Origin of the sequence: Flavobacterium sp. CAN_S2 (assembly GCF_015752255.1) — a bacterium.
GTDB lineage: Bacteria > Bacteroidota > Bacteroidia > Flavobacteriales > Flavobacteriaceae > Flavobacterium.
The window spans coordinates 1-115,343 of record NZ_JADOVA010000002.1 but is presented as its reverse complement, the minus strand read 5'-3'; the positions used below and the strand labels follow the sequence as shown (position 1 = coordinate 115,343).

93 protein-coding genes and 2 rRNA genes (1 of these 95 running past the window's edge) are annotated in these 115,343 nt (G+C 34.4%); 53 read left to right on the top strand and 42 right to left on the bottom strand.

Annotated features, from left to right (window positions below; translation table 11 throughout):
• From accC to IWX80_RS08340, 3 genes are all read right to left on the bottom strand, one after another.
• Positions 1 to 86, bottom strand: partial view of an acetyl-CoA carboxylase biotin carboxylase subunit gene (accC, locus tag IWX80_RS08350; protein ID WP_196853031.1) — the 5' portion only. The gene continues 1,354 nt to the left of window position 1, outside the view; only the first 86 of its 1,440 coding nucleotides appear in the window; it begins with the start codon at positions 84 to 86; its stop codon lies beyond the left edge, outside the window.
• Positions 87 to 190: 104 nt separating this feature from the next.
• Positions 191 to 676 (bottom strand): acetyl-CoA carboxylase biotin carboxyl carrier protein subunit, encoded by a 486-nt coding sequence (locus IWX80_RS08345; protein ID WP_196853030.1) that lies wholly within the window; start codon positions 674 to 676, stop codon positions 191 to 193.
• A gap of 100 nt (positions 677 to 776) precedes the next feature.
• Positions 777 to 2,981: a B12-binding domain-containing radical SAM protein gene (locus IWX80_RS08340; protein ID WP_196853029.1), complete on the bottom strand. Its 2,205-nt coding sequence runs from the start codon at positions 2,979 to 2,981 to the stop codon at positions 777 to 779.
• 166 nt (positions 2,982 to 3,147) lie between these two features.
• Between IWX80_RS08340 and IWX80_RS08335 the strand changes: the two genes are divergently transcribed.
• Positions 3,148 to 6,543, top strand: a complete 3,396-nt coding sequence (locus tag IWX80_RS08335; protein WP_196853028.1) for a T9SS type B sorting domain-containing protein — start codon at positions 3,148 to 3,150, stop codon at positions 6,541 to 6,543.
• Positions 6,544 to 6,580: 37 nt separating this feature from the next.
• Positions 6,581 to 10,615: a DUF7948 domain-containing protein gene (locus IWX80_RS08330; RefSeq protein ID WP_196853027.1), complete on the top strand. Its 4,035-nt coding sequence runs from the start codon at positions 6,581 to 6,583 to the stop codon at positions 10,613 to 10,615.
• A 7-nt stretch (positions 10,616 to 10,622) separates the two neighbouring features.
• Here IWX80_RS08330 and IWX80_RS08325 read toward each other — a convergent pair whose 3' ends face one another.
• Positions 10,623 to 11,906: an MFS transporter gene (locus IWX80_RS08325; protein ID WP_196853026.1), complete on the bottom strand. Its 1,284-nt coding sequence runs from the start codon at positions 11,904 to 11,906 to the stop codon at positions 10,623 to 10,625.
• Between the two features lie 103 nt (positions 11,907 to 12,009).
• Between IWX80_RS08325 and bshC the strand changes: the two genes are divergently transcribed.
• Positions 12,010 to 13,608 (top strand): bacillithiol biosynthesis cysteine-adding enzyme BshC, encoded by a 1,599-nt coding sequence (gene bshC / locus IWX80_RS08320; RefSeq protein ID WP_196853025.1) that lies wholly within the window; start codon positions 12,010 to 12,012, stop codon positions 13,606 to 13,608.
• Positions 13,609 to 13,693: 85 nt separating this feature from the next.
• The gene (locus IWX80_RS08315) at positions 13,694 to 14,113 is read left to right on the top strand and encodes a nucleoside-diphosphate kinase (protein ID WP_113634352.1); all 420 of its coding nucleotides are present in this window, start codon (positions 13,694 to 13,696) and stop codon (positions 14,111 to 14,113) included.
• 123 nt (positions 14,114 to 14,236) lie between these two features.
• On the opposite strand, the gene IWX80_RS08310 is transcribed toward IWX80_RS08315, so the two are convergent.
• Positions 14,237 to 14,533, bottom strand: a complete 297-nt coding sequence (locus tag IWX80_RS08310) for a DUF721 domain-containing protein (protein WP_073355171.1) — start codon at positions 14,531 to 14,533, stop codon at positions 14,237 to 14,239.
• Positions 14,514 to 14,954 carry a hypothetical protein gene (locus IWX80_RS08305; RefSeq protein ID WP_196853024.1) on the bottom strand — a complete coding sequence of 147 codons (441 nt, stop codon included), beginning with the start codon at positions 14,952 to 14,954 and terminating at the stop codon, positions 14,514 to 14,516. The genes IWX80_RS08310 and IWX80_RS08305 overlap by 20 nt, the downstream gene beginning before the upstream one ends.
• Positions 14,955 to 15,193: 239 nt before the next feature.
• Between IWX80_RS08305 and IWX80_RS08300 the strand changes: the two genes are divergently transcribed.
• Complete coding sequence (locus tag IWX80_RS08300) at positions 15,194 to 16,267, top strand: serine hydrolase domain-containing protein (protein ID WP_196853023.1); 1,074 nt, start codon at positions 15,194 to 15,196, stop codon at positions 16,265 to 16,267.
• A 187-nt stretch (positions 16,268 to 16,454) separates the two neighbouring features.
• Here the strand turns inward: IWX80_RS08300 and ftsY are convergent, their stop codons facing one another.
• The 12 genes from ftsY to IWX80_RS08240 form a co-directional block, all read right to left on the bottom strand.
• The gene (ftsY, locus tag IWX80_RS08295) at positions 16,455 to 17,408 is read right to left on the bottom strand and encodes a signal recognition particle-docking protein FtsY (protein ID WP_196853022.1); all 954 of its coding nucleotides are present in this window, start codon (positions 17,406 to 17,408) and stop codon (positions 16,455 to 16,457) included.
• Between the two features lie 128 nt (positions 17,409 to 17,536).
• Positions 17,537 to 17,689: a DUF4295 domain-containing protein gene (locus IWX80_RS08290; RefSeq protein WP_072987107.1), complete on the bottom strand. Its 153-nt coding sequence runs from the start codon at positions 17,687 to 17,689 to the stop codon at positions 17,537 to 17,539.
• 76 nt (positions 17,690 to 17,765) lie between these two features.
• Complete coding sequence (rpmG, locus tag IWX80_RS08285) at positions 17,766 to 17,948, bottom strand: 50S ribosomal protein L33 (protein WP_007805817.1); 183 nt, start codon at positions 17,946 to 17,948, stop codon at positions 17,766 to 17,768.
• Between the two features lie 27 nt (positions 17,949 to 17,975).
• Complete coding sequence (gene rpmB / locus IWX80_RS08280; RefSeq protein WP_024980263.1) at positions 17,976 to 18,212, bottom strand: 50S ribosomal protein L28; 237 nt, start codon at positions 18,210 to 18,212, stop codon at positions 17,976 to 17,978.
• A gap of 72 nt (positions 18,213 to 18,284) precedes the next feature.
• The gene (locus IWX80_RS08275) at positions 18,285 to 19,538 is read right to left on the bottom strand and encodes a CinA family nicotinamide mononucleotide deamidase-related protein (protein ID WP_196853021.1); all 1,254 of its coding nucleotides are present in this window, start codon (positions 19,536 to 19,538) and stop codon (positions 18,285 to 18,287) included.
• 60 nt (positions 19,539 to 19,598) lie between these two features.
• Positions 19,599 to 20,303, bottom strand: a complete 705-nt coding sequence (locus IWX80_RS08270; RefSeq protein WP_196853020.1) for a hypothetical protein — start codon at positions 20,301 to 20,303, stop codon at positions 19,599 to 19,601.
• A gap of 238 nt (positions 20,304 to 20,541) precedes the next feature.
• The gene (locus IWX80_RS08265; RefSeq protein ID WP_113634357.1) at positions 20,542 to 20,886 is read right to left on the bottom strand and encodes an Hpt domain-containing protein; all 345 of its coding nucleotides are present in this window, start codon (positions 20,884 to 20,886) and stop codon (positions 20,542 to 20,544) included.
• Positions 20,886 to 21,497, bottom strand: a complete 612-nt coding sequence (locus IWX80_RS08260; RefSeq protein WP_196853019.1) for a fumarylacetoacetate hydrolase family protein — start codon at positions 21,495 to 21,497, stop codon at positions 20,886 to 20,888. Before IWX80_RS08260 ends, IWX80_RS08265 begins: the two co-directional genes overlap by 1 nt.
• Before the next feature lie 43 nt (positions 21,498 to 21,540).
• The gene (locus IWX80_RS08255; RefSeq protein ID WP_196853018.1) at positions 21,541 to 22,317 is read right to left on the bottom strand and encodes an exonuclease domain-containing protein; all 777 of its coding nucleotides are present in this window, start codon (positions 22,315 to 22,317) and stop codon (positions 21,541 to 21,543) included.
• Positions 22,318 to 22,462: 145 nt separating this feature from the next.
• Entirely contained in the window at positions 22,463 to 23,788 is a 1,326-nt protein-coding gene (locus IWX80_RS08250) for a dihydrolipoamide acetyltransferase family protein (protein WP_196853017.1), read from the bottom strand.
• An 84-nt stretch (positions 23,789 to 23,872) separates the two neighbouring features.
• Complete coding sequence (locus IWX80_RS08245; RefSeq protein WP_196853016.1) at positions 23,873 to 25,036, bottom strand: glycosyltransferase family 2 protein; 1,164 nt, start codon at positions 25,034 to 25,036, stop codon at positions 23,873 to 23,875.
• A gap of 352 nt (positions 25,037 to 25,388) precedes the next feature.
• The gene (locus IWX80_RS08240) at positions 25,389 to 25,628 is read right to left on the bottom strand and encodes a hypothetical protein (protein WP_196853015.1); all 240 of its coding nucleotides are present in this window, start codon (positions 25,626 to 25,628) and stop codon (positions 25,389 to 25,391) included.
• 290 nt (positions 25,629 to 25,918) lie between these two features.
• On the opposite strand from IWX80_RS08240, the gene IWX80_RS08235 reads away from it, so the two are divergent.
• Together IWX80_RS08235 and IWX80_RS08230 are read left to right on the top strand one after the other, a co-directional pair.
• A complete protein-coding gene (locus IWX80_RS08235; RefSeq protein ID WP_334682295.1) occupies positions 25,919 to 26,884 on the top strand; it encodes a T9SS C-terminal target domain-containing protein in 966 nt (321 codons plus the stop codon).
• A gap of 83 nt (positions 26,885 to 26,967) precedes the next feature.
• Complete coding sequence (locus IWX80_RS08230) at positions 26,968 to 28,830, top strand: ABC-F family ATP-binding cassette domain-containing protein (RefSeq protein ID WP_196853014.1); 1,863 nt, start codon at positions 26,968 to 26,970, stop codon at positions 28,828 to 28,830.
• A 116-nt stretch (positions 28,831 to 28,946) separates the two neighbouring features.
• On the opposite strand, the gene IWX80_RS08225 is transcribed toward IWX80_RS08230, so the two are convergent.
• A complete protein-coding gene (locus IWX80_RS08225) occupies positions 28,947 to 30,494 on the bottom strand; it encodes an SDR family NAD(P)-dependent oxidoreductase (RefSeq protein WP_196853013.1) in 1,548 nt (515 codons plus the stop codon).
• A gap of 178 nt (positions 30,495 to 30,672) precedes the next feature.
• On the opposite strand from IWX80_RS08225, the gene IWX80_RS08220 reads away from it, so the two are divergent.
• Positions 30,673 to 31,464: an O-methyltransferase gene (locus tag IWX80_RS08220; protein WP_196853012.1), complete on the top strand. Its 792-nt coding sequence runs from the start codon at positions 30,673 to 30,675 to the stop codon at positions 31,462 to 31,464.
• A gap of 65 nt (positions 31,465 to 31,529) precedes the next feature.
• On the opposite strand, the gene IWX80_RS08215 is transcribed toward IWX80_RS08220, so the two are convergent.
• The gene (locus IWX80_RS08215) at positions 31,530 to 32,210 is read right to left on the bottom strand and encodes a DUF6565 domain-containing protein (protein ID WP_196853011.1); all 681 of its coding nucleotides are present in this window, start codon (positions 32,208 to 32,210) and stop codon (positions 31,530 to 31,532) included.
• 360 nt (positions 32,211 to 32,570) lie between these two features.
• Between IWX80_RS08215 and IWX80_RS08210 the strand changes: the two genes are divergently transcribed.
• From IWX80_RS08210 to IWX80_RS08175, 8 genes are all read left to right on the top strand, one after another.
• Positions 32,571 to 33,257 carry an ABC transporter ATP-binding protein gene (locus IWX80_RS08210; protein WP_113634370.1) on the top strand — a complete coding sequence of 229 codons (687 nt, stop codon included), beginning with the start codon at positions 32,571 to 32,573 and terminating at the stop codon, positions 33,255 to 33,257.
• Between the two features lie 180 nt (positions 33,258 to 33,437).
• Positions 33,438 to 34,295 (top strand): ATP-grasp domain-containing protein, encoded by an 858-nt coding sequence (locus IWX80_RS08205; RefSeq protein WP_196853010.1) that lies wholly within the window; start codon positions 33,438 to 33,440, stop codon positions 34,293 to 34,295.
• Positions 34,296 to 34,633: 338 nt separating this feature from the next.
• The gene (locus tag IWX80_RS08200; protein ID WP_113634372.1) at positions 34,634 to 35,203 is read left to right on the top strand and encodes a cob(I)yrinic acid a,c-diamide adenosyltransferase; all 570 of its coding nucleotides are present in this window, start codon (positions 34,634 to 34,636) and stop codon (positions 35,201 to 35,203) included.
• Between the two features lie 162 nt (positions 35,204 to 35,365).
• On the top strand, positions 35,366 to 35,587 hold the full coding sequence (locus tag IWX80_RS08195) for a DUF2795 domain-containing protein (protein WP_007138072.1): 222 nt from the start codon (positions 35,366 to 35,368) through the stop codon (positions 35,585 to 35,587).
• A gap of 85 nt (positions 35,588 to 35,672) precedes the next feature.
• Positions 35,673 to 39,014, top strand: coding sequence for a preprotein translocase subunit SecA (gene secA / locus IWX80_RS08190; protein WP_196853009.1), 3,342 nt, complete (start codon positions 35,673 to 35,675; stop codon positions 39,012 to 39,014).
• Positions 39,015 to 39,443: 429 nt separating this feature from the next.
• Positions 39,444 to 40,175 carry a hypothetical protein gene (locus IWX80_RS08185; protein WP_196853008.1) on the top strand — a complete coding sequence of 244 codons (732 nt, stop codon included), beginning with the start codon at positions 39,444 to 39,446 and terminating at the stop codon, positions 40,173 to 40,175.
• Between the two features lie 283 nt (positions 40,176 to 40,458).
• Positions 40,459 to 41,094: a hypothetical protein gene (locus tag IWX80_RS08180; protein WP_196853007.1), complete on the top strand. Its 636-nt coding sequence runs from the start codon at positions 40,459 to 40,461 to the stop codon at positions 41,092 to 41,094.
• A 143-nt stretch (positions 41,095 to 41,237) separates the two neighbouring features.
• Positions 41,238 to 41,672 carry a hypothetical protein gene (locus tag IWX80_RS08175; protein ID WP_196853006.1) on the top strand — a complete coding sequence of 145 codons (435 nt, stop codon included), beginning with the start codon at positions 41,238 to 41,240 and terminating at the stop codon, positions 41,670 to 41,672.
• 89 nt (positions 41,673 to 41,761) lie between these two features.
• On the opposite strand, the gene IWX80_RS08170 is transcribed toward IWX80_RS08175, so the two are convergent.
• The gene (locus IWX80_RS08170) at positions 41,762 to 42,424 is read right to left on the bottom strand and encodes a TrmH family RNA methyltransferase (RefSeq protein ID WP_196853005.1); all 663 of its coding nucleotides are present in this window, start codon (positions 42,422 to 42,424) and stop codon (positions 41,762 to 41,764) included.
• A 216-nt stretch (positions 42,425 to 42,640) separates the two neighbouring features.
• Here IWX80_RS08170 and IWX80_RS08165 point away from each other — a divergent pair, with 216 nt between their 5' ends.
• The 5 genes from IWX80_RS08165 (at position 42,641) to IWX80_RS08145 (ending at position 49,997) form a co-directional block, all read left to right on the top strand.
• Complete coding sequence (locus IWX80_RS08165; protein ID WP_196853004.1) at positions 42,641 to 43,336, top strand: SIR2 family NAD-dependent protein deacylase; 696 nt, start codon at positions 42,641 to 42,643, stop codon at positions 43,334 to 43,336.
• 115 nt (positions 43,337 to 43,451) lie between these two features.
• Positions 43,452 to 44,798 carry an adenylosuccinate lyase gene (gene purB / locus IWX80_RS08160; RefSeq protein WP_196853003.1) on the top strand — a complete coding sequence of 449 codons (1,347 nt, stop codon included), beginning with the start codon at positions 43,452 to 43,454 and terminating at the stop codon, positions 44,796 to 44,798.
• Between the two features lie 183 nt (positions 44,799 to 44,981).
• On the top strand, positions 44,982 to 47,222 hold the full coding sequence (locus IWX80_RS08155; RefSeq protein ID WP_196853002.1) for a cation:proton antiporter domain-containing protein: 2,241 nt from the start codon (positions 44,982 to 44,984) through the stop codon (positions 47,220 to 47,222).
• A gap of 278 nt (positions 47,223 to 47,500) precedes the next feature.
• Positions 47,501 to 48,106, top strand: a complete 606-nt coding sequence (locus IWX80_RS08150; RefSeq protein WP_196853001.1) for an NAD(P)H-dependent oxidoreductase — start codon at positions 47,501 to 47,503, stop codon at positions 48,104 to 48,106.
• Position 48,107: 1 nt separating this feature from the next.
• A complete protein-coding gene (locus IWX80_RS08145; RefSeq protein ID WP_196853000.1) occupies positions 48,108 to 49,997 on the top strand; it encodes a monovalent cation:proton antiporter-2 (CPA2) family protein in 1,890 nt (629 codons plus the stop codon).
• Between the two features lie 85 nt (positions 49,998 to 50,082).
• On the opposite strand, the gene guaB is transcribed toward IWX80_RS08145, so the two are convergent.
• On the bottom strand, positions 50,083 to 51,555 hold the full coding sequence (gene guaB, locus IWX80_RS08140) for an IMP dehydrogenase (protein ID WP_196852999.1): 1,473 nt from the start codon (positions 51,553 to 51,555) through the stop codon (positions 50,083 to 50,085).
• Positions 51,556 to 51,718: 163 nt separating this feature from the next.
• Here guaB and IWX80_RS08135 point away from each other — a divergent pair, with 163 nt between their 5' ends.
• Positions 51,719 to 54,244, top strand: coding sequence for a cation-translocating P-type ATPase (locus IWX80_RS08135; protein WP_196852998.1), 2,526 nt, complete (start codon positions 51,719 to 51,721; stop codon positions 54,242 to 54,244).
• Positions 54,245 to 54,252: 8 nt separating this feature from the next.
• Here IWX80_RS08135 and IWX80_RS08130 read toward each other — a convergent pair whose 3' ends face one another.
• The 4 genes from IWX80_RS08130 to IWX80_RS08115 all read right to left on the bottom strand — a co-directional run bounded on the left by IWX80_RS08130 (position 54,253) and on the right by IWX80_RS08115 (position 58,279).
• Positions 54,253 to 55,647, bottom strand: a complete 1,395-nt coding sequence (locus tag IWX80_RS08130; RefSeq protein WP_196852997.1) for a DUF5723 family protein — start codon at positions 55,645 to 55,647, stop codon at positions 54,253 to 54,255.
• Positions 55,644 to 56,195 carry a hypothetical protein gene (locus tag IWX80_RS08125; protein ID WP_196852996.1) on the bottom strand — a complete coding sequence of 184 codons (552 nt, stop codon included), beginning with the start codon at positions 56,193 to 56,195 and terminating at the stop codon, positions 55,644 to 55,646. The genes IWX80_RS08130 and IWX80_RS08125 overlap by 4 nt, the downstream gene beginning before the upstream one ends.
• A gap of 105 nt (positions 56,196 to 56,300) precedes the next feature.
• Complete coding sequence (locus tag IWX80_RS08120; protein ID WP_196853283.1) at positions 56,301 to 57,164, bottom strand: hydroxymethylglutaryl-CoA lyase; 864 nt, start codon at positions 57,162 to 57,164, stop codon at positions 56,301 to 56,303.
• 95 nt (positions 57,165 to 57,259) lie between these two features.
• Complete coding sequence (locus tag IWX80_RS08115) at positions 57,260 to 58,279, bottom strand: quinone-dependent dihydroorotate dehydrogenase (RefSeq protein ID WP_196852995.1); 1,020 nt, start codon at positions 58,277 to 58,279, stop codon at positions 57,260 to 57,262.
• A gap of 263 nt (positions 58,280 to 58,542) precedes the next feature.
• Here IWX80_RS08115 and IWX80_RS08110 point away from each other — a divergent pair, with 263 nt between their 5' ends.
• From IWX80_RS08110 to IWX80_RS08095, 4 genes are all read left to right on the top strand, one after another.
• The gene (locus IWX80_RS08110) at positions 58,543 to 59,082 is read left to right on the top strand and encodes a hypothetical protein (protein WP_196852994.1); all 540 of its coding nucleotides are present in this window, start codon (positions 58,543 to 58,545) and stop codon (positions 59,080 to 59,082) included.
• Between the two features lie 161 nt (positions 59,083 to 59,243).
• Positions 59,244 to 60,497 carry a peptidase T gene (gene pepT, locus IWX80_RS08105; RefSeq protein ID WP_196852993.1) on the top strand — a complete coding sequence of 418 codons (1,254 nt, stop codon included), beginning with the start codon at positions 59,244 to 59,246 and terminating at the stop codon, positions 60,495 to 60,497.
• 4 nt (positions 60,498 to 60,501) lie between these two features.
• A complete protein-coding gene (locus tag IWX80_RS08100; protein ID WP_196852992.1) occupies positions 60,502 to 61,086 on the top strand; it encodes a YdeI/OmpD-associated family protein in 585 nt (194 codons plus the stop codon).
• A 298-nt stretch (positions 61,087 to 61,384) separates the two neighbouring features.
• Positions 61,385 to 61,840, top strand: coding sequence for a hypothetical protein (locus IWX80_RS08095; protein WP_196852991.1), 456 nt, complete (start codon positions 61,385 to 61,387; stop codon positions 61,838 to 61,840).
• 80 nt (positions 61,841 to 61,920) lie between these two features.
• Here the strand turns inward: IWX80_RS08095 and yajC are convergent, their stop codons facing one another.
• The 3 genes from yajC to IWX80_RS08080 form a co-directional block, all read right to left on the bottom strand.
• Positions 61,921 to 62,193 carry a preprotein translocase subunit YajC gene (gene yajC, locus IWX80_RS08090; protein ID WP_113634394.1) on the bottom strand — a complete coding sequence of 91 codons (273 nt, stop codon included), beginning with the start codon at positions 62,191 to 62,193 and terminating at the stop codon, positions 61,921 to 61,923.
• 30 nt (positions 62,194 to 62,223) lie between these two features.
• Positions 62,224 to 63,135: a transcription antitermination factor NusB gene (gene nusB, locus IWX80_RS08085; protein ID WP_196853282.1), complete on the bottom strand. Its 912-nt coding sequence runs from the start codon at positions 63,133 to 63,135 to the stop codon at positions 62,224 to 62,226.
• A 185-nt stretch (positions 63,136 to 63,320) separates the two neighbouring features.
• Positions 63,321 to 64,427, bottom strand: coding sequence for a Glu/Leu/Phe/Val family dehydrogenase (locus IWX80_RS08080; protein ID WP_196852990.1), 1,107 nt, complete (start codon positions 64,425 to 64,427; stop codon positions 63,321 to 63,323).
• Between the two features lie 200 nt (positions 64,428 to 64,627).
• Here IWX80_RS08080 and IWX80_RS08075 point away from each other — a divergent pair, with 200 nt between their 5' ends.
• The 4 genes from IWX80_RS08075 (at position 64,628) to IWX80_RS08060 (ending at position 68,582) form a co-directional block, all read left to right on the top strand.
• A complete protein-coding gene (locus IWX80_RS08075; RefSeq protein WP_196852989.1) occupies positions 64,628 to 66,388 on the top strand; it encodes an ABC transporter ATP-binding protein in 1,761 nt (586 codons plus the stop codon).
• Positions 66,389 to 66,459: 71 nt separating this feature from the next.
• On the top strand, positions 66,460 to 66,840 hold the full coding sequence (locus IWX80_RS08070; protein WP_099715976.1) for a PUR family DNA/RNA-binding protein: 381 nt from the start codon (positions 66,460 to 66,462) through the stop codon (positions 66,838 to 66,840).
• 88 nt (positions 66,841 to 66,928) lie between these two features.
• Positions 66,929 to 67,753, top strand: coding sequence for an alpha/beta hydrolase (locus IWX80_RS08065; protein ID WP_196852988.1), 825 nt, complete (start codon positions 66,929 to 66,931; stop codon positions 67,751 to 67,753).
• Between the two features lie 4 nt (positions 67,754 to 67,757).
• Positions 67,758 to 68,582 carry a sulfurtransferase gene (locus IWX80_RS08060; RefSeq protein ID WP_196852987.1) on the top strand — a complete coding sequence of 275 codons (825 nt, stop codon included), beginning with the start codon at positions 67,758 to 67,760 and terminating at the stop codon, positions 68,580 to 68,582.
• Positions 68,583 to 68,614: 32 nt separating this feature from the next.
• On the opposite strand, the gene IWX80_RS08055 is transcribed toward IWX80_RS08060, so the two are convergent.
• A complete protein-coding gene (locus tag IWX80_RS08055) occupies positions 68,615 to 68,953 on the bottom strand; it encodes a tRNA-binding protein (protein ID WP_196852986.1) in 339 nt (112 codons plus the stop codon).
• A gap of 145 nt (positions 68,954 to 69,098) precedes the next feature.
• Between IWX80_RS08055 and IWX80_RS08050 the strand changes: the two genes are divergently transcribed.
• Positions 69,099 to 69,977, top strand: a complete 879-nt coding sequence (locus tag IWX80_RS08050; RefSeq protein WP_334682294.1) for an alpha/beta fold hydrolase — start codon at positions 69,099 to 69,101, stop codon at positions 69,975 to 69,977.
• A 113-nt stretch (positions 69,978 to 70,090) separates the two neighbouring features.
• On the opposite strand, the gene IWX80_RS08045 is transcribed toward IWX80_RS08050, so the two are convergent.
• From IWX80_RS08045 to IWX80_RS08025, 5 genes are all read right to left on the bottom strand, one after another.
• Positions 70,091 to 71,023 (bottom strand): peptidylprolyl isomerase, encoded by a 933-nt coding sequence (locus tag IWX80_RS08045; protein ID WP_113667077.1) that lies wholly within the window; start codon positions 71,021 to 71,023, stop codon positions 70,091 to 70,093.
• Between the two features lie 289 nt (positions 71,024 to 71,312).
• Complete coding sequence (locus IWX80_RS08040; RefSeq protein WP_196852985.1) at positions 71,313 to 71,591, bottom strand: hypothetical protein; 279 nt, start codon at positions 71,589 to 71,591, stop codon at positions 71,313 to 71,315.
• Positions 71,592 to 71,776: 185 nt separating this feature from the next.
• Entirely contained in the window at positions 71,777 to 73,405 is a 1,629-nt protein-coding gene (locus IWX80_RS08035; RefSeq protein ID WP_334682307.1) for a M48 family metalloprotease, read from the bottom strand.
• 538 nt (positions 73,406 to 73,943) lie between these two features.
• Complete coding sequence (locus IWX80_RS08030) at positions 73,944 to 74,615, bottom strand: hypothetical protein (protein ID WP_196852983.1); 672 nt, start codon at positions 74,613 to 74,615, stop codon at positions 73,944 to 73,946.
• Between the two features lie 184 nt (positions 74,616 to 74,799).
• Positions 74,800 to 75,738: a toll/interleukin-1 receptor domain-containing protein gene (locus IWX80_RS08025; RefSeq protein ID WP_196852982.1), complete on the bottom strand. Its 939-nt coding sequence runs from the start codon at positions 75,736 to 75,738 to the stop codon at positions 74,800 to 74,802.
• Between the two features lie 403 nt (positions 75,739 to 76,141).
• Between IWX80_RS08025 and trmD the strand changes: the two genes are divergently transcribed.
• The 6 genes from trmD (at position 76,142) to IWX80_RS07995 (ending at position 84,090) form a co-directional block, all read left to right on the top strand.
• Positions 76,142 to 76,819, top strand: coding sequence for a tRNA (guanosine(37)-N1)-methyltransferase TrmD (gene trmD, locus IWX80_RS08020; RefSeq protein ID WP_091166587.1), 678 nt, complete (start codon positions 76,142 to 76,144; stop codon positions 76,817 to 76,819).
• 170 nt (positions 76,820 to 76,989) lie between these two features.
• Positions 76,990 to 77,340: a 50S ribosomal protein L19 gene (rplS, locus tag IWX80_RS08015; protein ID WP_073354306.1), complete on the top strand. Its 351-nt coding sequence runs from the start codon at positions 76,990 to 76,992 to the stop codon at positions 77,338 to 77,340.
• Between the two features lie 265 nt (positions 77,341 to 77,605).
• Positions 77,606 to 79,828, top strand: coding sequence for an NADP-dependent isocitrate dehydrogenase (locus tag IWX80_RS08010; RefSeq protein WP_196852981.1), 2,223 nt, complete (start codon positions 77,606 to 77,608; stop codon positions 79,826 to 79,828).
• A 141-nt stretch (positions 79,829 to 79,969) separates the two neighbouring features.
• Positions 79,970 to 82,351: a TonB-dependent receptor gene (locus tag IWX80_RS08005; protein WP_196852980.1), complete on the top strand. Its 2,382-nt coding sequence runs from the start codon at positions 79,970 to 79,972 to the stop codon at positions 82,349 to 82,351.
• 40 nt (positions 82,352 to 82,391) lie between these two features.
• The gene (locus IWX80_RS08000) at positions 82,392 to 83,213 is read left to right on the top strand and encodes a DUF4249 domain-containing protein (RefSeq protein WP_196852979.1); all 822 of its coding nucleotides are present in this window, start codon (positions 82,392 to 82,394) and stop codon (positions 83,211 to 83,213) included.
• 214 nt (positions 83,214 to 83,427) lie between these two features.
• A complete protein-coding gene (locus IWX80_RS07995; RefSeq protein ID WP_196852978.1) occupies positions 83,428 to 84,090 on the top strand; it encodes a thiamine diphosphokinase in 663 nt (220 codons plus the stop codon).
• A gap of 4 nt (positions 84,091 to 84,094) precedes the next feature.
• Here IWX80_RS07995 and IWX80_RS07990 read toward each other — a convergent pair whose 3' ends face one another.
• Entirely contained in the window at positions 84,095 to 84,961 is an 867-nt protein-coding gene (locus IWX80_RS07990; protein WP_196852977.1) for an alpha/beta fold hydrolase, read from the bottom strand.
• A gap of 156 nt (positions 84,962 to 85,117) precedes the next feature.
• Between IWX80_RS07990 and rlmF the strand changes: the two genes are divergently transcribed.
• From rlmF to IWX80_RS07960, 6 genes are all read left to right on the top strand, one after another.
• Complete coding sequence (gene rlmF, locus IWX80_RS07985; RefSeq protein ID WP_196852976.1) at positions 85,118 to 86,089, top strand: 23S rRNA (adenine(1618)-N(6))-methyltransferase RlmF; 972 nt, start codon at positions 85,118 to 85,120, stop codon at positions 86,087 to 86,089.
• Positions 86,090 to 86,495: 406 nt separating this feature from the next.
• Complete coding sequence (locus tag IWX80_RS07980) at positions 86,496 to 87,107, top strand: RNA polymerase sigma factor (RefSeq protein WP_196852975.1); 612 nt, start codon at positions 86,496 to 86,498, stop codon at positions 87,105 to 87,107.
• Between the two features lie 54 nt (positions 87,108 to 87,161).
• On the top strand, positions 87,162 to 88,304 hold the full coding sequence (locus IWX80_RS07975) for a FecR family protein (protein WP_334682293.1): 1,143 nt from the start codon (positions 87,162 to 87,164) through the stop codon (positions 88,302 to 88,304).
• Positions 88,305 to 88,466: 162 nt separating this feature from the next.
• Positions 88,467 to 91,874: a TonB-dependent receptor gene (locus IWX80_RS07970; RefSeq protein ID WP_334682292.1), complete on the top strand. Its 3,408-nt coding sequence runs from the start codon at positions 88,467 to 88,469 to the stop codon at positions 91,872 to 91,874.
• Positions 91,875 to 92,000: 126 nt separating this feature from the next.
• Positions 92,001 to 93,992: an excinuclease ABC subunit UvrB gene (gene uvrB, locus IWX80_RS07965; RefSeq protein ID WP_334682291.1), complete on the top strand. Its 1,992-nt coding sequence runs from the start codon at positions 92,001 to 92,003 to the stop codon at positions 93,990 to 93,992.
• Positions 93,993 to 94,153: 161 nt separating this feature from the next.
• On the top strand, positions 94,154 to 95,380 hold the full coding sequence (locus IWX80_RS07960; RefSeq protein ID WP_196852974.1) for a hypothetical protein: 1,227 nt from the start codon (positions 94,154 to 94,156) through the stop codon (positions 95,378 to 95,380).
• A gap of 51 nt (positions 95,381 to 95,431) precedes the next feature.
• On the opposite strand, the gene IWX80_RS07955 is transcribed toward IWX80_RS07960, so the two are convergent.
• Positions 95,432 to 95,833: an excinuclease ABC subunit B gene (locus tag IWX80_RS07955; RefSeq protein ID WP_196852973.1), complete on the bottom strand. Its 402-nt coding sequence runs from the start codon at positions 95,831 to 95,833 to the stop codon at positions 95,432 to 95,434.
• Positions 95,834 to 95,889: 56 nt separating this feature from the next.
• On the opposite strand from IWX80_RS07955, the gene IWX80_RS07950 reads away from it, so the two are divergent.
• The 6 genes from IWX80_RS07950 (at position 95,890) to IWX80_RS07925 (ending at position 100,590) form a co-directional block, all read left to right on the top strand.
• Positions 95,890 to 96,708, top strand: a complete 819-nt coding sequence (locus IWX80_RS07950; protein ID WP_196852972.1) for an alpha/beta hydrolase — start codon at positions 95,890 to 95,892, stop codon at positions 96,706 to 96,708.
• Positions 96,709 to 96,756: 48 nt separating this feature from the next.
• Positions 96,757 to 97,767 carry a dipeptide epimerase gene (locus IWX80_RS07945; protein ID WP_196852971.1) on the top strand — a complete coding sequence of 337 codons (1,011 nt, stop codon included), beginning with the start codon at positions 96,757 to 96,759 and terminating at the stop codon, positions 97,765 to 97,767.
• Between the two features lie 6 nt (positions 97,768 to 97,773).
• The gene (locus tag IWX80_RS07940) at positions 97,774 to 98,805 is read left to right on the top strand and encodes an aminotransferase class I/II-fold pyridoxal phosphate-dependent enzyme (protein ID WP_196852970.1); all 1,032 of its coding nucleotides are present in this window, start codon (positions 97,774 to 97,776) and stop codon (positions 98,803 to 98,805) included.
• Positions 98,806 to 98,863: 58 nt separating this feature from the next.
• Complete coding sequence (locus IWX80_RS07935; RefSeq protein ID WP_196853277.1) at positions 98,864 to 99,331, top strand: DUF1456 family protein; 468 nt, start codon at positions 98,864 to 98,866, stop codon at positions 99,329 to 99,331.
• A gap of 2 nt (positions 99,332 to 99,333) precedes the next feature.
• Positions 99,334 to 99,990, top strand: a complete 657-nt coding sequence (locus IWX80_RS07930; RefSeq protein WP_196852969.1) for an oxidoreductase — start codon at positions 99,334 to 99,336, stop codon at positions 99,988 to 99,990.
• 78 nt (positions 99,991 to 100,068) lie between these two features.
• On the top strand, positions 100,069 to 100,590 hold the full coding sequence (locus IWX80_RS07925; protein WP_196852968.1) for a hypothetical protein: 522 nt from the start codon (positions 100,069 to 100,071) through the stop codon (positions 100,588 to 100,590).
• Positions 100,591 to 100,621: 31 nt separating this feature from the next.
• Here IWX80_RS07925 and IWX80_RS07920 read toward each other — a convergent pair whose 3' ends face one another.
• Together IWX80_RS07920 and sucC are read right to left on the bottom strand one after the other, a co-directional pair.
• Entirely contained in the window at positions 100,622 to 102,190 is a 1,569-nt protein-coding gene (locus tag IWX80_RS07920; protein WP_196853276.1) for a protein adenylyltransferase SelO, read from the bottom strand.
• Positions 102,191 to 102,352: 162 nt separating this feature from the next.
• Entirely contained in the window at positions 102,353 to 103,546 is a 1,194-nt protein-coding gene (gene sucC, locus IWX80_RS07915) for an ADP-forming succinate--CoA ligase subunit beta (protein ID WP_091166566.1), read from the bottom strand.
• A gap of 407 nt (positions 103,547 to 103,953) precedes the next feature.
• On the opposite strand from sucC, the gene gltB reads away from it, so the two are divergent.
• From gltB to IWX80_RS07895, 4 genes are all read left to right on the top strand, one after another.
• The gene (gene gltB / locus IWX80_RS07910) at positions 103,954 to 108,471 is read left to right on the top strand and encodes a glutamate synthase large subunit (protein ID WP_196852967.1); all 4,518 of its coding nucleotides are present in this window, start codon (positions 103,954 to 103,956) and stop codon (positions 108,469 to 108,471) included.
• A gap of 2 nt (positions 108,472 to 108,473) precedes the next feature.
• A complete protein-coding gene (locus IWX80_RS07905; protein ID WP_196852966.1) occupies positions 108,474 to 109,928 on the top strand; it encodes a glutamate synthase subunit beta in 1,455 nt (484 codons plus the stop codon).
• Positions 109,929 to 110,098: 170 nt separating this feature from the next.
• The gene (lysA, locus tag IWX80_RS07900; RefSeq protein WP_196852965.1) at positions 110,099 to 111,319 is read left to right on the top strand and encodes a diaminopimelate decarboxylase; all 1,221 of its coding nucleotides are present in this window, start codon (positions 110,099 to 110,101) and stop codon (positions 111,317 to 111,319) included.
• A gap of 155 nt (positions 111,320 to 111,474) precedes the next feature.
• Positions 111,475 to 112,890 (top strand): alkaline phosphatase, encoded by a 1,416-nt coding sequence (locus tag IWX80_RS07895; RefSeq protein ID WP_196852964.1) that lies wholly within the window; start codon positions 111,475 to 111,477, stop codon positions 112,888 to 112,890.
• Between the two features lie 80 nt (positions 112,891 to 112,970).
• Here the strand turns inward: IWX80_RS07895 and pafA are convergent, their stop codons facing one another.
• The 3 genes from pafA to IWX80_RS07880 form a co-directional block, all read right to left on the bottom strand.
• Positions 112,971 to 114,587, bottom strand: coding sequence for an alkaline phosphatase PafA (pafA, locus tag IWX80_RS07890; RefSeq protein ID WP_196852963.1), 1,617 nt, complete (start codon positions 114,585 to 114,587; stop codon positions 112,971 to 112,973).
• Between the two features lie 409 nt (positions 114,588 to 114,996).
• A 5S ribosomal RNA gene (rrf, locus tag IWX80_RS07885) occupies positions 114,997 to 115,106 on the bottom strand.
• A 149-nt stretch (positions 115,107 to 115,255) separates the two neighbouring features.
• Positions 115,256 to 115,343, bottom strand: a 23S ribosomal RNA gene (locus tag IWX80_RS07880); the annotation flags it as partial.

The following is a 115,343-nucleotide window of genomic DNA, read 5'->3' as shown; positions in this document are numbered from 1 at the left end:
GCTACGGTTTTTATGCCCATTTTTTGTGCGGTTTTCATCACTCTGATAGCGATTTCCCCTCTATTGGCAACTAATATTTTTTTCATTTTTTATTTTTTAACCGCAGATTCGCTAATTTTAATTCACTTACAATAAATTCCGTTGCAAAATTCAACGCTCTATTTGTAATTTGCGAATTAGCGGTATATAGTTATTCGAATTCAATTAACAACTGCCCTTTATCCACGGCATCTCCCATCATTACCGAAATGGTTTTGATAATACCATCGCGCGGAGAAAGGAAACTGTTTTCCATTTTCATGGCCCCAAGAATAATTAAATTGTCGTTTTCTTTTACCTCTTGTCCTACCACCACACTGATTTCCAAAATCAATCCGGGCATAGGTGCTTTGATAAAATTGACTTGTTTGGTCAGTCCCGTTTCGAATCCCATTTCTTTGATTAAAATATCCAAAGGATTTGAAATAGCAACGGTATACGTGTTGTTGTTTACCTTGACGGTGTAGCTTTTTTGAAGAAAATCAGAAGTGATGATTTCCGCTTGAAAAGGAGTGTTTTCGTGTAAAACATGGAATTTATTCGTTTCCACACGCACTGCATCCAGTTGTGAAACACTTTCCTTTTCCAAATCAAAATGAAAAGTGTCGTTTACATTAACTTTATAGCCAATACTCATTTGTTTCTATTTTAGAATCGTAAAAATAAGTAAAAGAAAACGTTTTCGTAAACCTAAAATTAAATTTTATGCTAAATAGATATAGTTATATGAAATAAATTTATAAGACTAATAATCCAAACTCTCTAAGACTTTTCATAGGTTTTGAGTACCAAAATAATTCAAAGTCTTCCAATTGTGCTTCGAAATCAGCTTTAACTTCCTGAAAAGTGTAGATTCTAGCGTTAGAAACGGAGATTTTCAAAAGCATTTCTAACAACCATTCTCCTTCCGGCTTATTAGTTTGAATATTGAAACTTTCCTTTTTATCATGGAAAGTCAAAGTCATCATTTCCCAAGAATTCCCTTTTTTGGATTTGGTAAAATATTCAACAGCTGGCTTTCCGCCTAACCAAACGATTTTGGCTGTAGGCTTGATGTTGAAATCCTCCTCTTCCTGTAAAGCGTCAAATATAAAATCAGATGAAATTTTAGTCTTTGGAATTTTAAACTCGAACCAATCCTGCAACTCATAATCGAAACAGATTCCGTGCATAAAATTGAACAAGGATTTCTTAAGTCCAAAACTGAATTTATCATGATCAATTCCTGTTGAATCCGTATAATTGATATCGTTATTGGCGAAAGTTCCAATCGCTTCGGTTTCCTTTACCACACCGAATTTCTCTGGATACAAGCCCACTGGACTGTGCGCAGTCATCGCAAACTGATGCCAAAATCCCGATTGCAACACGCCCACTTCAAATAATTGGCGAACCATTTCCAGACTATCAACGGTTTCCTGAATGGTTTGTGTAGGATATCCGTACATTAAATATGCATGAACCATAACACCTGCTTCAGTGAAATTACGGGTGACTTTCGCCACTTGTTCTACCGTTACGCCTTTATCAATCAATTTTAATAATCGATCCGAGGCCACTTCCAGACCGCCAGAAACGGCGATACAACCAGAAGCTTTTAGAAGCAAACACAAATCTTTCGTAAAGCTTTTTTCGAATCGAATATTGGTCCACCACGTAACCGCTAATTTCCTGCGAAGAATTTCAAGAGCCAAAGCACGCATCAAAGCCGGAGGAGCCGCTTCATCTACAAAATGAAATCCGTTCTCGCCTGTTTGAGCAATCATTTCCTCCATTCGATCGCACAATAAATTAGCAGCAACAGGTTCGTAAATCTTTATATAATCTAAAGAAATATCACAAAAAGTACATTTTCCCCAATAGCAACCGTGCGCCATGGTGAGTTTGTTCCAGCGGCCATCACTCCACATGCGGTGCATTGGATTCACAATTTCGATAACCGAAATGTATTTATCCAAAAGCAAATCCGAATAATCGGGAGTTCCCACTTGCGATTGTTTGTAATCGTGTTTTAGGGAATTGTTTTTGTAAACTACTTTTCCTTCTTTCAACAGAAAAGTTCTCTTATAGGAATTGTAATCCGGGTTTTCAATATTAAAAATCAATTCTTCAATTGGCGTTTCGCCATCATCCAACGTAATAAAATCAAAAAACTCAAAAACACGAGCATCCGAAAGTGAACGCAATTCGGTATTTGGGAAACCGCCACCCATTGAGATTTTAATATTCGGATAATGCTTTTTGACCCATTGTGCGGAACGAAAAGCCGAATATAAATTTCCTGGAAACGGAACTGAAATTAAGAATAATGTGGGTTGAATCGTATCTATTTTTTCTTTTAAAATTGAAAGAAGAACGTTATCAATATACGTTGGTTCTTGTTGCAAGGCTTCATACAACTCGTCAAAAGAATTGGCACTTCGTCCCAAACGTTCCGCATAGCGGCTGAAACCAAAATTAGCATCAACACATTCGACTATAAAATCAGAGATGTCTTCAAGGTATAAAGTTGCTAAATGTTTTGCTTTATCCTGTGTTCCCATGGTTCCAAAAGCCCAATCCAATTCTTCTAATTGTGCAAACCGAGACGCTTCCGGCAAGAAATCTTCCTGACAAATCTGAAGCGCCAATGTTGGATTTTTCCCTTGTAAAAAAGCAATAACAGGATTTATAGTTTTAAGGTATTCTTCTTGCAAAGCGAGAATCCTCTTGGAATTATCTGAAATGGTATGATTTGGAACTTTAAACGTTAAACCTCCAACTTCAAACAAATTTTGCAAACCTTCCTTCGAAAACAATTTCAAAATCACTTCAATACCCAAATCGGCCTGAACGGATTCGATATTTTTGGTATTCAGAAACCCTTTGATATATGCCGTTGCCGGATACGGCGTATTCAGTTGGGTGAAAGGCGGCGTGATTACGAATAATTTGGTTTTCAAGAGGAATTGTTTTGTGCAAAAATAAGGGATAATTCTATTCTTTGCACAAAAGTTAAAGGCTACATTTTTATTTATTCTTTAGATTCAAATATAAAATAATGCAATTTCTAGTTTTTATATAATCTGTAGATATTTAATTACATTTGTTTTGCTATAAATCTTACTTATGAAGCGAATTTTTCTTTTTCCTTTTTTATTTTTTTACTTTTTGCTTTTTACTTTTTCATTTGCAATGCAAGGTCAATGTTTTGATTGTACAAAAAACTTTGGTGGTTGGAATGATGATGCTACTGCTGATTTAAAGAAAGCAAGCGATGGTATATACTTAGCAAAGAATGGAGGGAATTTCGGAGATTGGATGTCTATTTACAAATTTGATTTTAATTGCAATTTAGTTTGGAAAAAAGAAATTGACGAAAGAAATCTCTATTTAAGTAAGTTAGCAATTGACAGCCAAGACAATATATATGTTTTATTTACTTGGTATAATGCTCATAATACTGTAGGCACCTATCCACAATTGTTTAGTGGATTGCCTATGTATCCTGGATTAAATCTGGTGAAATTTGATAAAAATGGAAATTTTGTTTGGAACCGATCGATAGGTAGTGGTGCAGATTACGGAATGAGAGATATCTATATCCACAATGATATTCTATACATAACTGGCACATTCATGGCTAGCATAACAATCAACAATCAAATAACACTGACAAACACCTTTAATACCGGATATTATTTGTATCATCCATTATTATTCATTTCTAAATTTGATCTTGATGGAAATCTAAAAGAAGCTAAAAAATTTGGAACTAGCGATGCTGAGTATACTAGCTCTGCAATGGATAAAAATGGAGATTTATATTTCGCAAGATATTCACCTTCAAATAGTTCATATACTCATTCAGACATTGATAAAATCGATACTAATTTAAATATTGTCTGGAGTAAAGAAATTTCCAACAATAAAACTAAAAATGCATCTTTTCACAGACCAACTCTTTTACATTATAACCCTAACAATGACAAATTATATCTGTGGGCATCTTTTTACAAACTAGCAGATATACTTGGAACTATTTATACAGATCCTATCGAAGGATATCATTTTACCCAAAGTATTTTATCAGAATTCAATATTACCACAGGAAACTTAGAGAGAATTAAACAAATTAACAACTCATCACGTTTGGACATTCCCGGAATGGATGGAAACTCTTCAGGAAACACGGGTTATTTAACTGAAAAAGGAAATGAATTATTTATTTTTTCTAGTTTTACCGGCACAATGACATTTCCCAATGCAACCATCAAAAGTAGAACGTACACTAGTGGTTCGTCTGAATATAATAGTGAGGATTTGGTACTTTTTAAAGTCAATTTAAACAATTTTGAATCTGAATTTATACTAAAATCAAATGGAACAAATTATTATTCGCAAGGCATGTCTACTGATGCTGCTAGCCCAATTTTATTTAATGGAAATGACCTATTCCTAACGGCAAATTTTCAAAGTGCCCCATTAACTATCAACGGTTCTTTTATCAACAATAACAGTGGTAACAATGCCAGCGATGTTATGTTTTATAAATATAAACTTGATGCATCAAATGCCACTGGTGAAATAATCACTGAAAATACCTGTTTGAACGGCTTGACTAGCTTTACGGTAAACGGAACATTTGATTCAATTACTTGGGATTTTAACGACCCTAATTCATCATCAAATAGTGCAGCAATTAGTAATCCAACACACCAGTTTTCAGCTGAAGGGACTTATCACGTTAAAGTGATAGTAAATTGCGGCTCTGATTCACAAACGCTAGAAAAAGACATCACTATTACTAATACCCCTGCTATTAATACTCTGAACTCCATTTATTCCTGCGAGACGATTCCAGGATCTGGAATATCGAACTCCTTTGATACTTCGAATATAAACTCGACTATAGTAGGGAGTCAAACTAATTTAGTAGTTGAATATATAGATTCAAATGGAAATTTATTACCCAGTCCTTTACCAAATCCATATACCAATACTATCAAAAAAGAAGAAACCATAAGAGTCAAAAGTTATTTTCAAAATAATTCATTTTGCTTTGTTGAAACCGATTTAAAACTTTATGCATTGGATAAGCCTACAAATCCCATTATAATTTCACCTCAAACTTTCTGTATCCAACAAAATGCGACTTTAAGAGAGATTTCAATTACGGGTCAAAATATAAAATGGTATAATGCTTTAACTAATGGAACTTTTTTATCAAACACGACTCCACTACAAAACGGAAATACTTATTACGCGTCGCAAACCATTAGTGGCTGCGAAAGCGAAAGAGTCCCTGTCCTAATAAATATCCAAAATACTCCTGAACCAACAGGAAATACAAATCAGACTTTTTGTTCCAGTCAAAATCCAACTCTAGAAAACATTGTAATTTCAGGAAATGCGATAAAATGGTATAATTCAGCCGGAATTCTTTTGTCCAATTCAACTTCTTTACAAGACGGCGTGACTTATTATGCTTCGGAAACAGAAAATAATTGTGAAAGCTCAAATAAAATAGCTATTACCATTTCACTTATAAACACTTTGCCTGCAAATAATTATGAAGAATTATTTTGTGATGATTTGAATGACGGTTCCGAGAAAGTGAATTTATCAGATTATGATTCTAAGTTGATTTCAAATACTTCAGGATATACGTTTTCTTATTATTCGACTTTTTCAGGTGCCGAAAATCAATTGATAGGTAATCAAATCAATAATTTTTCAAGTTACAGCTTAACTTTTGGTGAGAACAAAATTTACGTTCGCATCAATTCAAATACGCCTTGTTATGCCATTGTTGAATTGAAATTAACTCTTGTATCGAAACCAATTATTACAATTCCTGATGTTGTACCCATTTGTGAAAACAATTCCATTACTATTGATGCTGGTTTAGGTTTCGATACTTATTTGTGGTCAACAGGCGCAACGACATCTACGATAGTTGTTGCAAATCCAGGAAATTATTCCGTTATCGTTACTACTAATTACAGTACAATATCATGTTCGAGTACTAAGAATTTTGAGGTACGAAAATCAAACATTGCCACCATTACTTCTGTAGAAACACAAGATTGGACCGACAATCAGAATAAAATCACCGTTTTTGCATCTGGCGAAGGTGATTTCGAATATTCAATTGATGGTACGCATTTTCAGGACAGCAATCAATTTTCGGGATTGTTTAGTGGCGAATATACCGTACATGTCAGAGACAAAAATGGTTGCGGAACCGCCACAGATGAAGTCTTTTTATTAATGTATCCCAAATATTTTACTCCAAACGGTGATGGTTTCAACGACACTTGGAATATTAAATTTTCAGACTTGGAAACCAACTTGACTATAAAAATATTTGATCGTTATGGAAAATTAATCAAAGAATTAATCCAAAATAACAATTGGAACGGAACCATGAATGGTTATGAACTCTCGTCCGATGATTATTGGTTTATCGCGACCAGAGCAGATGGAAAAGAATACAAAGGTCATTTTAGTTTGAAACGCTAACAATCATAACCCAACAAAAACTGATTAAACGGCACAGATGAAAGAAAAATTACTGCTATTATTTATATTGTTAATTACACCGTTATTTGCTCAAAATAAAAATCAATCGATCGGTTTTAAAGAAAATAAAGGCCAGATTATTGACCAAAAAGGAAAAGCGAATCCAGCTGTAAAGTACCTGTTAAATTCAAATGGACTAAATGTACAGTTAAAGAAAAATGGATTTTCTTATGATATTTATGAGACTAAAAAACATCCTATAAGACATTCGATAGAAGAAAAAAGAAGCTTTTCTCCTTTAGATTACAATAGAGAAAAGATCCAAGATTACACTTTAGAATATGTATTTCACAGAATAGATATCGATTTTGTTAATTCAAATCCTAACGTAGAATTAGTTACAACGGAAGCTTCGAAAGATTATGACAATTATTACAATATCCCGAATAAACCCGACGGTGTCGTTAACGTACATCAGTTCCAACAAATCACATATAAAAACATTTACCCAAATATTGATGTAGTTTTTTTCGTTCCAAAAGATACTTTGAAAACAGTGGAATATAATTTTGTGGTGCATCCAAAAGGTAAAATTTCGGATATCCAAATGAAATTTAATGGGGCAAAAACGGAGTTAGTTAACAACAAAATCCAAATGCAAGTTCGTTTTGGTAAAATGGAAGAAACCCTGCCCGCTAGCTGGACAGAAGACGGCCTAGAGAAAAAGGAAATTGCTGTTGGTTACAAAAAAATCAAAAATAATATTTATGGATTTGAAAGCACTGAAAATGTATCAGGTAAAACGGTGGTAATTGATCCTGTTCCGACACGATTGTGGGGGACTTATTATGGGGGAGCACAAACAGACTATATTGTGGAAGCAAATAATGATCTTTCTGGAAATTTACTTATCACTGGAAGTACTTTTAGCAGAAATAATTTTACAACTTCAGGAGCATTTATTACAAATCATTATTCGACTCAGCCTTCATCATTTGAACCTGATGGATACATAGCGAAATTTGACACAAACGGATATAGAATTTGGGGAACTTATTTAAATGCATTCCCTTACGACATTGATATTGATTCTGATAATAATATTATTTCATCAGGATACGCGTATAATTTTAGTACTATTGGAACACTTGGTACGCACAAACCTAATAAAGCATTATACAATCATGATGGTTACATTTTAAAACTAGATGCTAATGGAATTAGGAAATGGGGTACATTCTATGGTGACACAGGAGAAGATATAATATACTCAGCTGTAATTGACCTTAACAATAATATAATTGTTACGGGGTACACTGGTAGTGTTGTAAATATTGCGACACCAGGAACCCATAAAGCAACAAAATTTGAATATTCAAATGATGTTTTTTTAGCAAAAATAAGCCTTGATGGTCAAAGGATTTGGGGCACCTATTATGGAGGTACTACTGATGATAAAGCTCTAAGCATTGCTATAGATGAAAACAATAATACCTATATCGTTGGAGAAACATTTAGTATTGATGGTATTGCTTTTGGCTCCTCCCATCAAAATTACTTAAATACCAATTCAATAGATGGATTTATTGCTTCTTTTGACCCTCAAGGAAAAATTATTTATGGAACTTATCATGGCGGCGATAAAAATGACTATTTTAATAAAATAGATTACAATAACCAGAAACTTCTTGTGTCAGGCAGAACATTTAGTACTAGTAATATAGCTACAATAAATGCACCATACCCAATTCCGCCAAATACAATTAATAGTTATTCTGCTGGACTCTTTTCAATATTCAATAAAAATGGAACTTTAGAAATGGGTAGCTATTTTGAAGATATTATTTTAGACTCCGGGTTTGATAATGATGGTAACATATTTATTAGTGGGATAACAAGCAAAACAGGAATTGGAACATCAAATGCTTATCAACAAAATTTGTTCAATAATTACACTGTAGATTCTTTTATTGTTAAATATAAATCTAATTATGTTAAAGATTGGGGTACTTACTACGGAGGTAGAGATCTTGAACTTGAATCTATCATTCGTATAGACCGAATAAACGGGTATATTTATATAGCAGGAAGAACATTAAGTGATAATACTATGGCCTCCAACAACGCCTATCAACCTTTATTAAATGGCCGGGAAGATTTATATATTGCCAAGTTTCAAGATTGTTTATCTAATCCTATTGCGTCAAGTAATTCCCCAATTTGTATTGGAAATACCATAGAACTAAAAGCATCTGGCGGAACAAATTATGCTTGGATTGGACCAAATGGATTCATATCAATGGAACAAAATCCAACAATCCCTAATGCAACAGCTCTAAATAGCGGTCAATATAGTTGTAGCATTACAGGAACTGGCGATTGCGACGATACAAAAATAGTTGATGTAATTGTTGGTGATGTTGAATCGCCAATTCCGAATCTTACTTCACTTCCTATAGTTAACGGTGATTGTAATACTGTAATTACCACAATACCAACAGCGACCGACAGTTGTGCAGGAGCGATTACAGCAACAACTGCAAATGCACTTTCGTATAACCTACCCGGGACTTATACTGTGGTTTGGAATTATAATGATGGAAACGGAAATACATCTACACAAAACCAAACCATAACAATTAGTAATCAGCCGGTACCAATTTCAACTTCGCCACAAAATTTTTGTATTCAACAAAATGCAACAATTAGTAGCATTGCAATTACGGGTCAAAAAATAAAATGGTATGACGCTCTAACAAATGGAACTCTTTTATCAAACACAACTCCACTACAAAACGGAACCACTTATTATGCATCGCAAACTATTAGTGGCTGCGAAAGCGAAAGAATTCCTGTCCTAATAAATATCCAAAATACTCCTGCTCCAACAGGAAATACAAATCAAACATTGTGTTCCAGTCAAAATCCAACTCTAGAAAACATTGTAATTTCAGGAAATGCGATAAAATGGTATAATTCAGCCGGAATTCTTTTGTCCAATTCTACTTCTTTACAAGACGGCGTGACTTATTATGCTTCGCAAACAGAAAACAACTGCGAAAGTCTTAATAAACTTGCTGTTACTATTTCGCTAATAAACACTTTACCAGCAAATAACTATGAAGAATTATTTTGTGATGATTTGAATGACGGTTCCGAGAAAGTGAATTTATCTGATTATAATTCTAAGCTGATTTCAAATACTTTAGGATATAGTTTTTCTTATTATTCGACTTTTTTAGGTGCAGAAAATCAATTGTCAGGTAATCAAATCAATAATTTTTCAAATTACAACTTAGCTTTGGGCGACAACAAAATTTATATTCGCATCAACTCAAATACCCCATGCTACGCTATAGTTGAATTAAAACTAACCCTTTTATCAAAACCAAAAATAACGATTCCAGATGTTGTTCCCATTTGTGAAAACAATACAATCACGATTAATGCCGGATTAGGTTTCGATACTTATTTGTGGTCAACAGGCGCAACGACATCTACGATAGTTGTTGCAAATCCTGGAAATTATTCCGTTACCGTTACTACTAATTACAGTACAATTTCATGTTCGAGTACTAAGAATTTTGAAGTACGAAAATCAAACATTGCCACCATTACTTCTGTAGAAACACAAGATTGGACCGACAATCAGAATACAATCACCATTTTTGCATCCGGTGAAGGTGATTTCGAATATTCAATTGACGGTATTCATTTTCAGGATAGCAATCAATTTTCGGCATTATATAGTGGCGAATATACCGTACATGTCCGAGACAAAAATGGTTGCGGAACCGTCACAGATGAAGTCTTTTTATTAATGTACCCCAAATATTTTACCCCAAACGGTGATGGTTTTAATGATACTTGGAAAATTAAATTTTCAGATTTGGAAACCAATTTGTCGATAAAAATATTTGACCGTTATGGAAAATTAATCAAAGAATTAATCCAAAATAACGATTGGAACGGAACCATGAATGGATATGCCCTTCCAGCAGATGATTATTGGTTTATCGCAACAAGATCAGATGGAAATGAATACAAAGGACATTTTAGTTTAAAACGATAACAAATTATCAAAATTTATGTTCTTTTTTGCTGACCATTAATAATGAAAATAAAGAAATACAGGCTGCAGTAGTCAAATAAAATCCAACATAAGTCAAACTATATTGTGTTGCTAACCAAATTGCAATCATAGGAGCAAAAGCGGCTCCAATAATTCCTGCCAAGTTAAATGCCAAAGAAGTTCCTGAATAACGAACCGTTGTAGGAAACAATTCAGATAAGAAAGTTCCTAAAGGACCGTATGTGAATCCCATCAGAGCCATTCCAACACATAAAAATAAAGTCACAAGAACTGCACTGCCGGAATTCAAGAAAAAAGAAAATGCAAAACCAAAAATAGCAATCGCGATTGTGGCGTAAACAAGCATTTTTCTTCTTCCAATACGATCCGCAATTAAAGCTGAAACAGGAATGAAAAGTGCAAAAAACACTACCGAAAACAATTGTATCAATAGAAAATCTCTTTTGGAATAACCCAAATCAGAAGTTGCCCAGCTAAGTGTAAAAACCGTCATGAGATAAAAAACCAAGAACGTAGTAATCGCTGCAAATGTGCCAAAAATCAGTTGGTTTTTATAAAATTTCAGTAAAGTAAAAAATGGGATATTAACTTCTTCTTTCTCTTTTTTAGCGTTTTCGAAAGCAGGAGTTTCGGTAATCTTTAATCGGATATAAAAACCTACGACAACCAATAATGAACTCGCTATAAACGGAATCCTCCATCCATAATCAAGAAAATCTTCGGAAGTCATTGTATCGGTCAAAATCAAGAAAGTACCACCCGAAAGCAATAATCCTATTGGCGCTCCAAGTTGCGGAAACATTCCGTACCAGGCTCTTTTATTAGGTGGAGCATTTTCGATAGCCAGTAATACCGCACCACCCCATTCGCCACCTAAACCAACACCTTGACCAAAGCGACATAACATCAATAATAAAGGAGCTGTAATTCCAATACTGGCATAACTTGGTAAAAAACCAATACAAACTGTTGAAATCCCCATCGTTAATAACGCAATTACTAAGGTGGTTTTACGGCCAATTTTATCTCCATAATGACCAAACACCGCAGAACCTAATGGTCTGGAAAGAAAAGCAATCGAAAATGTCGCTAAGGATAACAAAACGGAATTAGTACTATCATTTGAAGGAAAAAACAATTGAGGAAAAACTAAAACTGCGGCATTTGCATAAATATAAAAATCAAAAAATTCTATAGTGGTTCCTATTAAACTGCCAAAAAGAACATGTTTTAATGAGTTTTCATTCGAATGCTTTAAATTATCTTTCATAAAATTGTTAATTTTTTTGATAAAAATCACACTATTTTTCGAAAGTAACAAATATTATAGTTCCAATTATTATTGGTAAATTAGCAACATATAAAACTTTATTATGCCAACCGACTGTATCAGCTATCAGAATTCAGGATATTTCTCTTCTTTGATGAATGATTATTTAGAAAAAAAAACAAACTTACAATCCCTATATAACAGATTCCCAACGCTTGAAAACTTTGAAGCACAAATTCAAGAAAAGCAAGTAAACTTCAATGAGAACGGCACTCTTAAAAGACAAATATTAGTTTCTACATTAGAAAATCAATATTCAAAAATTGAAACTTCAGTTTTGACCAAACAAAATATTGAAGCTTTAATTAATCCAAATACATTTACTGTTACAACCGGACATCAGTTAAATTTGTTCAGCGGACCTTTATATTTTTTGTATAAAATCATTTCGACTATTAATTTGACAACCGAATTAAAAGCGAAATATCCAACCTATAATTTTGTCCCCATTTACTGGATGGCGACCGAAGACCATGATTTTGAAGAAATCAATTATTTCAACTTTAAAGGTAAAAAATTCCGTTGGAACAAAGAAAGCACAGGTCCAGTTGGTCGCTTGTCTACTGAAGGCTTAGCTGAATTTCTTGAAGTATATACTTTGGAATTAGGCTCTAGTAGAAATGCAGCTACGCTAAAAAAACTGTTTGAAGATTCCTATCTAAATCACGATAATTTAGCCAATGCTACTAGATTTCTGGCTAATGCGCTTTTTGGTGCGTATGGTTTAGTTATTTTGGATGCGGATAATGCTGACTTAAAACACAACTTTATCCCTTTTGTAAAAGAAGAATTGCTGCAAAAATCCTCCCATAAATTAGTTTTGGAAACTGCCGAAAAATTAAAAGAGTATACAATTCAGGTGAATCCCCGTGAAATCAATTTGTTTTATATCGAAGATGATTTACGGGAACGTATCATATTTGAAAACGACACCTATAAAGTAAATCACACGAAAATTGAATTTTCTGAAAATGAAATTCTAGCTTTATTAGAAAATCATCCCGAAAAATTCAGTCCTAACGTGATTATGCGTCCCTTATATCAGGAAGTGATTTTACCGAATCTATGCTATATTGGCGGAGGCGGAGAAATTGCTTATTGGTTAGAATTAAAATCCTTTTTTGCTGCTGCAAAAGTAACTTTTCCAATGCTTTTGCTTAGGAATTCTGTACTATTGGCAACCGAAAAGCAAGCTAAAAAAGCAGATAAACTAGATTTGAACTGGGAAGATTTATTTTCGAAACATGCGAATTTAGTAACTACTAAAACCAAAGAATTGTCAGATTTCCCAGTCGATTTAACGCATCTAAAAAAACAGTTGCAAAAACAATTTCAGGAGCTTTATGATGTAGCGAACAAAACCGACGAGTCTTTCCTTGGAGCTGTAAAAGCGCAAGAAACCAAACAAATAAAAGGATTAGAAAATCTGGAGAAACGTTTACTGAAAGCACAAAAAAGAAAACTGAGTGATATTTTGCAACGCATCACTGAGTTGCAAAACGAGTTATTCCCCAACCAAAGTTTACAGGAACGACAAACTAATTTTTCGGAATTTTATTTGGAATTCGGTGAAAATCTGATTCCAACATTGATTAAACAACTCAAACCATTGGACAATAAATTTGATATTATTGTACTTTAATCAGATAACTGTTATTTGAGTGCCGAATTTGTAAAAATAATCAATAAAAAAATCCTATTTTTGCACAAAATTTAAAAAATAAAAGATGGCTACTAATAGAACATTTACAATGATTAAGCCTGATGCTGTTGCTAACGGACACATCGGAAACATACTTGCAATGATTACAAATGCAGGTTTCAAAATCGTTTCTTTGAAATTAACACAATTAACTGTTGCTGATGCACAAGCTTTTTACGAAGTACACGCTGCAAGACCTTTCTACGGTGAATTAGTTGAATTCATGTCAAGAGGACCAATTGTTGCTGCTATTTTAGAAAAAGACAATGCAGTTGAAGATTTCAGAACTTTAATTGGTGCTACAAACCCTGCTGAAGCAGCTGAAGGAACTATCCGTAAAGCATACGCAACTTCTATTGGAGAAAATGCAGTTCACGGTTCTGATAGCGATGAAAATGCAGCTATCGAAGGTGCTTTCCATTTTGCTGGAAGAGAGCAGTTCTAGTATTCCGTTTTCAGTCGCAATTGACAGTTACGAATTATATAAAATAGAAAATCCCGTTTCAAAATTGAAACGGGATTTTTTTATATCAAAAATCTAAAATCGTTAATCAACAATCTAAAATCACTACCTCAAAACTACATCTTTCACCACATCACGTCTTAATTCTTCGTTAATCATAGCTACAATTTTAGACTTTCCGTGACTTAATTCTTCACGCAAAACGGACGAAGTTAACTCAACATACAACGTACTTCCTTTCAAAACCACATTATTTGTATAACTGTTCACACCATTCCCCATTAGGTTTTTCCACGCATCCTTCACGTCAATTTGATCCATTCCGGGTTGCAGTTTATTCACTTGGATTATTTGTTTCAAAACATCCCCTATCGTACTTTGATTATTTAGTCGTTTTGCCATCGCCCAGTAAATTTATTGATGTTGCTTTCTTGTAATGATATTCTGTTTTTTCCTTGCTCAACAGCACTAATTCTTCCGCTGACACAGCAATCAACTCCTCACTCCACTTCATGTAAGGCGTCGAATAATCTAAAAAAACTTTGTCATCCGCAAATCGAACCGTTACGTTTTCATACGTATCATTCACTAAAAAAGTCCCGTCTAATTGCGGCATCACTTTTTTCCGAATCCCCTTATTATTCTTTATTTCAAAATAATCATACACTTCATTCATCCCGTATTCTTTATCCTTTATGGAATCAAAAACAACCTTTTCTACTTCCCAATACCCGTTTATTTTCGAAATGTCATCTTGGGTTATCTTTTGCTGACAAGCCACAAAAAGAAATGCTATAAAAAGAATGCTAAATGTTTTTTTCATAATACTAATTATTTTTAGGAGCTGTTTCCTGCTTTCCGCTTCAATCTTTTTATCCGCTGAAAAAGCGTCTAGAAAGGATTTTCACTGCAATCAGGGCTAGAAAATTCGGGATAAATCACGCCTATTCTAATTACAAAGTTACTCTTATTAAATTCAAAGAAAACAAAAATAGTGGAAACACATTAAACTATTTTCTATATTTTTGGTCTTAAAGGAATTAGAACTAAATCATTAGCAAGATGTCAAAAATAATATATAGTTTCCTCATCGTATTACTTTGTAGCAGCTGCAGTTCTGACACTCCTGAACCAACTCCTACTCCCTCAACTGAAACACTCTACTTTCCACCATTAACAGGAACAGCTTGGGAAACAAAATCTATTGCAAGTTTAGGTTGGAAGCAAACCGCCGTGCAACCTTTATTAGATTATTTAGCACTTAAAAATTCAAAATCTTTCATCATTCTTGTCAACGGAAGAATCGTAATGGAAAATTATTTCAATGGTCATGATGCTAATGCTTTTTGGTATTGGGCAAGCGCTGGCAAAACACTGACCTCAACAGTAACAGGCATTGCACAACAAGAAAGCCTAATCAACATCAACAATACAGTTTCGCAATACATAGGAACCGGCTGGACAAGTTTGACTTTAGCTAAAGAAAACTTGATTACAAACAAACATCTACTCAACATGACTTCCGGATTAGATGACAGTACAGATGATGTTGATCCAGCAAACCTAAAATACAAAGCCGACGCAGGAACACATTGGGCGTACCATAATGTATATGTAAAATTACAGGATGTGATTGCACAAGCCAGTGGCCAAACCTGGAATGCTTATTTCAACACCAAATTAAAAGATAAAATAGGAATGGATGGTGCTTGGTTTCAATTAGGCAATAATTCTGTTTACGGAAGTAATACTCGCTCCATGGCACGCTTTGGTTTGTTAATCTCCAACAAAGGTAAATGGGAAAGCAACACGATAGTGAATGAAAACTATTTAAATGAAGCAACAAACACTTCACAAAATATCAATCTGGGATACGGCTATTTATGGTGGCTGAACGGAAAATCAAGTTATCATTTACCACAAATCCAACTGCAATTCAATGGTAGTTTAATACCAACAGCACCAGCCGATATGTATATGGCGTTAGGCAAAAACGATCAAAAAATTTATGTTATTCCAAGCAAGAAAATGGTTGTTATCCGAATGGGAGATGTTGCAAATCCAGACAATCCAACGTTTGCCTTATCCGATTTTGATGAAGTTTTATGGCAAAAAATAAGTGCTTTGTACCAGTAAAATTACTTAGTTTTCAAACTTTTCATAAAACCCAAAACAAAGAAAACCAAACCTATTATTAGTAAAAAATAATAAAAACCAAGACTTTTATCTCGGACAAGATTTGCCAAAATAAAAGAAATGATGCTTACTAAATAAAGATACATCGGAGGTGTATTTTTCAACGAAGAGAAATCCATTCTAATTATTATTTAAAAAAACTATCTACAAACTCGTATTTATTAAAAACCTGAAGATCTTCAATTCCTTCGCCTACACCAATATATTTTACAGGAATTTGAAATTGATCAGAGATTCCAATAACAACACCACCTTTTGCAGTTCCGTCTAACTTAGTAACAGCCAAACAAGTAACTTCAGTAGCCGCTGTAAATTGTTTCGCTTGTTCAAAAGCATTCTGACCGGTTGATCCATCCAAAACCAATAATACATCATGTGGCGCGTCACCAACGACTTTTTGCATCACTCGTTTTACTTTGGTCAATTCATTCATCAAATTAATCTTGTTGTGCAAACGACCTGCAGTATCGATAATAACGATATCGGCATTTTGAGCTACGGCTGACTGTAAGGTATCAAAAGCTACCGAAGCCGGATCACTTCCCATATCCTGACGAACAATAGGAACACCTACTCGATCCGCCCAAATTTGCAACTGATCGATGGCTGCAGCCCGAAAAGTATCTGCTGCACCAAGAACCACATTATAACCTTGTTTTTTAAATTGATACGCTAATTTACCAATAGTAGTAGTTTTCCCAACACCGTTTACCCCAACAACCATTAAAACATAAGGCTTAGTCTGAATTGGAATAACAAATTCAGAAGCTTCGCCAGTATTTGTCTCTGATAATAAAGCTGCAATTTCTTCTCTAAGTATTTGATTGAGTTCTTCAATTCCCAAATATTTATCTGAAGCCACACGGCTTTCTATTCGTTTAATAATCTTTAATGTCGTATTGACCCCAACATCTGAGGCCACTAAGATTTCCTCTAAATTATCTAAGACTTCATCATCCACTTTTGACTTTCCGGCAACCGCTTTGGTCAACTTCGAAAAGAAATTTGTTTTTGATTTTTCAAGACCTTTGTCTAATGTTTCTTTTTTCTCTGATGAAAATATTCTTTTGAAAAAACTCATTGTATAAATAGTATTAAGAATGAAGTATTTAAGTCCAAAGAACCAATACGTTTTTCTAATGGTAAATATAGAAAATAAAAAAGCTACTTCCGAATGAAAGTAGCTTTTCTATATAATATGAATGTTGATTATTTCTTTTTCAAGAATTCGTCAACTGATTCCGGTGTCATAATAGATTCTACGAATGTATATGCACCTGTTTTTGGAGATTTCACCATTTTAATGGCTTTTGACAATCTCTTAGAAGCTGTTTGTAACGATGCTACGGTTTTCTTTGCCATGATTCAAATGTTATTTAAATTTAAATAAAATTTTCAAATGTAGAACATTTGAGATTTTTATCAAAATCTCTAATTATTACTTAATTTCTTTGTGAACAGTTACACGTTTCAAGATTGGATTAAATTTCTTAATCTCTAATCTGTCTGGTGTATTTTTTTTGTTCTTTGTTGTAATGTATCTTGAAGTTCCTGCGACACCAGTAGTCTTGTGCTCAGTACATTCTAAAATTACCTGGATTCTATTACCTTTCTTTGCCATCTTGCTATTTTTTTATTTTGGAAGGGATTATTTAATAAATCCTTCTGACTGCGCTTTTTTCAAAACTGCAGCGATTCCATTTTTATTAATTGTTTTTATCGTAGATGCAGCTACTCTTAGAGTAATCCATCTATCTTCTTCTGGAAGATAAAAACGCTTTTTAACTAAGTTTACAGAAAATTTTCTCTTAGTTTTGTTCATAGCGTGAGAAACGTTATTTCCTACCATCGCTCTTTTACCTGTAAGGTCACAAACTCTTGACATTATACTTATCTTTTATCGTTATTCAAAATCAGGGTGCAAAGAAAAGAAAAATAAACCTATTAACCAACAATATTATCGTACATTTTTTAAAATTTCTTTCTGCAATAGTTCTAAACTTTTAATTACCGCTCTATCTATCACTTTTTCACGGGGTTGCCCAAAATTAAATTCCTCAACAATTATTTCATTTGGCGTAGCCAGTGCGATAAAAACAGTCCCTATTTCCGCTTTTGAGTCTCCTTTTGTAGGACCGGCATTTCCCGTTGTCGCAATTGCATAATCCGTTTTCATCATCTTTTGAACGCTCAAAGCCATTGCCGAAACCACCTCTCTACTCACCACAGAATATTCGTCAATAATACTTTTCGGCACTCCTAAAACATTAATTTTTACTTCAGTTCCGTACGAAACTACACTACCTTTAAAATATCCAGAAGCTCCTGATACGGATGTTAAAACTTCTGCAATCTTTCCTCCTGTACAACTCTCGGCAGTCGAAATGGTTTTATTTTGCTTTGTAAGCATTTTTCCTACTACTACTTCAATCGTTTCGTCATCATCAAAACCAACAATAATATCATGAATTAGCGCATCCAGAGAAGCAACATTTTCATCAATAGCCGCTTCTAATTTTTCTTTATCGGTACCTCGTGCTGAAAGCCGTAAACGAACTCTCCCGGGACTTGGTAAATAAGCTAATTTTATGAATTCAGGAAGATTGTTTTCCCAATCTTCAATTCGTTCCGCCACCAGACTTTCGCCCTGACCATACGTCAGAATTGTTTTATGGATAATGTAAGGGCGTTTGTATTCCCGAACCACTTTTGGAATGATCTCATTTTCTACCAAATATTTCATTTCATAAGGAACTCCCGGAAGTGAAATATAAACAGTACTTTCCTTTTTCATCCACATTCCTGGCGCCGTACCCAACTGATTGTGAAGTACCGTACATTTTGAAGGAACCAGTGCCTGATCTTTATTAATTTGGGATGCCGTTCTATTCATCACGCGCTCTATAAGCTCAATTACGTGCTTTTCGACTGCTTCATCAATCACTAACTCGTCTTCAAAATAATCGCAGAACGTCTTCTTGGTAACATCATCTTTAGTTGGTCCTAAACCACCTGTTATAATAACCAAATCGACTTTGTTTTGAAGCGATGTAAACGTATCTAAAATGTGTTTTTTATCATCACTTATCGAAATCATTTCGTTGATTTCAACACCAATTTTATCTAATGATTTGGCAATAAAACCAGAATTCGTATCGACAATTTGACCTATTAAAATTTCGTCACCAATGGTAACTATAGTTGCTTTCATTTTTCTAATTTAGGAATTCAGAAGTTTCTAAAGAATTTTAAAGTATTACTGTTTAAATGATTATTTAATTATCAACTTAAGCGGCACTGGCTTATAAGGATTACAATTTTTAGGAGTAATAATGTATTTTTTGATCTTCACGAATTGCAATAACTTATAAACAAACTCATATTGCTTTTTATCATAACTCAATGAGAAAATTTCTTTTGCAATGCCATTTGGAATATTTTTACTTGTTTCTCGGCCATCAAACACACCCGAATACATCATTAAAGGTAGGTGGAATTCTGTATTATTTTCCACAATGTAATAAGAAATCCCACGATTATACTTTCTTGCATTTTTAATTTCACGATACTTCATCTCATAGTTTTTATAGTAAACACCATTAATTAGCGTATCTTTTTTATTTATGAAATCAAACCTACCAGAATCATACTTATACTTTTCTTTTTGATAATGAATACTCTCACACAATAATGTTATACTTTCTGCTTTGAAAAACTCACTTTTATCAATTATGGAATTACTACGAATACCTTTTTCGTCAATAAAATCTATTCTAAAATTTAAACTATCCTCTTCATAAACTCTACATTCATAAGTATCGTCTTTAGAATTAGTTAACAGATATCGTTTCTCTACTTTTGAAGTTTGATTTTTCTGAAATTTATATTCAATAATATAGTCAAAAAAATATTTTTTCTGAGAAGTCATAGTAAAAGAAGACAATAAAAAAAGCAGGAGTATTATTTTGTATTTCATATTTGTCTTTTAGACCAACAAAAACAATTCTATGGTAGTTTTAAAAATACGCAATAGTTAAATGACAGTATTCATTTATAGTTTGCGTGAGGGATAATAGTGAAAATCCTCTCTCGCTTTTTAACGAGAGAGATTACTTCACCTAACAATTATTTTCATAGGAGCTCAGTGAACTTAGTTTGCAACGGATAGCCCGACCACGCTTTCACTATCGTTACAGCGTGGTCACACCTCAATATTACAAATCGAAATCTTTTTTGATTTCCTTGATAGCGTCGTTAACTTGGTTTTTTACGCTCTTAAAAGTTTCTTTGATGTCTTTCTTTTTACCTTCAGCTTTGGTCCATGCTTCGACTTGAAGAATCTCTTCAAAAGCCACATTTAATCCCATTAAATCAAGCGTTGGTTTTATCTTGTGCGCATAAGCATAAGCATGCTTGTGGTCTTTCTTTTTTATTCCTTCTTTTATTTGTAGTAAATCATCTGGAACTTCGGTAACGAATAAAGTCAGAATTTCATTTACAAATTCCGGATCGTTGTCTGAAAGTGCGTACACTTTTGAAAGGTTGTAATTTATAGCCATTATTTTACTTGTATTCTAAATAGTTGTTGTCCTTCTAAAAATCCTTCTAAAACGTCATCTGCCTTTACCGCAGCAACTCCTTCCGGGGTTCCGGTAAAAATAATATCGCCAATTTTTAACGTAAAAAACTGAGAAACATAAGAAATAAGTTCGTCAATTTTCCAAAGCATAAAACTAGAATTACTTATTTGAACCGTTTTATTATTGTTGGTTAATTCAAAAGTAATATTTTCTAGTGAACTAAATTGATTTTTTGGCAAAAATTCACCTATAACCGCCGAGCCGTCAAATGCTTTTGCTTTTTCCCAAGGCAGCCCTTTTGCTTTTAATTTATCTTGTAAATCACGAGCGGTAAAATCGATTCCGACACTAATTTCGTCATAATATTTATGCGCAAATTTAGGCTCAATGTATTTACCCACTTTGCTTATCTTGACAATAATCTCGATTTCGTGGTGTACATCTTCCGAGAATTCCGGGATTACAAACGGATGTTGTTTCAACAATACAGCCGAATCCGGTTTCATGAAAACCACAGGTTCCGTTGGTCTTTCGTTATGCAATTCCTCTATGTGATTGGTATAATTTCTACCGATGCAGATTATTTTCATTTCTTAATTAATTCAAAAATTTAATGATTGAAAGATTCAAAAATTAGCTTAATTTATTATTTAGCTTTCGAAGTTTAATGGCCGTCAAAACTTTCTTAGTGTACAACGGAAAATCAGCGTTTTGAATCCAACTGAAATAACCAGGTTCTGTTTCCAGAATTTTGTCCACCTTCACTCCTTTGTGCTTTCCAAAAGTAAAAATTTCTTCATTGTCTTTGTCAAAAGCAATCATTCCTGCAAAATCAGCGATTTTTTTTCGAGTTGTAAACTCCGATAATGATTTCATGTCGTTTTCCAGTTCCGGATAACGGTCCAGTTGCGCTTTCAAAATTTCATAAGTCGCCATCGTATCAGCTTCTGCAGAATGTGCATTTTCAAGCGTTTTTCCGCAATAAAACTTATGTGCCGCACCTAATGTTCGTTCTTCCATTTTATGAAAAACAGTTTGTACATCTACTGAAACTCTGCCTTTCATATCAAAATCTACTCCAGCACGTAACATTTCTTCGGCCAATAACGGAATATCAAAACGATCGGAATTAAATCCAGCCAAATCACTGTCTTTAATCATATTATAAACTTGCGCTGCCAGTTCATTAAAAGTAGGTTCATTCGCTACTTTTTCATCCGTGATACCATGAACAGCAGTAGTTTGTGGCGGAATTGGAATCGTAGGATTCACCAACCAGGTTTTACTTTCTTTATTTCCGTTTGGAAAAACTTTGAATATTGAGATTTCTACAATTCTATCTTTCCCGATGTCAATTCCTGTGGTTTCAAGATCGAAAAAGCAAATTGGTTTATTGAGTTTAAGTTCCATTTTTAAATTTTGTGTGGATACAAATATAGAAATTTGGGTTTAATTTCGTTTAAAGTTCAACGTTTAAAGTTCCCGAAAACCTCAAAAAAAGAAAACCCGATTGATTTTTGAAAATCAATCGGGTTTATATTGCAATTATATAATTTTAAACATCTCTGTTTACATCAAAAGCTTCTAAATATTCAGCGACTCTTTTTACAAAACTACCTCCTAACGCTCCATCAACCACTCTATGGTCATAGCTGTGCGACAAGAACATTTTCTGGCGAATCCCGATAAAATCTCCTTCCGGAGTTTCAATTACTGCCGGCATTTTACGGATTGCTCCAAGAGCAAGAATCCCCACTTGCGGCTGATTCAAAATCGGCGTTCCAAAAACGCTTCCAAAAGTTCCCACATTGGTAACTGTATAGGTTCCGCCTTGTGTGTCATCCGGTTTTAATTTTCCTGCTTTAGCACGACCACCTAAATCGTTTACCGCTTTGGCCATTCCTACTAAATTCAATTGATCCGCATTTTTAATAACAGGAACAATCAAATTTCCGTTTGGTAATGAAGCCGCCATTCCAAGGTTGATATTTTTCTTTTTGATGATATAATCACCATCAACAGAAATATTCATTCCAGGATAATCTTTCAGCGCTTTCGCAACTGCTTCCATAAAAATTGGCGTATACGTCAATTTCTCACCTTCTCTTTTTTCGAAAGTATTTTTATTTTTCTCTCTCCATTTTACAATATTCGTAACATCGACTTCAATAAATGATTGTACGTGAGCCGAAGTTTGTACCGAAGCGACCATGTAACCCGCAATCAGCTTGCGCATTCTGTCCATTTCAATAATTTCATCACCACCACTTACAGATACTGGAGCTGCTTTTTGCACAACTGGAGCTGCCACTGGTTTTTGAACTGCTGCCACCGGAGCCGCAACTACAGGTTGGCTTGCTCTATTTTTTACGTAGTCTAAAATATCATTTTTAGTTACTCTTCCTTCTTTTCCTGTTCCTGAAATTGATGCTAATTCAGCCACAGAAACTCCTTCTTCTTTAGCAATATTTTTAACTAAAGGCGATAAGAATTTTTCTGATTCCGAATAATCAGCAGAAAAATCTTTTAGCGAAGCATCATTTTCCTGGGATACAGAAACTTCCGGATTCACCGCTTTTGTCAATTCAGCAATAACCTCAGGAGCAACCGCTTCTTTCACAATTGACACCTGTTCTCCACCTTCGGTTTCAATAATTGCGATGGTCTGACCAACCTGAACCAAATCGTCTTTACCGAACAATTGTTCCACTAAGATCCCCGAAACTTCACTTGGTACTTCACTGTCTACTTTGTCAGTAGCAATTTCAAGTACGGCTTCGTCCGCTTCAATTTTGTCTCCAACTTCTTTTAACCAGTTTGTAATGGTTGCTTCAGCAACGCTTTCTCCCATCTTTGGAAGTTTTAATTCAAATCTTGCCATATTGTTAACCTAAAAGGTGATATTGATTTTCAGTTTGCGAAATTACTAAATATTTCAAATATAAATTACATTAAATGTAATTTTTTACTCTATTTCTATAATCTCACCTCTCTCGTTACTATTGTTACTTCCTATTAAAAAATTAGCGGTTTTAGGTATGATTTTAAAGGTAATCCCTTTATTCCTTGCCGATTCGAGAATTGCAATACATTCTTTAAAAGAAATGAATTCGTTATCTAAAATAATTTCCACTGCTTTTTTGTTTTTAACAGAAGACGAAATTACCATTTTTTCTGTTTTTAAATCGTGAAACCGGACTTTATTTTGCAAAACAAGACGCAGTTTATCTGCTAATTTTTCGTTCGTCGAATACAAAAGATATGATTTTGGAACCGTTTTTATTGTAGATTTCCCTTGAAACATTTTTACCAAAGAAAAAAATACGATTCCTGCCTTCATAAAAATCGAGAATAAAGCGGAAACACGAAAATGCTTTTTGTAGAAGAAATTCATTGCTTCCTGAAACCGCTTCATATAAGTTTCGTCCTTAACGGTGCTTTCTCCTTTATAATGGATTACGGTCGTTTCATGGAAATAAAAATTGGATTTTCCTTTTTGCAAAATCCGATATGACAAATCGATATCGTCAGAATACATGAAACAATCTTCATCAAATCCGCCGACTTCAAGATACAAATCTTTTTTCAGGAACATAAAAGCACCCACGAGAATGTCTACTTTTCCAGTTTGATTTTCGTTTAAATGCTGCGCGTAATATTTCCCGAACGTTCTTGTGTTGGGAACTAATTTATACAAAGCGGTGATTTTGGTAAAAGCAACCCAAGGCGTTGGAACACCACGTTTGCTTTCCGGCAGAAAATTCCCGGCTCCATCAATGAGTTTACAACCCAAGATCCCTAAATCCGATTGTTTTTGGGCGAAAGCCAATATTTTTGTAAACGTATCTTCGGCAACAACGGTATCTGGATTCAAAATACAAATATATTCTCCTTGCGCTTGGGCCACGCCAATGTTATTGCCTCTTGGGAAACCTAAATTTTCGCTGTTTTGAATGAGTTTTACGTTTGGAAAACGTTGCTTCATCATCGCACAACTGTCATCGGAAGAATTATTATCAATTACAATTATTTCGCCGTCAATGGTTTTTAAAGCGTTTTCAACACTTAAAACACATTGCTCCAGAAAATAGCGAACGTTGTAATTGAGAATGATGACAGATAATTGCATTGGACAAATATAATTAGAAAACTTGCCAAATAGAAAATTAGAAAATTATCTTAATAATTTTTGGAGATGACTTGGATTTTGCTTGTTATTCCAAAATAACAACAAATCAATTTGTTTTTTATCTTCTAAAATAATGTAGTATAAGGTTGTTTGTTTTGAAATAACCAAAGAATAAATTTTACCTTTTGAACTATATTTTCCAATAGAAGGGTTTTGGCTCAAAGTTTCAATAAAATTGTAAACTAATAATGTGAATTTCTCAACTTCAGTGCTATTCCATTTTTTTAAATAAAATCAATTTCATCTAAAAAAGTTAATTCCGCTAAAGTCAGCCAATGAATGTAATACCTCATTAAGTGAGATTATATTTTTTTCTAGCTTCAGCCATTATTTGAGAATGAGGTTTCCCAAGCCCCTGATTGCTTTGTTTTAAACTAATTTCAATTAGTTGCTTAACCTGTTCCGGAATTTCATCCCAAAAGTCGTCTTGAATTTCAGCATCTAAATTGGATTTTGGCTGATACAATACCGCTTCTTCCCCCACTGATTGGGATTTCTCGGTTTCCTTATATTTTTTTGAATTAGAATCCATTACAATTATTTTGATTGTCAAATATACGTTTTTTTCAGAATATTAAAAACACAAACACTTACTTCTCCTTAGTCTCGATTACTTCACTAAACTTATGTTTTTATGCGAGCTGAGTAAACTTCGTTGGCCGTGAAATCCTTTGAGAAGAACTAACAAAGATCACAAACGAAAGCGCAAACGTAATCGGCAAATAAAGGTAACATAGATACTTCAGAACAATTTAAATTCTGATTTTACGCTAAGAATTCTGTACTTTTGCCGACTAATCACGAATCCCAAGAAATAATTCATTGAAAAAGATATTCTTCTTAGTCCTCTTGTTTACCATTTGTACTTCACAAGCTCAAATTTCGGGTTGCACCGATCCACTTTCTAAAAATTACAATCCTGCCGCAACTGTTAATGACGGAAGCTGTGCGTATGTTTCGGTAAAAATAAAACCAAAATATTCCGTTAAGCTGAATGCACTTTTGAAAGAAACGTCCAGCTTACTGCAAAGCGATTCGCTGTTATGGACGAGTAATGATAATTCGGAAACGGTTCTTTATGGCATGAATGCAAAAGGTGTCATTCAAAATAAAATCCAGCTAAAAAATGTCACCAATACCGACTGGGAGGAAATTTCGCAAGACAGCGACTATTTTTATATTGGCGATTTTGGAAACAATCTTACTGGAAACCGGAAAGATTTGCAGATTTTAAGAATTGAAAAAAAATCGCTTAACGCGGAGAAACAAAAAATTGATACCCTTTCTTTTTCGTATTCCAATCAAAAGGATTTCAAGACCAATAAAGTGAATGCAACCAATTTTGATTGTGAGGCATTTATTGTTACGGGGGAAAATATTTACTTGTTTACCAAACAATGGAAAGAGAAAAAAACCAGCGTATATCAAATTCCGAAGATTCCCGGCAAACATATTGCTCAACTCAAACATTCCTATAATGTGGATGGATTAGTAACCTCAGCAACGTTTCTACCCGGAAAAAAGCTGCTAGTTTTGGCTGGCTACAGCAGGTTTTTATCGCCCTTTATGTATCTGTTTTACGATTATAATGGTTCCGATTTCTTTTCTGGAAATAAGAGAAAAATCAATATCTCCATGCCTTTGCATCAGGTGGAAGGCATCACTACCCAGGATGGACTTCACTATTATTTAACCAATGAAAATTTCTCCAGAAGACCAATTATTACGGTCTCCCAAAAGTTGCATCACTTTGATTTAAGTGCGTTTCTAGGCAATTATCTGAAATAAAAATTGTTAATGATACCTTAGATTCAACTAAACTATTGGCAAATCGGTATTTAATAGCTTACTTTTGCAAAAAATTTAGCCTTGTGAATTACCTTTCTGTAGAAAATATCTCGAAATCTTTTGGTGAACGTACGTTGTTTAAAGACATCTCGTTTGGAATTAATAAAGATCAAAAAATTGCCTTCATAGCCAAAAACGGTTCTGGAAAAACGACTATTATGAGTATCATTAATGGTCTTGAAGAATCCGATACTGGTCAAGTAGTGTTAAGAAAAGGCATCAAAATGGCGTTTCTTTCGCAAAATAATAATTTGCAGGAGGAATTAACGATTGAGGAAAGTATTTTCGCTTCGGATAATGAGACTTTGAAAGTGATTGAAGCCTACGAAAAAGCATTAGAAAATCCCGAAGACGAAGAAGCTTACCAAAAGGCTTTTGACGGAATGGATCAGCACAATGCTTGGGATTTTGAAACGCAGTATAAGCAAATTTTATTCAAATTGAAGTTGGAAAATTTCAAACTGAAAGTAAAAAATCTTTCGGGTGGACAGAAAAAAAGATTGTCACTTGCTATCATTTTGATTAATCGTCCTGATTTATTGATTCTGGATGAACCTACGAATCATTTGGATTTAGAGATGATTGAATGGCTGGAAAGCTATTTTGCTAAAGAAAATATTACGTTGTTTATGGTGACGCACGACCGTTTCTTCTTGGAGCGTGTTTGTAATGAAATCATCGAATTAGACAACGGAAAATTATATCAATACAAAGGAAATTACTCCTATTATTTAGAGAAAAAAGAAGAACGCATCGCCTCCGAGAATTCGAGTGTGGATAAAGCGCAGAATCTTTTTGTGAAAGAACTGGAATGGATGCGCCGTCAGCCAAAAGCGAGAACAACCAAATCAAAATCGCGTCAGGATGATTTTTATGAAATCAAGGAAAAAGCACAAAGTCGCCGTCGCGAAAATAAAGTAGAACTTGAAATTAATATGGAACGTATGGGAAGCAAGATTATCGAGCTTCACAAGATTTCCAAAAAATTCAAGGATCACGTGATCATGGATAATTTCAGTTTTGATTTTCAACGTGGCGAACGTATTGGAATCATTGGGAAAAACGGAACCGGAAAATCGACTTTTTTGAATTTATTGACAGGAACTATTCCTCTTGATGGAGGAAAAGTAGTGATTGGTGAAACAATAAAAGTGGGTTACTACACACAAAGCGGAATAAACCCAAAGCCGGGTCAGCGTGTGATTGATGTGATTAAGGAATACGGAGAATTCATTCCGTTGATGAAAGGAAAATTGATTTCGGCTTCACAATTGTTAGAGCGTTTCTTATTTGATGCTAAAAAACAATATGATTTTGTGGACCGATTGAGTGGTGGAGAATTGAAACGTTTGTACTTGTGTACAGTTTTGATTCAGAATCCGAACTTCCTGATTCTGGATGAGCCGACGAATGATTTGGATATTGTAACACTGAATGTCCTAGAAAGCTTCCTTTTGGATTATCCGGGTTGTCTTTTAGTAGTTTCACACGATAGATATTTCATGGATAAAATTGTGGATCACTTATTCATTTTTAGAGGTGATGGTGTGGTGGAAGATTTCCCAGGAAACTATTCTGATTTTAGAGCTTACGAAGACAGTACAGACGTAGCGCAAAAAGAAGAGAACAAAGCCGAAAAGAAGGACTGGAAACAAAACAATCCAACTGGAAATCTTACTTTCAACGAGCAAAAAGAATTTCAAAAAACAGAACGAGAAATCAAGGATTTAGAGCTTCAGAAAGTAGCTATCGAACAATTATTCTCAGACGGGAAAATTGCCGAGGCCGACATTGAAAAAAAAGCGAATGAATTGAGAAATATCATCAATAAAATTGAAGAAAAAGAGGAAAGATGGTTTGAGCTATCTGCGAAGATAGAAGGATAAAATTAGTATTCAGTGTTCAGTCGCAGTTTGCAGTAACAAACATTAATACTATTTATGATTACACCCACAACGAAATTTTGATTTTGTTGTGGGTTTGTTTTATAAACTTATTACCTCTACCAAGGAATCGGATTGTAATCTTTCAAAAACTTACCGCACCAATGTTTTCCTGTATTGATTCCGTCAAACAACGGATCCATCACTCGTGCTGCTCCATCCACAATATCTAATGGCGGTTGAAAATCTTCTTCTTCCTGTTTTCTTTTGGCTAATTCTGCGGGATCTTCATCGGTTACCCAACCCGTATCGACCGCATTCATAAAAATCCCGTCTTTTGCCAAAGTCCCTGAAGAAGTGTGCGTCAGCATATTCAAGGCGGCTTTAGCCATATTGGTGTGCGGATGGCGGTCTTCCTTGAAAAAGCGATGAAACTTCCCTTCCATTGCTGAAACATTGATGATGTGCTTTTTCCCGGTGTTCTCTTTCTTCATCACTTCGGAAAGGCGGTTACATAATACAAATGGCGCCACCGAATTCACCAACTGCACTTCAATCATCTCCGTGGTTTCTATTTGTCCTAATCGCAAACGCCAGCTGTTGGTTTTTCTCAAATCCACTTGCTGTAAATCAGCATCGAGTTCCCCTTCCGGAAAAACTTCATTCGCCACCAAAGCATTATCAAACGAATACGGAATCTGGGATAATTTGGCGGAAGCCCGCAACCCAATTCCAGGTTCTGGTCCGTGCCAAGTCACCGGCATATTTTGATTAGAGGAAGCGCCTGCTGTCAATACTTTTAATTCATCCAAACAATTGGTATGATCCAGCAATAATTCTTGCGCTTGTTTTGGCAAAGAAGCGATGGAACGTTCTTCATTTTCCATTAAATGCGTATAAAATCCTGCAGGACGTCTAACGGTTTGCGCCGCATTATTAATCAGAATATCCAATCGCTCGTATTTTTGCTCTATAAAATTACAGAAAATCTCCACACTGGGAATGTGTCGTAAATCCAATCCATGAATTTTCAAACGATGTCCCCAATCCATAAAATCATCTTCCTTAGAAAAACGCAAAGCGGAATCCACCGGAAAACGAGTCGTAGCAATAACGGTTGCTCCACCACGCAATAGCATCAACGTAATGTGATAGCCAATTTTTAAGCGAGAACCTGTAATAACAGCAACTTGTCCCTTTACATCTGCGGTTTGAAAACGTTTGGCATAATTAAAATCTCCACAATCCGTACACATCGTATCATAAAAATGGTGCATTTTAGTAAACTCCGTTTTACATACGTAACAATTTCTAGGCGTTTCCAGTTCCAATTGTTCTTTGTTCACAAGATCATTGTATGCTAATAATTTTGGCGCCATAAACACACTTGCTTCACGCGCATGACGAATTCCTGTTTCCTTTCTGGCGGTTCGGTCGCGTTTTTCCATTTTGCGTTTGGCAGCTACTTTTCCGTCTTTTTTTCTACGGGAAAGTTCGTCACGATCGGGTCTGGAAAACATTCCTGCGGCTTTGATTAAAGCCGTTCGCTGTTCTTTTGGGATATCAAAAATTTGGTCGGTATCGGTATTCAATTGTGACAAAATAGCGATGCATCGGTCAATTTCTTCCGAGCTTATGTCATTTTTATGTTCTATTTGTTCAATCATTATGGTGAAAAATGGGTAATTATTATGGTGCAAATTCCAAGGGCGCAAATATAGCCTTTTTAAAGTCGGAAAGTTTCAAAGTCATAAAGTCGAAAATCCATGCGTGAAGATGATCCTATTGCATTTTGACTTTCGACTATTATCTTACTATCTTCGCACCTACTTTGCAACTATCTTTATGTTATTCCAAATAAAATCGTATTTACAGTTCCTTTGGCACTCCAAGAATGAACATGCCGTACATTCTCCTTTTGTGTTTAGTTTGCTGACAAAATGTTTCTACGACAAAAAATCAAAACCGGAATACACTATTTTAAGAAAGTACCGAAACTCGCTTTTAGCAAACAATAATACGATTGAAGTCACTGATTTTGGTGCGGGTTCAAAAGTTTTCAAATCGAATGCAAGAGTTATTTCCAAGATTGCAAAAACGGCGGGGATTTCTCCAAAACGAGCCGAATTATTATTTAGAATCACTAATTATTTTCAGCCAGACAATATTTTAGAAATTGGAACTTCATTAGGATTAGCAACTTCAGCACTTTGTTTAGGGTCCAAAAGCGCCGGGGAAAAAGCAAAAATAATCACTTTAGAAGGTTGTCCGGAAACTGCAAAAATTGCTCAATTACAATTTCAAAAATTCAATTTTGATAATGTAAATCCAATCGTAACTGAATTTAGTAGTTTTTTGAGTGACATCCAACTTCAAACTTTAAACTTCAAACTTATCTATTTTGACGGCAATCACTCCAAGAAAGCAACATTAGACTATTTTGGATTATTACTGCCTACAATTACTAACGAAACCGTTTGGATATTCGATGATATTCATTGGTCGCCAGAAATGGAAGATGCATGGGAAATAATCAAAAAACATCCTAAAGTGACCGTAACCATTGATACGTTTCAGTGGGGATTGGTACTTTTCAGAAGAGAGCAACCTAAAGAGCATTTTATTATTAGAATATAACGCAAAAAAAATGACAGCCATCCCTGACTGCCATTCTTAATATAGAATAACCAATTCTTTATTATTTATTCTTTAGCTCTTTTCATTTCTCCTGATTTAGCTCCCATTCTGTTCAATGTGTACATTGGTGCGAATTTTGCTTTTAAACCAGCAATTTTTCTGTTGTCTTCAGATGATAAACCTTCTTTTTCAACAGTATTTTTTCTGCTGTCTAATGCTTCATACATCAATTTAATTTCATCCCAGTCTTCACGAGAATATTTATCTTTATTATCCTCAACAGTATGTACAAATTGTTGGTATACATTATGAATATTAGCTGCATTTACCCAACTAAAGTTCATGTCCTCACCCATTTTTCCTTCACCAAATAAGGCATTTCTCATTTGTTGTTTTGTGTTTGGTGCAGTTGCAGTTGCAGCAACTTGTGCAGCAGCATTTTCAGCTTCAATTTTAGCTTTCAAAGCTTCGTATTTAGCTCTACTTGCATCAAGACGCGCTTGCGCTTCTGCATTGTCTTTCATGTCCGCAATAGCAGCTTCAGCTTCAGCACTTCTTAGTTGGTAAGATGCTTCTATTCCTTCCCAGTTTTCTCTAGCGTCTTCAGCTGTTACATTACCTAATGAATCTACGTACATTACATAAGTGTCCACTTTTTTACTTGCTTGTTCCGCTTTTTCATCTTTACAAGATGTAAATCCAATAGCGATTACCGCTAATCCTAATGCTAATTTTGTATTTTTCATAATTTTTGATTTGATTAATTATTATTAAACAAATGTAAATAACATTACACAATAATCAATATTTAACCAATAATTATATAACTTATTTAAATAATTGTGAAATAAAAAATATAAAAGTGTGAATTATACAAATTGATATTAAAATTGTGTAAAAAAGCAAATGCGTATTTTATGTATAAATAAAGACAAATCCCAAGCATGTAAGAAGAAAATTCTGAAACCGTCAAAATTTCAATACAGATATAGTGTAACAAATTTAAAAAACGACTACTTATTAATAATTCAAAAGTTTTTGTACTTTTAAAATCTAATTTAATAGCAGCCTGCGCAAAGTCAAAGGTCAAAAAATCATATATTCTAATGGCAAACCCGTTAATCAAAATAACCAATATCAAACGAAATTTTGTTCTGGGAAATGAAATCGTTTATGTTCTTAAAGGCATTGATTTAGAAATAAATAAAGGCGAATATGTAGCATTAATGGGACCTTCAGGATCTGGAAAATCAACTTTAATGAATTTATTAGGCTGCTTGGATACTCCAACATCCGGGAGTTATATTCTGAACGGAAAAGACGTCAGCCAGATGAAAGATGATGAATTAGCCGAAATTCGAAACAAAGAAATCGGATTCGTTTTCCAGACTTTCAACCTTTTACCCCGAACAACTGCGCTAGACAATGTGGCTTTACCCATGATTTACGCTGGTTTCTCAAAATCAGAAAGAAACAAACGCGCCACCGAAGTTCTAGAACAAGTAAATCTTGCCGATAGAATGGATCACCAGCCCAACCAACTTTCGGGAGGTCAGCGCCAGCGTGTAGCTATTGCCCGCGCTTTGGTCAACAAACCGTCGATCATTCTTGCCGATGAGCCAACCGGAAACTTGGATAGCAAAACTTCGCTTGAAATCATGAAACTTTTTGGAGACATCCACGCCAATGGAAACACCGTGATTCTGGTAACACACGAGGAAGAAATTGCCGAATACGCTCATAGAGTCATCCGTTTGCGTGACGGGCTGATAGAAAGCGACACTACAAAATAATTTTTTTTCAGGAGCTTTTTACTTCGTCAGTTCGCTTCGCTCGTGTCCGGCTATCCGCTTGTATCTCTTTCTTGTCATTCTTCCTTCGTCTGAATGACAAGAAAGAGGATACCGCTTTTATCCGGGCTAGGAAATCCTACTTAAAATTGCGCCTACAATTCCAAAAAAACCTTTCCAAAAATGAAAATCGCCATACTAACCTGCGAAAAACTTCCCGACCTAAATCCCGAAGATCAAAAAATAATTCCGGCATTGGCCCAACATAATATTCAAGCTACCGCCGCTATCTGGAGTGACAAAACCATAAATTGGTCTGAATTTGATTATTTAGTATTTCGCAATACTTGGGACTATTTCGAGAAAGAAACCGAATTTAAAATTTGGCTTAACCAAATAGCGCAACTGGAAATTAAAACACTGAATCCAATTGTAACAATCAAGCAAAACATCCATAAGTTTTACTTGCGAGAAATGGAACAGCAAGGAATTACCATTTTGCCAACGGTTTTCATTGACAAAACAAACAATCTTAACCTGACAGAACTGATTCCGGCAGATTGGAACAAAGCGGTTATAAAACCAGCATTTTCGGCAGGTTCCTATCTGACCGAAGTTTTTGAAAAATCCGAAATCCAAGCAATAAACGAAAAATATAAAAGTATTGCCGCTGAGAAAGAGTTGCTTTTACAGGAATTCATGCCTGAGATTCAAACATTGAGCGAAACCTCTTTTATCTTTTTCAATAAAAAATTCTCCCACGCGGTCAATAAAAAACCCGTTGATGGTGATTTTAGAGTACAATCACTTTTTGGAGGAAAATACACTTTGGTTCATCCAAGTTCAGAAATGATTCAGAAAGCCCAAAAAATTGTCGACACATTTCAGGAAGATCTTTTATACGCCCGTGTAGATGGAATTCTTATTGACGACGAACTTTATTTAATGGAAATTGAATGTATTGAACCCGATTTATATTTCAATCTGAGTGAAAACGCAATGGAACGATTTGTTGCGGAAATAGTGGAATTAATTGCTTAATTTTATATACTTAAAACAGCATTGATTAACTGTTATATTTATATTAATGAGCAGTTAAACGAGTTTAATATCGTACTATTGAATGTATGCACTACCACTAAACATATAAGTCGTGTAAGCATTAAACCTTAAGTGACCTTATTAATATTTAAGTTATATAAGCTAAACTAAAATTAAACTTATATGACTTATATGTAAAAAAAATGCGACATTGTTTTATTCTTATTGCTTAGTTACATTTGCAGATTGAATTCAATAATTATATTTTAGATTTATGATTTTTATTCGCAACTATAAATCTGTAATCTAAAATCGTTAATCAACAATCTAAAATCAAAATGAAAGTATATACAAAGACTGGAGACAAAGGAACAACGGCACTTTTTGGCGGAACCAGAGTCCCAAAAGACCATGCCCGAATAGAAAGTTACGGAACCGTTGACGAATTAAATTCTCATATTGGTTTGATTCGCGATCAAGAAATGAACAGTCATTATAAAGAAATTCTTATCGAAATTCAGGATCGTTTGTTTACTGTTGGCGCTATTTTAGCAACGCCACCAGAAAAAGAAGTGATGAAAAACGGTGAACTTCGTTTGAAAAAACTAGGAATTATAGAATCCGATATTGAATTATTGGAAAATGAAATTGACGCTATGGAAGAAGCATTACCGCCAATGACTCATTTTGTACTTCCTGGCGGACATACCACTGTGTCATATTGTCATATTGCACGTTGCGTTTGTCGCAGAGCAGAGCGCTTAGCAGTACATTTAAGCCACAATGAACCTGTTGCTGAAATCGCAATTAAGTACTTAAACCGACTTTCTGACTATCTTTTTGTGTTGGCACGAAAGTTGTCTCATGACTTGAAAGCTGCCGAAGTTCAATGGATTCCGAGGAAGTAGTTAATAGTTTTCAGTCGCAGTTTTTAGTACGAAAACTTTAAACTTTAAACCTGAAACTTTAAACTAAAAAAAACGTTCTTAACTTTAACTAAAAATAAATCAATTTTTACTTGTATTTTTCAGTAAAAAATTTATTTTTGCACAAAACTAAATCGACAACAGATGTATTGGACATTAGAATTAGCATCCTATTTAAGTGATGCCCCGTGGCCTGCTAACAAAGACGAACTTATTGACTACGCTATTAGAGCAGGAGCTCCATTAGAGGTAGTAGAAAACCTTCAATCTATCGAGGATGAAGGCGAGATATATGAATCAATGGAAGAAATATGGCCAGATTATCCTACGGACGAAGATTATCTTTGGAATGAGGATGAATATTAAAAGGTAAACCAATAAAAAAGTCTCAAAAGAGGCTTTTTTTTGGTTTAAATTTACAGAATTACACAATTAGAAATAAAAAAATATCATGAGTTTCATAAACAGTATTATTAAAGTCTTTGTTGGCGATAAGTCACAAAAAGATGTCAAAGCTTTACAACCTTATCTCAACAAAATAAAAACTTTCGAGGAACCACTCAAGGCATTATCCAATGATGAACTTAGAGGACGAACGATCTTTTTTAAAGACAAAATAAAACAAGCTCGTTCAGAAAAAGATGCGAAAATCGCAGCACTGAAACAAGAGGTGGAAAGCATTGTAGATATTGACCAAAGAGAAGATATTTACGTAGCCATTGACGCTCTTGAAAAAGAGGCCTACGATATCTCCGAAAAAACATTGATGGAAATTCTTCCGGAAGCTTTTGCTGTGGTAAAAGAAACAGCAAGACGTTTTAAAGACAATACGCAAATCGTGGTAACGGCAACTCCAAAAGACCGTGAATTATCCGCAACAAAAAGCTACATTACTTTAGATGGAGACACTGCCATTTGGGCGAATTCATGGAGTGCTGCAGGGAAAGAGATTACTTGGGACATGATTCACTATGACGTACAATTAATTGGCGGAATGGTTTTACATGAAGGAAAAGTAGCTGAAATGCAAACCGGTGAAGGAAAAACATTAGTGGCAACTTTACCGCTTTACTTGAATGCGTTAACTGGAAACGGTGTGCATTTAGTAACTGTGAATGATTATTTGGCAAAAAGGGATAGTACTTGGAAAGCGCCATTATTCGAATTTCACGGGATGACTGTGGAATGTATTGACAACTACCAACCAAGTTCAGAAGGAAGAAAAAAAGCATACGATGCCGATATAACTTATGGAACCAATAATGAATTTGGTTTTGACTATTTAAGAGATAACATGGCACATTCGCCAACTGATTTAGTGCAAAGAAAACACAATTATGCTATTGTCGATGAGGTCGATTCAGTTTTGATTGATGACGCCAGAACTCCATTGATTATTTCAGGTCCGGTTCCGCAAGGAGATCGTCATGAATTCATGGAAATGAAACCAAAAATTGAAAACTTAGTAAGTTTACAACGTCAATTGGCGAACGGTTTCTTATCTGAAGCTAAAAAATTAATTAAAGAAGGAAAAACTAAAGAAGGTGGTTTCCAATTATTAAGAGCTTACAGAGCATTACCAAAAAACAAAGCATTAATTAAATTTTTGAGTGAAGAAGGAATTAAACAATTGCTTCAGAAAACCGAAAATCAATACATGCAGGATAACAAAAGAGAAATGCACAAGATTGATGAGGCATTGTATTTTGTTATCGAAGAAAAAAACAATCAGGTTGAATTGACAGATAACGGAATTAAATACCTTTCCGGAGATACTGATGCTGACTTTTTTGTACTTCCAGACATTGGAACTGAAATTGCAGCTATCGAAAAGAGAAAATTAGATAAAGACACAGAAGCTGAGGAAAAAGAAAAATTATTTCAGGATTTCGGTGTAAAAAGCGAGCGTATTCACACCTTAACACAACTTTTGAAAGCCTACGCTTTATTCGAAAAAGATGTAGAATATGTAATCATGGACAACAAAATCATGATTGTTGATGAGCAAACGGGTCGTATCATGGACGGTCGTCGTTATTCTGACGGATTGCACCAAGCAATTGAAGCCAAAGAAAATGTAAAAATCGAAGCTGCAACTCAAACATTTGCAACCGTAACATTACAGAATTACTTCAGAATGTACAATAAACTGGGAGGAATGACTGGAACTGCAGTAACGGAAGCGGGCGAGTTATGGCAAATATATAAACTGGACGTAGTAGAAATTCCTACGAACAGAGGAATGGCAAGATTAGACAAAGAGGATTTTATTTATAAAACGACTCGTGAAAAATTCAATGCCGTTATCGAAGATGTAACTGAATTATCTAAAGCAGGAAGACCAGTACTTATTGGTACAACTTCTGTAGAGATTTCAGAATTATTAAGCCGAATGTTGAAAATGAGAGGCGTTGTACACAATGTCTTGAATGCAAAAATGCACAAACAGGAAGCACAAATTGTTGAAGAAGCCGGAAAACCTGGAGTGGTAACCATTGCAACCAACATGGCTGGTCGTGGTACCGATATTAAATTATCTGCCGAAGTGAAAGCTGCTGGTGGATTAGCAATTGTAGGTACGGAACGTCATGATTCGCGTCGTGTAGACCGTCAGTTGCGTGGTCGTGCTGGACGTCAAGGTGATCCTGGAAGTTCTCAGTTTTATGTTTCTCTTGAAGACAACTTAATGCGTTTGTTTGGTTCTGAAAGAGTGGCTAAAGTGATGGACCGTATGGGATTGCAGGAAGGTGAAGTGATTCAACATTCTATGATGACTAAATCTATCGAACGTGCTCAGAAAAAAGTGGAAGAAAACAACTTTGGAGTTCGTAAGCGTTTATTGGAATATGATGATGTTATGAATGCGCAACGTGAAGTAGTGTACAAACGTCGTCGTCATGCCTTATTCGGAGAGCGATTGAAATTGGATATTGCCAACATGCTTTATGACACCTGCGAACTTATCATTGGAGAAAACAAAGCGACTAACAATTTCAAAAACTTTGAGTTTGAATTGATTCGTTATTTCTCTATCACATCACCAGTTACTGAAAGTGAGTTCACGAAGTTGAGCGAAATGGAGTTAACAGGAAAAGTGTACAAAGCAACTTTAGACTATTATACAGAGAAAACGGAAAGAAGCGCCAGAGAAGCTTTCCCTATCATAAAAAGTGTTTACGAAGATAAAAACAACCAATTTGAGCGCATCGTTGTTCCGTTTACAGATGGTATAAAATCGCTGAATGTGGTTACTGATTTGAAAACCGCTTATGAAACGCAAGGCGCGCAATTAGTGGCTGATTTCGAGAAAAACATCACTCTAGCAATTGTAGATGAAGCTTGGAAAAAACACTTGCGAAAAATGGACGAATTGAAACAATCAGTTCAATTAGCCGTTCACGAACAAAAAGATCCATTACTTATTTACAAACTGGAAGCCTTCAATTTGTTTAGAGCCATGATTGACAATGTCAATAAAGAGGTAATTTCATTCTTGTTCAAAGGTGATTTACCGGCTCAGGAAAACCAACAAATTCAAGAAGCGAAAGAAGTTGCTCCGGTAGAAGATTACACGACTTCAAAAGACGAAATCGTAAGTAGCGAAGCCGCAAACCGTGAGGCTGGAGAAACGCAACAACGCCAAGTTACTGAAACTATCGTGAGAGATATGCCAAAGATTAATCGCAACGATAATGTTACGATTCAAAACGTGGCCAACGGACAAACTCAAGAAATGAAATACAAAAAAGCCGAAAGCCTAATCGCTTCAGGACAATGGGTTATCGTGAACTAATAACCATTTCAATTCCTTACATTACATTCCCCAATTACAAAAGTAGTTGGGGAATTTTTTTGCGCCTTATTTTCAGAAGCTATTCCCGCCCTACGCTGCAAGCTATTGGGTTTCAAACCCTTTTTCTAGCCGCTGTCAGGAGCTTCTTTTAGTCGCTCTGCCACCACCAGAAAAAAGTGGTTTTCAACCGGCATAGGATTTCCACTGCTGTCGGGGCTAGGGATTTGCGGTAAATAACTGCATTTACGGTTTCCCGTACTAATCCTCCAATGAAAGAATATATCTTCGAAAAAAAATGAATAGCTGTTTTATTTTTATAAGTATTTTCAGCGATTTATTTATATATTTGAAAATAAATAAAATCTGATGTTTGTCAGATTTACCTACAAGTTACCAGCAACTTTTCCAAAATGAGCAAAAAACAAATCAATGAATAATAAGAAAGATGTACCTTTAAATTTATTAAAAGCAATTGAAGAAGTTGCTCAAAAAAACTTAGATTTAATTCAAGTAAAATTAGAAGAGAATACATATTATTCATTTCTTGAAAATGACGATACTTCAAAAAATTTCTTTAAAATTTTTGTTAATGGTGCAAAGCGTATTGGAAATTTTGATCCAAAAAACTTAGCATACGAACATAGACCTGCTAGTGCAACTAGAATAACAGCTATGCTTAGTCAAGGAAGTTTTGAAGATATTAAAAATAAATTTGAAGATTGGATTAAATTAATACGCGAAATTCACGAAACTCCAAGCGTCTACGATGATAATTTTACTAAGTATTATTCAGATTATTACTTTAATGAATTTCAAGTTTTTGAAGAAGATGCAAACATATTTCCTTTTGATCCACATCAACAAATTATTATTGAAAAATATCTTCTTTCTTTATCTGAAGCAATAAATAATTCTGGTGAAAGTATTGATGATATTTGTAAAAATGAATTGGTAGCTGAAATAAGTGAAATAAATAGACTTCTAACGGTTACAACTAAAAATCAAGTGATGAAAAAAATCACGACTATTTTTGGAAAACTCTTTAAAGTGAGTAAACCATTTGCCCAAGAAATTATAAAAGAAGCAGGAAAACAACTTGTTAAAAAACTTATAGAACTTGGAATTAACTATGCCCCAACTTTATTAGAAAATCTCAAATAAAAAAGCCCCGCTTCGCAAAGTATCCCTGAACACAAATAATTTTTTCGTGAATGCTGCGCAATTTTTAGACCTTGAGAGTCGATATAAATGTCAAAAAGTGTCTTCCTTTCATAAACACACTGAAAATACTGAAGCATTAGCAACAACTAAAAACAATGATAAAAACACATTTCAATCAATTGACATTTAAAAATAAACACTACTTCTTTGACAAGTTGTAAACCGTTAATAAAAACCGTAAAAAAACAAGAATAAATATTAAACCTTAAAAATAAATTACAGAATGAAAAAAATGATTAAAATTAGTTCGCTTTTAGTTTTTGCAATGCTTTTGAATAGTTGCGCTTCCGGGTATAAAAAAATAAATCCTGAAACAATAAATTACGCTTCAAAAAGTATTGAAAGCAATATTTTACTAGAATACAAATATGATTTGTTAGGAAAAAAATATAAAAAGAAAGAAACTAAAAATAACATTAAGCTAATTGCAGTTAAGATTACAAATAATACCGAAAAAGAAATAGTTATGGGAAGAGATTTTAAACTTGCTTATGAAAACGGTAATGAAGTTAGTTTAATTGAAACTGAAAAATTATTTAAAACTATCAAACAAAGTCCAGCTTCCTATTTATGGTACTTACTTTTAGCTCCAGTTCAATTACAATCAGGAACTACAACCTCATCAAATGGGTTTTATACTGAAACTAAACCTGCAAACACATTTCCAATAGGATTGATAGCAGGACCAGGATTAGCTGCTGGTAATATGATTGCAGCAAGTTCAGCAAATAAGAATTTTAAAAAGGAATTAATGCAATTTGATCTTAATGGAAAAACAATCAAACAAGGCGAAACTGTTTATGGATTGATAGGTTCAAATTCGAATAGCTATGATTCACTTAAAGTAAAGGTGGAATAACAGTCCTAAAAACAAATAATTTTTTCGTAAATGCTGCGTAAATGTCTCTGACTTTGCGCAGTATTTATGATATAAAACTTCATAAAGAAACTGAATTTCATCAACATTTAAAACTACTGAAGCATTAACAAGAACCGAGAAAAATGAAAAAAATACACTTCAATCACTTGACATTTAAAAACTGGACATCACTTTTAATGTTAATCTCATTAGTTTTTATTCTTATGGGTAGTTTTGAAATTATTCACTTTGAATATAAAAGGACAAATAAAATTTTGGCTTCCATTGGTTTTTTTATCCAAGCAGCCTATTACAGTAAAATGTTTTGGTACAAAAATTATGTTGAATGGAATAAACGAGGAATGAACATCAAAATAAATAGATTAATCAGTAAGTCTATAACATTTAAAAATGTCGCCAAATTGGAATTAGACAACACTAATTTAAAAATCATTCAGAAATCCGGAAGCGACAAAATATTCGAAATCCATAACATTGCTAGTACTGATTTAGAAAAACTCGTGCAAATAATAACACAAAATAGCGGAATCGAAAGCACCGATTTTTCTACAAATTGAAAAATGAAATAAACTACGCTTGCTAACAGCTAGAGCTCCTCGAAATAACTCAGCAAACCGTAAGAATCTAATTTAAGCGTTTGTTTATACTATCTTGGGTTTTCCTCAAAATACCGCTCTTCAATTCGCTTGATGTCTTTAATTGAATTTTTGGCCCAAGCCAAACGCTTTTCTAAAATTTCGTTTTCAGATAAATGCCAATCAATGTTTGAATTACGCAATCGATTCGTGAGGTTCTGAATGATTATCGCCGCCGAAACTGATATATTCAAACTTTCGGTGAAACCTACCATCGGGATTTTAAGAAAGCCATCGGCGCGTTTCAAAATTTCTTCGGATAATCCGTCTCTTTCTGTTCCAAAAAATAAAGCACTCGGTTTTGAAATGTCAAAATCTTCCATCAAACAATCATTCTCATGCGGTGTCGTGGCAATGATTTGGTAGCCTTTGCCTTTTAATGTATCCACACAATTCGTAATACTGTCGAATGTATTGATGTCGACCCATTTTTGGGCACCCATTGCAATTTCCTTGTCGATACTTTTTCCGTAACGCTGTTCGATCACGTTCAATTCCTGAATTCCAAAAATCTCACAACTGCGCATCACCGCGCTCGTATTGTGCATTTGAAAAATATCTTCGACAGCAATGGTAAAATGTTTGGTTCTGTTTTCCAAGACTTTCAGAAACTTTTCTTTTCGGTTATCAGTAAGGATATTTTCAAGAAAATTAAGGTAATTGATATCAATCATTTGGAATTATTTTTTGCAAAAATAGTAAAAAAGACTAGCTTTATACCTTCAAAAGTAGATTGTGAAGATAGCTGTTAGCGTTGTTCAATTGAAACCAAATTATGAATGTTTACCGAATTCGCGTGAGGGATAGAGGCGATATCCTTTTTGGGCTTTTTAGCCAAAAAGATAAAGCCGAAAACCCGACCCTTGTGGTCACGCCCAAACTGATATAAAATGAAAAAACGTTTAGTCGTCTTGACTGGAGCAGGAATCAGTGCCGAAAGTGGCATAAAAACTTTTCGTGACAGTGATGGACTTTGGGAAGGTCACAATGTCAATGATGTTGCCACTCCAGAAGGTTGGCATAAAAACCCTGCTTTGGTGCTTGATTTTTACAATCAAAGACGAAAACAACTCAAAGAAGTAGGACCTAATTTGGGTCATCAGATTCTTGCGGAATTAGAAAATGATTTTGAAGTGTACATAATCACACAAAATGTGGATGATTTACACGAACGTGCCGGAAGTTCAAATGTGTTGCATTTGCATGGCGAATTATTAAAAGTCAGAAGCACTAAAAATCCAAATTACATTCTGGATTGGCAAGACGATTTGAATTTTGGCGATTTTGACGAAAACCAAAATCAATTGCGCCCACATATTGTTTGGTTTGGCGAGGAAGTTCCTGCGCTTGATGAAGCGATAACACTTACTCAAAGTGCGGATTATTTTGCTGTTATCGGGACTTCTTTGCAAGTGTATCCTGCAGCAGGATTAATCGATTTTACGAGTCGGGAAACACCAATTTTTTATATTGACCCAAAACCCATAAAAATCCCGAATCTTCGAAATCCATTGGAATTCATTCCGGAAGTGGCTTCAATTGGTGTTGCTTTTATGAAAGAAAAATTGCTCAATGATTTGCAATAACAGAGACAATAACTATGGCAAAAAATCAATTGTGATTGCAATAAAAATCTAAACTTATACCCCATAACTTATAACTTATAACTATTTTTGTGCCTTTCGAACAAACAACTATACAATGACTACTTTAAACGAATTGAATGCTATATCGCCAATCGACGGAAGATATAGAAACAAGACTATTTCACTGGCTCCATTTTTCTCTGAAGAAGCCTTAATCAAATACCGCGTATTGGTTGAAATTGAATATTTCATTGCTTTGTGCGAAGTGCCTTTGCCACAACTTACAACCGTAAACCCAGATGTATTTGAAAGTTTACGCAACATTTATAAAAACTTCTCTACTGAAGATGCGCTTTGGATCAAAGAAACCGAAAAAGTAACCAACCACGATGTAAAAGCGGTGGAATACTTCATCAAAGATGCTTTTGAAAAATTAGGATTATCAGAATATAAAGAGTTTATCCACTTTGGATTGACATCTCAAGATATTAATAACACGGCGATTCCGCTTTCTACAAAAGAAGCTTTCGAGAAAGTATACATGCCTTCATTGATTACTTTGACTTCAAAATTGAAAGATTTAAGTATCGAATGGAAAGACATTCCAATGCTTGCGCGTACGCACGGACAACCGGCTTCTCCAACGCGTTTGGGTAAAGAAATTGGTGTTTTTGTAGAGCGTTTAGAAGAGCAAATGCGTTTGTTGTTTAATGTACCTTTTGCAGCTAAATTTGGCGGAGCAACCGGAAATTACAACGCGCATCACGTGGCGTATCCACAAATTGACTGGAGAAAATTCGGAGGAAAATTTGTAGAGGAAAACCTTGGTTTACATCACTCCTTCCCTACTACACAAATTGAACATTACGATCATTTCGCTGCATTTTTTGATGCATTAAAAAGAATAAATACCATCATCATTGATTTAGACCGAGATATTTGGACGTACGTTTCAATGGAATATTTCAAACAAAAAATCAAAGCAGGAGAAATCGGTTCATCAGCTATGCCACACAAAGTTAATCCTATTGATTTTGAAAACTCAGAAGGAAATTTAGGAATTGCAAATGCTATTTTCGAACATCTTTCGGCTAAATTACCGTTGTCAAGATTACAACGTGATTTGACGGACAGTACGGTTTTGAGAAATATTGGTGTACCAATCGGACACACATTAATCGCTTTTGAAGCTACTTTGAAAGGATTGAACAAATTGTTATTGAACGAACCAAAATTTCACGAAGATTTAGAAAAAAACTGGGCCGTTGTTGCTGAAGCGATCCAAACCATCTTGCGTCGTGAAGGATATCCTAATCCTTACGAAGCATTAAAAGGATTGACCAGAACCAATGAAGCGATTGATAAAAACGCAATTCATGGTTTCATATCAACCCTAGATGTTTCAGATGAAATCAAAGCAGAGTTGATGCAAATAACTCCTAGCAATTTCTTAGGAATATAGTTTAACAAAATTATTCGATTTTATAAAATCCCGTTGAAAAGAAACACTAAATTCTTTTCAACGGGATTTTTGTTGCTAAAAAAATCATAAAAAGCTGTTTTTAGCATTAATTATACTTTTAAAATTAAAGTTTTTTTATATCTTACCAACATACACAAAAACCAAAAAAACAAGTAAACGCCTATGAATGCCGCAGAAACAGTAGCAAACGCCTCACACCATTTACAACCCTTAATCAGTGATTTAGGATTAATCCTAATGACCGCCGCGGTGGCCGTTTTGTTATTTAAAAAAATCAAACAACCTTTAGTTCTTGGTTATTTAATAGCCGGATTTTTGGCTGGAAACCATTTTGATTTTTTCCCTTCCATAAAAGATATTAAAAGCGTAGAAGTTTGGGCCGAGATTGGAGTAATCTTTTTGTTATTTAGTTTAGGACTGGAATTCAGTTTTAAAAAACTGATGAAAGTGGGCGGAACAGCATCAATTACAGCCATAACACAAATCCTTGCAATGGTTTCCATCGGTTATTTAGTAGGTCAATGGATTGGTTGGAAACCTATGGACAGCATATTTTTAGGAGTAATCCTTTCCATTTCCTCTACTACAATTATCCTAAAAACCTTTGATGAACTCGGAGTAAAAACCCAAAAATTTGCTGGAATCGTTATTGGTTCACTTATTGTCCAAGATTTAGTTGCCATTTTGATGATGGTTTTACTATCAACAATTGCGGTTAGCCAACAGTTTTCAGGAAGTGAATTGCTATTGTCAGTTTTTAAATTAATATTTTTCTTGACCATTTGGTTTGTTGGCGGTATCTTTTTCATCCCAACATTACTTAAAAAAGCAAAAAGTCTTTTGACCGATGAAATGCTGCTAATCATTTCACTGGCTTTGTGTCTAATGATGGTTATTCTTGCTGCTAATGTTGGTTTTTCACCTGCTTTAGGCGCATTCATCATGGGTTCCATCATTGCCGAAACGACTCAGGCAGAACATATTGAACATTTAGTTAAACCTGTAAAAGACCTTTTTGGAGCCGTTTTTTTCGTCTCAGTTGGTATGTTAATTAATCCAGATACGTTATATGAATATGCTCTACCTGTCGCTATTTTGACTTTTGTGGTGATTTTGGGACAGTCCATCAGTTCAACAATTGGTGCTTTACTTTCCGGGCAGCCACTGAAACAATCGGTGCAAACCGGAATGAGTTTATCGCAAATTGGGGAATTCTCTTTTATAATTGCCACGCTGGGAATGACGTTGAATGTAACGAGTGATTTCCTCTATCCTATTGTAGTGGCAGTATCAGCAGTAACAACTTTTACCACGCCTTTTATGGTGAAATTCTCTACTCCGTTTTCTGAATATCTGGAAAAGAAACTGCCTCGGAAATGGATTAAAAAAATTGAACGCTATAGTGCCAACGCACAATCTATAAAACTGGTAAGCAACTGGCAAATCGTGGTACGCGCTTTTCTGACACAAGTAATTATCCATTCCGTTATTATAGTCGCAGTTATTTTACTTTCGTCTAAATTCATTTTACCTTTAGTAAAAGACTCACAATTTGGAAATATAATTGCCGCATTAATTACATTAGTAATACTTTCTCCTTTTTTATGGGCGCTTTCTTTACGCAGAGTTGCAGTGAAAGAAGTAGCTATTTTGCGAGAGGAACGCAAATATCGCGGTCCCATTTTGATGATGATTTTGTTGCGAATGGTTTTAACTCTTTTCTATATTGGATTTTTATTGAATATCTTTTTCTCTCCAATAATTGCATTTATAGCTTTAATTGCGGCTGTTGTCATTTATTTTGTTTTTCCGAAAAAATTAAACGCACAATATCATAAAATAGAAGATCATTTCTTAAAAAACCTTAATGCGCGAGAAATCAAAAAAGCCATTAGAAGCCGAAGCGATTTGACACCGTGGGACGGACACATGACCACTTTTGATATTGCTCCAACATCCAATATTGCCGGAAAAACATTAGAAGAATTACGCATTCGGGAGCAATTAGGTATTAATATCGCCTTCATAAAGCGCGGGGAAATCATGATTAATATCCCCAATAAAAATGAACGTTTATTTCCTGGTGATGAAATTTGTGTCATTGGAACAGACAATCAAGTCAAGGAATTTAAATCGTATTTGCATCAAAATGAAATAGAAATTCCAGAAAAAATTACGGATACCGATATTATTTTGAAACAATTAGAACTTAAGGAAGAAGAATTTATTGGTAAAAATATTCGCGACTCATTATTACGTGAAAAAACAAATGGGTTGATTGTGGGAATTGAAAGAAGTGGAAAACGAATCTTGAATCCAGAATCCAACATGATTTTAGAAAAAAATGATATTCTTTGGGTCGTAGGAAGCAAAAAATTACTAACAACGTTTTTCAAAAATTAAACATTCGATAAATGCGTTAAAAATTAGGCTTGCAAATCAATTTTGTGGAATAATTGCTTCGCAAATATCTATTTAATTAAATCCTGTCAGAATAAAAGTTACGATTTTGTTTTGACAGGATTTTCTGTTTTTAAATAAAAAAGTTTCTAAAAAAAATTATAGCATTAAAATCAACCAATATTTTATATCTTTCAAAATGTTTTTAAATCACATATAACTCTAAAAATCAAACAGATAATACGCTTCAATTAAAAAAAGAAACAGCAAAAATATTTTTCATGTCAAAAAACAAAATCTTAATCCTATTTTCCCATCCGCTTTTTGAGAAATCACATGCGAATAAAGCTTTGGTTGAAAATATTCCCAGTTCAGAAAACATAACTTTTCATGATTTATATGAGGAATATCCCGATTTTGACATTGATGTAAAAAAAGAGCAAGCGTTGTTAAGTCAGCACGATATTATCATTTGGCACCATCCCATGTATTGGTATAGCTGCCCGCCGTTGATGAAACAATGGATTGACATGGTTCTTGAACATAACTGGGCTTATGGCAAAAAAGGGACTATGTTGCAGCATAAAATTATTTTTCAGGTTATTACAACTGGTGGCGACAAAGAAAATTATTGCGAAACAGGCAGTGACAGATACACTGTTCTTGAATTATTAGAACCGTTTAATCAAACGGCAAAAGTTTGTAATATGACGTATTTACCGCCTTTTGTAGTTCATGGCACACACAACATGACTAAGGAAGATTATGAAAAAAACGGATTGGTTTACGGTTATTTTCTGGACTATTTAGAAAATAATGATTTAGATACCGATGAAATTTTGCAATACCATTATTTGAACGAATGGTTTGCTACAATACTAACTTAAGATGGATACCAATTTTTTATTACAGGCAATCATTTATTTAACAGCAGCGGTAATTTGTGTACCAATTGCTAAAAAATTAGGATTGAGTTCCATTTTAGGCTATTTATTAGCCGGAATCGTAATTGGTCCTTATGTACTTGGATTTATTGGTCAAGAAGGTCAGGACATCATGCATTTTGCTGAATTTGGAGTTGTGATGATGCTTTTTTTGATAGGCTTAGAACTGGAACCCAGCAAGTTTTGGAAAATGCGGAAATTCATTCTTGGGATGGGTTCAGCACAATTAGTAGGAACAACGCTCATACTCTTTTTGGGATGCCTATTTTTTATGGACTGGAAATGGGAAACTACATTGGCTATTTCATTGGCATTGGCATTATCCTCTACAGCTATTGTTTTACAAACTTTGAAGGAGAAAGGATTGTCAAACACCTCTGTTGGACGTTCTTCATTTGCGGTTTTACTTTTTCAGGATATTGCGGTAATCCCAATTTTAGCTTTTTTACCGCTTCTGTCAACAGTAAATCTGGAGACGACAAATGATGCGCCACAATCCTTAATTACGGAATTTCCAAGCTGGTTACAAACATTAATTGTACTCGGAATCATATCTACAATCTATTTTGCAGGTCGTTATGTATTTGTACCCATATTGCACATCATTGCAAAAACAAGGTTACAAGAATTATTTACAGCATCAGCATTATTACTGGTTGTAGGCGTTTCTTATGCTATGCAATTAGTTGGTTTAAGCCCAGCACTTGGAGCTTTTATGGCAGGAGTGGTATTGGCTAACTCCGAATTTCGTCATGAATTGGAAGGTGATATTGCACCATTCAAAGGGTTGCTCTTGGGATTGTTTTTCCTTGGCGTAGGCGCTTCGATAAATTTCCAATTAATTATTGAAAATCCACTTTTTATTTTTGCTTTTGGAGCCATCCTGACTCTTGTAAAATTTGGAGTTTTATTCGTAATTAGCAGATTTCATAAAAAAAACATCGATCAAAATTTATTGTTTGCTTTTGGCTTAAGCCAAGCGGGAGAATTTGGCTTTGTAATTATGAGTTTTTGTATGCAATTGAATATTGTCCCTAACATGTTAGCTAATCAAATAATGGCAGTAATCGCAATGAGTATGGTGGCAACTCCTTTTTTACTGTTGATAAATGAGCGATTAATTTATCCGAATTCAAGGTATAAAGAAAAAACAACCGAAACAATAAAGGATAATGATTTCATAGATGAAGACAACCCAGTTATTATTGCTGGTTTTGGTCATTTTGGAAGTACAGTTGGACGTTTGTTACGAGCCAATAAAGTGAAAGCAACCATTTTGGATTATGATTCTGATCGAATTGATTTATTACGAAAAATGGGTTTCAAAGTGTATTATGGTGATGCAACACGATTGGAATTATTGAAAGCCGCAGGTTGCGAGAATGCTAAAATTTTCATTGCTGCCATAGATAATCCTACAGTGAATTTACAAGTGATTGAAACTTTGAAAAAGCATTTCCCAAATTTAAAAATACTAACTCGTGCCCGAAATAGAAACGATGCGTATGAATTAATCGATCATAAAGTGCAACATATATATCGGGAAACATTGTATAGCGCGGTAAATATGGGCGTTGATGCATTGGTAGAATTAGGTCACAGAAAATATTCGGCTACCAGACAAGGTCAGCAGTTTATAAAATACGATGAAATTACTACCCGCAAATTAGCCGAAAAACGTCATGATAAAATGGCGTATATGATTACAATCAAAGAAGAAATTGAATTACAAGAACAGCTTTTAAAAACTGATATCTATTCGCAAGTTGCGGCAACGAACCACAGTTGGGACAGCGAACATTTGAAAAACAACTTAGCTGACACTACTGAATAACGATTTTCAGATACAAGAAAAAGGCATAATTAAAACCGATAACGGAATTAATTATGCCTTTTTTATTGTTTTAAAAAACTAAAAACTATCTTGAATAGTTTGGAGCTTCTTTCGTAATCGTAACATTATGAGGGTGACTTTCATTGATTCCGCTGGCGGTTATGCGAACAAAACGACCGGTTTCCTGCAACGTTGGAACATCTTTTGAACCACAATATCCCATTCCGGCACGAAGACCACCAATGAATTGTTGCATACTTTCGTTCAATTCTCCTTTGTAAGGAACACGCCCTACAATTCCTTCCGGAACTAGTTTTTTCACATCATCTTCAACATCTTGGAAATAACGGTCTTTTGAACCTTCCTGCATCGCTTCAACAGAACCCATTCCGCGGTAGGATTTGAATTTTCTTCCTTCAAAAATGATAGTTTCACCTGGAGACTCCATTGTTCCTGCTAATAATGAACCTAGCATCACACAGTCAGCACCGGCAGCAATTGCTTTCGGGATATCACCCGTGTAGCGAATTCCACCATCTGCGATAACTGGAACTCCAGTTCCTTTAATCGCCGCAGCCACTTCAAGAACAGCAGAAAACTGAGGAAAACCGACACCTGCAACAATACGAGTAGTACAAATAGAACCTGGACCAATTCCTACTTTCACACCATCTGCTCCATTTTCAACTAAAAACTTAGCTGCTTCAGGAGTTGCAATATTACCTACGATAACATCTATGTGTGGAAATTTACTTTTTACTTCTTTCAACACATTCACAACACCTTGCGTATGCCCGTGAGCGGTATCAATAATAATGGCATCAACACCGGCGTTCACTAATGCTTCTGCTCTTTGAACTGCGTCACCTGTTACACCAATCGCTGCAGCAACGCGCAAACGACCATAAACATCTTTATTAGCAATTGGTTTTTGGGTTAATTTAGTGATGTCTCTAAAGGTAATCAAACCCACTAATTTGTATGCTGCGTTTACAACCGGTAATTTTTCGATTTTATGACCTTGCAAAACTACTTCTGCTTGTTCCAGAGAAGTACCTTCAGCAACAGTAACCAAGTTTTCGGTAGTCATTACCTCAACAATAGGTCTTGAACTATTTTTTTCGAAACGTAAATCTCTATTGGTAACGATTCCTTTTAATATTTGATTTTCATCTACAATTGGAATACCTCCAATACCAAATTCTTTCATGGCGTTTTTGGCATCGGCAACTGTTGAAGTCAAAGGCAAAGTAACCGGATCGATAATCATTCCGGATTCTGCACGTTTCACTTTTCTAACTTTCGCAGCTTGTTGCTCGATAGTCATATTTTTATGCAAAACACCTATTCCTCCTTCTTGAGCCATCGCAATTGCCATAGCACTTTCGGTTACGGTATCCATAGCAGCAGATACAATAGGAACATTTAGCGTTATATTTCTTGAAAATTTAGATTGAATACTCACTTCGCGAGGAAGCACATTTGAGTAGTTGGGAACTAATAGAACATCATCGTAAGTTAATCCTTCACCGATAATCTTAGAGTTGTGTGCGATCATTGCAATTGTAGTTGGAGTTTAATTGCGTGCAAATATAGATAATTTTAAGCAAAAAATCGCTATCATTTTCTAATAAATAATTAAATTGCAGTTCAAAGTCAATTCTTTGGTTCTAAATTGCCCCTTACTTTCCAACCCAGAAAATCCGTTTAATTTATTTGCTATGACAGAAACTCAACAAGAATTAAAAGGACTTTCAAATGAGGCCGTTTTACTTTCGAGAACGAAAAATGGTTCAAACTCTATAGTGAATCAGGAAAAAAATCAGTTCTTGAAATCCCTTTTCGAAATGGTAAAAGAACCAATGTTTCTCCTGTTACTCACCGCAACCAGTATTTATTTTATTACCGGTGATTACGGAAACGGAATTTTCATGGTTGTAGCAATTGTGTTGGTTTCCACCATTTCATTATATCAGGAATCCAAAAGCAGAACGGCAATTGAAGCATTAAAGAAACTATCCCAACCCAAAAGCAAAGTCATTCGCAATGGAGAAATTACCGAAATTCCAAGCGAGGAAATTGTTGTTGGCGACCTCATCAAAACAGAAGAAGGAACCTTTATTCCTGCCGATGGCGTTATTCTTCAATCCAATGATTTTTCCGTTAATGAATCTATTCTTACCGGGGAATCTATGGCTGTTTTTAAAAATGAAACTGCCGAAAATAACACCGTATTTCTTGGAACCATTGTAACTGGTGGTTTGGCAATTTGCGAAGTAACCGCTATTGGCAACAAAACCCAATTAGGTAAAATAGGAAAAAGTCTGGAGGCAATCGTTGAAGAAAAAACCCCTTTGCAAATCCAAATGGGGAATTTTGTCAAAAAAATGTCTCTTGTTGGCTTGGTGATTTTTGTTTTTGTATGGGTTATCAATTATTACAATTCATATAATGTTTTAGACAGTCTGCTTAAAGCGCTTACTTTGGCTATGAGCATCATTCCTGAGGAAATTCCGGTAGCATTCACCACCTTTATGGCACTAGGCTCCTGGCGTTTAATGAAAATGGGAATTATCGTTAAACAGACAAAAACGGTCGAAACCTTAGGGAGCGCAAACGTAATTTGTACGGATAAAACGGGAACAATCACAGAAAACAAGATGAGTCTGGCGCAATGGTACACGTTATCTGATGATACTATAAAAGGAAGTAACAGTGATGAAACTAATAATAATAATAATAATAATGAACATGATATAGAATTACTGAGTCTCGCCATGTGGGCAAGCGAACCCATTCCGTTTGACGCGATGGAAATTGCATTGCACGAAGCGTATTCGAAGTTGGAAATCACAGATGAACGTCCTGATTTTAAATTGATTCATGAATATCCATTAGATGGAAAACCACCGATGATGACTCATGTTTTCATAAATAAAAATGGAACGAGATATATTGCTGCCAAAGGGGCTCCCGAAGCATTGATCGCCACTTCAAACGTGTCCGACAAAGAAAAACAACAAATTCTATCCGCAATGACCAAAATGGCTTTGCAAGGATATCGCGTATTGGGTGTTGGTTTAGCTGAATTTTCAGGTACTGATTATCCTAAAAAGCAACAGGAATTCTCCTTTGTCTTTAAAGGACTAGTGGCGTTTTACGATCCTCCAAAAGCGAATATAAAAGCAGTATTCGAAACTTTTTATAAAGCGGGAATTCAAGTCAAAATAGTTACGGGCGATAATGCAGAAACAACCGCTACAATTGCCAAACAAATTGGCTTTAGAAATGCGGATAAAACGCTAAATGGAGACGAATTAATGGCCATGGACGATGCTACACTTCGAGAAAAAGTAATGGAAACATCTATTTTTACAAGAATGTTTCCCGAAGCCAAACTCAAAATTATAAAAGCACTCAAAGACAATAATCAAATTGTAGCCATGACGGGTGACGGTGTCAATGACGGACCAGCTTTGAAATCAGCGCATATTGGAATTGCCATGGGAAAAAAGGGAACCGAAATTGCCAAGGAAGCCGCCAATCTTATTCTAATTGACGATGATTTTTCTAAAATGATTGATGCCATTGCCATGGGCAGAAAAATATACAACAATCTAAAAAAAGCCATCCAATATATCATTTCCATCCATATCCCAATCATTATGATTGTCTTTATTCCATTGGCATTGGGTTGGATTTACCCCAATATTTTTTCCCCGGTTCATGTCATCTTTCTGGAGATTATCATGGGACCAACCTGCTCTATAATTTATGAAAATGAACCTATGGAACGCAATTTAATGCTGTTACAACCCAGACCTTTTACCAATACTTTTTTTAAGCTTAAAGAAGTTATCATCAGTATTATTCAGGGACTTGTCATTACTGCGGGACTTTTGTTTGTCTATCAATATTGTGTAGCTACAGGTTGTTCCGAAAGCGCAACGAGAACAGTAGTTTTTCTAACATTAATTTCGTCTAACATTTTTCTGACGCTGACGAATCGTTCTTTTTATTACTCGATATTTACAACATTAAAATACAAAAATAATTTGGTATTGATGATCATTAGCGTAACCATTCTGATTACAGCTTTGTTATTATTTGTACCATTATTTGCTGCTTTTTTCCAGTTCGAAAGGGTTTCGGGATTCCAAATAGGATTAAGTATTTTAGTGGGTCTTGTTTCGGTGCTTTGGATCGAAATTTACAAAGGATTTAAACGAAGAAAAGTCCAATTTTAATCAGAAATTTACTTTTTACTATTCTTAAAAATAACATTCAGTCCAAGTTGAAAAGAAAGACTATTTGCCTTGGTAACATCGCTATATTCTAAAAGATTATCGGCAAGAACATAGAAATTCACAGGTCCAAAATGACTGGACAATCCCAATCCTATGTTCTTATATGAATACGAATCTAGCGTGTACGTGGCTTTCATTTGCAAAGCCTTGAATATTTTTCTTCGGTAATACGTGGTAAATGCTACTAATGGTGTTCGTGGTGTAGAAATCACAAATAACTGGGCGCCAACCGCACTTTTATATGTCGTTTCCGGATCATAATTAAGACAATTACAATCTTCTGGTCTTTCTTCATCAAAGGAATACTGAACCGAAGTATTGAACTTTGAGGGACGCCAAGTCGTATAATCCGCATATAACGTGTCTAAAGGAATAGCATCTTTAAATTCTTGATATCCACCTCCTGCTGAATTACCAGAACTGAAATTTGGAACCACACCTTCGTATTTATACGTTCCTTTAAAAGTTAAACTTTCCACTTCTTTGTTGTGTTTGATGAAACCTACGTCAATAACACTAGCGGTAACTTGTATGTTTTTCTTTGGATAATAGGTAAAACCGGCATCAAATCCCAAACCTAAATTACCTCCTAGAAGCGCTCTTTTGGTAATATCTTTAGTTAGATTTGGCTCATAATCTTCATCATCATATGGTGCAATTCCAGATGTATTCAGCTGTAATTGTGAATAAATCATCTGTTCATAAACTCCTGTTTCTGAAGGAATCGTATAAATGTAACCGGAGTTATTAGTAGAATTAGCGTTATAAATACTGGAGTAAATTTTGCCACGTACTCCTAAAATGAGTTTTTCGTTAATGTTTTTATGAAATCCAAGGTGGAATACGGATAGCATTTCTGCTTTTGCACTCAAATCGCCCAAATTAAAAACTTTACCTAAATAGTCTCTGTTTCCATCCAAAGCTAAAACGGCAATATCTTTAGGAACATAACTCAGCATATCAAATTCCTGGTACATTCCAAACGAAATATAGGAATCACTTTCCTCTCCTGCTATTTTAAAACCTCCGTTAAAAATTTCTATTTGTTCGTTGATTGCTACTTTATCTTTTCGGGTGGTAGAAAACACTGCATTGCGTAATTTTACATTAAAATCTACTCCATTATCCGCAAATAAATCATAGGCCGAAAACCCACTCGAACCTACATTTGCAGAAATCCCAGACAATAAAGGAACTCCGGCATACCAATCGTACTTGAAATCCGCACCTGGATTAGTCATCAAAGATTGCGGCACTGAAGTGAAATTATATAAAATTTGTTTGTTTTGTGAAAAGCAATTTATTGCCAGAAATAGAACAAAAATCAAGATTACTTTTCTCATTCTACTACTAAATAAGCGGTTACACCAGAACGCAATTTCAAATTACCTGAACTAGTCTCCGTCAATGGAGCACCCGGAAGCATCCTCAATGTGAAAGCAATTCTAACAGTTTGTTTTAATAAGTCAAGTTGTGTGTTTTCGAATATCTCCGTTCTGGTCACTTTATTCTCTAAGCCTGTGTATTCCGGAACATTAAAATTTGTAGTATGAACGACTTGGTTATTTCTATCTAAAAATACTAAATCAACCACGTAAGCTCTAGCTATGGTATTTTCCATTTCAAGGAAAAAATCCACTTTTTTTAAACTTTTCCTGAAAAAACTATCATTGAATACATCCACCGTTGGGGCATCAAATATCACATTTTGTTCGACTCCACCAGTCACAAATTCATTTGCAGGAATATCAAAATAGGCTAAATTAGCGATAAAAACAGGCTCCAACTTTATATCGTTTACCTGATCGTAGTCTAAATCACTTGCGCATGAAAAAGATAATAACAGCACCAGTAATAGACTGATAACTCTATTTAAACCAAGTATTTTCATGATTTTAATTTATATGGTAGTTTTCGGGAATCTATATTCAACGCATCATTACTGCACTTATTATTTATAAAGTAAAGAGTTCAGTAATAATTTGTCTATTTTTTTCTAATGAAACTCACCAAACAACTTAGAAGCTTCATTATAAGCACTTTCAAAACTCATTGGACTCATGTTTGTGAATTCCTTTTGTGCTGTAAAATAAGACAATAATTTCTCCGTAGGCATATTGCCCGTTAAATCATCAGTCGCCATTGGGCAGCCACCAAAACCTTGAATAGCACCATCGTAACGACGGCAACCTGCTTTGTAAGCAGCGTCAATTTTCTCAAACCATTTATCAGGCGTCGTATGAAGGTGCGCACCAAATTCAATTTCAGGATATTTTGGAATCAAATTCGAAAACAAATACGAGATTACATCTGGAGTAGAACTTCCCACTGTATCCGAAAGTGAAAGGATTTTCACTCCCATAACGGCCAGTTTTTGAGTCCATTCGCCAACAATTTCAACATTCCAAGGATCACCGTAAGGATTACCAAAACCCATTGATAAATATGCAACCACTTCTTTATTGCTTCTATCGGCAATCTCCAGAATTTCCTGTAAGGTGATTAATGATTCGGCTATGGTTTTGTGTGTATTTCTCATTTGGAAATTCTCAGAAATCGAAAATGGGAAACCTAAATAACGTATTTCAGGATGAACTGCTGCTAAAGTTGCTCCTTGCGTATTTGCAATAATCGCTAAGAGTTTGCTACGGGTTTGGGATAAATCAAGTCGTGCCAAAACTTCGGCTGTATCTTGCATTTGCGGAATTGCTTTGGGAGAAACAAAACTTCCAAAATCAATACTGTCAAAACCTACCCGCAATAACGATTGAATATAAGCCACTTTCTTCTCCGTAGGAATAAAGGGTTTGATGCCTTGCATGGCATCGCGTGGACATTCTATAATTTTTATTGGCTCCATAGGAAGCCAAAGATAGAAAAACAATTAAGAATTTTAAATTCTGATTTCAAATTTTCGAAAATTGATAAAGACTAGAATTTACAACTGCTTAAAAGCTACAATCTTTCTAAAATTTTCTTATTTATGGCTTTCACCAAAGCTGGTCCTTCGTAAATAAAACCTGTGTATAACTGAATTAAACTTGCTCCGGCATCTAATTTTTCTATTGCGTCTTCAGCAGAATGAATTCCTCCTACTCCAATAATTGGAAAGGCTTTATTACTTTTTTGCGATAAAAACCGAATCACTTCTGTAGATCGTTTTGTTAATGGTTTTCCAGACAAACCACCCATTTCTGTTTTGTTTTCGGATTGCAATCCTTCACGAGAAATCGTAGTATTAGTAGCAATAACTCCGGCAATTTTGGTTTCTTTTACAATATCAATAATATCCAGCAATTGCTCATCTGTTAAATCTGGAGCGATTTTCAACAAAATTGGCTTTTGTTTTGGCTTAGCCAAATTCTTATTTTGGAGCGTTTGCAATAATTGTGTCAACGGTTCTTTATCTTGTAACGCTCGAAGATTTGGCGTATTTGGAGAACTTACATTCACCACAAAATAATCAACATAATCATATAAAGCGTCAAAACATATTTCATAATCAGAAGTCGCTTCTTCGTTTGGTGTCAACTTATTTTTTCCAATGTTCCCACCAATCAAAACGTCTTTATTTCCTTTTAATCGTTCTACCGCTTCTTGAACTCCGCCGTTGTTAAATCCCATTCTATTGATGATGGCGCTGTCTTCTTTTAAACGAAACAATCGATTTTTAGGATTTCCTTCCTGACCTTTTGGAGTCAAAGTTCCTATTTCGATAAAACCAAAACCAAAATTTGACAATTCCTTATACAATTTTGCATCTTTATCAAAACCTGCTGCAAGTCCTACCGGATTTTTAAACTTTAATCCAAAAACTTCGGTTTCTAATCTGGCATCATTTACTTCATAAAGCGATTTAAAAAGAGCTGTAAATCCGGGGATTTTAGACAAAAAGCGAATCAGTGAAAAAGTAAAATAATGCACTTTTTCAGGATCAAACCAAAAAAGTATTGGGCGTAAGAGTAATTTGTACATGGTTGTGTTGTTGTGTTGTGCAAAAATAGAATTATCTATCCGATAAATAAATATTTGGAAAATAATTTATAAAATCATTTTGAATAATAAAAAGCGGATGTAAACATATCTTATTTGGCTGTGGCCAAATAAGAAAAAGTCAAAGAAGAAACTTTTTTTTATATAGTTCACGGTTAAAGTCATAACTAGGGCGAAAATGACTTAATTTAGCCAAGGAATCCTTTTTTAACACATTCCATATTTTAAATTAAATATTTAGTCCCATGAAATTGAAAATTACAACAACGCTTTTTTTATTTTTTATAGTTCAAATCTTTTTTGCGCAAGAAGTAAAAAATGACACTATAAAAGTTGCTACAAAAACTACAGTTACTACAGTGACAACTACAAATGATACGATTAATGTTGCTGCAACTCCAGGTATTGTAAATCCTAAATTGAAAGAGGAAGCAAAATCTTTAAATAGCCAACTCAAATCGGAGAAAAAAGCGTTGAAAGAAGCTAAAAAAAAAGAAAAAGAGCAAAAAAACTTTGAAAAAGAAAAAAATAAGTTCGAAAAACAGCAAAGTAAAGTTGCCTCAGGCGAAAAATCAGTCCGAAAAATAAAAGATAAATTAGCGGATAGAGAAAAAAACTTAATTCGAAATAAAGAAAAGTTCGAGACCAAAAAATCGAAAGGGCGATTAAATTCTACTCAAATTGAGAAAGAAAATATTAAAATCAGTAAGCAACAAATCAAAATCAACAAATTGGAAGAAGATCTTGAGAAAGCTGAAAAAAAATTAAATAAAGCTAGAGACTAAATTTAAACCACCTTCGGGTGGTTTTTTTATGACTATCTATTCCGTTGCAAATTAGAATCCAATACTTCTATATTTCAAAATTACATTAAACAAAATTTAGTCTTCAATTTACTTCAAAATCCTCCTAAAAAAAAGATTATATTTGCCTAAAACAAAGAAAAATGCAACATATCATAGACCGTTTCATCAGTTATGTAGTTATTGATACAGAATCTGACGCCAATTCAGAAACTACACCAAGCACAAAAAAACAATGGGATTTAGCTAATAAACTAGTTGAAGAATTGAAAACTATTGGAATGCAAGATGTTTCAATAGATGACAAATCGTATATTATGGCAACTTTGCCCAGCAATGTAGCGCATGAAGTTCCTACAATTGGGTTTATTTCCCACTTTGATACCTCTCCGGATTTTTGTGGTGCGAATGTAAAACCGCAAATAGTCCCGAATTATGATGGTAAAGACATTGTATTGAATGCGGATAAAAACATTATCCTTTCCCCTAATTATTTCAAAGATTTATTGCTTTACAAAGGGCAAACTCTAATCACTACAGACGGAACAACCTTATTAGGTGCCGATGACAAAGCAGGAATCACGGAGATTGTTACCGCTATGGAATTCCTTATCAATAATCCTGAAATCAAACACGGAAAAATCAGAATTGGTTTTACACCTGACGAAGAAATTGGTCGTGGCGCGCATCATTTTGACGTAGAGAAATTTGGAGCGGATTGGGCCTATACAATGGACGGAAGCCAAGTAGGAGAATTAGAATACGAAAATTTTAATGCGGCTGGAGCCAAAATAACTTTCAAAGGAAAAAGCGTTCATCCTGGTTATGCCAAAGGTAAAATGATCAATTCGATGTTGATTGCAAATAATTTTCTCAATGAATTGCCTTCTGGAGAAACTCCCGAAGAAACTAAAGGTTACGAAGGTTTTTTTCACGTGCATCACCTAACAGGAAGTATCGAAGAAACTGTTTTGGAACTTATTATTCGCGATCATAACAAGAATAAGTTTGAAAAACGAAAAGAACTAATTGAAAAAATAACAAAAAAAATCAATAAGAAATTTGCAAAACAATTTGGCGAAGATATCGTTACCGCCGAAATAAAAGATCAATATTACAATATGAAAGAAAAGGTTTTGCCTGTAAAACATATTGTGGATATTGCTGAAAAAGCAATGAAAGAGATTGGAATCAAACCACTAATAAAACCTATTCGTGGTGGAACTGACGGTTCTCAATTGTCGTACAAAGGTTTGCCTTGCCCAAATATTTTTGCAGGTGGTCATAATTTTCACGGAAAATATGAATATGTTCCCGCTGAAAGCATGCAAAAAGCAGTTGAAGTTATTGTAAAAATAGCCGAATTGACAGCGCTGGAAGTAGCTACTAAAAAATAATATATTGGAATCCTCAAAAGCTACTCATACTTGGGATAAAAACAACAGTTGGTCAGAAGAATTAGAATTTCTAAAATCAATAATTATTAAAACTGGACTGGTGGAAACTACCAAATGGGGCGGAATCGTTTATGTCCTCAATGGCAAAAATGTAATAGGAATTGGTGGATTCAAAAATTACTTTACTATTTGGTTTTTTAACGGTGCTCTACTGGAAGACAAAAAACAGTTGTTAGTGAATGCTCAAGAAGGCGTTACCAAAGCATTGCGGCAGTGGCGTTTTACATCAAAAGAAGAAGTCAATGAAGCTGATGTACTGAATTATATAAAGGAAGCGATTGAAAATGAAAAGCAAGGAAAAACGATTAAGCCTGAAAAGAAAACGCCAATTTTATCCGAGTTTTTCCAAAAAGAATTAAATGCTAATCCAGAATTAGCAGTGGCTTTTCAGAAATTTTCAGCGTACAAGCAATATGAATTCTTGGAATATATTGAAAGTGCAAAACAAGAAGAAACCAAGCGTTCCCGGATTGAAAAAATTATCCCAATGATACTCAATAGCATTGGTCTTAATGATAAATACCGATAATATCAAATCCCATTCCTGAAATTTCAGGAATGGGATTTTTTTATTTAAAAAAATCAAACTTAGCAATGATTTACTTTACTAATCGATGCTAAAATTAATCTCTAATTTCTGCTTATATTCTTTAGTTGGCTTACTTCGTTGTCCTTTATTCGTACAAATTTAGATTCAAATAAAGAAAAGCTTAACATTAGACAATTGATTAAATCACTATATTTACTTACAATAACATAACAATTTATTAAAACTAGAAAAAATATTGGTTTTAATAAAGCAAAAACTGACACTAAAAACACAAACTATGATACAAAAAAAAGAAGAGGATGCAACACAACCGTCTCCGGAAAAAACTGAAGTTGTAAAACCAACCCGAACCAGAAAACCAAAAATTATTAACCCTGAAGTGGTACCTGCCGAAATTATCGAACCTGAAAATGAAACTGTAATCACTGAAATTATTGAAGAAACGATAACAATTTCTACTGAAAGCAACGATGATACTACTGCAGAACTAAGTAAAAAGGATAGTAAAAAAGACACTAAAAAGAAGATAAAAATGAAAGATAAAGACAAGAAAAAGGCTAAAAAAGCTGACGCAAAAGAGAAAGCAAAGCAAAAAGCGAAAGCAAAAGCCAAAAAGGCAAAAAAAGCGAAAAAGGACAAAGCGAAGAAAGCAAAAGTAAAAGCGAAGATCAAAGCTAAAAAAGCCAAAGCAAAATCTAAAAAAGCAAAGAAGAATAAAAAGAATAAAAAATAATAATATTCTTTTTTAGGCAAAAAAAAAGTCTCAATCCGAATATTTTCGGTTGAGACTTTTTTTAATTTATAAAATGAAAATTATTTTTTGTTCAAAATAGCACTCATTTCCATAGAAATCGCAGAACGCTCCATTTTCAATTTTCCTGACATCGTTTCTACAACAACAGTTGTATCTGCAAGCTCAGAAACTTTTCCGTGAAGTCCACTTTTGGTGATGATTTTATCACCTACTTTTAGCGTACTTTCAAATTCCTTTTCTTGTTTTGCTTTTTTCTGTTGCGGTCTGATCATAAAGAAATAGATCACCACAAACATTAATATAAACGGTGCAAATTGAGTTAATTGTTCCATAATTTTGATTCTCTTTTTATTTGTTAATTATTACATTAGACCACGACCGGCTTTTATAATTCTTTTGCTGGCTTGTAGTTCTTTTACTAAATTGTCTAAAATTCCGTTGATAAAAATACTACTTTTTGGTGTAGAATATTCTTTGGCAACCTCTAAATATTCGTTAAGCGTAACTTTTACAGGAATAGAAGGGAATTTCAAGAATTCACAAATTGCCATTTTCAGGATAATAGTGTCAATCTCGGCAATCCTCTCACTGTCCCAGTTAGGCGTTTTATCTACATATTCTTTTGCTAATTCTGATTCGTTAAGCACTGTTTTTCTAAACAAATCTTTCACAAAATCTTTGTCTTCATTGTCCTTATACAACTTTGGAACTCGGAAATTATCATCTTCACCATTCTTAATTGCTTTCAATTGCTTGATAATATGCGTATTCACTAAAGGAATGTCATCAACCCAAGTCAATTTATCATCTTCCAGATAATCATACAATTTCTCGTTTGGAACAATAACTTCCATGAATAAATCAACAATAAACTGTCGGTCTTCCTCAAACGTGTTCACAGCATTACTCATGTATTGCGCATACAAGGGACTCGCCTTGATATCATTCAAAAGCAATAAAATATAATCGTCGTTTAAAGTCCAATTATTGATTTTACGGTTTTCCAGAGCAATACTTAATGAATTATTTTCGGAAAGAATTTGAAAAATCCTGTTTTTGATGAATTTTTCGTTGGGCTTGCGTTCCTCAGGAGTGGCAAGATGTTTCAAACTTGATTTATGCAAAAAGATAGTTTCTGTTTTGCAAATTTCAATCAGCGAAGAAAGCATTATAAGGTATAAATCTTGAATATTGTCGATACTGTAAAAAAGGAATTTTTCTTCTTTTTCCAAATTATCTGAACCGCTTTGATGCATCGCATAAATGGACTGCATGACTTTAACGCGAATGTGTCTTCTATTTACCACCTTGTAAGAACTTTTATTAATTAGGGTGCAAAAATAAGTATTTCATTTTTTAAAATAAAATATATAATCGCTTATTTTATTGTAATCAATCAACAGTACTCAGTGAATGCTACTAAAACATCCACTGAATACTGATGATTGAGCACTGAAAACTACTTTTTACTGTTCTCTATTTTTCTTTGATTGATTCTATTTTGGGCAATAGTCAAAGCAGCGTGATGTGTTGTCATGTTGTTTGCAATAGCAAAATCAAAAATCTCTAATGTTGTGTTATAAATATTTTCTGTTTTACGCATGATTTCTGCTTTGTCATAATGCGCTAATTCAGCGTAAACATTGATGATCCCACCTGCATTAATCAAGAAATCCGGAGCATATAAAATCCCTCTTTCCTGTAAAATTGCGCCGTGAACATTCTCATCAGCTAATTGATTATTGGCAGCTCCGGCGATTACTTTTGCTTTAATTTTATAAACTGTATTGTCATTTAAAGTTGCTCCCATGGCGCAAGGCGCGTAGATATCAACATCGGCGCTGTACAAATCGTCTCCTCTGAAAATTTCTGCATGGTACTTCGCTCCTACTTCAGTTAATTTTTCTTCATTGATATCAGCAATAGTAACGATTGCTCCTTCTTTGGTCAAATAATCAACTAAAGTTTCACCAACGTGACCAATACCTTGAACCAATACTTTCTTCCCACTCAAAACATCAGAACCAAATTGTTGTTTTGCAGCCGCTTTCATTCCTAAATATACTCCGTAAGCCGTAACTGGTGATGGATTTCCAGAACCACCTCTTGATTCAGAAATTCCGGTAACATAAGGGGTCACATCTCTTACGATATCCATATCTGCGGTTTCCATTCCTACATCTTCGGCAGTAATATATCTTCCGCTTAAACCGTGTACAAATTCACCAAACTTGCGCATCAACTCAGGCGATTTTTGCGTTTTGGCATCGCCAATGATCACTGCTTTACCTCCACCAATATTCAATCCTGTAATAGCTGCTTTATAAGTCATACCGCGAGAAAGACGCAATACATCGTTTAATGCTTCCCATTCATTGGCATAATTATACATTCGTGTACCACCCAAAGCAGGTCCCATAACCGAATTATGAATACCAATAATTGCTTTTAAACCTGTATCTTTGTCGTTGCAAAATACAATTTGTTCGTGATCATCAAATGATAATTGACCAAAAACGGGATCCATTTTTTGAAGTTCCTTTCCAGTTGTGAAAGCTGCATTCATAGTGTAAGTTTTTATAGTGATAAATTACGAATTCGTCAAAAAGACATTTCAAATTTACATAAAATATAAATATGTATCAACGTTTTGTCTAAAATTTGTTAATTCATCAATTAAAGTAATCGAAAATTTATCGGTAAAAATAGTAAAAACAAATTTTTAACTTAGAAATAAAATCATTTCAACACAGAATATCATAAAAAATGAAAGAATTACGTTATTTAAATAAATACTTCGTCAAATACAAATACAGTTTCTTACTGGGAATTATTTTTACCATTATTGCACAGATATTTATGCTTTTCACTCCCAAACTGATCAGCAAATCTTTCAAAGTAATTGAGGCTTTCGCCAAAGATAAAACCGTAGCTAAATCAGTCATTCATGAAGAATTAATTTCGAATATTCTACTGATTATCGCCACCACAATCATTGCTGGTTTTCTTACTTTTTTGATGAGACAAACCTTAATTGTCATGTCTCGACACATTGAATTTGATTTAAAAAACGAAGTTTTCCGTCAATATGAGAATCTTTCGCAAAACTTCTACAAGCAAAATCGTACTGGAGATTTAATGAACCGTATCAGTGAAGACGTTTCAAAAGTAAGAATGTATGTAGGGCCGGCAGTTATGTACACCATAAATACAGTTATTCGTTTTGCAATCGTAATTGTGTATATGTATAATGTATCACCAATATTAACTTTATACACATTGCTTCCTTTACCGATTTTGTCGTACGCAATTTTCAAGTTAAGTTCCGAAATCAATGTTAGAAGCACGATTTTCCAACAATATTTATCTAAAGTTTCCAGTTTTTCGCAAGAAATATTTTCGGGAATCCGTGTGATAAAAGCGTATTCTCTGGAAGGCCAGCATCAAAACAACATGGTGAATTTAGCCAATGAAAGCAAAAGCAAAAGCTTAAATTTAGCCAAAGTACAATCCTTATTTGGTCCTTTAATGTTAGCGCTTATCGGTATCAGTAACTTGGTAGTAATTTATTTTGGAGGTTTAATGTACATCGATGGAACCATCAAAAGCATTGGAACAATTGCTGAATTTATTTTATATGTCAACATGCTGACTTGGCCTGTGGCTTCACTTGGCTGGGTTTCTTCAATGGTTCAAGAAGCAGAAGCGTCTCAAAAAAGGTTAAATGAATTCCTTAAAATTGAACCGGAGATAAAAAATAAAAACGAAAATAAATCAATAATCGAAGGTTCCATCTCTTTCGATAATGTAAGCTATACTTACGAAGATACCAATATCCAAGCATTACAAAACATTTCTTTCACCGTAAAAAAAGGAGAAACCTTAGCTATTCTAGGAAAAACAGGCTCTGGAAAATCTACCATTTTATCTTTAATTTCTCGTATGTATGATGTTACGGAAGGGAAAATAACCATTGACGGAAGCGAAATAAGTAACGTCAATCTATTCGATTTGCGCAACAGTATTGGGATTGTTCCACAGGATGCCTTTTTGTTTTCAGATAGTATCAAAAACAATATTATGTTCGGTAAGGAAAATGCAACTGATGAAGAAGTAAAATCTGCTGCCAAAAGTGCTGTGGTGCATGATAATATTATGGGCTTTAATAAACAATACGAAACGGTTCTGGGCGAAAGAGGAATAACGCTTTCCGGCGGTCAAAAACAAAGAGTTTCTATTGCCAGAGCCATTATTAAGAATCCTCCTATTTTGCTTTTTGACGATTGCTTATCGGCAGTAGATACCGAAACGGAGGAAGCAATATTGAATAACCTACACGAAATTTGCAAAGACAAAACAACCATAATTGTAAGTCACCGTGTATCGTCAGCTAAAAATGCTGATAGAATTATTATTATCGAAAAAGGACAAATCATTCAACAAGGTTCTCATAATCAATTGATAAATCAAGAAGGCTATTATGCGGCTTTGTATTTGAAACAACTTTCAGAAAAAGAAATGCTATAATTGTTGTATAATACATATTTTTTATAGATTTTTGGATACTAGTTAACAACCATAAATTGACAGAAAGGATTATGAGAGAACATGACATGTTAGAAAAAGAAGAGATATTTTCTAAAGTTTTAAGGGCTGGAAGAAGAACCTATTTCTTTGATGTGCGAGCAACCAAAGCAGACGATTACTACATTACCATTACCGAAAGCAAGAAATTTACTGAAGAAGATGGATCATTCCATTTCAAAAAGCATAAAATTTATTTATACAAAGAAGATTTCGCTGCTTTCGCAGAAATTTTAGGAGAAATGACCTCTTACGTTTTGAACCACAAAGGCGAAGAAGTAATCTCAGAAAGACACCAAAAAGATTTCAAAAAAGAATATGCATCTGAAAAATCAGATGATGAAATTATACCGCAAACATCAACTTTTACAGATATAGAATTTGATGATATTTAATTTTTAGTTACTTACTTACCAATGAAAAAGTCCAAAAGTCATTTGATTTTTGGACTTTTTTTGTACATTTAAAATAAATTATTGCCAAATGAAAAACATTTTCCTTCTCGTATTGCTATTCTTTTTTGGCGCTACAATTTCAGCTCAAAAAATAGAATATGCAACACAAACCAATCTTCCCTATTACTCCGATGCTATTAGCAAATCAGATGACTATATAAAAGAACGATGCGTTCTTGACGTATATTATCCTAAAAACAGCCCCGGATTTGCAACCGTAATTTGGTTTCACGGCGGTGGATTAACCGGCGGAAACAAAGAACTTCCTGAAGACCTAAAAAACCAAGGAATTGCAGTTATTTCAGTCAATTACCGTTTGGGTCCAAAAGTTGTTTCTCCAAAATATATTGAGGATGCGGCAGCCGCTGTAGCTTGGGTTTTTAAAAATATCCCTGCATTTGGTGGTGATGAATCTTTGATTTTTCTATCCGGACATTCCGCAGGCGGATACCTGGCAAGTATGGTGGGTTTAGACAAGAAATGGCTGAACACTCAAGGAATAGATGCCAATAAAATAGCTGGTCTTATTCCTTTTAGCGGACAGGCGATTACCCATTTTTTAGTTCGAAAAGAACGTGGTATCGCAGATACGCAACCCGTAATAGATGAACTAGCACCACTTTATCACGTTCGCGCAGATGCTCCGCCATTATTACTAATAACCGGAGACCGTGAATTAGAAATGTTAGGGCGTTATGAAGAAAATGCCTATTTAATGAGGATGATGAAAATTGCCGGACACCAAAACACAAAACTATATGAATTAGACGGATTTGGTCATAACATGACAGCACCTGCTTTCCCTTTATTACTTAACGAAGTTCACAGAATTACTAAGGATAAGAAACACTAAACTAATGACAGAACCAATCGTAAATATAGCATGGCTTCAAGCAAATCTAAAAGATCCAAACTTAATAATTCTCAATGCCAGTTTCAAAGAAAATCAATCCAATATCAAAACTGATCTTGAAAATATCCAAATTAAAGGCGCTCGTTTTTTTGACATAAAAAACACGTTTAGCGATACCAATAATCCTTTACCCAACACGATTCCGAATCCTGAACAGTTTCAAGCTGAAGCCAGAAAACTAGGAATTAACAAGAACAGTATAGTTGTAATTTATGACAATCTGGGCATTTATTCCAGTCCAAGAGCATGGTGGTTATTTAAAGTAATGGGACATCAAAATGTTGCTGTGCTGGATGGAGGTTTACCGGAATGGATTAGTCAAAAGTATCCCGTTGAAGCAATACCGGAAATTCCAAACTATACTATTGGGAATTTTGAAGCCAAATTTAACCTGGAATTGGTCAAAAGCAAAGAACAAATTTTAGAAAACATACAAACTAAAGATGCGTTTCTAATTGACGCTCGCGCGGAAAACCGATTTAAAGGAATTGGCAGTGAACCCAGAGCTGGATTACGAAGTGGCCATATTCCCGGCTCAATAAATATGCCGTACACACAAGTTTTACGAAACGGCAAATTTTTACCAAAAGAAGAATTAATCAAAATTTTGAAAACCGACAGCAGACCTCAAATATTTACTTGTGGTTCCGGAGTAACTGCGTGCATTGATTTAATTGCGTATGAATTGATTTGTAAAAATCCCAAATCAGTGTATGATGGTTCTTGGACAGAATGGGGACAACTGGAAAATCTTCCAATCGAAATTTAGAATGTATTAAAAAAATATAGAATACCAATTGTTTACCCAATTCGCAATCCATTTTCAATTTTAAAATCTGGAGCCAGTAAAATCACATCACCTTCTTCCCCTACCGCGCCCAAAACCAAGCACTCGCTCATGAATTTCCCAATTTGTTTTTTAGGAAAATTGATTACCGCTACAATTTGGCGGTTGAGCAAATCTTCTTTTTGATATCGTTTGGTTATTTGCGCCGATGTTTTTCGGATTCCGATTGTGGAACCAAAATCTATTGTTAATTGATACGCCGGTCTTCTGGCTTCGGGAAAATCATTTATTTCTAAAATGGTTCCAACACACATTTCTACTCTTTCAAATTCAGTCCAGCTAAGGTTTTCCATATTATATATTTTTCTATTAAAGCACTGAATAACAAACCTATAAATTTTGCAACTATTTAAACTAATTCTGTAAAACTTTTTTTGCAAAATAGTTATAATTTTACAAAAAGCGAATACTAAATTCATCTTTTAAATAGTAAATATTATGGAAATGAGTCAAATGAATGACAGCGAAATGCGCAAAGAAAGTAATTCTGGTATAGACTTGTACATTGAGACAGCGCCAAATGTAAAATTATACGTGAAAGATTATGGTCAAGGAAAACCTGTAATTCTTATTCATGGTTGGCCATTATCGAATGAAATGTGGGAATACCAAATTGATGCTTTAATACAGAATAACTGCAGAGTTATTACTTATGATCGTCGCGGTTTTGGGAAATCATCGCAACCTTGGGATGGATATGATTACGATACTTTGGCTGACGATTTAAAAGCCATTATTGAACATTTAGATTTAAATGATGCAACGCTAGTTGGATTTTCGATGGGTGGCGGAGAAGTGGTTCGTTATTTCAGTCGTCATGGTGGAAAAGGAATTTCAAAAGCGGTTCTTATTGCATCAGTAACCCCTTTTCAATTACAGACAGATTCAAATCCAAACGGAGTTCCACAAGAGAAATATGATGGAATGGCGGAACTAATTAAAGCCGACCGAATTGATTTCCTCGATAATTTTGGGAAAACATTTTTCGGAGTGAATTTCATCAGTAAGCCAATCAGTTCTGCTTTATTGGATTATTACAGAATGCTGTGCTCTTTTGCTTCACCTCGTGCAACTTTGGAATGTGCCGTATCATTTTCAACAACTGATTTTCGCTCAGAAATGGCATCCGTGAATGTTGCTACCTTGATTATTCATGGGGATGAGGACAAAACTGTTCCTATTGAAATCACGTCTGAAGTAGCGGCGAAATTAATTCCCAACAATAAATTTATCGTTTATCAAGGAGCGCCACACGGATTATTTTATACCGAAAAAGACAAATTAAATGAAGATTTAGTAGCATTTTTAAACTCATAAAACAAACAGTCAATTGTATTTACAATTACTGATGAATTTAATGTAAGGTATAAAAAAACCCAAAACTTACGTTTTGGGTTTTTTGAATTTATAGTAACGATGAATAGTTTAAACTATTTTACTTCCATTAATTCTACATCAAAAATTAAAGTAGCGTTAGGTGGAATTGCTCCTCCAGCACCACGAGATCCATATCCTAAATCCGATGGAATCACAAAACGTGCTTTGTCGCCTACGCGCAACAACGCAATTCCTTCATCCCAACCTTCGATAACCTGACCTTGACCCAATCTGAATTCGATTGGTTTTTTTCTTGGATACGATGAATCAAAAACTTTTCCGTTCTCTAATGAACCTTCATAATGAACAGACACTGTTTTTCCGCTTTCTGCTTTTTTACCTTCACCTCTTTGGATAAATTGGTAACGCAAACCACTTTCTGTTTTTTCAAAACCAGCTGCTAATTTTTCCATAGCTGCTTCCACTTCCGCTTTTAGAGCTGCATCACGTTTGTTACGAGATCCTTTGAAAGTAATGAAAGCCTCAATTGCATTCCAGTTTTTAGCTTCTTCTCCTTCTCTGATAATTTCCAAAGATTCTAAAACATCTCCTTGCTCTACCGCATCTACCACATCCTGACCTTCTACAACATGACCAAAAACAGTATGTTTGTTATCCAACCAATCCGTTGGAATGTGCGTAATGTAGAACTGAGAACCGTTTGTTCCAGGTCCTGAGTTAGCCATTGCTAAAACTCCCGGACGATTGTGTTTCAAACTTGGGTGAAATTCATCATCAAATTTATATCCTGGATCTCCAGTTCCTGTTCCTTGTGGACAACCACCTTGAATCATGAAGTTAGGAATTACTCTGTGGAATTTTAATCCGTCATAAAATTTAACCCCTTGTGGTTTTACTTTATTTTCTAAGTTTCCTTCAGCCAATCCTACGAAGTTCCCAACTGTTCCTGGAGTCAAATCGTGTGTTAGTTTTACTAAAATAGCACCTTTTGTGGTGTTGAATTTAGCATATATTCCGTTTTCCATTTTTGTTTAATTTTTATTGAAAGGCAAATTTACGAAATTAATTTTAAAAAGGGAATTTGGGGATTCTTTGATTTGGGAATTTGCGAATTGTTCAGAAATAGATTTTTGGTGTAAATAGATTTGCTGTAAGGTGAAGAGTTTATAAGACAGTCTGGTGTTCTGCCGGTAACAAACTACAGCTACTTTTGGTATGGTTAGCCTCTATCACTACAAAACGAAATTATGAAAGTTATAGTTTCCTTCTTAACAGATAAGTAAATAGCTATTATCCAATGTTAGCATTTATCTTTTATTTAGTCATAGCAATTATAAGTGTTATAAAAATGTATATCCCGATACTACCAAAGAATAACATCCAATCTTTGAATATATTAAAAGTAGTATTTCCAGCAGCTTTATTAACAAAACTTAAAACAAATAAATCGCAGAAAGAAAATATGATGGCATAAGCTGGTAATAAGGTGCCAAAACTAATTGGATTAATAACTACAAAGTATATAAAAGAAAATACTCCCAGAAATAATGAAAAATAATTACACCATTTTAAAAAAAGGATTAACTTTCCCATTGGATTTTTTTAAAGTTACTATTAAAATCAGTTTGTCTAAAATCTCACAAACTTCTCTAAAAATTCCGTATTTGAGATTTTTTTTTAATACAAATCAAATAACAAAAACTAAAGTCGAGATGTTAAGCGGTTTGAAAATTATCTGCTTTTCGAGAATGTAAACCCAATATTATGCGATTTTTTTATTAATATAAAAGTTCTGATTGAAAATTTAATAAATCTTTTTTAATTAAAAAATATCCTCTCGAAATTAAATAGCCGTAATCATTAATGGATTTAAAAAGGATTTGTAACTCATTATCAATGTATTGATTGTTTGCAAAATACACCCAATTTTCTTTTAGGTAATTTTCAAAATTTTCTTTTATTGATTCTGTTAGTTCTGATTTGTAAAGTTGATTTTCTAGAATAATTGTTATTTCTTTTTTTAGTTCCATCTCCCATCCTTCTAGACTATTTAAATTGGATTTTATTTGCTCAAACGGTGTGACATTACTAAAAAATTCTGTTGCATTTAGCAAATTGAAATATAGTTCCATTCTTAGTGTATGTTCCTTATCATTTTTGAAAAATGCATCATATTTTGATTTCAGTTCACTTTCTATTCCTTTTGTTTTTGCTAACTCATAAAAAAAGGAATAAATTTCTATGTCATTTTTGGATATTTCTATATTTAAAATTTCCTTTTCTTTTTCAATTTTTGGAAGTAATGAAATAGTATCTTTTGCTTTAAATTTCTGACCATCATAATCGAATGTCTTTAAAGAAAAAACTTTATTTTCTATATTTAACAAGGTATTCTTATCATTTTCAAGTGCAATAAAATCATAAATCATATCAATTTTTTCCTTGTTGAAAAACATTTCTACATTCTGATTTGGGCTTAATTTTACAAAATCATTTAAATCAAAATAATTTGGATTTTTATTGTCATAATAGCCATTGTAAACTTTATTAAAAGTATTTTTTTCATAAGTATTATTAAACTCAGTTTTAAAATCTTCAATTTTCATAATTGATAATTTATCTGAATTTTCTACGAATGAAAACATTTTTTTTGTCAAGTTTTCTTGTAGTTCTTCTATTCTAATAAATAATGAATTTGCAGATTTTTCATTTGAATTTTCTTTTACAATATTTATCCTTTCAAGATTTGAAATTCTTTCTGCGATACTGGGATGAGAAGCCCATTGATCTTTTATAATAAGTTTTGATTTATTAAATTTATTTAAATCTAATGGTGATACAATAGGCAAATCATTTTTAAATGACAATTCACTCTCTTGTGCTAAGAAGTTCAACACAAAATTTTGTTCTTTATAAATGTTTTCACTTTTTAAGTTTTCTGATAATTTATTTTCATAAAAATTAATCACTGAATTATAGGAATGATCCGCAAGATCCATTCTTAACAATGATTCTTTCAGTGGGACGAAACCAGCAACATTTGCGGCAACTTCATCTGCATGAAACTCCATTTCTCTGGAAAGTGCTAAATAATTAATATTAATAAAATCATACATTTTTTTTAAAACCCACTGAATTCCCATGATGATTTTTACAGCAATAATCACGAAAATAGAAAAATATCCACTTATATTTGCCCATTTTTGAATCATTTTATCGAATGACTCATTATCATAAAGCATGTTAAAAATTACCTGATTTACATTATATACGTAGCTGCCTACTTTCATACTTTTTTGTGAGAAATGTCCAAATTCATGCGCCATTATTGCTTTGAATTCTTGTTCAGTAATCGAGTTTACAAGACCTAAACCTATTTGTAAATTTTTCTTAATCGGAAAAAACATACTCCAAAAACTTGAATCATAAAAAACGCTAGCATTTACTTCAGTCGATAAATATATCTTTTTGGGAAAATCGGTCTCTACCTCTTCAACGATATCATTAATAAATTTGAATAATTTAGGTTCTGATTCTTCAGTTATTTCGGTTAGATGAACTCTATCAATTTTGTGTTTTTTGAAAAGAAACTTGAATAGAAAAGCAAGGATAAAAAAACCTAAACTTGCTAAACCAACACCTATTCCAATGGTAATTATCATTGGTTTTGCTACAATAATATAAAATCCGCCTATTACGCTTAATATGGTTAGAGCTATTGCCAAAAACAAAAGAAAGATATAAACTATCAAAAATAAAGCAATTGAAATAATTGCTTTTGTTGTCATTCTTTTAAAATTATTTGAAACTTCAATATTCATTTTTTATTTTTTATTGTTTTTTTATTTAAATATAGCACAAAACCAAATTTTTCACTCGAAACTTAGGGAAAGCTAATTGCCTAAACCCGCCATATTGCCAAACTGCGGTTGGTAGATTGTTGCTTTATTCATACATATATCCTTGATATAAAGTTCGATATTGCTTTTCAACTGCTTTAAAATCTGTTGGTGATTTTTCAATTGGCAATGTTCTACAATAATAAACAACTTCATTTCGTTCAGAATCTAAAATAATTGTAAACAGCGAAAAACTTGATTTAATTGGTACAGGTGCATACATTCCAAGTGTTAAAATGCCAACTCCAATTCCTTTAGCAACTTGGTTTCCATAATTGCCTTTCTTTCTGCCAAATCCTGTTGTAACTGAAGCCATAGCAAAACGTTGTTTGTTAGCTTTCATTATTGAATCAATTGTCGGTGTCAATTTCACTCCTTCCAATTTTTTAGTATTCATTACAGTTTGAATTAAAAAACTTAATTCGTTATTAACTTTTATGTTGTTTTTCAATCCATTCACGTCAATTATTTTTTCAATTTTAAAATCGTTATTATTTCTAATAACTGAATCTAAAAGCACTTTTGAAATAGAAGATAAAGAATCATTTAAAACACTTTTATTTCCTTTTTCAATTAAACTTACATAAGAGAATGGAGCAAAATATTTAATTTCAGTAATTTCAGTTGCATTTACATTTTTGCTAATATATTTATTTGTTACGCAAGATGTTAAAATTAATGTTATTCCAATTCCAATAAGTAATGATAATTTTTTCATTTTTTTATTTCTTTTGTTTTCTGTTCTGGGGCAATATTTACTAACGTCTTGCTAATAGGCGCTGTAGCAGATTAAAATTCAATAAACTTTGGAGTATTCGCCTAATTCTCCAAATACAAAATCAACTTTCTATTAAGCCAATTGCCCAAATCCGTTGTAGCGTGTGTTAGGAACCGTTCATTTGTTAGAATGGTAAGTCATCAACTTCTTCTTCATAAACTTTGTCAAAATCTTTGAGAGTTATGGGACTAAAATTATATTTAGCCATAAGTTCATTAAATTCCTTTAATATTTTTTGATTTTTCAAATTTCGATTATCTATTATTCTTTGGTGTAAAAGATTTAGTTTGTCATTTGGCAAATCGTTTATTCTTTTTATTGCTTTTATTCTTTCAATAGATTCTTTTTCATCGTTTGACAATAAGAATAAATCAATCAAACAATTAATTAAGTTGTTTCTGGTTTTGGGGTTTTTAATAAGAATTTCAAAGATACCTTCTGCTACTTCATGAATTTTTTTTCCCACTGATTGAAAACCTTGGTATTTGCCAATAAAACCATATGGGTCCAATTCTTTTCTTATTGGAATAACAAGGATTCCTCTTCCGACGGCTATTCCAATTTCTTGGTCAGTCCAATTACTTTCTTTAAAACCAGGCATAAGTATTGCACATAATGCATCCATTGAAAAAAGACCTTTTTCAATTTCTTCCTGCCATTCTTTTGTTGGTTCTATATCTTCGTGAGCTACAAATCCAGAAATTCCATATTTCTCAAGTTCAGATTTTAAAATTCCGACTTTATATTTGAAGGATGAAAGATGGCTAATGAAGAGTTTAAAATGACCAATTTTCCAAAAACTTGTTGAATTGTCTTTGAATACAGGGAGTTTGCTTTGATAATTATGCTCAATATTTAATTCATTCGCAATTTCAATAATAATTTCGTCATTAATTTGCGGTAATACTTCTTTAACGTACACATATTTACTATGAAAACTTGGAGTATGGTCAGTTGGAATTCCATAAGATTGAAAATAAGAATCAATTTCTGAAAATGTCATTTTCGATTGAAGTTCTCTTCCAATATCATCAACTAATTTTATTTTTTCTAAAGGTTTCATATTTTTATTAGTTCTTGATTTTCAGTTAAATGACTCCTAACTAGTATATAGGCGCTACAAAGTAGCGCTTATACCCCTCATTTTTGGTGGATAGGCGAAGGTTTATTTCGCTTTATTCATTTTCAAATATATTAAAATTTTCTTACAAATAAAGATGCATTTCTTTTTTTTGAATGCATTTTCGCACTACTTCAGTTCTACAAACCTCCTTAATTCCACAAAATGCTAGCCCAGATGGAAGTGAAAATCCTTTTTATGCGCCTTTTCGGCGGATAAAAAGATTGCAGCGGACAGCTGGAAATAGCTCCAAAAGAAAAGTTTAATTGTTGAATTAGGTATTTGGTTATTTGAAAACCTCAGCATCTTTGTACCTTTGCGACTTAGAACCTTTTTAATAAAAATTATGCGCATTGATATTGTTACTGTTCTCCCAGAATTATTGCGAAGTCCGTTTGAGGCTTCGATTATGAAACGTGCTATTGACAAAGGATTGGTGGAAGTTCATTTTCATAATCTGCGGGATTATACGACCAACAGACAGAAAAGCGTGGATGATTATCCTTATGGCGGTGGTGCCGGAATGGTGATGACGGTGCAACCGATTGATGCTTGTATTACGCATTTGAAAAGTGAAAGAACCTACGATGAGATCATTTATATGTCGCCGGATGGGGAAACCCTGAACCAGAAAATGGCGAACACGATGTCGATGTACGAAAATATCATCATCCTTTGCGGACATTATAAAGGTGTGGATCAGCGCGTACGCGACCATTTTATTACTAAGGAAATTTCTATTGGTGATTATGTTTTGTCTGGTGGTGAATTAGGAGCTTTGGTACTTTCGGATGCATTAATCCGATTGATTCCGGGAGTTTTGAGTGATGAAACCTCCGCATTGACGGATAGTTTTCAGGATGGATTATTGTCGGGACCTATTTACACTCGCCCTGCGGATTACAACGGATGGAAAGTTCCGGAGGTTTTGACCAGCGGGAATTTTGCCAAAATTGACAAATGGCGCGAGGATATGGCCTACGAACACACAAAGAACAGAAGACCGGATTTGCTTGAAGATTAAAAGTTTGTTTAAAGTTAAAGGTTTAAAGTTGGTATTCAAGAACTTCTAAACTTTAAACAAGAAAAACTTTAAACTTTAAACTTTTTTATTTACTTTTGCGCACACATTAGTTTAACCTCTGGCGAGATCCGTGAATGTTGATTTAATGCAACCCATAATTAAAAAATATCATGGCAGATTTAATGAAATTCGTTCAAGACGAATTCGTAACAAGAAAAGAATTCCCAGTTTTTGCAGCTGGAGATACTATCACCGTTTACTACGAAATTAGAGAGGGTGAAAAAACTAGAACACAGTTTTTCAAAGGAGTTGTTATCCAAAGAAGAGGTTCTGCTAATACAGAAACTTTCACAATTCGTAAAATGTCAGGTGCTATTGGAGTAGAGCGTATCTTCCCAGTTAACTTGCCAGCTTTGCAAAAAATTGAAATCAACAAAAAAGGTGCAGTTCGTAGAGCTAGAATTTTCTACTTCAGAGAACTTACTGGTAAAAAAGCTAAGATTAAAGACAAAAGAAGATAGTCAAATATCTCTTTACTATAAAAGTCCCAACACTGTTGGGACTTTTTTTTGTTTACTATTTTCCTTATAAATTCCTAATTTAGGATTATTGAACCCTTAAAACTAACAATATAAGAATAACAAGTTAGTAATCTTAAAATTCGTGTTTTTCTATGCAAAATTCACCCTCTATTACATCTGATTTTCATATATTTGTCCGCCTTATTTTAAGTGAAATACCTTATATAAGCTACATTTAACGTGATTCGATTATAAAAATAAAAAAATGACACAGAAATCAAAAATTTTTTACACACTTACTGATGAAGCGCCTTTATTGGCAACGTATTCATTTTTACCTATTGTACAAGCATTTACATCAACTTCTGACATTGAAATTGAAACTAGAGACATTTCATTAGCTGGAAGAATTTTAGCAAATTTCCCAGAGTTCTTATCCGAAGATCAAAAAACAGGAGATGCTTTATTAGAACTTGGACAATTAGCAACTACTCCAGAAGCTAATATCATAAAATTACCAAATGTATCGGCGTCAGTTCCTCAATTAAAATCTGCTATTGCTGAATTACAATCTCACGGCTATAATTTACCAAACTTCCCTGAAGAACCGCAAAACGAAGCAGAGACAGCCATCAAAGCTAAATACTCTAAAATATTAGGTTCAGCAGTGAATCCTGTTTTACGCGAAGGTAACTCTGACCGTAGAGCACCAAAAGCAGTAAAAAATTACGCTAAAGCAAATCCACACTCTATGGGAGCTTGGTCTGCTGACTCAAAAACACACGTAGCTTCAATGGAAAGCGGTGATTTTTACGGAAGTGAAAAATCAGTTACTGTTGCTGACGCTACCGATGTGAAAATCGAATTCGTTGCTAAAGATGGTTCAACTACCGTTCTAAAAGCAAGTACTCCACTAAAAGTGGGTGAAATAATTGACAGTTCAGTAATGAACTTAAACGCCTTAAAAACGTTTGTTGCCAAAACAATTGCTGAAGCAAAAAAATTAAACGTACTACTTTCAGTTCACCTGAAAGCGACAATGATGAAAGTTTCAGATCCAATTATTTTTGGAGCAATTGTAGAAGTATATTTTGCCTCTGTTTTCGAAAAATATGCTGCCTTATTTGATGAATTGAACATTGATACTAGAAATGGTTTGGGTGATGTATATGCAAAAATCGCAGGACATCCGATGCAAGCTGAAGTAGAAGCGGCATTAAACCAAGCAATTGAAAATGGTCCAGCATTGGCAATGGTAAATTCTGAAAAAGGAATTACAAATCTTCATGTCCCTTCGGATGTGATTGTAGATGCTTCTATGCCAGCTATGATTCGTACTTCAGGACAGATGTACAATAAAGAAGGTAAACTGCAAGATACTGTAGCCATGATACCGGACAGATGTTATGCAGGTGTTTATACAGCAACTATTGATTTTTGTAAAAAACATGGTGCTTTTGACCCAACTACAATGGGAAGTGTTCCTAATGTAGGCTTGATGGCTCAAAAAGCAGAAGAATACGGCTCACATGACAAAACATTCCAAATAACTGCTGACGGTGTAGTGCGTGTGGTAGATACAAACGGAAACGTTTTAATGGAACAAGCCGTTGAAGCTAAAGATATTTTCAGAATGTGTCAGGCAAAAGATGCCCCGATTCAAGACTGGGTTAAATTAGCCGTAAACAGAGCACGTTTATCTAATACTCCAGCTATTTTCTGGTTGGATAATAATAGAGCACACGATAGAGAACTTATTGAAAAAGTTACTAAATACCTAAAAGACCACGATACAACCGGTTTAGATATCCAAATATTGAATCCTATTGAAGCTACAAACTTCACATTGGAAAGAATAATCAAAGGATTAGACACTATTTCTGTAACAGGAAACGTATTACGTGATTATTTAACCGACTTATTCCCAATTTTAGAAGTGGGAACATCAGCAAAAATGCTATCTATTGTTCCATTAATGAACGGCGGTGGTCTATTTGAAACTGGTGCAGGTGGATCAGCTCCTAAACACGTAGAGCAATTTACGGCTGAAGGTTATTTACGTTGGGATTCTCTTGGTGAGTTCTTGGCTTTAGGTGCTTCATTGGAGCATTTAGGACAAACTTTAAACAATTCTAAAGCAATTGTTTTAGCGGAAACTCTTGATGTTGCAACAGAAAAATTCTTAGCAACTGATAAATCTCCAGCACGTAAACTAGGAGGAATTGACAACCGAGGTTCTCATTTTTACTTAGCAATGTATTGGGCAGAAGCTTTGGCAGCGCAAGATAAAGAGCCTGCTTTAAAAACTATCTTTGCTCCTATTGCAGCAGAATTTGCAGCAAACGAAGCAAAAATCAACGCCGAATTAATTGCAGCTCAAGGAAAACCTCAAGACATTGGTGGACATTACCAACCAAATCCTGAAGCAACAAGCAAAGCAATGCGTCCAAGCGAAACTTTCAATACTATATTGGCAAAAATCGCTTAATCAAGTTATTAACTATATTTAAAAGACAACCCGAAACGGTTGTCTTTTTTTTATATTAGCAATACCTTAACAGTTGTTATATTACAATTGCTATTCAATTTAGTGTACTTTGCGTTTTTTCATTTCGATAAAATATAAACAATGACTCCAAAGAAAATTATTACCTTTTTAGTTGTATTACTGTCCACGCTCTCGTCTTTCGGGCAAGAGAAATTTACACTAAGCGGAACTATTATTGACGCCAACAGCAATGAAACTTTAATAGGTGTCAACGTCGTGATTCCAGAGTTAAAAACTGGCGTAACCACCAATGAATATGGATTTTACTCCATTACAATACCAAAAGGAAATTATACCGTTCAAATAAGTTATTTGGGTTATCTGACCATTTCCGAATCAATATCTCTCAACCAAAATATAAAAAACAATTTTAATTTATTCAGTAATGAAACCGCTTTACAAGAAGTCATCATTACTGACAATAAAACAAAAATTGATATCAAAAAACCAGAAATGAGCGTTAATAAACTCTCCATTTCGGCTATCAAAAAAATGCCAGTTGTGCTGGGTGAAGTCGATGTTTTAAAATCTATTTTATTACTTCCAGGAGTTACAAATGCTGGCGAAGGCGCCTCAGGTTTCAATGTTCGTGGTGGCGGGGCGGATCAGAATTTAATTTTATTGGACGAAGCAACTATCTTTAATTCATCACATGTTTTTGGATTTTTCTCTGTTTTTAATCCAGATGCTATCAAAGATTTAAAATTATATAAAGGCGGAATTCCAGCTCGCTACGGCGGAAGAGCGTCTTCTGTTTTGGATATTTATCAAAAAGACGGTAACAGCAAGGGCTTTCATGTCAATGGAGGAATCGGATTGATTTCCAGCCGCATTTTGGCCGAAGGACCATTGGTAAAAGACAAAGGATCGTTCCTTATTGGCGGTAGAAGTTCCTACGCGCATTTATTCCTAAAACTTTCCGAAGAACAAAAAAACAACTCGGCTTATTTTTATGATTTGAATACCAAGTTGAGTTATAAATTGGATACTAACAACAGTCTTTATTTATCGGGTTATTTTGGTCGAGACGTTTTCAGTCTGAATAAAAGTTTTACCAATATCTATGGAAACGCTACTTTAAACTTGCGTTGGAATCACTTGTTCTCTGAAAAATTATTTTCGAATTTATCACTTATTTACAGCGATTATTATTACGGTTTGGATTTGGATTTTGTAGGTTTCAAATGGGATTCCGGCATTAGAAACTACAATATTAAATACGATTTCAAGAACTATATTTCGGATAAATTCAAATTAAATTACGGTGTAAACGGAATATATTATGAGTTTAATCCGGGAACCATCAGACCATCTGATGAGAACTCCGGAATAAATTTTGACCAATTGGATAAAAAATATGCTTTTGAACCGGCACTTTACATCAACGCTGATCACGAAATCTCCGATAGAATAGCACTTTCCTACGGACTTCGTTACAGTATGTTTTACCGTTTAGGACAATCTACCGTGAATATTTATGCCGACAATAATCCTGTAACATTCAATTCCGAGTTACAGATTTATGAAAAAGCAACGCCAATAGGCACCAAATTTTACGACAGAAATAAAGTCATGCAAAGCTATAATTATTTGGAACCGCGTTTTTCATTGGCCTACCAAATCAATGACGAGCAATCCATAAAAGCGAGTTACAACAGAATGGTGCAGTATTTACAACTGATTTCGAACACCTCATCGCCTACTCCGCTTGATGTCTGGTCGCCAAGCGATAGTTTTATTAAACCTCAAATTGCTGATCAGGTTGTTCTAGGTTACTTTAAAAACTTCAGTGACGATATGTATTCTCTTGAAATAGAAACGTATTACAAAGAAGTTCAGAACCGATTGGATTATATTGACGGCGCTGATTTGATTGCCAATAAAGCCATTGAACAAATAATCCTAAATGGCCAATTACGATCGTATGGTTTAGAAATCATGTTCCGAAAAAACGAAGGAAAGTTTAACGGCTGGATTTCGTATACAATATCCAAATCCGAGCAACAAACTCCAGGAAGAACACCAATAGAAAGTGGAATCAACAACGGTCAATGGTACAACTCCGTTTATGATAAATTGCACAATGTTGCGATAACTACATCGTATAATTTGAATGAGAAATGGTCTTTCGGAGCTAATTTTGCGCTGCAAACCGGACAACCGGTAACGTATCCAGTGGGACAATATGACTACTTAGGAATCAATGTTCCCAGTTATGGATTAAGAAACGAAAATCGTCTTCCTGCTTACCATCATCTCGACATTGCCGCAACATTGACTCCAAAAAGTAACAAAGACCGCCAGTGGAAAGGCGAATGGGTTTTCAGTATTTACAATTTGTACAATCGGAAAAATGCCGCTTCTATAAATTTCAGACAAAATACAGATACCGGAAGCAATGAAGCTGTAAAAACTTCGATTTTTGGTGTAGTTCCGGCAGTGAGTTATAACTTTAAATTTTAATGGCAGCATCGATTAAGAGCAAAAAATAAAAAATAAAATCATGAAAAAAATAACACTATATCTGGTACTTTTCATCGCTATTTTCTCAGCAAGTTGCGAAGATGTTATCGAAGTAGATTTAGATAATGCAGCACCAAAACTGGTTATTGAAGCAGCTATCAATTGGAAAAAAGGAACTACCGGAAACCAACAGAAAATAAAACTGACTACTACAACCGGATTTTACAGTACCGAAATTCCAAAAGTTTCCGGCGCGACAGTTTCAATAAAAAACAGCGCTAATGTAGTTTTCAATTTTTCCGAAATTGCGAATACCGGCGAATATACTTGCGCTACTTTTATACCGGTAATCAACGAAACTTATACGCTGACAGTTATCAACAATGGTAATACGTACACTGCTACCGAAACATTGAAACCCGTTACGCCAATCACAAAAATTGTTCAAAACAATCAAGGCGGCTTCACTGGAACCGATATTGAAATTAAGACATTTTACCAAGATCCGGCGGGTGAAAGCAATTATTACCTTTACAAATATGTGTATTCAAACCAGGTAAAATCAAACTTTTATGTAGATCAAGATGAGTTTTTTAACGGAAACGAATTCTTCAGCATCTCTCAAAATGATGAGTTAAAAAAAGACGATAAAATTGAGGTAACGCACTACGGAATTTCAAAAGCATACTACAATTACATGAGTGTTTTGGTAAGTATCGCAGGAAATAGTGGCGGCGGACCATTTCAATCACCGCCAGCAACCGTAAGAGGAAATATCATCAATACCACTGATTCGGCAAATTATCCATTAGGCTATTTCTCCCTAAGCGAAGTCGATGTTAGAAGTTACACTATTGAATAATTTGGAGCTAATCCAGCTGTTCACTACAACCGAAAACAGGTTCTAAACAGTTTTCCACTCCGTATAAGGAGCTTCCTTTGGTCGCTCTTTTACTGTCGGAAAACTAAAGTTTACAACCTGTTTTGGTTTTCATTACCATCTGGGCTAGTACGTGAGGGATAAAACGAGAACTTTTATTTACTTTTACATCATAATTCATAATTTATAATAAACCATGTCTTCACACCATATCGTTCGCGACGACCAAGAACCTGCTTTAATCATTGCCAATGGCGCTTCCTGCAATCCAGAACTATTGGGTCAATTATTGGAATGGTCACCGCTTGTTGTTGTATTAGATTCCGCTATGGTGCGTGTTATGGAATTAGACATCAAAGTCGATGTTCTCTTAGGAGATTTCGACCGAGGATTTGATCCTGAAATTTATAAAACATCTCAATACCCAATCGAAATTATTCATACACCGGATCAAAATAAAACTGATTTAGAGAAGGCTTTTGACTATCTAATCGAAAGAAAAATTCCTGCCGTAAACGTCGTTTGGGCAACCGGACGCAGAGCCGATCATACGATTACCAATCTTACGAACATCACACGATATAGAAATCTATTGAAGATTGTTATTCTGGACGATCACTCTAAGGTATTTCTTTTGCCTAAGAAATTCGAAAAATGGTATACGGCGGACACTCCTATTTCATTAATTCCCATTGGTCACGTGACAGGAATTCATTCGGATAATTTATTTTATCCATTGAAAGATGATAGTCTCACTATTGGTTACAGAACCGGAAGCAGCAATCACGTCATCAAAGACGGAATCGTAACAATAGAACATGATGAAGGCGATTTATTGATGATGGAATGTTTGGATTAGGTATTTATCGAATATTCAACAAAGCGTTTCTCACAATCTCATAATGACTCCAAGGAATAAAATGATTCGCTTTTTCGATCGTTATTGTATCCAGTGACTTAGCATTGACAAACATTTTTTGCATAAAGGCAACATTACTGTACGGTACCAAAGCATCTTTTGTTCCATGAATAATCGTAACATCGCTAGTAATGTTTTTCAGCTCTGGCTCTAAATCGACTAAATCCTTTTTCAGCCACCACAACTCATCATTAGAAGGACGTAATGCTCCGGGAATTAAATATCGTAAAGGCGAAACTTTGATAACCGTTCTCCATTTTTCCGGGTTTTCAGCTTTCGGGTCTAATGATCCTGCCAGTATCACCAATCGTTTGAACCATGATGGATTATCAACGGCTAATTGCGCTACAACTGGCCCACCAACAGAATGTCCTACCAAAATTAGCGGCTTTTTATTATCGATTTTTTTTATAAACTCCGATATTCTTTGCGATTGTACTTTTAAATTTTGAGCATCGCCAAAATCACTGTATCCAAAACCCGGTCGGTCAATAGCAATCATTCGGTATTTTTTAAGCAATAAAGAATCCTGAAGGTATTCCTTGAAAGCATTCCAACTGCCAGGTGAACCATGCACAAAAAACAAAGTCGGGTTCTCCGCATTTCCAGTAGCTACATAATGTATTTTATAACCATCAAAAGCAATTGTTTTATCCTGAAATTCTGTTTTAGAGATAGCGAAAAATTTTTTAGTTTCCTTATTCGAATATCGCATCGTCATACAAGATTGGCACATTATAATATACAAAACCATCAAACTGTAAGCTATGTATCTTTTTTTGAAATGAAATGAAGCGGGCATAAAAGTCATTCTGATAGTATTTTTTATAAAAGTAACCGTTTTTATGGTTCGAAAAAAACGCAATATTCTAATTTTATGATTTATTTTTCATCTGTTCATTAGGTCTAAAACGTCTTTAACTATTTACAAAATAGTTATGCCTATATTTGCATCGAAATAAAGAAAATGAAAGCGAAAACGATTACCGAAAAGACTAATTTACATCCACGAAATCTGGATAGATTTGGATATAATTTTGAACAATTAATAGAAAAATCTCCTGAATTAAAACCTTTTGTTTCTGCCAATAAGCACAATCCAGACGCTTCGGAAGAAACCATTGATTTTAGTAATCCCGATGCAGTAAAGTCGCTTAACAAAGCTTTGTTACTATCCCATTATGACATACAAAACTGGGATATTCCTAAAAATTATCTTTGCCCGCCCATTCCCGGAAGAGCGGATTACATTCATTATATTGCTGATTTATTAGCTTCAAACAACAACGGAATCATTCCTGAAGGCGAAACTGTTCAAGGTTTAGATATTGGTGTAGGTGCGAATTGCATTTATCCTATAATTGGTAATTCAGCGTACGGATGGAGTTTTGTAGGAACCGATATTGACGTAAAAGCAATTGAAAACTGTAGCGCCATCATTGAAGAAAACCCAAAACTGATTGATTTCATCAGTTTACAACAGCAAACGGAATCGCGTTTTATTTTTAAAAATATAATTACTCCCGAAGATAAATTTACATTCACTATTTGCAATCCTCCTTTTCATGCCTCACAAGATGAAGCTACGAAAAGTACGGTTCGAAAAATCAATAATTTAGAATCTCGAAGCGCCACGAGCAAAGTAACTAAACCTGTTTTAAATTTTGGTGGTCATAATGCTGAACTATGGTGTGAAGGCGGCGAATTAGGTTTTGTTACCCAAATGATTTACGAAAGTGCAAAATATCCGATGCAGTGTTTATGGTTCACCACTTTAGTTTCTAAAAAGGAAAATCTTTCCAGTCTTTACAAAACACTAAACAAAGTTAGTGCGGTCGAAATTAAAACGATTGATATGGCTCAAGGCCAAAAAACAAGCCGAATTGTAGCTTGGACTTTCCTGAGTGAAGCTCAACAAAAGGCCTGGAAGTTCGAATAAAAACTCCTATTCATTTAATTATTCAATCCCGAAAATCATTATTGATAGTCGGGAAAATCAATCTGTACCTATACTTTTTCCTTTTATGCATTTAAAATGAAGACCTTAAAAAAACTTCTATTATTAAATCAATAATTAAACTTCCATAAATTTATTTTACCGAAAAAAAAATACAACTATTCATAAATAGTTGTATTTCTTCATACTTTTAAGAGTAAAAATGAATTTTAACATAATTTTACGTAAATTTGGTAAAGAAATCTTTAAATAATTATAAAGAAATTTCTTTTTACGATGCATTAATAAAGTAACTAAAAATCGTATTATTTAAACCCAAAAAACCAAATTAATTATTCTTTTTCAGATTATTTTTTGCGTTTAAAATCAGTGATTTAATTCAAACTAAATGGTAGAAAAGCAACTGTTACATACCGAAATACTTGATGATTCCACACTTTGGAACAGCCTGAAAGAAGGGAATGAAAATGCTTTTTCAATACTTTTTAAAAGACATTATTCTCATTTAGTCCGTTATGGAAATTCCTTTCTTCCTTTTCATGAAAAAGTACAAGACTGTGTTCAAGACGTTTTTACAGATCTATGGATTTACAGAGACAAATTGAGTGATAAAGTGGTTGTAAAAGCCTATTTATTAGCCTGTGTTCGCAAGCGAATTACCAGATCACAAGAACGGGATCGTATTTTTCGACTAAGCAGTTCAATAGATACAGTTGAATTTTTATTTGATTTTTCAATTGAGCATGACCTTATCTCTGATGAAACGACAGCTTCGAAAGTGTCACATCTAAATCATCTGATTAATGATTTGCCTTCTCGACAAAAAGAAGCTTTATATCTTCGCTACACGCAAGAACTTACCGTGGACCAAATTGCTGATACATTGGATATTAATTATCAATCAGCAAACAATCTTTTGCACCGCGCTTTGTTAAGCTTACGCAAAGATTGGAAAGGAAATATCTTGTTTATTTTAATGCTGACTTCATTCGCATTTTAGCTTTAAAAAATAAATTCAAAAAAATATACTATTTAGTGAGTATCAAGTAAAAAAATGGTCCTCTATATAATTGTAACCCATTTTTTGATGCAACACCGAAATAATTATTCCGAGATAGAACACTTTTTAGCTGATGAATCATTCCGATTATGGGTGTGTTTCAAAGACGACCAACAACACTGGGAAGAATGGACTTTAGAGAATTCCAGTCGTGCTAAATTGGTTGAAGAAGCCAGATTATGGTTGTTAGCAATGAAAGTTCCTAATGATGATTTAGCTACAGATGACATTCAACATGCTTTGGAAGCTACTTGGGAAAAAATTGAAAGAACAGAAGAAAATAAAAAAGAGAAACCAGTTCTTAGACTTTTGAGAAAAAGATGGTTTAACGGAGTTGCTGCCGTTTTGATTATAAGTCTTTTATCCGGCTGGTTGTACAATCAAAGTAACACTTCTCAAAACTCGGCACTGACTTATAGTGAATTGATCAATGAAAATGAGGAAGGCTTGGTTGAACAAACTAACAATTCAGACAAACCACAAATCATAACATTATCGGATGGAAGTTCGGTTTTATTGCAACCCAACAGTAAATTAAGTTATCCTAAAATATTTATGGGCAATGAAAGAAAAGTGTACCTCTCCGGTGAAGGTTTTTTCGAAATCAGTAAAGATCCTAAAAAACCGTTTTTTGTCTTTGCGAATGAAATTGTTACTAAAGTAGTAGGAACCAGTTTTAAAATAAAAGCATACGCTAATCAGCCAAATGTAGAAGTGGTAGTTCGGACTGGAAAAGTAAAAGTAAGATCTAATGAATTAATCTCAAATCCAAAAGACCAACTGATTATTTTATTACCGAATCAAGCCTTGCGATTCGTTCGAAAAAACTTAAGTTTTAATAAGATTACTGATATTACACAAGATGAGTCATTAATTAATTCTACGAGTAATATTGAGCAATTAGGATTTGAATTTACAGATATTCCTGTGGCACAAATTTTTAAAACAATTGAACAAGCCTATTTAGTTAAAATTGATTTTCCACATGCCAAATTAAAAGACTGCTATCTTACAACATCTTTAACGGATCAACCTTTGCCTGAAAAGCTTAAAATTATTTGCAAAAGCCTTGGAAACAATACGAGTTATGAAATGAATGGTAACCAAATTAGTATTATATCCGATGGATGTAATTAATAGTAACTTGCCTATGAATAAAAATATATAATGAAAAAAGCGCCGAAAATGCTGTAACATTCTCGACGCCTTAAATAAAATCAATCCGCTCTCTGTAAAGAGCAATTGCAGTGTTCAACCAATACCCTAACTAACGAATATTAATAAAAACCGTCCAAAACTATGAAAAAAACCGTCCTTAAACAACGACTACTAATTCGAATTATGAAAATAACCTTATTTCAATTTGTCTTAGCCCTTGTCTTTTCAAGTGTAACTTTTGCAAATAACATCAGAGGTCAAAAAAAACTGGACACAAAGGTAACTATTACCGTGACCGATTTGAACTTAGATACTGCGTTGTCAAAACTTGAAAAATTGGCACATGTGAAGTTTTCGTATAATTCGAGAATGTCACAATTGAATCAAAAAGTGAGTGTCTATGCTAATAATGAAGCATTATCAAGTGTATTGACTCGCATTTTGAAACCATTAAAAATGAATTATACCGAAGTAAGTAACCAAATTATTTTACAAAAAGACGGTATTGCAACAACAGGAATGAATGGAGATTTTTTCTCTACATTAAATCAAAATACGATTGCTGAAATAATCAAAGGTCGCGTTGTGGATGAAAAAGGAGAATCTTTACCTGGCGTAACGATTCTTGTAAAAGGAACTACAAAAGGCACCACCACTGATATCGATGGAACTTATAGCATAAGTGCTGAAATTGGAGATGTTTTACAATTTTCTTATGTTGGATTAGAAACGAAATCGGTGACTGTAACCGGAACAACATTAAATGTTACTTTAACGGGAAGTGGTGAAACACTTCAAGATGTTGTCGTAATTGGTTCCCGTAATCCAACCAGAACAGTAACTGAATCTGCTGTACCAATTGATGTAATTTCTATGAAAGAAATTGCTTCTCAGGGAGCACAAGTTAACTTAAATCAGATTTTAAACATGGTTGCCCCATCGTTTACCTCAAATACGCAAACAGTTGCTGATGGAACGGATCACATTGACCCAGCGCAATTAAGAGGTTTAGGACCGGATCAAGTATTGGTTTTAATAAATGGAAAAAGAAGACATACTTCTTCATTGGTAAATATTAACGGATCTCCGGGTAGAGGATCAGTAGGAACAGACTTAAATGCTATTCCTGCTTTTGCAATCGAAAAAATCGAAGTCTTGAGAGACGGAGCTTCTGCGCAATATGGTTCAGATGCCATTGCAGGAGTTATTAATATTAATGTTAAGAAAAACACGAATAAATTAGACGTTAATATTTTTGGTGGAGGAAATCTTTCAAAAGGCGCTAACGACCATGATGGCGGTTTTGATGGTGGAAATTACCAATTGGATTTAAACTACGGAACAAGCCTTGGTAAAGAAAAAAGTTTTATCAACGCAACCGCTAGCTTCCAACTTAGAGATGCAACCAGCAGAGCAAAAGAAGTTACAGGAACTTTATTTAATGCCTACAATGCAGTAGAACAAAGAGCGGCTGAGGCAGGAACTAACATCAATGCACTTTTTGGAAATATTACAAATACTCCAAATACGGCTCAAATACTTACTACAATAAAACAGTATGCTCCAGGTGTATCTTATTTCACAGGTGCACAGCAAACTGCAATACTTGGCGCCACTACTATTTCTCAAATGCAAACAGCATTAAATTTTGATGCTACAGCAGGCGAATTAGCATATAGAAGTCTTGAAAGAAAAAATTTCAACATGAGAGTGGGACAATCTTCGTTACAAAGTGCCCAATTCTTCTTGAATGCTGCATACCCAATAAATGACAAACTAGAAGCGTATGCCTTCGGGGGAACAAGTTTCAGAGAAGGAGAAGCTGCAGGTTTCTACAGAAGACCAAATCAAGCCAGATCATATACAGGATTATATCCAAACGGATTTTTACCGGAAATACATTCTACAATCAACGATGTCTCTGTGGCAGCAGGTTTAAGAGGTATGTTATTCGAAAACTGGAATTTTGATTTAAGTAATACTTTTGGAAGAAATGCTTTTGATTATGGAGTTGAAAATACAGTAAATGCTTCCTTAAGAGAAAATTCTCCTACTGAATTTGACGCTGGTGGTTTGGCTTTCGCCCAAAACACAACAAACTTTGACATGAACAGAAAATTTGATGTTTTAGAAGGTTTGAACGTTGCTTTTGGCGCAGAATACCGTCATGAGAACTTCTCTATCAATGCAGGTCAACCGGAATCATACAATTTATATGATATCAACGGCGGTGTAGTTACCGCAACAACTCCAACAAACATAAAAGTTACTGATTTTTATGGTGCAGCAAGACCAAATGGCTCACAAGTTTTTCCAGGTTTCAGACCTGCAAATGCAATTGACAAAGATCGTAACAGTGTAGCAATTTATACAGATTTAGAATTAGACGTTACAGATAAATGGTTAGTAAACGGAGCTGTTCGTTTTGAGAACTATTCTGATTTTGGAAACACAACTAATTTTAAAATAGCTTCCCGTTATAAAATAACGGATAATATCAACTTACGTGGTGCAGTTTCAACTGGATTTAGAGCGCCATCATTACATCAGATCTATTTCAATTCGACCGCTACACAATTTGTAGGTGGTGTACCGTTTGAAGTTGGAACTTTCAGTAATGATTCGCAAGCGGCACAATTATTAGGAATTCCTAAATTGAAACAAGAAGAATCTAAAAGTGCAAGTATTGGGTTTACCGCTAAAATTCCAACGGCTAATTTAACCTTAACTGCTGATGCTTATATTGTACAAATTGACGACAGAGTGGTACTTACGGATCAATTTTCAAGACCTGGCGGAACTCCTGCAGCAGGAACTCCAAATGCAATTTTGAATGAATTATTTGATGAAGCCGGCGCTACTGCAGCTACGTTCTTTGCAAATGCAATTAACACAGAATCAAAAGGAATTGATGTTGTAATAAGTCATAAAACAAGTTTTGGAAACAACGTATCTTTAAAAACTGATTTATCAGGAACTTTTTCTAATACTTACCGAGTAGGAGAAATTAAAGCTTCACCAGTATTAGAAGCTGCAGGTCAAATCAACAGATATTATTCTGAAGCTAGTAGAGTATATTTGCAAGAAGCAATTCCAAGAGTAAAAGCTAATTTAACCAATTCTGTAACATATAAAAAATTCGATTTCTTCTTGAGAAATGTTTATTTTGGTAAAGTTACAGACCCAAATACAGCTGATGTAAATGGAGACGGAAGAGTTGAAGGTATTATCGTAAATGGTCAAGCCGTAGAAATTGAGCATCCAATTTGGGGAGCAAAAATTATAACTGATTTATCCGTAGGTTTCAAAATTACCGAAGCTGCCAAAATTGTTATTGGTGCCAATAATATTTTTGATATTTATCCTGATGCAAATCTTGGAACACAAACTGCAATCAGACCTAGATTAGTTTCTGGGGCTATTGATTACACAGCTGCTCCAGCTACAATCGATTTGTCAAATGCAAATCAATTTGTTTACTCCAGAAACGTATCACAATTTGGTCAAAACGGTCGTTTCGTTTTTGCTCGATTAAGCTTCAGTTTCTAAGAAATATTTTATTTATGATAGAACCATCCTGCTAAAACAGGATGGTTTTTTTTGGCTTAAACTTTAGAAAAAAAAGAATCCAAACGTTGTACCTTTGCAACTCTAAATCTTTGCCCCTTAATACAAATGAATTTTCAAGTAGTATCCGATTACCAGCCGAAAGGCGACCAACCACAAGCAATTGAAAAATTGACTCAAGGGATTATTGATGGTGATAAATTCCAAACTTTATTAGGAGTTACCGGATCCGGAAAAACATTTACGGTGGCCAATGTGATTCAGGAAGTACAAAGACCAACCTTAGTTTTGGCACACAACAAAACGTTAGCAGCACAATTATACTCGGAATTCAAGCAGTTTTTCCCGAATAATGCCGTGGAATATTTTGTTTCGTACTACGATTATTACCAGCCCGAAGCGTTTATGCCAGTAACTGGCGTTTTCATTGAAAAGGATTTATCCATCAATGAAGAACTGGAAAAAATGCGAATGTCAACCACTGCCTCATTACTTTCAGGACGAAGAGATATTTTAGTTGTGGCGTCAGTTTCGTGTTTGTACGGTATTGGAAATCCAATAGAATTTCAGAAAAATTTGATTCCAATTGAAAAAGGACAAATTATTTCTCGTACCAAATTACTGAATCAATTGGTACAAAGTTTATATTCCAGAACGGAAGCCGATTTTAATCCAGGAAGTTTCAGGATAAAAGGTGATACTGTAGATGTGTATCCAAGTTATGCGGATGAAGCCTACAGAGTTCATTTCTTTGGTGACGAAATTGAAGAAATTGAAAGTTTTGACACCAAGAATTCTCAGGTTCTTGAAAAATTTGATAAGCTGACCATTTATCCGGCCAATATGTTTGTGACTTCGCCAGATGTCTTGCAAGGTGCCATTTGGGAAATCCAACAGGATTTAGTAAAACAAGTCGATTATTTCAAGGAAATTGGAAAACATCTCGAAGCAAAACGACTGGAAGAACGAACCAATTTTGATTTGGAGATGATTCGTGAACTTGGTTATTGCTCCGGAATTGAAAATTATTCCCGTTATCTGGATGGTCGTTTACCTGGCACGAGACCTTTCTGTTTACTGGATTATTTCCCAAAAGATTACTTGATGGTAGTAGACGAAAGTCACGTAACACTTTCACAGGTTAGTGCGATGTATGGCGGAGACCGGAGCCGTAAAGAAAATTTAGTGGAATATGGTTTCCGACTTCCCGCTGCAATGGACAACCGTCCTTTAAAGTTTGAAGAATTTGAAGCCATGCAGAATCAGGTAATTTATGTTTCGGCAACACCAGCGGATTACGAATTACAAAAAACCGAAGGCGTTGTTGTGGAACAAGTGATTCGTCCAACAGGATTATTGGATCCTATCATTGAAATCCGACCAAGTTTAAATCAAATTGATGATTTAATTGAAGAAATTCAAGTTCGAGCAGAAATTGACGAACGTGTTTTAGTGACAACTTTAACCAAAAGAATGGCGGAAGAACTAGCTAAATATTTAACCAAAGTTAATATTCGTTGTCGTTATATCCACTCTGAAGTAGATACTTTGGAACGAATAGAAATCATGCAAGATTTGCGAAAAGGAATTTTTGATGTGTTGATTGGTGTCAATTTACTTCGTGAAGGTTTGGATTTACCCGAAGTTTCTTTGGTAGCCATTCTAGATGCTGACAAAGAAGGTTTTTTACGAAGCCATCGTTCGCTTACGCAAACAATTGGTCGTGCAGCAAGAAACCTGAATGGGAAGGCAATTATGTATGCTGATAAAATTACGGCTAGCATGCAAAAAACCATCGACGAAACGAATTATCGCAGAACCAAGCAAATCAATTACAACACTGCAAATAATCTCGTGCCTCAGGCTTTAAATAAAAAAATTGAAAGTGCCTTTACTAAAAATCCTTTAGCCGATTATGAGTTAGGCCTAACCTTAGACACTGCTGCAGAACCTGAAAACCTGTATTTGCCAAAACCTGAAATTGAGAAACTCATTCGGGAAAAACGTAAATCAATGGAGAAAGCGGCAAAAGAATTGGATTTTATGCAAGCTGCAAAATTACGTGATGAAATTAAACGACTACAGGGACAACTGAACTAATTTTTTTTTAAATGAAATCTTCAAGTCAACACAAAATATTTTTTGATTTTAAATGACTTTTGAATCCATTTTTTTTGTCTAAAAACTTTTAAATCAAGTAAAGTTCTTTAAATTTGAGTGTAATTATTTTCTGATTGTTTCCTGAAAATCCATCCATTCAAATGAAATATCGCTTACTCATTTTTGTTTTATTCGGACTAATTTCATTTGCCTCAGCGCAATCTTCAAACGAGGATATAATGACGATTGAAATAGAAAAAAATTCCGATATCATAAAACCAAATCTACTGTCCAATCACCCGCTGGGAATGTACATTTCGCGAATAAACCATAATTTCAAAGTTCGCTCTCCTGAGAAATTTTCCTTTTCATTAGACATTTCAAGTGGAAATGTGATGTTGCCTTATGTAAAATCATACGAGTTAACAAACCCAACAGATCGGGAATTTGCTGCGAGTTTTCCTTGGCATGACCGAGAATTTAAATTTGACCTTAATACTGTTCCTGCCCAAACCAAAGAATTCATCGCCGATGGAGTGATCCGATCTTACAAATTCACGTTTTCCTTACCTTTAACTGCGCATCATGAATTTAATTTCGGCGTTCGTGCATATTCATTAGACAAAGGAAAATATCCCTTTTCAGTCTTTACGTCTGATGAATCTATTGAGTGGTTCCACAGTAATATTGCTGGAGGGGAAGATCCTTTCTCAAGAAGATATTATGGTTTGAACAAAGCAAAAATTTCTTATCGAGATGAAAACAATAGCGTTATTACAATGAATAATGGAGACTTCAGAATACCGGGGATAGAGATAAATTATTTTTACTATCCGCAATTAGAAATGAACAAAAGCCACAAAATATACTTGAATTTTGGAACTCATTTAGGAATCAATATTTCGAGATATAATCCAGTGGCTGACATCGGAATTTCTTCATCGGCAATAAAAAAAATTGTTGTGAGAGACAAAAATATTTTAAGTATTGGCGTAAGTGCCGGCGCATTGAGACAACGATTTATTCAGTTTGGCGACAGAGTAAACATAAGCAATCAAACTTTTCTGTACAGTTTTGATGGACTTATTGATTACAAAAGAAAACTCAGCAACAATAATTCGATTTCGTACGGAATCAATTATGCTTTTCAAACATCATACAACAAGAAGAAAGATTTTGACCATATCATTTTAACTGGAGAGAGAATTAAAACGCATTGGCAACAAACTTTTTCACACTTGTATGAAAGTTTAGAAGGCTGGAGTTTTATTTGCACCTACTCCGTTAAACAATTTTCCTATTACATATCATTACGAGAAGATTTACGTTTGGATAATGCTCCTGATTTACAAACTAGTTTTGGAGTAAAAATGTCTTTTAAAAGGTAACTACATCAGTAAAAATAGAAAATTCACAAATAAATTCCTCAAAAAACCTAATTAATTATGTTGCTCCTGAAAAACATTTAATAAAATTTCAGCATCAATAATTGCATTTGGTGCTTCATTCATCAACTTAAGAATTCGTTTTGTAGCTAAGGGATTAAGTCCCATTTCAAGTGCTATTTGTTGGATTGCAACTGATTCTTTTTGATGTAAAAGTCCGTCACTATACATCAACAAAGCCAATCTGTAAAATTGTTGAATACGTAAAAACTCAGATTTAATCGGAATTTTTGGGAGTTCCTGATGAAATAAATCTTTAAAAACATTCATCTCGAAACCCAGCTCATTCGCTACAATTGCCAAAAATTCATATTCTCTTTTATGCAAATGCCCATCAACAGTAGAAAAAGCAATCATCTCTAAAACTAAACTCCTTTTTTCTTCGAAAGTATTCATCTAATTATTATTTTTAGCTAAAATATTGTTTTTAAATCAAAACACAAAAACTAATAATGAATCGACTAAAGTTCTTACTCCTACTCTTCTTTTTTACTATACTAAAAATTACTGCTCAAGGCGAAGAGACAAAGAAAAGTACTGCTTCCAAACAAGTTTCCACATTTACTATTGAAGCGCCACAGCTTCAAACCACAAAGAAAATTTGGATTTATTTGCCCGAAAATTATTTAACTTCAAAAAAGAAATTTTCCGTAATTTATATGCACGATGCGCAAAATTTGTTTGATGCTAAAACATCCTATTCGGGAGAATGGAATGTCGATGAAAAACTGGACAGCCTAAAAGCACAAGTTATTGTAGTGGGAATCGAACATGGAAACGAAAAACGAATCGATGAATTAACGCCTTTTAAAAATGAAAAATACGGTGGCGGAAAAGCAGATAGCTATTTAGAATTTATCGTGAAAACATTAAAACCACACATCAACAAAACCTATCGAACAAAAACCAAAAAGAAAAATACTATCATCATGGGAAGTTCCCTTGGTGGTCTTAATTCATATTATGCCATTTTAAAATATCCGAAAGTATTTGGAAAAGCAGGTGTTTTTTCGCCTTCTTTTTGGTTTACCAAAGACATATATAATTTAACTGAAAACTCTAAAAAGATAAAATCTAAAATCTATTTCCTGTGTGGAGATGCAGAAAGTGACGATATGGTTGCAGATTTGACCAAAATGGAATATTTACTAAATTCTAATCGATGTTACTGCCTCAATTTAAATAAAAAAACAATTGTAAAAGACGGAAAACACAATGAAAAACTATGGCGCGACGGTTTTGTCGATGCAATTTTATGGCTTGGTTTCTAAAAAATCCTACTTCAAATAAATACAACAAATAGTAAAATTAAACCCCAAATGGAACTAATCTTAAGAGAATACAACCTCAAATTAAAACATACATTTACAATTTCAAGAGAATCGATTGACTTTCAGCCTTCTTTGATTGTGGAATTAAAAAGTGATGGTTATTCCGGTTTTGGCGAAGCAACTTCCAATCCGTATTACAGAACAACTGTTCCGGTAATGATGCAGGATTTAGAAAAAATTCGAAGCATTATCGAAAACACTACAGATGAAACTCCCGAAGAATTTTGGTCAAAAATCCATTCGTATTTAAAACACGACATGTTTGCCTTATGCGCTTTGGATATGGCATACAATGATTTATTTGCGCGTAAAAAAGGAAAAAAATTATACGAATTGTGGAATTATGCCACCGACAAAAATCCATTGACAGATTACACGATTGGAATTGCATCCATCGAAAAAATGGTTGCTAAAATGAAGGAGTTGCCTTGGCCGATTTATAAAATAAAATTGGGAACCAAAGAAGATATTGCCATTGTCAAAGAACTTCGGAAACATACCGATGCCATTTTTAGAATCGACGCCAATTGCGGTTGGGGCGTTGAAGAAACCATAAATAATGCTGTGGAATTGAAAAAATTAGGTGTAGAATTCTTGGAGCAACCCATGAAAGCTGACAATTGGGAAGGACACAAGGAAGTTTTTAAACATTCGGTTTTACCGATTATCGCTGACGAAAGTTGTATTATAGAAGAAGATGTAGCAAAATGTCATAAACATTTTCATGGTGTAAATGTCAAATTAGTAAAATGTGGCGGACTGACGCCCGGAAGACGAATGATCCAGGAAGCCAAGAAATTAGGATTAAAAACGATGGTGGGTTGCATGACCGAATCAACGGTTGGAATATCAGCCATTGCGCATTTATTGCCACAACTGGATTATGTAGATATGGACGGCGCATTGCTTTTGGCTGAAGATATTGCCACAGGAGTGACAATCGATTTTGGAAAAATAACCTATTCTGACTTAAACGGAACCGGTGTAACTTTAATTTAATTTTAAATGAAAGTCAACCAATTTCCGGATCGAACAATTGAAATCGACAATGAAGAGTATCTTTATTTTGGAGGAACGGCTTATTTGGGTTTGCCAACGCATCCCGAATTTCAAAACCTAATTATTAAAAATATTTTGAACTGGGGAACAGCTTATGGAAGTTCCAGAAGTGCCAATATTAAACTAAATGCCTACGAAAATGGAGAACGATTTTTAGCCGATTTCATCAACGCAGATGCAGCTCTTACCCTTTCTTCAGGAATGTTGGCAGGGAAATTAGTTGTTGAAATTCTAATACAAGAAACCGATTTATTTTTTCACTTTCCGGATACGCATACCGCCATCAAAGCACAAAACAGTCTTCCTTTTTTTATTGGAAATAAATTAAATCCGCGTTTGTTGGATAATAGAACTGAAAAAATTACGATTCTTACGGATTCGGTTCCATCATTTTATGTACAGCCAATTGATCTTACGATTCTAAATTCGATTCCCTCTCATAAAGAAATTACTTTGGTTATTGACGAATCACATTCGCTTGGAATTTTGGGTACAAATGGTTGCGGAATTTATTCGACAATCAATCTTCCTACTATTAAAAGAAAAATTATGGTGTCCTCTTTGGGCAAAGCCTTTGGGTTGACGGGTGGCGTAATTGCCAGCGATTCCGAATTTATTAATCAGATTGCAACTCACGATACTTTTGTTTCCAGTGCTGGTATGAATGCCGCATTTGTTCAAACCATGGCTGATGCTACAGTAATTTATTTGCAACAGCATAAAAAATTAAAAGATAATTTGAACTACATTAATACTCGTTTAATTACAAATAAAGCAGTCCTTTTTGATCCTGAATATCCGCTCATTTATCCGAAAGTCGAAGGAATAAATGAAATTTTCACGGCAAATAAAATTATTGTAACCAATTTTAAATATCCAACGGACACTAAAGATTTAAACAGAATTGTAATTACTGCTAATCACAAAAAAGAAGATTTGGATACTATAATTCAACTTCTGAACCAAAACCAATTCTGAATCTAAAATTGTGGTCCAATTGCTTTTAAACCGTACCTTTGTAAAAAATTAGAATATGATGACAAATAACGATATCTTTAAAAAACTTCGTGTAGCTTTAATGTTACGTGACGATCAAATAGTTGAAATATTAGAATTAGTAGATTTCAGAATCACTAAATCAGAATTGGGTGCTTTTTTCCGTGATGAAAAACATGAAAATTATATGGAATGTGGTGACCAAGTGTTGCGCAATTTCCTAAATGCATTGGTAATTCACTTGCGTGGAACGAAAGAAAATCCAAAAAACCCAAATGATGTTTTAGCCAAACACAAAGCTCAAATTCCTGTAAAGGAAGGAACTTCTCAAAGAGCTGAATTCAAAGCAAAACCAAGAGACGAAGAAAGATCAAGAGGCGATGAAAGTCCTTCAAAATCGAAACCTGCTGCTAAAAAACCGTTCAAAAAACAATTCTCAAAAGGAACTCCAAAAGTTCAAGTTGTGGAGAAAGTGAAATTTAACTTCGGTAAGAATAAAAAATCATAACTGTGAAAACGGCATTGATTATTGGCAGTACCGGTTTAATAGGTTCAGAATTATTGAATTTACTTTTAGAAAGTTCACATTACGCTAAAGTAATCACTTTCGTAAAAAGAGATACGGGAATAAAGCATCCAAAATTGACGCAACACATCATTGATTTTGACAAGCCGGAAACCTATAAAGAATTAGTCGTTGGTGATGATTTCTTTTGCACGATTGGTACAACAATCAAAAAAGCAGGAAGTCAAAAAGCGTTTAGAAAAGTAGATTTTGAATATCCTCGTCAGTTTGCCGCTTTTGCTTTGCAGAATAAAGTTCAAAAATACTTGATTATTTCCTCTCTTAGTGCTGATGCAAATTCTGGAAATTTCTATTTGAAAACAAAAGGAGAAATTCAAGATTTTCTTAAAGATTGTAATTTCCAAAGCGTTGCTGTATTGCAACCTTCACTTCTTTTGGGAAACCGAACTGAATTCAGATTCGGAGAAAAAGTTGGTGCGTTTTTCATGAAAACACTTTCCTTCTTATTCCTTGGGAACTTGAAAAAGTACAAACCTATTGAAGGTAAAACAGTAGCGAAAGCACTTTTGAAAATTGCACAAAAAAACGATACAGGTTTCAAAATATATGAATCGGATGTGATTCAAGAAATTGGAAACTAATACAATATCAAAATCCTGAATGAGAGTTCAGGATTTTTTGTATATTTAGTTTATCAAAATGAATTTACACCTTCAAATATGAAATTTCTCCTAACCTTCTCCATATTATTTTTTACAACACTATTTTTTGGACAAAAGAATAAAATTGAAGAACCAGCCATGTTTTTTGATAAAAACTTACTTTCGCTAAATTCAATGGAATATATCGACCCTAATGAAATTCAATCTATAAATGTTGTCAAAAAGGATACTACAATAAATGGTGTTTTGTATCGTGGCCAAATTAACATTACTTCCAAAAACCCTAGGAAATATGATTTCATAAGTTTGGAACAAATTAAATCTAAATTTACAAAAATCAAAAGTAACGATGCCATTTATATGGTAAATAGAGCATTTATTACAGACAATATTGAAACTTTCAAATTAGACCGAAACTATATTTTAAAAGTTGAAGTTACTAATTCAGAAGAATTTTATAATCTAAAAGAGAGTAATACCAAATTTGACATTATCAACATCTTGGGTAAAACAAAGGAAAATTTAGAAAATAAAAATACGATTTTATTAAGAGGTCATGAAGCCATAGGAGTTAAATAGATTTTTTTTTCAATACTATTTAAATCCAACTTTAAGAGCTACAACTTAACATCGAACATCCTACTTTATCTCTGGCCCAATCGGGTCTTTTGGCAAACCATTTTTGAAAATTTGGTTGCTCGTCATACGGCTTTTTTAGCATTTCGAATAACTCGTTTAGCAAAGAATAATCTCCCTTATCCGCATCATCAATACACAATTGTGCCATGTAATTTCGCAATACGTATTTTGGATTAACTAAATTCATCTGCTCTTTTCTTTCTGTATCTGAGAGTTTTTCTTCATTGATTCTAATGCTGTACTTCTCCAACCAATCGTGCCAATGTTTCAAAATCGTTTCATCCAAATCGTTTTCATTGTAAAAAGCCTCTTTTATGGAATTGAAAGCTGTTTCTGCTGAATCTGTTTTAGTTACAGAACTTAAATTTCTGAAGAAAATAGTCATGTCCGTTTCTACCTTTTCAAGCAATTGAGTCAAACTTTGAATCAAAATAATATCTTGTTCTTTTTTGATTTGTAACCCGAGCTTATTTTGCATCATATTCAAATACTCTTTTTCATAATCCACACTAAAAGCATCTAAAATAGTTTCCAGCGGTTTCGCTTCCTGAATTAAAGGATACAACGCATTCGCCAATTGATACAGATTCCACAGCGCAATTTCAGGTTGATTGCCAAAACGGTATCTTTTATGTTGGTTATCGGTTGTATTTGGCGTCCAGCCGGAATTATAATCTTCCAACCAGCCGTAAGGTCCGTAATCAATGGTGATACCGTGAATAGACATATTATCGGTATTCATAACGCCATGAACAAAACCTACGCGTTGCCAGTGCACAATCATATTCAGCGTTGTTTGAGTAACTTCTTGAAAAAACGCCAGATATTTTTCGACTCCTTCAACTTGAATATGAGGAAAATGATGCTTTATGGTATAATCTGTCAATAATTTGAGATTGACATGATCTTCTCGAGAAGCAAATAATTCAAAACTACCAAAACGGATAAATGAAGGAGCCACTCTACAAACGATGGCGCCTTTTTCATAGGCAGGATTTCCATTATACAAAACATCTCGCAATACTTGATCACCAGAAAGCATTAGCGAAAGCGAACGTGTGGTAGGAACACCCAAATAATGCATGGCTTCAGCACACAAATGCTCTCGAATGGAAGAACGCAAAACGGCAAACCCATCTGCTGTTCTGGAATATGGTGTTGGCCCTGCTCCTTTCAGTTGTAATGTGTATGACTTATTTTCATGAACTACTTCAGTAAGATTGATGGCGCGACCATCTCCTAATTGTCCCGCCCAATTCCCAAATTGATGTCCAGCATAAGGCATAGCATATGGTTTTGTGCGCGGAAAAATGGTGTTTCCTGAAAAAGTATTTAAAAAATCAGCGGAAAGTATATCTTCCTGAGAAAGACCAATCGCATTAGCTACTTCAATTGAAGCATGAATCAAGGAAGGATTTGAAGGTTTTTGGGGTAATACAAATGAATAACAAGCTTGATGAACTTGTCTTGGAACATTAACTTGATTGGCATCAGCAGGTAATTCGTCAGTGAAATTATTTTGTATCTGAAGTTTCATAATTACTAAAAAACATTAAAAACAAAGATAATCGTTGTAAACCAGAAAACTTTACACTTTCAATTATTATTATGACTTGTTCTATCTAAAAATCTATTTCTTTCAAAAAAAAAAATCCTGTTCGCCGCAGCAAACAGGATTTTCAATATATAACATTTTTTCTAATTAAGAAAGTGCTGCTTTTACTTGATCCGCTGCTTCTTGGAATTCAACAGCTGATAAAATTGGCATTCCTGAATTATCAATTAATTCTTTTGCGATAGCTGCATTTGTACCTTGTAAACGAACAATGATTGGCACTTTAATTGCATCACCCATATTTTTGTAAGCGTCAACAACTCCTTGCGCCACACGGTCACAACGAACGATTCCACCAAAAATATTAATCAAAATAGCTTTTACGTTTTGATCTTTTAAGATAATACGGAAAGCAGTTTCAACACGTTTTGCATCAGCAGTTCCACCTACGTCAAGGAAGTTAGCAGGCTCAAAACCAGCATACTTGATTAAATCCATGGTTGCCATCGCTAAACCAGCTCCGTTCACCATACATCCTACTGTACCGTCAAGATCCACATAGTTTAATCCTACTTCTTTTGCTTCCACTTCGATTGGGTTTTCCTCACGAATGTCGCGCATATCAGCATATTTCTTTTGTCTGTATAAAGCATTATCATCGATATTTACTTTAGCATCTACAGCCATAATTTTATTGTCAGATGTTTTTAAAACCGGGTTGATTTCAAACATCGAAGCATCAGATCCAATATAAGCATTGTATAAAGAATCGATGAATTTCACCATTTCTTTGAAAGCATTTCCAGAAAGACCTAAGTTAAAAGCAATTCTTCTTGCTTGAAAACCTTGTAATCCAACAGAAGGATCTACTTCTTCAGTAAAAATTAAATGAGGAGTGTGTTCCGCAACTTCTTCAATATCCATTCCACCTTCAGTAGAATACATAATCATGTTACGACCTGTAGCTCTATTTAATAAAACAGAAACATAAAACTCAGAAGTTTCACTTTCACCAGGATAATATACATCTTCAGCGATTAAAACTTTGTGTACTTTTTTACCTTCAGCAGAAGTTTGAGGTGTAATCAATTGCATTCCGATGATTTGCTCTGAAATCTCTTCAACTTGTTGTAAATTTTTGGCAAGTTTCACTCCACCACCTTTTCCACGTCCACCTGCATGAACTTGGGCTTTTACAACATACCAACTTGTACCAGTTTCGGCAGTTAATTGTTTTGCAGCAGCAACAGCTTCTACAGGGCTATTAGCAACGATTCCGCGCTGAATGCGAACTCCGTAGCTAGCTAAAATCTCTTTTCCTTGATATTCGTGTATGTTCATAATATAGAATTTGTCTGGCTTCTGAATTTCTTTCAGAATAAAAGTGCCACAAAAATAGCAAAATTAAACTTAACTGTTATTTTTTTTTCAATTAAATATAGGTCAAAATAGAGATATTTTAAACAAAAACAGAACGCTCTCCTATTTTAAAAAAATATAAAAATTAATTACAAATTTGTTATAATTAGTTGGCAAAATTCATTGGCAAAGTATTTCTTTCAAAAACAGTGCTTTCCTTTACCCATTTACATTTTCTTTTTATCGAAAAATCAAATCGGAAGTGTTTAAATATCATTATTGAGATTTATTTAACCTTTTTCTGTTAGAACTGTAAAAACAAGGCGCTTTTAACTTTTAAGCCTATTATATGTTACTAAATCTTTAATTTTGTAGAAAAAAATTTAAGCATGAAAGTTAAAGAACAAGGCCTTTATTTGCCCGAATTTGAACACGACAATTGCGGAGCAGGATTCATTTGTAATTTAAATGGAATTAAGTCAAATGATATTATACACAAAGCACTGGATATTCTAATCAAATTAGAACACCGGGGTGCTGTGAGTTCAGATGGCAGAACTGGAGATGGAGCAGGAATATTATTTGATATCCCACATGATTTTTTTAAGAAAGTTTGTGAATTTGATATCCCGGAAACTAAGGAGTATGCCGTAGGAATGGTTTTTATGCCAAAAAGTAAAAACCAAGTTGTTTTTTGTAAAACCACTTTTGAAACTTCGATACGCGATCAAAATCTAGAAATATTAGGATGGAGAGACGTTCCGGTAGACGCAACAAATTTAGGACGAATAGCCGGCGAGAAAGAACCAACAGTTAAACAAGTATTTGTAGGTAAAAATGGTTTAGACCTCACAGAACAACAATTTAACGCTAAATTATTTGCAGCGAGAAAAATAGCAGAACATGCGATTCGAAATTCAAGAATTTCAGAAAGTCACATGTTTTATTTTTCCAGTTTCTCGACTACCACTATAATATATAAAGGTTTGTTGATGCCGGAAGATATCAGCAGGTATTATACGGATTTATTGGATGACGATTTGGTAACCCGATTAGCTTTGGTTCACCAACGTTTTTCTACCAATACATTTCCATCTTGGGAATTGGCACAGCCTTTCCGTTATATGTGTCACAATGGTGAAATCAATACACTTCGTGGCAATATTAGCCGCATGCGTGCTCGAGAAGAACTGATGAAAAGTGACGTTTTTGGTGATGATATCAAAAAATTATTCCCAATTATTTTAGAAGGAAAATCAGATTCCGCTTCAATGGATATGGTAATTGAATTGTTATTAATGACCGGTCGTTCTTTGCCGGAAGCCATGATGATGGTCGTTCCTGAAGCTTGGGAAAAACACCAAACGATGTCAGCCGATAAAAAAGCATTCTACGAGTACAACGCTTGTATCATGGAGCCCTGGGATGGTCCGGCTTCTATTCCTTTTACTGATGGAAACGTTATTGGTGCTTTATTGGATAGAAATGGATTACGTCCTTCACGATATACATTGACTAAAAGTGGTTTCGTAATTATGTCTTCAGAAATTGGTGTTCTCGACATCAAACCAGAAGATGTGATTCAACACGGTCGTTTAGAACCCGGAAAAATGTTCCTTGTAGACATGAACGAAGGGCGAATTATTGAAGATGACGAAATCAAAAATGCTATTGTTACCAAACGTCCTTACAAACAATGGTTGGATGAAAATTTAGTACAATTGGCTCAAATACCGTACACTGACAATCCAATTCCTGTTGAAAACATAGATTTTGAAACAAGACAAAGACTCTTTGGATACACGTTGGAGGATTTAAAAACAATCATAAACCCAATGGGATCTCAAGGCGCAGAAGCATTAAGTTCCATGGGAAATGATACTCCGTTAGCGGTTTTGTCAGATCAGCCACAGCTTTTATACAACTATTTCAAGCAGTTGTTTGCTCAAGTTACCAATCCACCATTGGATGGTATTCGTGAAGAAATCATCACGGATATCAGTTTAGCGATTGGTGGAGATTATAATATTTTTGACATTGTACCTAAGCATTGTAAAAAACTAAAAATTCAAAATCCAGTAATTTCAAACGAGGATTTAGATAAAATAAGAAACATTGATCATGCTGATTTCAAATCAGTCACTATTTCTACTTTATACGATATCGAAAAAGGAGTAAATGGATTAGAACGCGCTTTGGAAAGAGCCGTACAAGCGACTTTCAAAGCAGTTACTGAAGGTTGCAATATTGTAATTATTTCTGACAGAGGTGTGAGTGAAAAAATGGCTCCAATACCAATGTTACTGGCGTGTTCTTACATTCATCATTCGCTTAACATTCTAAAAGTTCGTTCTAAATTTGGAATCATAATAGAATCTGCAGAACCTCGCGAACCACATCATTTTGCCTTATTATTTGGTTACGGAGCTAGCGCAATCAATCCTTACATGGTGAATGAAATAATTCACAACCAAGTAAACGAAGGTTTTATCACTGGTGTAAAAGCGGATTATGCCATCAAAAATTATAACAAAGCTATTGCAAAAGGGATTCTGAAAATCATGAATAAAATTGGTATCTCGACGTTACATTCGTACAGAGCGGCACAAATTTTTGAAATTTTAGGATTAAATAAAACTTTCACTTCTAAATATTTTCCTTACACTCCTTCCCGAATTGAAGGAATTGGTCTGATGGAAGTAGAAAAAGAAATCAAGAAAAGGTATCAAAAAGCATTTCCAAATTCAAAAGTCAGTAGTTTACTGCCTTTAGAAATTGGTGGAATTTACCGATGGAGAAGAAATGGGGAAAAACACATGTTTAACCCAACAACGATTTCTAAATTACAACAAGCAGTTCGTCTAAATAGCCCTGAAAGTTATAAAGAATATGCCAAAATGGTCAATGATCAAAGTGAAAACTTGATGACTATTAGAGGTTTATTTGAATTCAATAATTTAGATCCTATTTCAATTGACGAAGTGGAACCTTGGACTGAGATTGTAAAAAAATTCAAAACTGGCGCCATGTCTTATGGCTCCATTAGTCAGGAAGCGCATGAAAATCTTGCGATTGCTATGAACAGAATTGGCGGAAAAAGTAATTCTGGAGAAGGTGGAGAAGATCCAAAACGTTTCCAAAAAGACTTAAATGGAGATTCTAGAAATAGTGCTATTAAGCAAGTAGCTTCTGGAAGATTTGGGGTTTCTATCAACTATTTAACCAATGCCAAAGAGATACAAATAAAAATGGCGCAAGGTGCAAAACCTGGAGAAGGTGGTCAATTACCCGGAGAAAAAGTAGTGCCTTGGATTGCTGAAGTTAGAAATTCAACACCATATGTTGGACTAATTTCACCACCGCCACACCACGATATTTATTCTATTGAGGATTTATCTCAGTTGATTTTTGATTTAAAAAATGCCAATCGTGAAGCAAGGATTAACGTAAAATTAGTTTCTGAAGTGGGTGTTGGAACAATTGCTGCCGGTGTTGCTAAAGCAAAAGCCGACGTGATTTTGATTTCTGGATACGATGGAGGAACTGGAGCTGCACCTTTAACTTCACTGCAGCACACCGGTATTCCTTGGGAACTTGGACTTGCCGAAGCACAACAAACATTAATCTTAAATGATTTAAGAAGTCGCGTAGTTTTAGAATGTGATGGACAATTAAAAACTGGTCGTGATGTAGCTATTGCTGCATTACTTGGAGCTGAAGAATTTGGTTTTGCAACCGCTCCTTTAGTAGCATCTGGTTGTATCATGATGAGAGCATGTCACTTGAATACATGTCCGGTTGGTATTGCAACACAAGATCCCGAATTGAGAAAAAATTTCAAAGGAACGCCGGAACACATCATCAACTTCATGTATTTTATTGCTGAAGAGTTGAGAGAAATCATGGCGCAATTAGGGTTCAGAACATTGAAAGAAATGGTAGGACAATCTCAAAAATTGAATGTCAATAAAGCCATCAAGCAATATAAAGCAAGTGGATTAGATTTATCTACTATTTTATACAAACCAGAAAAAGCTAAAGAAGTTCCAAATCACAATACGACTACACAAGACCATGCTTTAGAACATGTACTTGATTTTGAAATTATAAAAGCGGCTATTCCTTCTATTTATAGAAAAGAAAAAACAAGAGTTACTTTTGACATCAAAAATACAGACCGTTCCGTTGGCGCTATATTGAGTAATGAAATTTCAAAAATATATGGTGCGCAAGGTTTACCCGAAGATACTATATTAGTCGATTTTACAGGATCAGCAGGACAAAGTTTTGGTGCTTTTGCAACCAATGGTTTATCATTTAAAATTCACGGAAACTGTAATGATTATCTAGGAAAAGGGCTTTCCGGAGGTAAACTGATTATCAAAGTACCACCTGCAGCTACTTTTAAACCAGAAGAAAATATCATCATTGGTAACGTGGCACTTTATGGAGCAATTACTGGTGAAGCGTATATAAATGGTATGGCGGGAGAACGTTTTTGTGTGAGAAATTCTGGAGCAACAGCAGTTGTAGAAGGAATTGGAGATCATGGATGCGAATATATGACTGGAGGAACTGTTGTAGTTTTAGGAAAAACAGGAAGAAATTTTGCTGCAGGAATGAGCGGTGGTATCGCTTATGTTTTTGATCCAAATAAAAAATTCGACGCTACCTTATGTAATATGGAGATGGTCGCTTTTGAAACATTGGAAGAGGATGACTTTACTAAACTGAGACGTTTGATAAAAAATCATTCAATGTATACCAACAGCCCTTTAGCAAAAAGGATTTTAGAAGATTGGGAAAACCAACGCAGCCATTTTGTCAAAGTAATGCCAACAGATTACAAAAAAGCATTGCAAAGATTAGCCGAAGAAAAACAAATTGAAGAACTACTAGCACTATAGTTATGGGAAAGATAGGAGGATTTAAAGAATATAATAGAACTGACGAAAGTAATATAGTTGCTGAAGAACGTGTTTCAAATTACAATGAATTCACAATTACATTACCTAAAGATAAAATTAAAGAACAGGGATCCAGATGTATGGATTGTGGTATTCCTTTTTGTCACAGTGCTTGTCCATTAGGGAATTTGATACCAGATTTTAATGATATGGTGCATCAGGAGGAATGGGAAAGTGCCTTGAAAATATTACAATCAACCAATAACTTTCCTGAATTTACTGGTCGTTTATGCCCAGCACCGTGTGAAAAATCATGCGTGTTAGGAATTATTGCCGAACCGGTTGCGATCGAAAATATTGAAAAAAATATTATCGAAAGAGGCTTTGCTGAAGGTTGGATCAAACCACAGCCACCAGAAGTTAGAACAGGAAAAACAGTCGCTGTAATAGGTTCTGGTCCTGCTGGTTTAGCGGCTGCACAACAATTAAATCGTGCAGGACATTCTGTTACGGTTTTTGAAAGAGACAATGCAATTGGTGGATTATTACGTTATGGAATTCCAAATTTCAAATTAGAAAAAGGGATTATAGACAGACGTGTTAAAGTACTGGAAGCCGAAGGAATTACTTTTAAAACCAATGTAAATGTTGGTGTAAATTATAGTATTGAAGAATTGAACGCTTTTGATTCTATCGTATTATGTGGTGGCGCAACAGAACGCAGAAGTTTACCTACTAAAGGAATAGAAAGTAAGGGAGTTGTTCAGGCAATGACTTTCTTGACACAACAAACAAAATCACTATATGGTGAGGAAATTCCTGATCAAATAATGGCGACCGGTAAAGATGTGATTGTTATTGGTGGAGGAGATACTGGTTCTGATTGTGTGGGAACTTCAAACAGACATGGAGCCAAATCGGTTACTAATTTTGAGATTTTACCAAAACCACCAGTTGGAAGAAGTGAAACTACGCCTTGGCCATTTTGGCCATTGCAATTAAAAACTTCCTCTTCTCATGAAGAAGGTTGTAATAGAAACTGGTTAATCAACACCAAAGAATTCATTTCTAATGAAAAAGGAGAACTTGTTGGTTTAAAAACTGTTGAAGTGGCTTGGAAAATGACACCGGGACAAAGACCTGAATTGGTAGAAAAAGAAGATTCAGAAAAAATATGGCCTTGTGATTTAGCTTTATTAGCACTTGGATTTACAGGTCCTGAGAAAACACTAAGCGATCAATTAGGATTAGAAATTGATATGAGAAGTAATTATAAAGCGACCAATTATCAAACGAATGTTCCTCATATTTTTACTGCGGGCGACATGCGAAGAGGACAATCATTAATTGTATGGGCAATATCTGAAGGTCGTGAAGCTGCCAGAGAAGTCGATAAATACTTAATGGGTTATACCAATTTGCCTACCAAAGGAAATGGCGATTTGCCCAACTTGTAATTCTAAATAACATTTTACAACCCTTGATAAAAAATTTGTCAAGGGTTATTTTTTTTATAAAATTTCAAATAAATGTTTAATTTATAACTTTTTGTTAGAATTTGTTAGAATTCATCCATTAGCTTGTGGGACTAAATAAAGAGTAATAAATTTGCTCAAAATTAATAATCATGCAATCAAAAGACTTAGTACAATTAGCAGAACAATTTGGCAGTCCATTATACGTTTATGATGCCGAAAAAATACAATCTCAATACAATAGATTAACGAAAGCTTTTTCAAAGGTAGAAAAGTTGCGCATCAATTATGCAATGAAGGCTTTGTCGAATGTTGCTATACTTCAGTTATTGAAAGAAATGGGTTCAGGATTAGATACTGTTTCCATTCAAGAAGTATTATTAGGACTACATGCAGGCTATGAACCAGAAAAAATATTTTATACTCCAAATGGTGTTTCTCTTGAAGAAATTGAAGAAGTTTCAGCCATGGGAGTTCAAATCAATATAGATAATTTATCCATCTTAGAGCAATTTGGTACAAAATACCCAAATGTTCCTGTATGCATCCGAATAAATCCACACGTAATGGCTGGCGGGAATGCAAATATATCTGTAGGTCATATTGATAGTAAATTTGGTATTTCGGTACACCAATTGCCTCATTTAGTTCGTATTGTTGAAAATACAAAAATGAACATTGTGGGTATTCACATGCACACAGGTTCTGATATTTTGGATATCGAAGTGTTTTTGTATGCTGCTGAAATATTATTTGATGCCGCCAGAAACTTCAAAAACCTTGAATTCCTAGATTTCGGAAGTGGATTTAAAGTACCTTATAAAAAAGACGATATTGAAACTGACATTGAAGAATTAGGTAAAAAATTATCAAAAAGATTCAATGCTTTTTGTACCGAATACGGAAAAGAATTAACCTTAATATTTGAACCAGGGAAATTTTTAGTAAGTGAAGCAGGTTTCTTTTTGGCTAAAGTAAATGTAGTTAAACAAACTACTTCAACAGTTTTCGCAGGTATAGACAGTGGTTTTAATCATTTAATTAGACCAATGTTTTATGGTTCACAACATCATATCGAAAATATATCACATCCAAAAGGGAAAGAGCGTTTCTACTCCGTGGTAGGATATATTTGCGAAACCGATACTTTTGCCAATAACAGAAAAATTGCAGAAATAAAAGAAGGTGATATTTTATCTTTTAGAAATGCAGGAGCCTATTGTTTCTCCATGGCTTCCAATTATAACTCGAGATACAAGCCCGCCGAAGTTTTATGGATGAATGGTGAAGGCCATTTAATCAGAGCACATGAAACCTTTGAAGATATTCTTAAAAATCAAATTCCGTTACCAGTAGCTGTAACAACAAAATAAACTAAATAATCCCATTTACCACCGTGAATGGGATTATTTTTTACATTAAAAACCAATCTCTTTGTAAAATTATTTTATTCCAAAAAATAATCAATCCTTAACATACTCAGTGAAAGAGTTTCTTTATTTTTGAACTTCTTACAAAAAAACTAACAATGAATAGACGGAAATTTTTCAAGAACGGTTCTTTATTTGCTATTGGTGCTACACTCCTAAATCCTTTTGAAGGAAAGGCGAACGAGCTAGATTTTGACACTTTAAAAAAAAATAAAAAAGCAAAAAATATCATTGTAATCGTTAGTGACGGAATGAGCATTGGTACACTAAATATGGCTGACATCTATTTGAATAGAAAAACAGGTATAGGGAGTAATTGGATCCAATTGTATAAAGACAACAAAGTAACACGAGCATTGATGGACATGGCATCAGCTTCATCAATTATCACAGATTCCGCTGCAGCAAGTTCTTCTTGGGGAAGTGGTTTTCGTGTCAAAAATGGCTCCTTAAATGTTGGCATAAACGGAGAAGAATACATTCCAATATGGCAAAAATTCAAAAAAGCTGGAAAAATGGCGGGATGTGTAACCACTGTTCCTATCACCCATGCCACACCTGCGGGTTTTTGTATTGCTTCAAAAAGTAGAAACAGTCAGGAAAGTATTGCTGAAATGTATCTTGACTTGAAGTTTGATATCATGATGGGTGGCGGAAATAACTATTTCTCATCAGATAGCCGAAAAGACAAACGTGATATGTACCAAGAATTTTCAAAAAATGGATTTTCTGTTGTAAAAAATAAAAGTGAAATGTTAGCCTGTGATAACACCAAACCAATACTTGGAGTTTTTTATAACGACGGCCTACCCTATTCCAAAGACAGAGAAAGCAGTAAAGAACTAACTGGAACCATTCCAACTTTAGCCGAAATGACGGAACGTGCCATTGCTAAAATGAAAGATCATCCTAATGGTTTTGTTTTGCAAGTCGAAGCAGGAAAAGTAGACTGGGCAGCACATGGCAATGACATCGCTGGATTACTTTATGATCAAGTAGCTCATGATGAAGCCGTAAAAGTTGCTATTGATTTTGCTGAAAAAGATAAAAACACTTTGGTTATTATCACCACAGATCATGGGAATGCAAATCCGGGAATTATCTATGGAAAAGATGCCAATGAAAATTTTGATTCGATCCAAAATTACAGACAAACCAACGATTGGATTTTAAATGGAATTGGTCAAGAAACATCTGTATCACAAGTAATTGAAAGAATTGAATATGCTAATAAAACTATTTTAAAAGAAGATGAGGCAAAAGAAATTTTGAATTTTTATTCAAATATAAAATTAGAGGAAGGACTCTATAATCCAAAACATTTACCTTTCAAAGTACTGGCTGACATTCAAAAGAAACACAATTCAGTAGGTTGGATCAGTATGGATCATTCTGCAGATTATAGTGAGTTAGCCATGTACGGACCCGGAAGTGATTTACTTAAACCTTTCATAAAAAACACCGACCTACATTATTTAATGCTAGAGGCCGCTGAAGTAGAAAATACATTTTAGAAACAACCATAAAATTAAAAAACTCCGATCTTAATAAAAAGAGAGGAGTTTTTTTTTCATTTAAAAAGCCTTTAAATACTTTATTTTTTCTCTAAAAGCGTTTCCAAAACTTCAGATTCAGTTCCATTAGGAAATGGAATTTTTAACATTTGAGAAAGCGTCGGTGCTATTTGAGTTATGTATTTTTTAGTGTGTAATTCTCCTTTTGGAACATGCCATCCATAAAAAAGTAACGGAACGTGTGTATCATAACTATTAGGTGAACCATGTGTAGTTCCTGTAGCTTGATATTCCATATAACCTGTTTTATCAAGTATTACAATGTCGCCATTTTGTTTAGGATCATAACCTTTAGAAATAAAACTTAAAAAATAATCGTCGCCAGAAGATGCTAAAATTTCCTCTTCAGTATACACTCTTTTAACCTGTTCTTGTGTCATCAAAAACTCTTTGAAACTTTGTTTTACTTTAGTTAATTCTAAACCTTTTTGTTTTATAATTTCTTTATTGAAGAAAATATTAAAGTTAGAATATTCTAATACCAAATCTGAACCAAATGTTTCGTTTGAATGTTTTTTTAATGCCTCAACAATATCTTTGGAAGGAATATTTTTAACATTGTATTTATTATCTTTTAAATAATTAGGATTTTCAGCTCCGGCATGATCAGCAGTTAGAAAAAGTAAATAATTATCCTTTCCAACGGTCTTGTCTAAATAGTTTAAAAACTGAGCTATCGTTTGATCTAAACGCAAATAAGTATCCTGCAACTCCATAGAACGAGGTCCAAAAGTATGTCCTACATAATCTGTGGAAGAAAAACTAACAGTCAAAAAATCTGTAATATCATCTTTCCCTAATTCTTCTTTTTCAACAGCTTTCATAGCTAATTCTGCCAAAATATCATTCCCAAAAGGTGTAGTTCTCAAAACATCAGCTCCTTTATCTTTGTATATTTTACTCAAATCATATGGGAAAACCGGAGCATTAGCTTTATCTAATTTCCCTTCATACGGATTATCATCAGGAAGACTTTCATTATAAGTAGCTATGGGCTTCAATAAATTCCAACCTTTATTAATATAATTCAGGTATCTCTTTTCTTGGTTAAACTCCGTTACCCAATTCGGTAAAGCCGAACCATAAAAAGTACTTGAAATAAAAGATCCTGTTTTGCTATACCAAAATGCCCAATTAGCAAAATGACCCGCCGGCAAAATTGCACCACGATCTTTGATACTCATCCCAATTACTTTACCTTTAAAATTCGTTGCCATTCGCAATTCATCGGTAATGGTGGTACTTAGCAAGTTTTTCGGAGACATTGCTCCCTCTTTTTCTGTACCGTCACCTACTGTTTTTACAGATGCGTCATCCGTACAATAAATATCTTTTCCAATAGCTTTATTGAACCAATCATTTCCTACTATTCCATGGGTTGATGGAGTCGTTCCTGTATAAATACTTGCATGACCGGGCGCCGTGTAAGTAGGCACATAATTATAATGCATATTGTGAAAAGTATATCCATTATTCATTAATCTTTTAAAGCCATTCTCAGAAAAATCATCTGAAAAACGATATAAATATTCCATTTTCATTTGATCTACCACTATACCAACCACTAATTTGGGGCGTTGTTGCGCTTGTGAGTTTAAAGACATAACAAATGTCAAAAACAAAATAATTCTTTTCATATTATACTTTTATAATTAAAACAAAAATACAACTTAAACTTTAATCAAACTCCGAACAAACACTTAAGGATAATAAATTAATGTATTATTAACTGTATTAAAATAGTTACGCAAAAATCAGTTAGCTATGCATGGATAGTTTTATAGCTATTTAAAATCGGTTTTGTTTGAAAATATTATAAAAAGAAAAATAATACCAGTGTAAAACTTGTAGAAATTAGAAAAAGAAGAATTATAATACTCAATAAACTAAAAATTATCCATAAACCTCTTACCATACACAAAAACTCCTAATCAGAAAAGAAAAGCGACTAGCCGAGGCAATGGTTATCACTTCTTACCAATACAAAAAATCCTCATCAAATGAATGATGAGGATTTAATAAAATCTAAAACTAGTTCAGATTAAAGAAAGGCGACGACATACTCTCCCACATAACTGCAGTACCATCTGCGCAGGCGGGCTTAACTACTCTGTTCGGGATGGGAAGAGGTGAGCCCCGCCGCAATAACCACCTTAAGAGGTTATAATTGCTTTGGGCAATTATTTTGCAATTAAAAATTTTGAATTAAAAATTAAAAATTGCAATAATATCTTAACATACTGAGATAAAGAAAAGTTTTTTTTGTTAGAAAGTTTCTTCCTGCCGATTGCTCGGCAGGAAAAGCGTACATAAGCTTACGGGTTATTAGTACTACTCGACTATGACATTACTGCCTTTACATCTATAGCCTATCAACGTGGTCATCTCCCACG

What these genes read in the sequence shown, in the direction of transcription:
- IWX80_RS08345 (WP_196853030.1), bottom strand. Translation starts at nt 676, where the DNA reads ATGAGTATTGGCTATAAAGTTAATGTAAACGACACTTTTCATTTTGAT.
- IWX80_RS08335 (WP_196853028.1), top strand. Translation starts at nt 3,148, where the DNA reads ATGAAGCGAATTTTTCTTTTTCCTTTTTTATTTTTTTACTTTTTGCTT.
- IWX80_RS08330 (WP_196853027.1), top strand. Translation starts at nt 6,581, where the DNA reads ATGAAAGAAAAATTACTGCTATTATTTATATTGTTAATTACACCGTTA.
- IWX80_RS08325 (WP_196853026.1), bottom strand. Translation starts at nt 11,906, where the DNA reads ATGAAAGATAATTTAAAGCATTCGAATGAAAACTCATTAAAACATGTT.
- bshC (WP_196853025.1), top strand. Translation starts at nt 12,010, where the DNA reads ATGCCAACCGACTGTATCAGCTATCAGAATTCAGGATATTTCTCTTCT.
- IWX80_RS08315 (WP_113634352.1), top strand. Translation starts at nt 13,694, where the DNA reads ATGGCTACTAATAGAACATTTACAATGATTAAGCCTGATGCTGTTGCT.
- IWX80_RS08310 (WP_073355171.1), bottom strand. Translation starts at nt 14,533, where the DNA reads ATGGCAAAACGACTAAATAATCAAAGTACGATAGGGGATGTTTTGAAA.
- IWX80_RS08305 (WP_196853024.1), bottom strand. Translation starts at nt 14,954, where the DNA reads ATGAAAAAAACATTTAGCATTCTTTTTATAGCATTTCTTTTTGTGGCT.
- IWX80_RS08300 (WP_196853023.1), top strand. Translation starts at nt 15,194, where the DNA reads ATGTCAAAAATAATATATAGTTTCCTCATCGTATTACTTTGTAGCAGC.
- ftsY (WP_196853022.1), bottom strand. Translation starts at nt 17,408, where the DNA reads ATGAGTTTTTTCAAAAGAATATTTTCATCAGAGAAAAAAGAAACATTA.
- IWX80_RS08290 (WP_072987107.1), bottom strand. Translation starts at nt 17,689, where the DNA reads ATGGCAAAGAAAACCGTAGCATCGTTACAAACAGCTTCTAAGAGATTG.
- rpmG (WP_007805817.1), bottom strand. Translation starts at nt 17,948, where the DNA reads ATGGCAAAGAAAGGTAATAGAATCCAGGTAATTTTAGAATGTACTGAG.
- rpmB (WP_024980263.1), bottom strand. Translation starts at nt 18,212, where the DNA reads ATGTCAAGAGTTTGTGACCTTACAGGTAAAAGAGCGATGGTAGGAAAT.
- IWX80_RS08275 (WP_196853021.1), bottom strand. Translation starts at nt 19,538, where the DNA reads ATGAAAGCAACTATAGTTACCATTGGTGACGAAATTTTAATAGGTCAA.
- IWX80_RS08270 (WP_196853020.1), bottom strand. Translation starts at nt 20,303, where the DNA reads ATGAAATACAAAATAATACTCCTGCTTTTTTTATTGTCTTCTTTTACT.
- IWX80_RS08265 (WP_113634357.1), bottom strand. Translation starts at nt 20,886, where the DNA reads ATGGCTATAAATTACAACCTTTCAAAAGTGTACGCACTTTCAGACAAC.
- IWX80_RS08260 (WP_196853019.1), bottom strand. Translation starts at nt 21,497, where the DNA reads ATGAAAATAATCTGCATCGGTAGAAATTATACCAATCACATAGAGGAA.
- IWX80_RS08255 (WP_196853018.1), bottom strand. Translation starts at nt 22,317, where the DNA reads ATGGAACTTAAACTCAATAAACCAATTTGCTTTTTCGATCTTGAAACC.
- IWX80_RS08250 (WP_196853017.1), bottom strand. Translation starts at nt 23,788, where the DNA reads ATGGCAAGATTTGAATTAAAACTTCCAAAGATGGGAGAAAGCGTTGCT.
- IWX80_RS08245 (WP_196853016.1), bottom strand. Translation starts at nt 25,036, where the DNA reads ATGCAATTATCTGTCATCATTCTCAATTACAACGTTCGCTATTTTCTG.
- IWX80_RS08240 (WP_196853015.1), bottom strand. Translation starts at nt 25,628, where the DNA reads ATGGATTCTAATTCAAAAAAATATAAGGAAACCGAGAAATCCCAATCA.
- IWX80_RS08225 (WP_196853013.1), bottom strand. Translation starts at nt 30,494, where the DNA reads ATGATTGAACAAATAGAACATAAAAATGACATAAGCTCGGAAGAAATT.
- IWX80_RS08220 (WP_196853012.1), top strand. Translation starts at nt 30,673, where the DNA reads ATGTTATTCCAAATAAAATCGTATTTACAGTTCCTTTGGCACTCCAAG.
- IWX80_RS08215 (WP_196853011.1), bottom strand. Translation starts at nt 32,210, where the DNA reads ATGAAAAATACAAAATTAGCATTAGGATTAGCGGTAATCGCTATTGGA.
- IWX80_RS08210 (WP_113634370.1), top strand. Translation starts at nt 32,571, where the DNA reads ATGGCAAACCCGTTAATCAAAATAACCAATATCAAACGAAATTTTGTT.
- IWX80_RS08205 (WP_196853010.1), top strand. Translation starts at nt 33,438, where the DNA reads ATGAAAATCGCCATACTAACCTGCGAAAAACTTCCCGACCTAAATCCC.
- IWX80_RS08200 (WP_113634372.1), top strand. Translation starts at nt 34,634, where the DNA reads ATGAAAGTATATACAAAGACTGGAGACAAAGGAACAACGGCACTTTTT.
- IWX80_RS08195 (WP_007138072.1), top strand. Translation starts at nt 35,366, where the DNA reads ATGTATTGGACATTAGAATTAGCATCCTATTTAAGTGATGCCCCGTGG.
- secA (WP_196853009.1), top strand. Translation starts at nt 35,673, where the DNA reads ATGAGTTTCATAAACAGTATTATTAAAGTCTTTGTTGGCGATAAGTCA.
- IWX80_RS08185 (WP_196853008.1), top strand. Translation starts at nt 39,444, where the DNA reads ATGAATAATAAGAAAGATGTACCTTTAAATTTATTAAAAGCAATTGAA.
- IWX80_RS08180 (WP_196853007.1), top strand. Translation starts at nt 40,459, where the DNA reads ATGAAAAAAATGATTAAAATTAGTTCGCTTTTAGTTTTTGCAATGCTT.
- IWX80_RS08175 (WP_196853006.1), top strand. Translation starts at nt 41,238, where the DNA reads ATGAAAAAAATACACTTCAATCACTTGACATTTAAAAACTGGACATCA.
- IWX80_RS08170 (WP_196853005.1), bottom strand. Translation starts at nt 42,424, where the DNA reads ATGATTGATATCAATTACCTTAATTTTCTTGAAAATATCCTTACTGAT.
- IWX80_RS08165 (WP_196853004.1), top strand. Translation starts at nt 42,641, where the DNA reads ATGAAAAAACGTTTAGTCGTCTTGACTGGAGCAGGAATCAGTGCCGAA.
- purB (WP_196853003.1), top strand. Translation starts at nt 43,452, where the DNA reads ATGACTACTTTAAACGAATTGAATGCTATATCGCCAATCGACGGAAGA.
- IWX80_RS08155 (WP_196853002.1), top strand. Translation starts at nt 44,982, where the DNA reads ATGAATGCCGCAGAAACAGTAGCAAACGCCTCACACCATTTACAACCC.
- IWX80_RS08150 (WP_196853001.1), top strand. Translation starts at nt 47,501, where the DNA reads ATGTCAAAAAACAAAATCTTAATCCTATTTTCCCATCCGCTTTTTGAG.
- IWX80_RS08145 (WP_196853000.1), top strand. Translation starts at nt 48,108, where the DNA reads ATGGATACCAATTTTTTATTACAGGCAATCATTTATTTAACAGCAGCG.
- guaB (WP_196852999.1), bottom strand. Translation starts at nt 51,555, where the DNA reads ATGATCGCACACAACTCTAAGATTATCGGTGAAGGATTAACTTACGAT.
- IWX80_RS08135 (WP_196852998.1), top strand. Translation starts at nt 51,719, where the DNA reads ATGACAGAAACTCAACAAGAATTAAAAGGACTTTCAAATGAGGCCGTT.
- IWX80_RS08130 (WP_196852997.1), bottom strand. Translation starts at nt 55,647, where the DNA reads ATGAGAAAAGTAATCTTGATTTTTGTTCTATTTCTGGCAATAAATTGC.
- IWX80_RS08125 (WP_196852996.1), bottom strand. Translation starts at nt 56,195, where the DNA reads ATGAAAATACTTGGTTTAAATAGAGTTATCAGTCTATTACTGGTGCTG.
- IWX80_RS08120 (WP_196853283.1), bottom strand. Translation starts at nt 57,164, where the DNA reads ATGGAGCCAATAAAAATTATAGAATGTCCACGCGATGCCATGCAAGGC.
- IWX80_RS08115 (WP_196852995.1), bottom strand. Translation starts at nt 58,279, where the DNA reads ATGTACAAATTACTCTTACGCCCAATACTTTTTTGGTTTGATCCTGAA.
- IWX80_RS08110 (WP_196852994.1), top strand. Translation starts at nt 58,543, where the DNA reads ATGAAATTGAAAATTACAACAACGCTTTTTTTATTTTTTATAGTTCAA.
- pepT (WP_196852993.1), top strand. Translation starts at nt 59,244, where the DNA reads ATGCAACATATCATAGACCGTTTCATCAGTTATGTAGTTATTGATACA.
- IWX80_RS08095 (WP_196852991.1), top strand. Translation starts at nt 61,385, where the DNA reads ATGATACAAAAAAAAGAAGAGGATGCAACACAACCGTCTCCGGAAAAA.
- yajC (WP_113634394.1), bottom strand. Translation starts at nt 62,193, where the DNA reads ATGGAACAATTAACTCAATTTGCACCGTTTATATTAATGTTTGTGGTG.
- nusB (WP_196853282.1), bottom strand. Translation starts at nt 63,135, where the DNA reads ATGCAGTCCATTTATGCGATGCATCAAAGCGGTTCAGATAATTTGGAA.
- IWX80_RS08080 (WP_196852990.1), bottom strand. Translation starts at nt 64,427, where the DNA reads ATGAATGCAGCTTTCACAACTGGAAAGGAACTTCAAAAAATGGATCCC.
- IWX80_RS08075 (WP_196852989.1), top strand. Translation starts at nt 64,628, where the DNA reads ATGAAAGAATTACGTTATTTAAATAAATACTTCGTCAAATACAAATAC.
- IWX80_RS08070 (WP_099715976.1), top strand. Translation starts at nt 66,460, where the DNA reads ATGAGAGAACATGACATGTTAGAAAAAGAAGAGATATTTTCTAAAGTT.
- IWX80_RS08065 (WP_196852988.1), top strand. Translation starts at nt 66,929, where the DNA reads ATGAAAAACATTTTCCTTCTCGTATTGCTATTCTTTTTTGGCGCTACA.
- IWX80_RS08060 (WP_196852987.1), top strand. Translation starts at nt 67,758, where the DNA reads ATGACAGAACCAATCGTAAATATAGCATGGCTTCAAGCAAATCTAAAA.
- IWX80_RS08055 (WP_196852986.1), bottom strand. Translation starts at nt 68,953, where the DNA reads ATGGAAAACCTTAGCTGGACTGAATTTGAAAGAGTAGAAATGTGTGTT.
- IWX80_RS08050 (WP_334682294.1), top strand. Translation starts at nt 69,099, where the DNA reads ATGGAAATGAGTCAAATGAATGACAGCGAAATGCGCAAAGAAAGTAAT.
- IWX80_RS08045 (WP_113667077.1), bottom strand. Translation starts at nt 71,023, where the DNA reads ATGGAAAACGGAATATATGCTAAATTCAACACCACAAAAGGTGCTATT.
- IWX80_RS08040 (WP_196852985.1), bottom strand. Translation starts at nt 71,591, where the DNA reads ATGGGAAAGTTAATCCTTTTTTTAAAATGGTGTAATTATTTTTCATTA.
- IWX80_RS08035 (WP_334682307.1), bottom strand. Translation starts at nt 73,405, where the DNA reads ATGTTTTTTCCGATTAAGAAAAATTTACAAATAGGTTTAGGTCTTGTA.
- IWX80_RS08030 (WP_196852983.1), bottom strand. Translation starts at nt 74,615, where the DNA reads ATGAAAAAATTATCATTACTTATTGGAATTGGAATAACATTAATTTTA.
- IWX80_RS08025 (WP_196852982.1), bottom strand. Translation starts at nt 75,738, where the DNA reads ATGAAACCTTTAGAAAAAATAAAATTAGTTGATGATATTGGAAGAGAA.
- trmD (WP_091166587.1), top strand. Translation starts at nt 76,142, where the DNA reads ATGCGCATTGATATTGTTACTGTTCTCCCAGAATTATTGCGAAGTCCG.
- rplS (WP_073354306.1), top strand. Translation starts at nt 76,990, where the DNA reads ATGGCAGATTTAATGAAATTCGTTCAAGACGAATTCGTAACAAGAAAA.
- IWX80_RS08010 (WP_196852981.1), top strand. Translation starts at nt 77,606, where the DNA reads ATGACACAGAAATCAAAAATTTTTTACACACTTACTGATGAAGCGCCT.
- IWX80_RS08005 (WP_196852980.1), top strand. Translation starts at nt 79,970, where the DNA reads ATGACTCCAAAGAAAATTATTACCTTTTTAGTTGTATTACTGTCCACG.
- IWX80_RS08000 (WP_196852979.1), top strand. Translation starts at nt 82,392, where the DNA reads ATGAAAAAAATAACACTATATCTGGTACTTTTCATCGCTATTTTCTCA.
- IWX80_RS07995 (WP_196852978.1), top strand. Translation starts at nt 83,428, where the DNA reads ATGTCTTCACACCATATCGTTCGCGACGACCAAGAACCTGCTTTAATC.
- IWX80_RS07990 (WP_196852977.1), bottom strand. Translation starts at nt 84,961, where the DNA reads ATGACTTTTATGCCCGCTTCATTTCATTTCAAAAAAAGATACATAGCT.
- rlmF (WP_196852976.1), top strand. Translation starts at nt 85,118, where the DNA reads ATGAAAGCGAAAACGATTACCGAAAAGACTAATTTACATCCACGAAAT.
- IWX80_RS07980 (WP_196852975.1), top strand. Translation starts at nt 86,496, where the DNA reads ATGGTAGAAAAGCAACTGTTACATACCGAAATACTTGATGATTCCACA.
- IWX80_RS07975 (WP_334682293.1), top strand. Translation starts at nt 87,162, where the DNA reads ATGGTCCTCTATATAATTGTAACCCATTTTTTGATGCAACACCGAAAT.
- IWX80_RS07970 (WP_334682292.1), top strand. Translation starts at nt 88,467, where the DNA reads ATGAAAAAAACCGTCCTTAAACAACGACTACTAATTCGAATTATGAAA.
- uvrB (WP_334682291.1), top strand. Translation starts at nt 92,001, where the DNA reads ATGAATTTTCAAGTAGTATCCGATTACCAGCCGAAAGGCGACCAACCA.
- IWX80_RS07960 (WP_196852974.1), top strand. Translation starts at nt 94,154, where the DNA reads ATGAAATATCGCTTACTCATTTTTGTTTTATTCGGACTAATTTCATTT.
- IWX80_RS07955 (WP_196852973.1), bottom strand. Translation starts at nt 95,833, where the DNA reads ATGAATACTTTCGAAGAAAAAAGGAGTTTAGTTTTAGAGATGATTGCT.
- IWX80_RS07950 (WP_196852972.1), top strand. Translation starts at nt 95,890, where the DNA reads ATGAATCGACTAAAGTTCTTACTCCTACTCTTCTTTTTTACTATACTA.
- IWX80_RS07945 (WP_196852971.1), top strand. Translation starts at nt 96,757, where the DNA reads ATGGAACTAATCTTAAGAGAATACAACCTCAAATTAAAACATACATTT.
- IWX80_RS07940 (WP_196852970.1), top strand. Translation starts at nt 97,774, where the DNA reads ATGAAAGTCAACCAATTTCCGGATCGAACAATTGAAATCGACAATGAA.
- IWX80_RS07935 (WP_196853277.1), top strand. Translation starts at nt 98,864, where the DNA reads ATGACAAATAACGATATCTTTAAAAAACTTCGTGTAGCTTTAATGTTA.
- IWX80_RS07925 (WP_196852968.1), top strand. Translation starts at nt 100,069, where the DNA reads ATGAAATTTCTCCTAACCTTCTCCATATTATTTTTTACAACACTATTT.
- sucC (WP_091166566.1), bottom strand. Translation starts at nt 103,546, where the DNA reads ATGAACATACACGAATATCAAGGAAAAGAGATTTTAGCTAGCTACGGA.
- gltB (WP_196852967.1), top strand. Translation starts at nt 103,954, where the DNA reads ATGAAAGTTAAAGAACAAGGCCTTTATTTGCCCGAATTTGAACACGAC.
- IWX80_RS07905 (WP_196852966.1), top strand. Translation starts at nt 108,474, where the DNA reads ATGGGAAAGATAGGAGGATTTAAAGAATATAATAGAACTGACGAAAGT.
- lysA (WP_196852965.1), top strand. Translation starts at nt 110,099, where the DNA reads ATGCAATCAAAAGACTTAGTACAATTAGCAGAACAATTTGGCAGTCCA.
- IWX80_RS07895 (WP_196852964.1), top strand. Translation starts at nt 111,475, where the DNA reads ATGAATAGACGGAAATTTTTCAAGAACGGTTCTTTATTTGCTATTGGT.
- pafA (WP_196852963.1), bottom strand. Translation starts at nt 114,587, where the DNA reads ATGAAAAGAATTATTTTGTTTTTGACATTTGTTATGTCTTTAAACTCA.